The 110,651-nt window shown below is 75.2% G+C and carries 118 protein-coding genes, 3 tRNA genes and 1 pseudogene (1 of these 122 running past the window's edge); 40 read left to right on the plus strand and 82 right to left on the minus strand.

Going from position 1 to position 110,651, the window contains the following annotated elements:
• The first annotated feature begins 293 nt into the window (after positions 1-293).
• A complete protein-coding gene (locus ACI79D_RS06995; RefSeq protein ID WP_456917608.1) occupies positions 294-788 on the plus strand; it encodes a murein hydrolase activator EnvC family protein in 495 nt (164 codons plus the stop codon).
• A 10-nt stretch (positions 789-798) separates the two neighbouring features.
• Here ACI79D_RS06995 and ACI79D_RS07000 read toward each other — a convergent pair whose 3' ends face one another.
• From ACI79D_RS07000 to rpsP, 16 genes are all read right to left on the minus strand, one after another.
• A complete protein-coding gene (locus ACI79D_RS07000; RefSeq protein ID WP_456917609.1) occupies positions 799-1,209 on the minus strand; it encodes a thiol-disulfide oxidoreductase DCC family protein in 411 nt (136 codons plus the stop codon).
• 17 nt (positions 1,210-1,226) lie between these two features.
• Entirely contained in the window at positions 1,227-2,027 is an 801-nt protein-coding gene (gene whiG / locus ACI79D_RS07005; RefSeq protein WP_456917610.1) for an RNA polymerase sigma factor WhiG, read from the minus strand.
• 109 nt (positions 2,028-2,136) lie between these two features.
• Complete coding sequence (locus ACI79D_RS07010; protein ID WP_456917611.1) at positions 2,137-3,072, minus strand: tyrosine recombinase XerC; 936 nt, start codon at positions 3,070-3,072, stop codon at positions 2,137-2,139.
• A 114-nt stretch (positions 3,073-3,186) separates the two neighbouring features.
• Complete coding sequence (gene dprA / locus ACI79D_RS07015) at positions 3,187-4,440, minus strand: DNA-processing protein DprA (RefSeq protein ID WP_456917612.1); 1,254 nt, start codon at positions 4,438-4,440, stop codon at positions 3,187-3,189.
• Positions 4,437-5,957, minus strand: coding sequence for a YifB family Mg chelatase-like AAA ATPase (locus ACI79D_RS07020; protein WP_456917613.1), 1,521 nt, complete (start codon positions 5,955-5,957; stop codon positions 4,437-4,439). The genes dprA and ACI79D_RS07020 overlap by 4 nt, the downstream gene beginning before the upstream one ends.
• Positions 5,954-6,313 (minus strand): YraN family protein, encoded by a 360-nt coding sequence (locus tag ACI79D_RS07025; protein WP_456917614.1) that lies wholly within the window; start codon positions 6,311-6,313, stop codon positions 5,954-5,956. The genes ACI79D_RS07020 and ACI79D_RS07025 overlap by 4 nt, the downstream gene beginning before the upstream one ends.
• Positions 6,314-6,444: 131 nt before the next feature.
• Positions 6,445-6,765, minus strand: a complete 321-nt coding sequence (locus ACI79D_RS07030; protein WP_456917615.1) for a DUF2469 domain-containing protein — start codon at positions 6,763-6,765, stop codon at positions 6,445-6,447.
• Positions 6,762-7,445: a ribonuclease HII gene (locus ACI79D_RS07035; protein WP_456917616.1), complete on the minus strand. Its 684-nt coding sequence runs from the start codon at positions 7,443-7,445 to the stop codon at positions 6,762-6,764. Before ACI79D_RS07035 ends, ACI79D_RS07030 begins: the two co-directional genes overlap by 4 nt.
• A 438-nt stretch (positions 7,446-7,883) precedes the next feature.
• Positions 7,884-8,588: a LuxR C-terminal-related transcriptional regulator gene (locus tag ACI79D_RS07040; protein ID WP_456917617.1), complete on the minus strand. Its 705-nt coding sequence runs from the start codon at positions 8,586-8,588 to the stop codon at positions 7,884-7,886.
• Between the two features lie 261 nt (positions 8,589-8,849).
• On the minus strand, positions 8,850-9,791 hold the full coding sequence (lepB, locus tag ACI79D_RS07045) for a signal peptidase I (RefSeq protein WP_456917618.1): 942 nt from the start codon (positions 9,789-9,791) through the stop codon (positions 8,850-8,852).
• Positions 9,792-9,858: 67 nt separating this feature from the next.
• On the minus strand, positions 9,859-10,215 hold the full coding sequence (rplS, locus tag ACI79D_RS07050) for a 50S ribosomal protein L19 (protein WP_436691790.1): 357 nt from the start codon (positions 10,213-10,215) through the stop codon (positions 9,859-9,861).
• A gap of 145 nt (positions 10,216-10,360) precedes the next feature.
• The gene (locus ACI79D_RS07055) at positions 10,361-10,861 is read right to left on the minus strand and encodes an NUDIX hydrolase (RefSeq protein WP_456917619.1); all 501 of its coding nucleotides are present in this window, start codon (positions 10,859-10,861) and stop codon (positions 10,361-10,363) included.
• Positions 10,854-11,591: a tRNA (guanosine(37)-N1)-methyltransferase TrmD gene (trmD, locus tag ACI79D_RS07060; RefSeq protein ID WP_456917620.1), complete on the minus strand. Its 738-nt coding sequence runs from the start codon at positions 11,589-11,591 to the stop codon at positions 10,854-10,856. The genes ACI79D_RS07055 and trmD overlap by 8 nt, the downstream gene beginning before the upstream one ends.
• Positions 11,588-12,136, minus strand: coding sequence for a ribosome maturation factor RimM (gene rimM, locus ACI79D_RS07065; RefSeq protein ID WP_456917621.1), 549 nt, complete (start codon positions 12,134-12,136; stop codon positions 11,588-11,590). The genes trmD and rimM overlap by 4 nt, the downstream gene beginning before the upstream one ends.
• 12 nt (positions 12,137-12,148) lie before the next feature.
• The gene (locus ACI79D_RS07070; protein ID WP_456910496.1) at positions 12,149-12,385 is read right to left on the minus strand and encodes an RNA-binding protein; all 237 of its coding nucleotides are present in this window, start codon (positions 12,383-12,385) and stop codon (positions 12,149-12,151) included.
• A gap of 3 nt (positions 12,386-12,388) precedes the next feature.
• Positions 12,389-12,844, minus strand: coding sequence for a 30S ribosomal protein S16 (gene rpsP / locus ACI79D_RS07075; protein WP_456917622.1), 456 nt, complete (start codon positions 12,842-12,844; stop codon positions 12,389-12,391).
• A 158-nt stretch (positions 12,845-13,002) separates the two neighbouring features.
• On the opposite strand from rpsP, the gene ACI79D_RS07080 reads away from it, so the two are divergent.
• Positions 13,003-13,410, plus strand: coding sequence for a VOC family protein (locus ACI79D_RS07080; RefSeq protein ID WP_456917623.1), 408 nt, complete (start codon positions 13,003-13,005; stop codon positions 13,408-13,410).
• 9 nt (positions 13,411-13,419) lie between these two features.
• Here the strand turns inward: ACI79D_RS07080 and ACI79D_RS07085 are convergent, their stop codons facing one another.
• The gene (locus tag ACI79D_RS07085) at positions 13,420-15,177 is read right to left on the minus strand and encodes a proline--tRNA ligase (RefSeq protein WP_456917624.1); all 1,758 of its coding nucleotides are present in this window, start codon (positions 15,175-15,177) and stop codon (positions 13,420-13,422) included.
• A 168-nt stretch (positions 15,178-15,345) separates the two neighbouring features.
• Complete coding sequence (locus ACI79D_RS07090; RefSeq protein WP_456917625.1) at positions 15,346-15,909, minus strand: hypothetical protein; 564 nt, start codon at positions 15,907-15,909, stop codon at positions 15,346-15,348.
• A 122-nt stretch (positions 15,910-16,031) separates the two neighbouring features.
• Between ACI79D_RS07090 and ACI79D_RS07095 the strand changes: the two genes are divergently transcribed.
• Together ACI79D_RS07095 and ACI79D_RS07100 are read left to right on the plus strand one after the other, a co-directional pair.
• Positions 16,032-16,718 (plus strand): response regulator transcription factor, encoded by a 687-nt coding sequence (locus ACI79D_RS07095; RefSeq protein ID WP_456917626.1) that lies wholly within the window; start codon positions 16,032-16,034, stop codon positions 16,716-16,718.
• Positions 16,715-17,968, plus strand: coding sequence for a HAMP domain-containing sensor histidine kinase (locus ACI79D_RS07100; protein WP_456917627.1), 1,254 nt, complete (start codon positions 16,715-16,717; stop codon positions 17,966-17,968). Before ACI79D_RS07095 ends, ACI79D_RS07100 begins: the two co-directional genes overlap by 4 nt.
• Here ACI79D_RS07100 and ACI79D_RS07105 read toward each other — a convergent pair.
• The 6 genes from ACI79D_RS07105 to ACI79D_RS07130 form a co-directional block, all read right to left on the minus strand.
• Positions 17,962-19,044: an amidohydrolase family protein gene (locus tag ACI79D_RS07105; protein WP_456917628.1), complete on the minus strand. Its 1,083-nt coding sequence runs from the start codon at positions 19,042-19,044 to the stop codon at positions 17,962-17,964. The two genes, ACI79D_RS07100 and ACI79D_RS07105, sit on opposite strands and share 7 nt — an antisense overlap.
• A gap of 19 nt (positions 19,045-19,063) precedes the next feature.
• Positions 19,064-20,647: a signal recognition particle protein gene (gene ffh / locus ACI79D_RS07110; RefSeq protein ID WP_456917629.1), complete on the minus strand. Its 1,584-nt coding sequence runs from the start codon at positions 20,645-20,647 to the stop codon at positions 19,064-19,066.
• A 181-nt stretch (positions 20,648-20,828) separates the two neighbouring features.
• Complete coding sequence (locus tag ACI79D_RS07115; protein WP_456917630.1) at positions 20,829-21,047, minus strand: hypothetical protein; 219 nt, start codon at positions 21,045-21,047, stop codon at positions 20,829-20,831.
• An 84-nt stretch (positions 21,048-21,131) separates the two neighbouring features.
• Positions 21,132-23,510, minus strand: a complete 2,379-nt coding sequence (locus ACI79D_RS07120; RefSeq protein WP_456917631.1) for a [protein-PII] uridylyltransferase — start codon at positions 23,508-23,510, stop codon at positions 21,132-21,134.
• Between the two features lie 98 nt (positions 23,511-23,608).
• Complete coding sequence (locus ACI79D_RS07125) at positions 23,609-23,947, minus strand: P-II family nitrogen regulator (RefSeq protein ID WP_456917632.1); 339 nt, start codon at positions 23,945-23,947, stop codon at positions 23,609-23,611.
• Positions 23,944-25,302 carry an ammonium transporter gene (locus ACI79D_RS07130; RefSeq protein ID WP_456917633.1) on the minus strand — a complete coding sequence of 453 codons (1,359 nt, stop codon included), beginning with the start codon at positions 25,300-25,302 and terminating at the stop codon, positions 23,944-23,946. The genes ACI79D_RS07125 and ACI79D_RS07130 overlap by 4 nt, the downstream gene beginning before the upstream one ends.
• Before the next feature lie 345 nt (positions 25,303-25,647).
• On the opposite strand from ACI79D_RS07130, the gene ACI79D_RS07135 reads away from it, so the two are divergent.
• Genes ACI79D_RS07135 through ACI79D_RS07155 form a run of 5 tightly spaced genes read left to right on the plus strand, consistent with a single transcriptional unit; the run spans position 25,648 to position 29,337 of the window.
• Positions 25,648-26,349 carry an energy-coupling factor ABC transporter permease gene (locus ACI79D_RS07135; RefSeq protein ID WP_456917634.1) on the plus strand — a complete coding sequence of 234 codons (702 nt, stop codon included), beginning with the start codon at positions 25,648-25,650 and terminating at the stop codon, positions 26,347-26,349.
• Positions 26,346-26,672 carry a PDGLE domain-containing protein gene (locus ACI79D_RS07140; protein ID WP_456917635.1) on the plus strand — a complete coding sequence of 109 codons (327 nt, stop codon included), beginning with the start codon at positions 26,346-26,348 and terminating at the stop codon, positions 26,670-26,672. The genes ACI79D_RS07135 and ACI79D_RS07140 overlap by 4 nt, the downstream gene beginning before the upstream one ends.
• Before the next feature lies 1 nt (position 26,673).
• Positions 26,674-27,456, plus strand: coding sequence for a cobalt ECF transporter T component CbiQ (cbiQ, locus tag ACI79D_RS07145; protein WP_456917636.1), 783 nt, complete (start codon positions 26,674-26,676; stop codon positions 27,454-27,456).
• Complete coding sequence (locus tag ACI79D_RS07150; RefSeq protein ID WP_456917637.1) at positions 27,453-28,229, plus strand: energy-coupling factor ABC transporter ATP-binding protein; 777 nt, start codon at positions 27,453-27,455, stop codon at positions 28,227-28,229. The genes cbiQ and ACI79D_RS07150 overlap by 4 nt, the downstream gene beginning before the upstream one ends.
• Before the next feature lie 43 nt (positions 28,230-28,272).
• Positions 28,273-29,337, plus strand: a complete 1,065-nt coding sequence (locus ACI79D_RS07155; RefSeq protein ID WP_456917638.1) for a threonine aldolase family protein — start codon at positions 28,273-28,275, stop codon at positions 29,335-29,337.
• 61 nt (positions 29,338-29,398) lie between these two features.
• Here ACI79D_RS07155 and ftsY read toward each other — a convergent pair whose 3' ends face one another.
• A complete protein-coding gene (ftsY, locus tag ACI79D_RS07160) occupies positions 29,399-30,619 on the minus strand; it encodes a signal recognition particle-docking protein FtsY (protein WP_456917639.1) in 1,221 nt (406 codons plus the stop codon).
• Positions 30,620-30,691: 72 nt separating this feature from the next.
• Here ftsY and ACI79D_RS07165 point away from each other — a divergent pair, with 72 nt between their 5' ends.
• Complete coding sequence (locus ACI79D_RS07165) at positions 30,692-32,371, plus strand: alkaline phosphatase D family protein (RefSeq protein ID WP_456917640.1); 1,680 nt, start codon at positions 30,692-30,694, stop codon at positions 32,369-32,371.
• 4 nt (positions 32,372-32,375) lie between these two features.
• Positions 32,376-33,179 (plus strand): endonuclease/exonuclease/phosphatase family protein, encoded by an 804-nt coding sequence (locus ACI79D_RS07170; protein WP_456917641.1) that lies wholly within the window; start codon positions 32,376-32,378, stop codon positions 33,177-33,179.
• 19 nt (positions 33,180-33,198) lie between these two features.
• Here the strand turns inward: ACI79D_RS07170 and smc are convergent, their stop codons facing one another.
• The 12 genes from smc to ACI79D_RS07230 form a co-directional block, all read right to left on the minus strand.
• Positions 33,199-36,771, minus strand: coding sequence for a chromosome segregation protein SMC (smc, locus tag ACI79D_RS07175; RefSeq protein WP_456917642.1), 3,573 nt, complete (start codon positions 36,769-36,771; stop codon positions 33,199-33,201).
• A 93-nt stretch (positions 36,772-36,864) separates the two neighbouring features.
• On the minus strand, positions 36,865-37,056 hold the full coding sequence (locus ACI79D_RS07180) for a hypothetical protein (RefSeq protein WP_456917643.1): 192 nt from the start codon (positions 37,054-37,056) through the stop codon (positions 36,865-36,867).
• A 148-nt stretch (positions 37,057-37,204) separates the two neighbouring features.
• Positions 37,205-37,474 carry an acylphosphatase gene (locus tag ACI79D_RS07185; protein ID WP_456917644.1) on the minus strand — a complete coding sequence of 90 codons (270 nt, stop codon included), beginning with the start codon at positions 37,472-37,474 and terminating at the stop codon, positions 37,205-37,207.
• Positions 37,471-38,376 carry a bifunctional DNA-formamidopyrimidine glycosylase/DNA-(apurinic or apyrimidinic site) lyase gene (gene mutM, locus ACI79D_RS07190; RefSeq protein WP_456917645.1) on the minus strand — a complete coding sequence of 302 codons (906 nt, stop codon included), beginning with the start codon at positions 38,374-38,376 and terminating at the stop codon, positions 37,471-37,473. Before mutM ends, ACI79D_RS07185 begins: the two co-directional genes overlap by 4 nt.
• Before the next feature lie 6 nt (positions 38,377-38,382).
• Complete coding sequence (gene rnc / locus ACI79D_RS07195; protein ID WP_456917646.1) at positions 38,383-39,177, minus strand: ribonuclease III; 795 nt, start codon at positions 39,175-39,177, stop codon at positions 38,383-38,385.
• 17 nt (positions 39,178-39,194) lie between these two features.
• Positions 39,195-39,374 carry a 50S ribosomal protein L32 gene (gene rpmF, locus ACI79D_RS07200; RefSeq protein ID WP_456917647.1) on the minus strand — a complete coding sequence of 60 codons (180 nt, stop codon included), beginning with the start codon at positions 39,372-39,374 and terminating at the stop codon, positions 39,195-39,197.
• Between the two features lie 2 nt (positions 39,375-39,376).
• On the minus strand, positions 39,377-39,949 hold the full coding sequence (locus ACI79D_RS07205; RefSeq protein ID WP_456917648.1) for a YceD family protein: 573 nt from the start codon (positions 39,947-39,949) through the stop codon (positions 39,377-39,379).
• A 247-nt stretch (positions 39,950-40,196) separates the two neighbouring features.
• Complete coding sequence (locus tag ACI79D_RS07210; RefSeq protein WP_456917649.1) at positions 40,197-40,889, minus strand: hypothetical protein; 693 nt, start codon at positions 40,887-40,889, stop codon at positions 40,197-40,199.
• Positions 40,886-41,374, minus strand: a complete 489-nt coding sequence (gene coaD, locus ACI79D_RS07215) for a pantetheine-phosphate adenylyltransferase (RefSeq protein WP_456917650.1) — start codon at positions 41,372-41,374, stop codon at positions 40,886-40,888. Before coaD ends, ACI79D_RS07210 begins: the two co-directional genes overlap by 4 nt.
• Positions 41,371-41,925 carry a 16S rRNA (guanine(966)-N(2))-methyltransferase RsmD gene (gene rsmD, locus ACI79D_RS07220; protein ID WP_456917651.1) on the minus strand — a complete coding sequence of 185 codons (555 nt, stop codon included), beginning with the start codon at positions 41,923-41,925 and terminating at the stop codon, positions 41,371-41,373. The genes coaD and rsmD overlap by 4 nt, the downstream gene beginning before the upstream one ends.
• Before the next feature lie 7 nt (positions 41,926-41,932).
• On the minus strand, positions 41,933-44,119 hold the full coding sequence (recG, locus tag ACI79D_RS07225; protein ID WP_456917652.1) for an ATP-dependent DNA helicase RecG: 2,187 nt from the start codon (positions 44,117-44,119) through the stop codon (positions 41,933-41,935).
• A complete protein-coding gene (locus tag ACI79D_RS07230) occupies positions 44,119-45,717 on the minus strand; it encodes a DAK2 domain-containing protein (protein WP_456917653.1) in 1,599 nt (532 codons plus the stop codon). Before ACI79D_RS07230 ends, recG begins: the two co-directional genes overlap by 1 nt.
• Before the next feature lie 194 nt (positions 45,718-45,911).
• On the opposite strand from ACI79D_RS07230, the gene rpmB reads away from it, so the two are divergent.
• Positions 45,912-46,094, plus strand: coding sequence for a 50S ribosomal protein L28 (rpmB, locus tag ACI79D_RS07235; protein ID WP_456917654.1), 183 nt, complete (start codon positions 45,912-45,914; stop codon positions 46,092-46,094).
• A 232-nt stretch (positions 46,095-46,326) separates the two neighbouring features.
• On the opposite strand, the gene ACI79D_RS07240 is transcribed toward rpmB, so the two are convergent.
• The 3 genes from ACI79D_RS07240 to ACI79D_RS07250 are packed head-to-tail and all read right to left on the minus strand — an operon-like array spanning position 46,327 to position 48,465.
• Positions 46,327-46,947: a cytidylate kinase-like family protein gene (locus ACI79D_RS07240; RefSeq protein ID WP_456917655.1), complete on the minus strand. Its 621-nt coding sequence runs from the start codon at positions 46,945-46,947 to the stop codon at positions 46,327-46,329.
• Complete coding sequence (locus ACI79D_RS07245) at positions 46,935-47,441, minus strand: GNAT family N-acetyltransferase (protein ID WP_456917656.1); 507 nt, start codon at positions 47,439-47,441, stop codon at positions 46,935-46,937. Before ACI79D_RS07245 ends, ACI79D_RS07240 begins: the two co-directional genes overlap by 13 nt.
• Positions 47,425-48,465, minus strand: coding sequence for a thiamine-phosphate kinase (locus ACI79D_RS07250; RefSeq protein WP_456917657.1), 1,041 nt, complete (start codon positions 48,463-48,465; stop codon positions 47,425-47,427). The genes ACI79D_RS07245 and ACI79D_RS07250 overlap by 17 nt, the downstream gene beginning before the upstream one ends.
• 92 nt (positions 48,466-48,557) lie before the next feature.
• On the opposite strand from ACI79D_RS07250, the gene ACI79D_RS07255 reads away from it, so the two are divergent.
• Together ACI79D_RS07255 and ACI79D_RS07260 are read left to right on the plus strand one after the other, a co-directional pair.
• On the plus strand, positions 48,558-48,791 hold the full coding sequence (locus tag ACI79D_RS07255; protein WP_135140864.1) for an Lrp/AsnC ligand binding domain-containing protein: 234 nt from the start codon (positions 48,558-48,560) through the stop codon (positions 48,789-48,791).
• A gap of 94 nt (positions 48,792-48,885) precedes the next feature.
• On the plus strand, positions 48,886-49,395 hold the full coding sequence (locus ACI79D_RS07260) for a DUF3515 domain-containing protein (protein ID WP_456917658.1): 510 nt from the start codon (positions 48,886-48,888) through the stop codon (positions 49,393-49,395).
• A 4-nt stretch (positions 49,396-49,399) separates the two neighbouring features.
• On the opposite strand, the gene ACI79D_RS07265 is transcribed toward ACI79D_RS07260, so the two are convergent.
• Together ACI79D_RS07265 and ACI79D_RS07270 are read right to left on the minus strand one after the other, a co-directional pair.
• Complete coding sequence (locus ACI79D_RS07265; RefSeq protein WP_456917659.1) at positions 49,400-50,086, minus strand: hypothetical protein; 687 nt, start codon at positions 50,084-50,086, stop codon at positions 49,400-49,402.
• Positions 50,083-51,234, minus strand: a complete 1,152-nt coding sequence (locus tag ACI79D_RS07270; protein WP_456917660.1) for a D-alanine--D-alanine ligase family protein — start codon at positions 51,232-51,234, stop codon at positions 50,083-50,085. Before ACI79D_RS07270 ends, ACI79D_RS07265 begins: the two co-directional genes overlap by 4 nt.
• Positions 51,235-51,332: 98 nt before the next feature.
• On the opposite strand from ACI79D_RS07270, the gene ACI79D_RS07275 reads away from it, so the two are divergent.
• Positions 51,333-52,139: a CDP-alcohol phosphatidyltransferase family protein gene (locus tag ACI79D_RS07275; RefSeq protein WP_456917661.1), complete on the plus strand. Its 807-nt coding sequence runs from the start codon at positions 51,333-51,335 to the stop codon at positions 52,137-52,139.
• Between the two features lie 4 nt (positions 52,140-52,143).
• On the opposite strand, the gene ACI79D_RS07280 is transcribed toward ACI79D_RS07275, so the two are convergent.
• Genes ACI79D_RS07280 through ACI79D_RS07295 form a run of 4 tightly spaced genes read right to left on the minus strand, consistent with a single transcriptional unit; the run spans position 52,144 to position 56,727 of the window.
• Positions 52,144-53,799 (minus strand): TIGR03767 family metallophosphoesterase, encoded by a 1,656-nt coding sequence (locus ACI79D_RS07280; RefSeq protein ID WP_456917662.1) that lies wholly within the window; start codon positions 53,797-53,799, stop codon positions 52,144-52,146.
• Entirely contained in the window at positions 53,796-54,929 is a 1,134-nt protein-coding gene (locus ACI79D_RS07285; RefSeq protein ID WP_456917663.1) for a cystathionine gamma-lyase, read from the minus strand. Before ACI79D_RS07285 ends, ACI79D_RS07280 begins: the two co-directional genes overlap by 4 nt.
• Positions 54,926-55,921, minus strand: coding sequence for an NAD(P)H-dependent glycerol-3-phosphate dehydrogenase (locus tag ACI79D_RS07290; protein WP_456917664.1), 996 nt, complete (start codon positions 55,919-55,921; stop codon positions 54,926-54,928). The genes ACI79D_RS07285 and ACI79D_RS07290 overlap by 4 nt, the downstream gene beginning before the upstream one ends.
• Complete coding sequence (locus ACI79D_RS07295; RefSeq protein WP_456917665.1) at positions 55,918-56,727, minus strand: lysophospholipid acyltransferase family protein; 810 nt, start codon at positions 56,725-56,727, stop codon at positions 55,918-55,920. Before ACI79D_RS07295 ends, ACI79D_RS07290 begins: the two co-directional genes overlap by 4 nt.
• A gap of 140 nt (positions 56,728-56,867) precedes the next feature.
• On the opposite strand from ACI79D_RS07295, the gene cofC reads away from it, so the two are divergent.
• The 3 genes from cofC to ACI79D_RS07310 are packed head-to-tail and all read left to right on the plus strand — an operon-like array spanning position 56,868 to position 60,533.
• Positions 56,868-57,515, plus strand: coding sequence for a 2-phospho-L-lactate guanylyltransferase (cofC, locus tag ACI79D_RS07300; RefSeq protein ID WP_456917666.1), 648 nt, complete (start codon positions 56,868-56,870; stop codon positions 57,513-57,515).
• 40 nt (positions 57,516-57,555) lie between these two features.
• Positions 57,556-59,625: an RNA degradosome polyphosphate kinase gene (locus ACI79D_RS07305; RefSeq protein WP_456917667.1), complete on the plus strand. Its 2,070-nt coding sequence runs from the start codon at positions 57,556-57,558 to the stop codon at positions 59,623-59,625.
• A complete protein-coding gene (locus ACI79D_RS07310; protein ID WP_456917668.1) occupies positions 59,625-60,533 on the plus strand; it encodes an NUDIX hydrolase in 909 nt (302 codons plus the stop codon). Before ACI79D_RS07305 ends, ACI79D_RS07310 begins: the two co-directional genes overlap by 1 nt.
• Before the next feature lie 70 nt (positions 60,534-60,603).
• On the opposite strand, the gene leuD is transcribed toward ACI79D_RS07310, so the two are convergent.
• Both leuD and leuC read right to left on the minus strand, forming a co-directional pair.
• Complete coding sequence (leuD, locus tag ACI79D_RS07315; protein ID WP_456917669.1) at positions 60,604-61,203, minus strand: 3-isopropylmalate dehydratase small subunit; 600 nt, start codon at positions 61,201-61,203, stop codon at positions 60,604-60,606.
• Positions 61,204-61,208: 5 nt separating this feature from the next.
• A complete protein-coding gene (leuC, locus tag ACI79D_RS07320; RefSeq protein WP_456917670.1) occupies positions 61,209-62,639 on the minus strand; it encodes a 3-isopropylmalate dehydratase large subunit in 1,431 nt (476 codons plus the stop codon).
• A gap of 99 nt (positions 62,640-62,738) precedes the next feature.
• Here leuC and ACI79D_RS07325 point away from each other — a divergent pair, with 99 nt between their 5' ends.
• Complete coding sequence (locus ACI79D_RS07325) at positions 62,739-63,416, plus strand: IclR family transcriptional regulator (RefSeq protein ID WP_456917671.1); 678 nt, start codon at positions 62,739-62,741, stop codon at positions 63,414-63,416.
• A gap of 167 nt (positions 63,417-63,583) precedes the next feature.
• Complete coding sequence (locus ACI79D_RS07330; protein ID WP_456917672.1) at positions 63,584-64,690, plus strand: sulfite oxidase; 1,107 nt, start codon at positions 63,584-63,586, stop codon at positions 64,688-64,690.
• A gap of 152 nt (positions 64,691-64,842) precedes the next feature.
• Here the strand turns inward: ACI79D_RS07330 and ACI79D_RS07335 are convergent, their stop codons facing one another.
• From ACI79D_RS07335 to ACI79D_RS07380, 10 genes are all read right to left on the minus strand, one after another.
• A complete protein-coding gene (locus ACI79D_RS07335; protein ID WP_456917673.1) occupies positions 64,843-65,001 on the minus strand; it encodes a hypothetical protein in 159 nt (52 codons plus the stop codon).
• A gap of 14 nt (positions 65,002-65,015) precedes the next feature.
• Positions 65,016-65,438: a hypothetical protein gene (locus tag ACI79D_RS07340; RefSeq protein ID WP_456917674.1), complete on the minus strand. Its 423-nt coding sequence runs from the start codon at positions 65,436-65,438 to the stop codon at positions 65,016-65,018.
• A gap of 59 nt (positions 65,439-65,497) precedes the next feature.
• Positions 65,498-66,655 carry a galactokinase gene (gene galK / locus ACI79D_RS07345; protein WP_456917675.1) on the minus strand — a complete coding sequence of 386 codons (1,158 nt, stop codon included), beginning with the start codon at positions 66,653-66,655 and terminating at the stop codon, positions 65,498-65,500.
• Positions 66,652-67,746, minus strand: coding sequence for a galactose-1-phosphate uridylyltransferase (gene galT, locus ACI79D_RS07350; protein WP_456917676.1), 1,095 nt, complete (start codon positions 67,744-67,746; stop codon positions 66,652-66,654). Before galT ends, galK begins: the two co-directional genes overlap by 4 nt.
• 137 nt (positions 67,747-67,883) lie before the next feature.
• A tRNA-Glu gene (locus ACI79D_RS07355) sits at positions 67,884-67,956 on the minus strand.
• Between the two features lie 113 nt (positions 67,957-68,069).
• A tRNA-Glu gene (locus ACI79D_RS07360) sits at positions 68,070-68,142 on the minus strand.
• A gap of 34 nt (positions 68,143-68,176) precedes the next feature.
• Positions 68,177-68,248, minus strand: a tRNA-Gln gene (locus ACI79D_RS07365).
• Positions 68,234-69,478 (minus strand): CPBP family glutamic-type intramembrane protease, encoded by a 1,245-nt coding sequence (locus ACI79D_RS07370; protein ID WP_456917677.1) that lies wholly within the window; start codon positions 69,476-69,478, stop codon positions 68,234-68,236. The genes ACI79D_RS07365 and ACI79D_RS07370 overlap by 15 nt, the downstream gene beginning before the upstream one ends.
• 7 nt (positions 69,479-69,485) lie before the next feature.
• Positions 69,486-70,973, minus strand: coding sequence for a glutamate--tRNA ligase (gene gltX / locus ACI79D_RS07375; protein WP_456917678.1), 1,488 nt, complete (start codon positions 70,971-70,973; stop codon positions 69,486-69,488).
• Complete coding sequence (locus ACI79D_RS07380; RefSeq protein WP_456917679.1) at positions 70,970-71,782, minus strand: fumarylacetoacetate hydrolase family protein; 813 nt, start codon at positions 71,780-71,782, stop codon at positions 70,970-70,972. The genes gltX and ACI79D_RS07380 overlap by 4 nt, the downstream gene beginning before the upstream one ends.
• A 66-nt stretch (positions 71,783-71,848) precedes the next feature.
• Between ACI79D_RS07380 and ACI79D_RS07385 the strand changes: the two genes are divergently transcribed.
• The 5 genes from ACI79D_RS07385 (at position 71,849) to ACI79D_RS07405 (ending at position 74,927) form a co-directional block, all read left to right on the plus strand.
• Positions 71,849-72,229: a VOC family protein gene (locus ACI79D_RS07385; RefSeq protein ID WP_456917680.1), complete on the plus strand. Its 381-nt coding sequence runs from the start codon at positions 71,849-71,851 to the stop codon at positions 72,227-72,229.
• A 50-nt stretch (positions 72,230-72,279) separates the two neighbouring features.
• Positions 72,280-72,609: a putative quinol monooxygenase gene (locus ACI79D_RS07390; protein ID WP_456917681.1), complete on the plus strand. Its 330-nt coding sequence runs from the start codon at positions 72,280-72,282 to the stop codon at positions 72,607-72,609.
• A gap of 65 nt (positions 72,610-72,674) precedes the next feature.
• Positions 72,675-73,793, plus strand: coding sequence for a sensor histidine kinase (locus tag ACI79D_RS07395; RefSeq protein ID WP_456917682.1), 1,119 nt, complete (start codon positions 72,675-72,677; stop codon positions 73,791-73,793).
• Complete coding sequence (locus ACI79D_RS07400; RefSeq protein ID WP_456917683.1) at positions 73,790-74,443, plus strand: response regulator; 654 nt, start codon at positions 73,790-73,792, stop codon at positions 74,441-74,443. The genes ACI79D_RS07395 and ACI79D_RS07400 overlap by 4 nt, the downstream gene beginning before the upstream one ends.
• Before the next feature lie 79 nt (positions 74,444-74,522).
• Positions 74,523-74,927 (plus strand): hypothetical protein, encoded by a 405-nt coding sequence (locus ACI79D_RS07405; protein WP_456917684.1) that lies wholly within the window; start codon positions 74,523-74,525, stop codon positions 74,925-74,927.
• A gap of 58 nt (positions 74,928-74,985) precedes the next feature.
• Here ACI79D_RS07405 and cimA read toward each other — a convergent pair whose 3' ends face one another.
• Positions 74,986-76,578: a citramalate synthase gene (gene cimA, locus ACI79D_RS07410; RefSeq protein WP_456917685.1), complete on the minus strand. Its 1,593-nt coding sequence runs from the start codon at positions 76,576-76,578 to the stop codon at positions 74,986-74,988.
• 176 nt (positions 76,579-76,754) lie between these two features.
• Here cimA and ACI79D_RS07415 point away from each other — a divergent pair, with 176 nt between their 5' ends.
• The gene (locus ACI79D_RS07415) at positions 76,755-77,903 is read left to right on the plus strand and encodes a DUF3500 domain-containing protein (RefSeq protein WP_456917686.1); all 1,149 of its coding nucleotides are present in this window, start codon (positions 76,755-76,757) and stop codon (positions 77,901-77,903) included.
• 83 nt (positions 77,904-77,986) lie between these two features.
• On the opposite strand, the gene ACI79D_RS07420 is transcribed toward ACI79D_RS07415, so the two are convergent.
• The 5 genes from ACI79D_RS07420 to hisD all read right to left on the minus strand — a co-directional run bounded on the left by ACI79D_RS07420 (position 77,987) and on the right by hisD (position 83,024).
• Positions 77,987-78,868 (minus strand): NAD(P)-dependent oxidoreductase, encoded by an 882-nt coding sequence (locus tag ACI79D_RS07420; RefSeq protein ID WP_456917687.1) that lies wholly within the window; start codon positions 78,866-78,868, stop codon positions 77,987-77,989.
• On the minus strand, positions 78,865-79,551 hold the full coding sequence (locus ACI79D_RS07425) for a cyclase family protein (protein WP_456917688.1): 687 nt from the start codon (positions 79,549-79,551) through the stop codon (positions 78,865-78,867). The genes ACI79D_RS07420 and ACI79D_RS07425 overlap by 4 nt, the downstream gene beginning before the upstream one ends.
• Positions 79,552-79,669: 118 nt before the next feature.
• Complete coding sequence (locus ACI79D_RS07430; RefSeq protein WP_456917689.1) at positions 79,670-80,659, minus strand: Gfo/Idh/MocA family protein; 990 nt, start codon at positions 80,657-80,659, stop codon at positions 79,670-79,672.
• An 8-nt stretch (positions 80,660-80,667) separates the two neighbouring features.
• On the minus strand, positions 80,668-81,669 hold the full coding sequence (locus ACI79D_RS07435) for an amidohydrolase family protein (RefSeq protein ID WP_456917690.1): 1,002 nt from the start codon (positions 81,667-81,669) through the stop codon (positions 80,668-80,670).
• A gap of 35 nt (positions 81,670-81,704) precedes the next feature.
• Positions 81,705-83,024, minus strand: a complete 1,320-nt coding sequence (gene hisD / locus ACI79D_RS07440; protein ID WP_456917691.1) for a histidinol dehydrogenase — start codon at positions 83,022-83,024, stop codon at positions 81,705-81,707.
• Between the two features lie 420 nt (positions 83,025-83,444).
• Between hisD and ACI79D_RS07445 the strand changes: the two genes are divergently transcribed.
• Genes ACI79D_RS07445 through ACI79D_RS07455 form a run of 3 tightly spaced genes read left to right on the plus strand, consistent with a single transcriptional unit; the run spans position 83,445 to position 86,220 of the window.
• Positions 83,445-84,521, plus strand: a complete 1,077-nt coding sequence (locus ACI79D_RS07445; RefSeq protein ID WP_456917692.1) for an ABC transporter substrate-binding protein — start codon at positions 83,445-83,447, stop codon at positions 84,519-84,521.
• A 29-nt stretch (positions 84,522-84,550) separates the two neighbouring features.
• Positions 84,551-85,405 (plus strand): ABC transporter permease, encoded by an 855-nt coding sequence (locus tag ACI79D_RS07450; RefSeq protein WP_456917693.1) that lies wholly within the window; start codon positions 84,551-84,553, stop codon positions 85,403-85,405.
• The gene (locus ACI79D_RS07455) at positions 85,402-86,220 is read left to right on the plus strand and encodes an ABC transporter permease (protein ID WP_456917694.1); all 819 of its coding nucleotides are present in this window, start codon (positions 85,402-85,404) and stop codon (positions 86,218-86,220) included. Before ACI79D_RS07450 ends, ACI79D_RS07455 begins: the two co-directional genes overlap by 4 nt.
• A gap of 206 nt (positions 86,221-86,426) precedes the next feature.
• Here the strand turns inward: ACI79D_RS07455 and ACI79D_RS07460 are convergent.
• Both ACI79D_RS07460 and ACI79D_RS07465 read right to left on the minus strand, forming a co-directional pair.
• Positions 86,427-86,852, minus strand: a pseudogene (locus ACI79D_RS07460) ((2Fe-2S)-binding protein); the annotation flags it as partial.
• Between the two features lie 2 nt (positions 86,853-86,854).
• Positions 86,855-87,751, minus strand: coding sequence for an FAD binding domain-containing protein (locus ACI79D_RS07465; RefSeq protein ID WP_456917695.1), 897 nt, complete (start codon positions 87,749-87,751; stop codon positions 86,855-86,857).
• Positions 87,752-87,869: 118 nt separating this feature from the next.
• On the opposite strand from ACI79D_RS07465, the gene ACI79D_RS07470 reads away from it, so the two are divergent.
• Positions 87,870-88,832 carry a LysR family transcriptional regulator gene (locus tag ACI79D_RS07470; RefSeq protein WP_456917696.1) on the plus strand — a complete coding sequence of 321 codons (963 nt, stop codon included), beginning with the start codon at positions 87,870-87,872 and terminating at the stop codon, positions 88,830-88,832.
• Here ACI79D_RS07470 and ACI79D_RS07475 read toward each other — a convergent pair.
• From ACI79D_RS07475 to ACI79D_RS07490, 4 genes are all read right to left on the minus strand, one after another.
• Positions 88,829-88,954: a hypothetical protein gene (locus ACI79D_RS07475; protein WP_456917697.1), complete on the minus strand. Its 126-nt coding sequence runs from the start codon at positions 88,952-88,954 to the stop codon at positions 88,829-88,831. The two genes, ACI79D_RS07470 and ACI79D_RS07475, sit on opposite strands and share 4 nt — an antisense overlap.
• 139 nt (positions 88,955-89,093) lie before the next feature.
• Positions 89,094-89,426, minus strand: coding sequence for a hypothetical protein (locus ACI79D_RS07480; RefSeq protein ID WP_456917698.1), 333 nt, complete (start codon positions 89,424-89,426; stop codon positions 89,094-89,096).
• A 76-nt stretch (positions 89,427-89,502) separates the two neighbouring features.
• On the minus strand, positions 89,503-90,444 hold the full coding sequence (locus tag ACI79D_RS07485; RefSeq protein WP_456917699.1) for a hypothetical protein: 942 nt from the start codon (positions 90,442-90,444) through the stop codon (positions 89,503-89,505).
• Between the two features lie 82 nt (positions 90,445-90,526).
• Positions 90,527-90,967: an ArsI/CadI family heavy metal resistance metalloenzyme gene (locus tag ACI79D_RS07490; RefSeq protein WP_456917700.1), complete on the minus strand. Its 441-nt coding sequence runs from the start codon at positions 90,965-90,967 to the stop codon at positions 90,527-90,529.
• 130 nt (positions 90,968-91,097) lie between these two features.
• Here ACI79D_RS07490 and ACI79D_RS07495 point away from each other — a divergent pair, with 130 nt between their 5' ends.
• The 4 genes from ACI79D_RS07495 to ACI79D_RS07510 all read left to right on the plus strand — a co-directional run bounded on the left by ACI79D_RS07495 (position 91,098) and on the right by ACI79D_RS07510 (position 93,226).
• Positions 91,098-91,439, plus strand: coding sequence for a metalloregulator ArsR/SmtB family transcription factor (locus ACI79D_RS07495; RefSeq protein ID WP_456917701.1), 342 nt, complete (start codon positions 91,098-91,100; stop codon positions 91,437-91,439).
• A complete protein-coding gene (gene arsB, locus ACI79D_RS07500) occupies positions 91,436-92,554 on the plus strand; it encodes an ACR3 family arsenite efflux transporter (RefSeq protein WP_456917702.1) in 1,119 nt (372 codons plus the stop codon). Before ACI79D_RS07495 ends, arsB begins: the two co-directional genes overlap by 4 nt.
• Positions 92,551-92,955, plus strand: a complete 405-nt coding sequence (locus ACI79D_RS07505) for an arsenate reductase ArsC (RefSeq protein WP_456917703.1) — start codon at positions 92,551-92,553, stop codon at positions 92,953-92,955. The genes arsB and ACI79D_RS07505 overlap by 4 nt, the downstream gene beginning before the upstream one ends.
• A gap of 73 nt (positions 92,956-93,028) precedes the next feature.
• On the plus strand, positions 93,029-93,226 hold the full coding sequence (locus ACI79D_RS07510) for a hypothetical protein (RefSeq protein ID WP_456917704.1): 198 nt from the start codon (positions 93,029-93,031) through the stop codon (positions 93,224-93,226).
• Positions 93,227-93,284: 58 nt separating this feature from the next.
• Here the strand turns inward: ACI79D_RS07510 and ACI79D_RS07515 are convergent, their stop codons facing one another.
• The gene (locus ACI79D_RS07515; protein ID WP_456917705.1) at positions 93,285-94,961 is read right to left on the minus strand and encodes a hypothetical protein; all 1,677 of its coding nucleotides are present in this window, start codon (positions 94,959-94,961) and stop codon (positions 93,285-93,287) included.
• Between the two features lie 172 nt (positions 94,962-95,133).
• Between ACI79D_RS07515 and ACI79D_RS07520 the strand changes: the two genes are divergently transcribed.
• Positions 95,134-96,528, plus strand: coding sequence for an MFS transporter (locus ACI79D_RS07520; RefSeq protein WP_456917706.1), 1,395 nt, complete (start codon positions 95,134-95,136; stop codon positions 96,526-96,528).
• Between the two features lie 4 nt (positions 96,529-96,532).
• Here the strand turns inward: ACI79D_RS07520 and ACI79D_RS07525 are convergent, their stop codons facing one another.
• Complete coding sequence (locus ACI79D_RS07525) at positions 96,533-97,255, minus strand: VOC family protein (protein WP_456917707.1); 723 nt, start codon at positions 97,253-97,255, stop codon at positions 96,533-96,535.
• Positions 97,256-97,410: 155 nt separating this feature from the next.
• Between ACI79D_RS07525 and ACI79D_RS07530 the strand changes: the two genes are divergently transcribed.
• A complete protein-coding gene (locus tag ACI79D_RS07530; protein WP_456917708.1) occupies positions 97,411-97,644 on the plus strand; it encodes a hypothetical protein in 234 nt (77 codons plus the stop codon).
• Between the two features lie 8 nt (positions 97,645-97,652).
• Here ACI79D_RS07530 and ACI79D_RS07535 read toward each other — a convergent pair whose 3' ends face one another.
• Positions 97,653-97,937, minus strand: coding sequence for a hypothetical protein (locus ACI79D_RS07535; protein WP_456917709.1), 285 nt, complete (start codon positions 97,935-97,937; stop codon positions 97,653-97,655).
• A 228-nt stretch (positions 97,938-98,165) separates the two neighbouring features.
• A complete protein-coding gene (locus tag ACI79D_RS07540) occupies positions 98,166-98,537 on the minus strand; it encodes a hypothetical protein (protein ID WP_456917710.1) in 372 nt (123 codons plus the stop codon).
• Positions 98,538-98,850: 313 nt separating this feature from the next.
• Here ACI79D_RS07540 and ACI79D_RS07545 point away from each other — a divergent pair, with 313 nt between their 5' ends.
• The 3 genes from ACI79D_RS07545 (at position 98,851) to ACI79D_RS07555 (ending at position 100,144) form a co-directional block, all read left to right on the plus strand.
• The gene (locus tag ACI79D_RS07545) at positions 98,851-99,147 is read left to right on the plus strand and encodes a hypothetical protein (protein WP_456917711.1); all 297 of its coding nucleotides are present in this window, start codon (positions 98,851-98,853) and stop codon (positions 99,145-99,147) included.
• A gap of 89 nt (positions 99,148-99,236) precedes the next feature.
• Complete coding sequence (locus tag ACI79D_RS07550) at positions 99,237-99,674, plus strand: nuclear transport factor 2 family protein (RefSeq protein WP_456917712.1); 438 nt, start codon at positions 99,237-99,239, stop codon at positions 99,672-99,674.
• 5 nt (positions 99,675-99,679) lie between these two features.
• Positions 99,680-100,144 (plus strand): SRPBCC family protein, encoded by a 465-nt coding sequence (locus ACI79D_RS07555; RefSeq protein WP_456917713.1) that lies wholly within the window; start codon positions 99,680-99,682, stop codon positions 100,142-100,144.
• Positions 100,145-100,153: 9 nt separating this feature from the next.
• On the opposite strand, the gene ACI79D_RS07560 is transcribed toward ACI79D_RS07555, so the two are convergent.
• The 3 genes from ACI79D_RS07560 to ACI79D_RS07570 all read right to left on the minus strand — a co-directional run bounded on the left by ACI79D_RS07560 (position 100,154) and on the right by ACI79D_RS07570 (position 105,181).
• On the minus strand, positions 100,154-101,521 hold the full coding sequence (locus ACI79D_RS07560; protein ID WP_456917714.1) for an amidase: 1,368 nt from the start codon (positions 101,519-101,521) through the stop codon (positions 100,154-100,156).
• On the minus strand, positions 101,518-103,140 hold the full coding sequence (locus ACI79D_RS07565; RefSeq protein WP_456917715.1) for a hypothetical protein: 1,623 nt from the start codon (positions 103,138-103,140) through the stop codon (positions 101,518-101,520). The genes ACI79D_RS07560 and ACI79D_RS07565 overlap by 4 nt, the downstream gene beginning before the upstream one ends.
• A gap of 337 nt (positions 103,141-103,477) precedes the next feature.
• Positions 103,478-105,181 (minus strand): helix-turn-helix domain-containing protein, encoded by a 1,704-nt coding sequence (locus ACI79D_RS07570; protein WP_456917716.1) that lies wholly within the window; start codon positions 105,179-105,181, stop codon positions 103,478-103,480.
• A gap of 165 nt (positions 105,182-105,346) precedes the next feature.
• Between ACI79D_RS07570 and ACI79D_RS07575 the strand changes: the two genes are divergently transcribed.
• On the plus strand, positions 105,347-105,802 hold the full coding sequence (locus ACI79D_RS07575) for a GlcG/HbpS family heme-binding protein (protein WP_456917717.1): 456 nt from the start codon (positions 105,347-105,349) through the stop codon (positions 105,800-105,802).
• Positions 105,803-105,850: 48 nt separating this feature from the next.
• Here the strand turns inward: ACI79D_RS07575 and ACI79D_RS07580 are convergent, their stop codons facing one another.
• The 5 genes in view from ACI79D_RS07580 to ACI79D_RS07600 are tightly spaced (each overlapping or abutting the next) and all read right to left on the minus strand, a layout consistent with a single transcriptional unit that may run on beyond the window.
• Positions 105,851-106,291, minus strand: a complete 441-nt coding sequence (locus tag ACI79D_RS07580; RefSeq protein WP_456917718.1) for a RidA family protein — start codon at positions 106,289-106,291, stop codon at positions 105,851-105,853.
• Positions 106,284-107,897: a gamma-glutamyltransferase family protein gene (locus ACI79D_RS07585; RefSeq protein ID WP_456917719.1), complete on the minus strand. Its 1,614-nt coding sequence runs from the start codon at positions 107,895-107,897 to the stop codon at positions 106,284-106,286. The genes ACI79D_RS07580 and ACI79D_RS07585 overlap by 8 nt, the downstream gene beginning before the upstream one ends.
• Positions 107,897-108,337, minus strand: a complete 441-nt coding sequence (locus ACI79D_RS07590; protein ID WP_456917720.1) for a Rieske (2Fe-2S) protein — start codon at positions 108,335-108,337, stop codon at positions 107,897-107,899. Before ACI79D_RS07590 ends, ACI79D_RS07585 begins: the two co-directional genes overlap by 1 nt.
• A complete protein-coding gene (locus ACI79D_RS07595) occupies positions 108,334-109,794 on the minus strand; it encodes an aldehyde dehydrogenase family protein (protein WP_456917721.1) in 1,461 nt (486 codons plus the stop codon). Before ACI79D_RS07595 ends, ACI79D_RS07590 begins: the two co-directional genes overlap by 4 nt.
• On the minus strand, positions 109,794-110,651 hold the 3' portion of the coding sequence (locus tag ACI79D_RS07600; protein WP_456917722.1) for an NAD(P)/FAD-dependent oxidoreductase. It continues 375 nt past the right edge of the window; 858 of the gene's 1,233 nt are visible here — the last part of the coding sequence; the start codon falls outside the window, past its right edge; the stop codon is at positions 109,794-109,796. The genes ACI79D_RS07595 and ACI79D_RS07600 overlap by 1 nt, the downstream gene beginning before the upstream one ends.

Consider the following 110,651-nt stretch of genomic DNA (forward strand, 5'->3'; position numbering starts at 1 on the left):
TCGCGCGCGGCCGCTCGGCGGCCGCGCTCCTCGGTTGTCGCGGGCACCGGGTGGTGCACCGCCCTGGCGTCCACGGGCGCCACACCACCCCGCGGAGGACTCCCACGGGGACCGAGGTGGCGACCGGCCCGCTGGTTCCAGCGAGCTCGAGGACGCGCGAAGTCGACCCGGCTCAGACGGGTCGCACCGACGAGCATACGCCCCGCGCGGGGACGGCTTCCCCAGCGGCCGGGACCGTCCACAGACCGCCGTCCACCGGCCCGCCCGCCCGGTCCCGGGCGGAGGCTGCCGGAGTGCGCCGCCTCGCTCCCCTGCTGCTCGCCGGGGCACTCCTGCTCGGCCCCGCGCCCGCCGTCGCCGAGCCCGCTCCGACACCGGTCACGGCGCTGTGGGTGCGGCCCGTCGACGGCGCGGCGACCCGGCCGTTCGACCCGCCGCCGGGCCGGTACGCCGCCGGTCACCGCGGCGTCGACCTCGCGGGTGCACCCGGCGCCGCCGTCCTGGCCGCCGGCGACGGCGTCGTGGCGTTCGCGGGGATGGTCGCCGGGCGGCCGGTGGTGAGCGTCGACCACCCCGGCGGTCTGCGGACGACCTACGAGCCGGTCGTGGCGGGCGTCGGCGCGGGGCAGGCGGTGACCCGGGGCTCCCCGCTGGGCACGCTGGCCGCGGGGCACGACGGTTGTCCGGCCGCTGCCTGCCTGCACTGGGGGCTGCGCCGCGGGGAGAGCTACCTGGACCCGATGGCGCTGCTGGAACCGCCGGAGGTGCGCCTGCTGCCGCTCGGGTGAGCGGCGGCGGTCACGGGCCCGGCTCCGCCGCGCCGCCCCGGTGCTCGTCGGGCGGGGGCGGGACGGCGCAGGCTGCGGTGCCGCCCGGAAGGCGCATGCGGTTGGCCGCGACGAGCCGGTACACGCCCGCGGCTGCCCAGGACAGCGGGGGCACGAGCAGGACGACCCCGAGGACCGCCCAGGGGCCGCCCGCCGCCCGCAGGGCCTCGGCCACGGCGCGGGCACCCCCGGCGACGCGGCCGGTCCGCGACACCCAGAGAACCTCGCGGCGCGCCCGCGCCGGGGTCACGCCGAGGGACGCCAGGTCGGCCGACTGCCACGGGGTCACCGCGGCGTCCGGCGGCAGGAGGCGGCGAGCCACCTCCGCGGCGCGGGTGCAGAAACCGCAGTCCCCGTCGTAGACGAGGACGGGCCGGCGCACCTGGGGCCCGGTCGCCGTCAGGCGATGTCGGCGAGCTTGGTCCGCAGGTGCAGCACCGCCTTGGTGTGCAACTGGCAGATGCGGCTCTCGGTGACGCCCAGCACGCGGCCGATGTCGGCCAGGGTCAGGCCCTCGAAGTAGTACAGGCTGACCACGACCTTCTCCCGCTCGGGCAGCTGCTCCACGGCGCGCGCGAGGAGCTGGCGGGCCTCGCCGTGCTCGGCCATGGCCTGCGGGTCCAGGGCGCTGGGGTCCTGCAGGGTGTCGACCAGGCGCGGCGCGCCGCCCTCGTCGTCGGAGAGCAGCTCGTCGAGGGCCACCACGTTGACCAGGGAGAGCTGGCCGAGGAACTTGCGGACCTCCTCGACGTCCATGTCCATCTCGGCGGCCACCTCCTCGTCGGTGGGGCTGCGCTGCAGGCGGCTCTCGAGCGTCGCGACGGTGCGCTCGAACTGGCGCGCCTTCATCCGCACCGACCGCGGGATCCAGTCGGTGCTGCGCAGCTCGTCGATGATCGCGCCGCGGATGCGCGCCATCGCGTAGCTCTCGAACTTCACCTCGCGGGAGGGCTGGTAGCGGGTGATCGCGTCGATCAGCCCGAAGGTGCCGTAGGAGACGAGGTCGGCCTGCTCGACGTGCGCGGGCAGGCCGCTGCCCACCCGGCCGGCGACGTACTTCACCAGCGGGGCGTAGTGCAGGATCAGCCGGTCCCGGAGGGCGGGGTCGCGATCGGCGACGTAGTTCGCCCAGAGCTCGGCCAGCGCGGCGTCGGCGTCGTCGTGGGCCCCGTCGAGCCGGTGGATGGTGGCCTCGGGCACTGTCTGCGCTCCCGATGGTCCGGAGGCCGGCCAGGGCCGCCTCGGGGTGGGCAGGGTGGGCGATTCGGTCGTGGGCACGACAACTGTGTCAGACACGTCGGGGCTCTCCTCAGGCGCGCGGGTGGGCCTGAGCGTGGACCGCCCGCAGCCGCTCGACGGTCACGTGGGTGTAGATCTGGGTGGTGGCCAGGCTGCCGTGGCCCAGCAGCTCCTGGACCGAGCGGAGGTCGGCGCCGCCCTCGAGCACGTGGGTGGCCGCGGAGTGGCGCAGGCCGTGCGGCCCGATGTCCGGGGCCCCGGGCGCGGCGGCCACCGCGGCGTGCACCGTGCGGCGCGCCTCGCGGGGGTCCAGCCGCCGTCCGCGCAGCCCGAGGAGCAGGGCGGGGCCGGAGTCGGCCGTCGCCAGGGCGGGACGGCCGCGGGTGAGCCAGGCGTCGAGAGCCCGCTCGGCGGGGGCGCCGTAGGGGACGCTGCGCTCCTTGCGCCCCTTGCCGAGCACCCGCAGGAGGCGGCGGCCGCGGTCGACGTCGTCCACGTCGAGCCCGACCAGCTCGCTGACCCGGATGCCGCTGGCGTAGAGCAGCTCGAGGACGACGGCGTCGCGCAGCCCGACCGGCTCCTCCGCCCCGGCCGCCGACTCCACCACGGCGCGCGCCTGGTCCGGGGCGAGCACGTCGGGGAGGACGCGGTGCGCCTTCGGGCTGACCAGCCGCTGGCCGACGTCCTCGGGGGTGAGGCCGGCCCGCCGCAGCCAGGCGGTGAACGACCGCGCCGCCGCGGCCCGCCGGGCGGTGGTGGCGCGCCCCGCGCCGCGGGTGCGCCCCTGGGCCAGCCAGCTGCGCAACGCGGCCAGGTCGAGGTCGTCGACCCGGGTGCCGCCGCGCCGGGTGAGGTGGTCGAGCAGCCAGACGGCGTCGCCCACGTAGCCGCGGACGGTGTGCTCGGACAGGTCCCGCTGGGTGCGCAGGTGGTCCTCGTACCCGGCCAGCGCCTCGGCCAGCTGCGGCGGCAGCGCAGCGCGCGCATCGGCGGTCCGGGCGGTCACCCCGGAACGGTCCGACGGCGCCCGCCGCCGGTCAAGCAGCCGCGCCGACCCCTGGACCCGCCAGTTCCGTTCCTCCCCGCTGGCACCGGGCTCCCCGCCCGTCCCGCCCCGCGCTCACCGGCCGGACCGGTCCGGCGCGGCGAGGCGCCACCCGGCAGCGGTCCGCTCCACGAGGTCGGCCAGCTCCAGCGCCGGGAGCACGCGCAGCACGTCGAGCACGTCGCAGCCGGCGGTCGCGGCCAGCCGCTCGGGGCTGACCCCGGAGCGCACCGGGCAGGCGTCGAGCACGCGGACAGCGACGTCCGACAGCCCGTCCCGCGGCTCGGTCGGCCGCACGGGCGGGTCGGCGAGGTCCTCCCCCACCCGACCGACCTCCTCCAGCACGTGCGCGGCGTTGGCCACCAGCACCGCACCGAGCTCCTCGTCGCGCAGCAGCTCGTGGCAGCCCACCGACATCGCGGTGGTGACCGGACCGGGCACCACCAGCACCCGCCGGCCGAGCCGGCCCGCCCGCCGCGCGGTGGCCTGCGCACCGGACCGGGCGGCGGCCTCCACCACGACGGTGCCGCGGGTCAGTGCGGCGATGAGCCGGTTGCGCACCAGGAACCGGTGCTTGTGCGGCGCGGCCCCGGGCGGCCACTCGCTGACCAGCAGCCCCTCCTCCGCGATCCGGTGGAACAGCGCCCCGTGCGCCGCCGGGTAGACCCGGTCGACCCCGCAGGCCAGGACGGCGACGGTCGGCGCCTCGGCGGCGAGTGCGCCACGGTGGGCGGCCGCGTCGATGCCGAAGGCACCGCCGGAGACGACCGTCCAGCCCCGCTCCCCCAACCGGTGCCCGAACTCTCCCGCCACGTGCTCGCCGTAGGCGGTCGACGCCCGGGCACCGACGATCGCGACGGATCGGTCGACCAGGTCGTCGAGCCGACCCGGGCCGCGGACCCAGAGGGCCACCGGCGGCACCGGCGCCGTCGTGCGGGGCGACTGCTGGCGGGGGTCGTCGGGCTCCTCGCTGGTCGCGAGGGTGAGCGAGTGCAGGAGCAGGCCGGGCCACTCGTCGTCCTCGGGGACCACCAGCCGGGCGCCGCATCGCTCGGCTCGGGCAAGGTCGGCCAGGGACGCGTCCTGATCGACCCGCGCGCCCGCGAGAGCGCGGACGGCGTCGGGTGCGCGGCCGCTCCGCAGCCGCCGCACCGCCTCCACGGGACCGAGGTCGTCGACGAAGCGCCAGAACGGGATGCTCCCCGGCTCCGCCGCCCGGCTCAGCCACGCCCGGGCCCGGCGCACCGACGGCGGGACAGCCCCGTCGAGGCCGGCGGGCGAGGCCAGTCCCTCCTCCATGTCCTCGTCGAGGCTCGGCACGGCGGTCATGCCGCCACCCGCTGCAGCCGCAGGCCGAGCGCTTCCGCGACGTCGTCGGGCGCGGGCACCGTCCGCCCGGCGAGGTCGGCGAGGGTCCAGGCGACCCGCAGCACGCGGTCGTAGCCGCGCACGGACAGCGCACCCCGCTCCAGCGCCCGCTCCGCGAGCCGCAGCGCCGGCCGGGGCGGGGACCACCGTTCCCGCAGCATCCGGCCGGGCACCTGGCTGTTGAGCCCGAGCCCCGTGCCGGCGAGCCGCTCGGCGGCCGTGCTGCGCGCCGCCAGCACCCGCGCGGCCACGACCGCGGTCGACTCCGGGGCGCTGCCGGCCTCCAGCCAGGCCGCCCGGGTGACGGCGGGGAGGTCGACGCGCAGGTCGATGCGGTCCAGGAGCGGCCCGGACAGCCGCGACTGGTAGCGCCGCCGCTCCAGCGGGCTGCAGGTGCAGGCGGCCTCCCCCGCGGCACTGGCGCAGGGGCAGGGGTTCGCGGCGAGCACGAGCTGCGCCCGGCACGGGAAGGTGGCCGCTCCGCTGGCCCGCGAGATCGTCACCTGCCCGCGCTCCAACGGCTGGCGCAGGGTGTCCAGCACCGCACGCGGGAACTCCGGGGCCTCGTCGAGGAAGAGCACGCCGCGGTGCGCCCGGCAGAGCGCTCCCGGGCGGATCAGCCCGGACCCGCCGCCGACCAGTGCCGCCATCGTCGCGGAGTGGTGCGGCGCCTCGAACGTCGGGCGGGTCACCAGCGGCGCGCCGGGCGGCAGGGTGCCCGCCACCGAGTGGATGGCGGTGACCTCGAGCGCCGCCTGCTCGTCGAGCGGCGGGAGCAGGCCGGGCAACCGCTCGGCGAGCATCGTCTTGCCGGCGCCCGGCGGCCCGGTCAGGAAGAGGTGGTGGCCACCCGCGGCCGCCACCTCGACCGCGCGGCGCCCGATGGCCTGGCCGACGACGTCCCCCAGGTCCGGGCCCGGGGGTGGCGGCGGCAGCGGGCCGCGGCTGTGGCGAGGCAACGACGTGCGACCCCGCAGGTGATCGACGAGATCGGTGAGCGTGCCGGCGGCCAGCACCTCGACGCTGTCGACCAGGGCCGCCTCCTCGGCGTTCCCGGCGGGGACGACGACCGTGCCGTGCCCCGCCCGGGCCGCGGCCAGCACGGCGGGCAGCACCCCGCGGACGGCGCGGACGGAGCCGTCCAGGCCCAGCTCGCCGACCAGCACCAGCCGGCCCACCGACTCCGCCGGGACCGCCCCGTCCGCGGCGAGCACCGCGGCGGCCAGCGCCAGGTCGAAGCCGCTCCCCTGCTTGGGCATCGACGCCGGCGACAGGCCGATCGTGATCCGGCGCAGCGGCCAGCGACCGCCGGCGTTCACCACGGCCGCGCGGACCCGGTCCACCGACTGCCGCACGACCGCGTCCGGCAGGCCGACGAGCACCACCTGCGGGACCCCGGCCGACATGTCCACCTCGACGTCGACCATGGCACCGTGCACCCCGGCGAGCCCGACCGACCAGGTGCGTGCGAGCGTCACGAGAACGCCGCCCTCAGGTGGGTGACCAGCGCCGGCCGCGCCGGCCGGACCAGCACCCCGACCACGTCGAACCGCAGTTCGGGTGCGTGTTCGTCGTGGGCGGCCAGCCACCGCTGGGCCAGCGTCCGCAGTCGGCGCTGCTTGCGCGGGTCGACCGCTTCCACGGGGTGGCCGAAGCCCACGGCACGGCGGGTCTTCACCTCGCAGAAGACCAACGCCTCGCCCTCGCGGGCGACGATGTCGAGCTCACCGTCGCGGCAGCGCCAGTTCCGGTCGAGGACCCGCAGGCCCCTGTCGATGAGGTAGGCGGCGGCGATGCGCTCGCCCTGGATGCCGAGGTCCGATCTCGTTGCCACCCGCCGACCGTCGGTCGCCCAGGAGCCCGGCGCCATGCCCGGCGGCGGTCTGTGGACGGACGGGGGGCCTGTGGACGGTCAGGACGTCCACGACGGCGCGTCGGGGCAGCCTGGGCGCCGTGGCGCGGGAGTCAGGTCAGCCGAGGGCCGTCGGGCAGCTCGAGGTCGGGCTTGTCCAGCTCCTCGACGTTGACGTCCTTGAAGGTCAGCACCCGCACGTTGCGCACGAACCGCGCCGGCCGGTACATGTCCCACACCCAGGCGTCGGAGAGCTTGAGCTCGAAGTACACCTCACCCCCGGCCTCGCGGACCTGCAGGTCGACGGCGTTGGCCAGGTAGAAGCGCCGCTCGGTCTCCACCACGTAGGTGAACTGCCGGACGATGTCCCGGTACTCGCGATAGAGCTGCAGCTCCATCTCGGTCTCGTACTTCTCCAGGTCCTCGGTGCTCATCGCGACTCTCCGGACACAGGGCGCATGGCCCCATCATCGACCATCGCGGCGGAGCCGGTCAGCTGGAGTACCCGCTCGGCGTGTGCATCGCGTGCGCGGGCGACGTTGACGAACCGCATCCGATGCTCAGGGCAGGGGCCGTGACGGTCCAGCGCGGCGCTGTGCGCGTCGGTGATGTAGCCCTTGTGGACGGCGAAGTCGTACTCCGGCCACCGCTCGTGCAGGTCGAGCATGATCCGGTCGCGGGTGACCTTGGCCAGCACCGACGCGGCGGCGACGCACGCCGCCACCCGGTCGCCCTTCCACACCGCCAGCGTGGGCCGGGCCAGGCCGGACACGGGGAACCCGTCGGTGAGGACGTAGTCCGCGCCCGGGTCGAGGGTCCACACCGCCCGGCGCAGCGCCTCGATGTTGGTCACGTGCATGCCGCGGGCATCGAGGTCGGCCACCGGGATGACCACGACCGACCAGGCGACGGCGCGGTCGACGATCTCGGCGTAGACCCGCTCCCGCGCGGCCGCGGTGAGCAGCTTGGAGTCGGCCAGCCCGGGGACCCGGCCCCGGCGACCGGCGGGGAGCACGCAGGCCGCGGCGACGAGGGGCCCGGCGCAGGCGCCCCGGCCGGCCTCGTCGGCGCCGGCGATCGCGTCGAAGCCGCGGCGGCGCAGGGATCGCTCCATGTCCCACAGGGCGTCGGGCCGGTCCTCGCCGGGCCGCACCCGCCGGGCACGGGGGCCCGGTTGGACGGCGGAGGGGGTGGTACGGGGAGGCATCGCGGTCCGACAGTACGACGCGACGGTGACCGGACGGCGCACTCCCGGCGGGTCCGGTCGACGGGCCGCATCGGTGCGGAGGGCCCGAGACGCCAGGGGCCGGTCCCCGGGGTCAGAGGGGACCGGCCCATGGGACCGGCGGGCCGGCGGCGGCCCGATCGGCGAGCCGACGAGCGGCTCAGGTGGGCCGACGGGCGGCCCGGGGGCGAGCCGACGAGCGGCTCAGGCGGGCCGACGAGCGGCCCGGTGGCGCCCGGCGGACCGCCGAGGAGGCGGACGGTCCGTACGGGCGCCCCGGGGGTCCGGCGACGGCGGCGAGTCCACCGGCACCCCGGAGTACGGGGGTCAGACCTCGGCGGGAGCGAGGCTGTGGGCGCCGCAGGTGCACCCGCCGTTGCGCGAGGAGAGCACCAGGGAGACCGCGTGGGCCCGGTCGCGGGCGCCCAGCTTGCGCAGGATCGCCTTCACGTGGGACTTGACGGTGTCCTCGCTGATGAACAGGTTGCGGCCGATCTGCCGGTTGGACTGGCCCTGGATCAGCTCGTCGAGGACGTCGGACTCGCGCCGGGTCAGCGGCACCTCGGGGGCCAGCGGCTTGGCGGCCGAGGTGGCCGACGGCTCGACGCGGCGGATCTGCGGGTCGACCACGGTCCGGCCGGCGCGGGCGGCCAGGATCGCCCACCCGAGCAGCGTCGGCGACGTGTTGATCATGAGGTAGCCGCGGACGCCGGCGGCCAGCGCCTCGTTGACCACGGCCGGGTCCTCGGAGGTGCCCAGGGCGACGATCGTCACCCGGGGGTACCGGCGGCGCAGGTCGCGGCAGGCGTTCAGCGTGGCGGCGCGGCCGGGGCCCAGCTCGACGACGACGGCGTCCGGGCGGGCGGTCTCGACCAGGGTCAGTGCCCGGCGCAGCTCGCCGGGGGTCCCGACCGACTGCATGCCGGCAGTCTCGTTGATCATGCTCACCAGACCCCGCCGCAGGACGGGGGCATCGGCGAGGATCAGCACGCGGGTGACGCCGCGGGCGGCGCTCGCCAGGGTTGCAGACACAGCAGACTCCGTTTCACGCATTCGGTGGCTTACACCATCTCCATCGGACGAGTGAGAGAGCTGCTTGAACGTTTTCTCGGAAATCATCCGAAGAATTTCCCAGCACTCCGGACGCCATTGCCGAGTCACACGGAGAACAGCGAAAAGGCGACCGAACCATTCGTGTCGACATGGCGACGTCCATTCCGGGAAAGTCCCCGGACACGACGAGACCCGCGCACGCCGGGAGGCGTGGCGCGGGTCTCGTCGAGGGATGGCGGATCAGCGCCGCCGACGGGCCGGAGCCCTGCGTCGTCGTCGCCAGGCGGTCAGCGGGACCGCGCCCACCAGGCCCAGGGCGTAGGGAGCGGCCACGGCCGCGGCACCGGACGTCGGTTCCCCGGCGGCCTCCACGCCCTGGATGTCGGGCGAGTCCAGCAGGTCGAAGCGGTCCAGCGGCCAGACGATGAGCGCGGCCTTGCCGATGACGTCGCTCACCGCGATGGTCCCGGAGTACTGGTCGCCCACGTGGGAGCGCGAGTCCGCCGACGCCGAGCGGTGGTCACCCATCACCCAGAGCCGGCCCTCAGGGACCATGACCGGGGCGAACGCCCGAGACTCCAGCGGGGTGTTCTCGTAGATGTAGGGCTCGTCGAGCGGCTCGCCGTCCACCGTGACCCGGCCCTGCGCGTCGCAGCAGGCCACGGTCTGGCCCGCGGTGGCGATCACCCGCTTGACGAAGTCGTCCTCGCTGGGCGGGGCGACACCGACCGCACGCCCCAGCCACAGCAGCGCCCCGGTGAACCAGTTGCTCGGCTCGGCGACGTCCACCTCGGGCGACCACGTGTCCGGCCCTCGGAAGACGACGATGTCGCCGGGCTCGGGCTCGCCGAACCAGTACGGCACCTTGTTGACCAGGACGCGGTCGCCGGTGCACCCCGGACATCCGTGCAGCGTCTGCTCCATCGAGCCGGACGGGATGAAGAACGCCTGCACGAGGAAGGTCTTCACCAGCAGGGCGAGCACGAAGGCGACGACCAGCAACACGGGGAGCTCGCGCAGCAGCGAGCCCTTCTTCCGCTCCTCTGCGCGCTCGCGGCGGCGCCGCCGGCGGGCGGCGGACCGGGTCTCGCGGGGTGGGATGTCACCGGTGGAGGTGGCCGGTCGTGGCTCCTCGCCCTCCGGAACGACGTCGGCGGGCCACCCGGGCCGGTCACTGCTCATCAGGAGCCAGCGTACGGCCGCGGGAGACCCGCCGACGTCAGGCCGGTCGCCCGGCCGGTGGAGCGTGTCAGCGCGAGACGGTCTCGCGCTTCTCCTTGATCTTGGCGGCCTTGCCGCGCAGCTCGCGGAGGTAGTACAGCTTGGCGCGACGCACGTCACCGCGGGTCACGACCTCGATCTTCTCCACGACGGGGGTGTGCACCGGGAAGGTGCGCTCCACGCCCACGCCGAAGCTGACCTTGCGGACGGTGAAGGTCTCGCGGATGCCCCCGCCCTGACGGCGGATGACCACACCCTGGAAGACCTGGATGCGGGAGCGGTTGCCCTCGATGACGCGCACGTGCACCTTGACGGTGTCGCCCGGGCGGAACTCGGGGATGTCGGCGCGCAGCGAATCGGCGTCGAGTACGTCCAGGGTGTTCATCGCGGCAGTCCTGTCCTAGCGGTTGCGTCTTCTGCGGTGCGGACAGCGAGCGGCCCCGGCTGTCCGATCCGGGGAGCTGCACTCCGGGAGGAGCTCGACGTCGAGGGGCCGACGGTCCGCAGCAGCTCTCTACTGTGCCACATCTTCAGGCGACGAAGCGCGGCGGCCCCGTCCAGGGCCCCTCCAGCAACTGCGGCAGCAGGGTGGCCAGCTCCCGGGGCGCGAACTCCACGGCCTCCGCGGCGACCTCCGCGGCGCTCCACCAGCGGTGCGGCTCCTGCCCGAGGAGCTCCAGCTCGGTGCGCCCGCGCGGGTCCACCTCGTGGACGACGTCGCGCAGCACGAAGAAGGTCTCCCGGGAGTCGATCGGGACCCCGGCGAACGGGCCGACGTGTCGCCGGAACCACACCGGGCCCTCCAGCGCGGCGGGCTCGACGAGCAGGCCGATCTCCTCGGCCAGCTCCCGGACGGCGGCCTCCCGCACGCTCTCACCGGGGTCCACTCCCCCGCCCGGCGTGTACCAGAACAGCACCTCGCCGGGCGGCACCGCGGGATCGGTCAGCCGCGCACCCAGCAGCAGCACCCGCCCGGCGGGGTCCAGCACGACCACGCGCGCGGTCGGGCGCACCCAGGCGCGCTCAGGCATCGTCGAGGACGGCCCGGTCGGCGGGCGTCAGCGCGTCCTCCGGGAGCGCGGCCAGCAGGTCGGGCCGGCGGGCCGCCGTCCGGCGCAGCGACTCCGCCCGCCGCCACCGGGCGATGGCGGCGTGGTCACCGGAGAGCAGCACCGGCGGGACGTCGTGACCGCGCCACGACGCCGGCCGGGTGTAGGAGGGGCCCTCGAGCAGGCCGTCGGCGTGCGAGTCGAACTCGACCGACTCGCGGTTGCCCACCACGCCGGGCAGCAGCCGGGTGACCGCCTCGACCATGACCAGCACCGCGGACTCCCCGCCGGCGAGCACGTAGTCGCCGAGGGAGACCTCGGACACCGGCCCGGCGTCGGCGGCCCAGTCGGCGACCCGCTGGTCGATGCCCTCGTAGCGGCCGCAGGCGAAGACCAGGCCCGGCTCCCGCGACCACTCCGCCGCCATCGCCTGGGTGAACGGGCGCCCGGCGGGGGTGGGCACCACCAGCCGGGTGCCCGGCGGGCGGACGGCGTCCAGCGCGCGGCCCCACGGCTCCGGGCGCATGACCATGCCCGGTCCACCGCCGTAGGGGGCGTCGTCGACGGTGCGGTGGACGTCGTCGGTCCACTGCCGCAGGTCGTGCACGCCGATGTCGACCAGGCCCCGCTCGACCGCCTTGCCCAGCAGCGACTGGCGCAGCGGAGCCAGGTACTCGGGGAAGATCGTGACGACGTCGATCCGGAAGGTCACAGGTCCAGCAGCCCCTCGGGCGGGTCGACGACGACGAAGCCGCCCGCCACGTCGACGGTCGGCACGATCGCCGCCACGAAGGGGACGAGCAGCTCCCCGCCCTCCTCCCGGCGGACGACGAGCAGGTCGGCGCCCTCGTGGCGGACGGCGGTCACCGCGCCCAGCACGGTCTGGTCGGGCAGGCGGGCGGTGAGGCCGACCAGCTGGTGGTCGTAGAAGACGTCGGGGTCGTCGAGCTGCGGCAGGTCGGCGACGGCGACGTGCAGCTCGGTGTTGCGCAGCTCCTCGGCCGCCTCGCGGCTGTCGACGACCTGGCCGCCCGGGCCCTCGACGGACAGCAGGAGGACGTCGCGGTGCCAGCGGCGTCCGGCGACGGTGAGCGGCCCGCGCCCGGCGGGCTCGGTGAGCAGGACGGTGCCGGGGGTGAACCGGAGGTCGGGGTCGTCGGTGCGGACCTCGACGGTCACCTCACCACGGACACCGTGGGGCCGGCCGATGCGGCCGACCACCACGGTGTCGGTGGGTTCGTCGGAGGCGGTGCTCAACGAGGGGAGGGCTCAGCGCCCGTCGGTGTCGACGACGTCGACCCGCAGGCCCCGGCCGCCGACGCCGGTCATCACGGTGCGCAGCGCCTTGGCGGTGCGCCCGCCGCGGCCGATGACCTTGCCGAGGTCGTCGGGGTGCACCCGGACCTCCAGGGTCTTGCCGCGCCGGCTGCTGAGCAGGTCGACCGTGACGTCCTCGGGGTGGTCGACGATGCCCTTGACCAGGTGCTCGAGCGCCTCTTCGAGCACGTCTTACTCGGCGGGCGTCTCGGCGGCGGCGTCCCCGGTGGAGGAGGCCGCGGCGGCGTCGTCGGCCTTGGGGGCGGCCTTCTTCTTCGGGGTGGTGGCGCCGGCGGCCGGCTCCTCGGCACCCGCGTTGCGGACGGCCTCCTCGTAGAGGGCCTTCTTGTCCGGCTTCGGGGCGGCGACCTTCATGGGCGGCGGGGCCGGCTCGCCCTTGAACTTCTGCCAGTCACCGGTCACCCGGAAGATGGCGGCGACGGCCTCGGTCGGCTGCGCGCCGACACCCAGCCAGTACTGCGCCCGCTCGGAGTCGACCTCGATGAAGGACGGGTCCTCCTTCGGGTGGTACTTGCCGATCGTCTCGATCGAGCGGCCGTCCCGCTTGGTGCGGGCGTCGGCGACGACGATCCGGTAGTACGGGGCGCGCATCTTGCCCAGGCGCATGAGCTTGATCTTGGTGGCCACGGTGGCTCGTGTTCTCCTCGAACGCTTTCGTCGGTTGCTCGCCGGACGGACGCGTGGGGTACGCCGGGGCGGAGCCAGGGACACGGCCGGCAACGGTGAGAGGGCCGCCCACCGCCGTGTTCGACCGACCATCATGCCAGATCCCGCAGGATGACCCCATGCCGAGGCGAGGTCTGCTGCACCACGTCGAGCTGTGGGTCCCCGACCTGGCCCGCGCCGAGCGCTCGTGGGGGTGGCTGCTGACCGCGCTCGGCGCGCAGCCGTACCAGTCCTGGGCCCACGGCCGGTCGTGGCGGGCCGACGGGGTCTACGTCGTCGTCGAGCAGTCCCCGGCCCTGACCGGCGTCGTCCACGAGCGGCGCGCCCCCGGCCTGAACCACCTCGCGTTCTGGGCCGGGACGGCCGCCGAGCTCGACGCACTCGTCGCCGAGGCGCCGTCCCACGGCTGGCGGCTGCTGTTCCCCGACCGGCACCCGTTCGCCGGCGGCCCGGAGCACCGGGCCGCCTACCTCGAGGACGCCGACGGCTACGAGGTCGAACTGGTCGCTGGGTCAGCGACGTCCTGACCGATCCTCCTAGCTGCGGACGGCGGCCAGCACGCGGGCCGCGGTCTCGGCGACCGGCACCTGCTCGCGCTCACCGGTCGCGCGGTCGCGCAGCTCGAGGACGCCGTCGGCCAGCCCGCGGCCCACCGTGACGATGGTCGGCATCCCGAGCAGCTCGGCGTCCTTGAACTTCACCCCCGGCGACACCTTCGGCCGGTCGTCGTAGAGGACCGTCAGCCCGGCGGCGACCAGCTCCTGGGCGAGGGACTCGGCGGTCTCGAAGACGGCGGCGTCCTTGCCGGTGGCGACCACGTGCACGTCGGCCGGCGCGATCTCGCGCGGCCAGACCAGGCCCAGCTCGTCGTGGGTGGACTCGGCGATCGCGGCCACGGCGCGGGAGACGCCGACGCCGTAGGAGCCCATGGTCACCGTGACCAGCTTGCCGTTCTCGTCGAGCACCTTGAGGTCGAGCGCCTCGGCGTACTTGCGGCCGAGCTGGAAGATGTGGCCGATCTCCACGCCGCGGGCCAGTTCCAGCGGGCCGGAACCGTCCGGGGCGAGGTCGCCGGGCAGCACCTCGGCGGCCTCGACGACGCCGTCCCAGCCGAAGTCCCGGCCGGCGACGAGGTCGAACACGTGCTTGCCGGTCTCGTTGGCCCCGGTGATCCAGCGGCTGCCGGGCACGATCCGCGGGTCGACGAGGTAGCGGATCCCCGACGGGCTGTCGGCGCCCAGCACCTGCGGGCCGATGTAGCCCTTGACCAGCTGCGGGTGCTTGGCGAAGTCCTCGAACGGCGCGATCTCGGCCGGGGCGACCTGGGCCTCGAGGCGCTTGAGGTCGACCTCCCGGTCGCCGGGGATGCCGACGACCAGCGGCTCGCGCGTCCCGTCGGGGTGGACCAGCGTGACGACGACGTTCTTCAGGGTCGACGCGGCGGTGTACCCGGCGTCCGGGAACATCTCCTGCGAGACCGCGACGAGGGTCTCGATGGTGGGGGTGTCGGGGGTGTCCTCGACGTGCGCCTCGGGCAGGCCCTCCAGCGGGATGTCGTCGGGGACGACGGTGGTGACCGCCTCCACGTTGGCCGCGTAGCCGCCGGCCGAGCGGACGAAGGTGTCCTCGCCGATCTCGGTGGGGTGCAGGAACTCCTCGCTCTTCGACCCGCCCATCGCCCCGGACATCGCCGAGACGATCACGTACTCCAGCCCGAGCCGGTGGAAGATCCGGATGTAGGCGTCGCGGTGGGCGGCGTAGCTCTTGTCCAGGCCCGCATCGTCGACGTCGAAGGAGTAGCTGTCCTTCATCGTGAACTCGCGGCCGCGCAGCAGGCCGGCCCGGGGCCGCGCCTCGTCCCGGTACTTGGTCTGGATCTGGTACAGCGACAGCGGGAGGTCCTTGTACGACGAGTACAGGTCCTTCACCAGGAGCGTGAACATCTCCTCGTGCGTGGGGCCGAGCAGGTGGTCCACGCCGCGGCGGTCCTTGAGTCGGAAGAGGTTGTCGCCGTACTCGGTCCAGCGGCCGGTGGCCTCGTAGGGCTCGCGGGGCAGCAGCGCCGGGAAGTGCACCTCCTGGGCGCCCATCCGGTCCATCTCCTCGCGGATGACCCGCTCGACGTTGCGGAAGACCCGGTAGCCCAGCGGCAGCCAGGTGAACCCGCCCGGCGCCGCTCGCCGGATGTAGCCGGCCCGGACCAGCAGGCGGTGGCTCGGGACCTCGGCGTCGGCCGGGTCGTCGCGCAGGGTGCGCAGGAACAGGGTGGACATCCGCAACAGCACGGAGCGCATTGTCGCCCTCCGGGCTCCACCCGCGGCCAAGTGCCCCCCGGCGCAGTGCTGAGCCCCATCTCCCCGTCCCTGCTCGGGAGGGCCTCCGGCCCCCCGCGACGGGTCCACCGCGAGCGCCTGCCCGCGCGCTCTCCGCCGCGCCTCGCCATCGGCGGGCGCGCCGATCACTCAGTCGTCGTCGCCGCGGCCTCGGCCGCGACCGCCGTCGTCGTCCGCACCGGAGTCGTCGCCCCGGCCCGCGGAGTCGTCGACCGATGCGCTCGACGGCGCGCTCGACGACGCGGGGCTCGAGGTGCGGGACGAGTCCTCGGGCTCGTTCGCGTCGGCCCGGACGCCCTCGTCGGAGAAGACGGGGCTGCCGCCGGCGCAGGAGACGTGCACCTCGACCTTCTGCGTCGCGCTCTCGAACTCCACCTCGCCGCCGGAGTCCTGGTCGTCGAGCCACCACCCGGCGGCCGGTGCGGCGGCCACGTCCAGGACGTCGCCGTCGCACGAGGCGTAGACCGTCCCCCCGACCGTGGCGTACTCCCCCGAGGGCGCCGCCGGCGGCTCGGGGGTCGGTGCCGCCGGGTCGCCCTGGGCCGACGAGGACGGCGCCGACGTCGTGACCGCGGCCGGCCGGGTGGCGGGTGCGGCGCCCGCGTCGACGAAGGACACGGCGAGGAAGCCGAGCCCGACGGCCGCGGCCGCCGAGGCGGTCCAGAGGGCTCCGAGTGCGACGGTTCGCTTCATGCGGCACACCCTGTCGCCGCCTCGGTCAAGGCCACGTTAAGACGGTGCCAAGGGAAGGCACGGGAGCACACCCCTCTCCTGGGGGACGCCCGCGCAGGCCCCGGCGGCGCTAGCGTCCGGCCGTGGCCCAGCTCCTGGTGGTGGAGGACGACGAGCGCATCCGCACCGCGCTGATCCGCGCGCTGCGGGAGCGCGGGCACGCCGTGAGCTCGGCCGGCACCGCCCTGACCGGCCTCCGGTCGGCCGTGGAGGGCCGCCCCGACCTCGTCGTCCTCGACCTCGGGCTGCCCGACCTCGACGGCGGTGAGCTGCTGCGCATGCTGCGCGCCGTCTCCGCCGTCCCGGTGATCGTCGCGACGGCGCGGGACGACGACGGCAGCGTCGTGGCCGCCCTGGACGCCGGCGCCGACGACTACGTGGTCAAGCCGTTCTCCGCGGGGCAGCTGGAGGCCCGCATCCGGGCGGTGCTGCGCCGGGCCGCCGGCGCCGAGGGCGGACCGGCCCCGGTGACCGTCGGCGACCTCACCGTCGACCCGCGCTCGCGGCGGGTCACGCACGCCGGGGAGCAGGTGGAGCTCTCGCCGAAGGAGTTCGACCTGCTCGCCTACCTCGCGGCGCGGGCCGGCACCGTGGTGCCCAAGCGGGAGCTGCTCACCGAGGTCTGGCAGCAGCCCTACGGCGGCTCGGACAAGACCGTCGACGTGCACCTGTCCTGGCTGCGCCGCAAGCTCGGCGAGTCCGCGGCCGAGCCACGGCTGCTGCAGACCGTCCGCGGGGTGGGTGTCCGGCTGGCCGAGCCGGGCTCGTGAGGCGGCAGATCACGCTGCTGGTGGCGGCGACCACGTCGGTCGTGCTGCTGGCCTTCCTCCTGCCCGCGGCGGCGCTGGTGGCGCGGGTCGCGGAGGGCCGGGCGCTGGACGCCGCCCGCGTCCAGCTGCAGCTGCTCATCCCCGTCGTCGGGCTCGACGAGCGCGCGGAGGTGGCCGCCGGCCTGCCGGTCTCCGACGGCGGGACGGTCGCGGTGCGCTGGATCGACGACACCTGGCTCGGCGAGGTCGGCGTCCTGGGCGCGGACCCCGCGCCGTCGAGCGCCGAGGTGCGCGAGGGCGAGGACGGCACCCGCCTGGTCCAGCCGGTGCGCCGCGACGACGGGACGGCGGTGGTCGAGGTCTTCGTCCCGGCCGCGGAGCTGCACGCGGGGGTCACCCGCACCTGGCTGGTGCTCGCCGGGCTGGGCGTCGTCCTGCTGCTGCTGGCGCTGCTGGTCGCCGACCGGCTGGCGCGCTCGCTGACCCGCCCGGTCACCGACCTCGCGACGACCGCGCACCGGCTGGGCAGCGGCGACCTGGCCGCGCGGGTGACGCCGGCCGGGCCGGACGAGGTCCGCGAGGTGGGCACCGCGATGAACCGGCTGGCCGACCGGATCGGTGAGCTGCTCGCCGCCGAACGGGAGGCCGCGGCCGACCTCGCGCACCGGCTGCGCACCCCGCTGACCGCTCTGCGGCTGGACGTCGAGGCCCTGCCGCCGGCCGACCGCGAGCGGCTGCTCGGCGACGTCGACGCGGTCAGCCGCGGCGTCGACGAGGTGATCAGCGAGGCGCGGCGGACCGTCCGCGAGGGCCTGGGGGCCGGGTGCGACGCCGCGGCCGTCGTCGGCGAGCGGGTCCGCTTCTGGTCGGTGCTGGCGGACGAGGAGCGGCGGGCCGTGGACGTCGACCTCGCCGCGGGGCCGCTGCCGGTGCGGGTGGCCGCCGCCGACCTGGGCGCGGCCGTCGACGCGCTGCTGGGCAACGTCTTCGCCCACACGCCCGAGGGCGCCGGGTTCCGGGTCGCCGTCCGACCGCGGGCCGACGGTGGCGCGGAGGTCACCGTGGCCGACGCCGGGCCGGGGCTGCCGCCGTCCGCCGTCGACCGCGGGACCAGCGGGGGCGGCTCGACCGGCCTCGGGCTGGACATCGCCCGCCGCACCGCGGAGGGCTCCGGGGGTGCGCTGCGGGTGTCCTCCTCTCCCGCGGGCGCGGAGGTCACCCTCGAGCTGGGCCCGCCGGCCGGTCAGTAGACGCGGCCGCGCAGGACGGTGAGCCGGGGCCGGGCCAGGGTGTCGAGGTCCGCGCGCGGGTCGCCGTCGTAGACGACGAGGTCGGCCGGTGCGCCCTCCTCGATGCACGGCAGGCCCAGCCAGTCCCGGGCTGCCCACGACGCCGCGCTCAGCGCCGCCTCGGCCGGCAGCCCGGCCGCGGCCAGGGCGCGCACCTCGTCGGCGATGCGGCCGTGGTCGATGCCGCCGCCGGCGTCGGTGCCGGCGAACACCGGCACGCCGGCCTCGTACGCCGCGCGGACCACCGCCCCCGACGTCGCGTACAGCCGCCGCATCGTGCTGGCGTAGGCGGGGAACTTCGCCTCCCCCGCAGCCGCGAAGGACGGGAAGTTCTCCACGTTGACCAGCGTCGGGACGACGGCCGTGCCGCGCGCGGCCATCTCGCCGACCAGCTCCTCGGTGAGTCCGGTGCCGTGCTCGATGCAGTCGATGCCCGCGCCGATGAGGTCGGGCAGCGCGTCGGTGCCGAAGGTGTGCGCGGTCACCCGCGCCCCCTCCTCGTGCGCGGCCGTGATCGCCGCGCGCAGGGTCTCGGCCGGCCACTCGGGGGCCAGGTCGCCGGCACCGCGGTCGATCCAGTCGCCGACGAGCTTCACCCAGCCGTCGCCGCGGCGGGCCTGCACCCGCACCCCGGCCACGAGGTCGTCCGGCGCGAGCTCGACCGCCAGCCCGGGGATGTAGCGGCGCGGCGCGGCCAGGTGCCGGCCGGCCCGGATGATCCGCGGGAGGTCCGGCTCGTCGTCCAGCGCGCGGGTGTCGACCGGCGAGCCGCAGTCGCGCAGGGCCAGCACCCCGGCGTCCCGCTCGGCGACCGCCTGCTGGCGGAGCCCGGCGAGGTCCTCGACGTGCACGCCGCCGCGGCCGATGCCCACGTGGCAGTGCGCGTCGACCAGCCCCGGCAGCAGCCAGCCGCCGCGGCTGACGGTCTCCGCGCCGGGGACCGGGTCGAAGGTCAGCCGCCCGTCCCGGACCCACAGGTCGCGGTGCTCGGCCTCGGGCAGCAGGACGCCGGCGAGGTGCAGGGCCGGAGCGGTCACCGCCGGGCGGGAGCCGACGTCACGGCCGGTCGTCCTTGAACTGGTCGAAGTTCAGCTTGGTGAGGTCGGGCAGGCCCTGCCCGGGCGGCAGCGACGGCATCCCCCCGGGCATCCCACCCGGCATCCCACCCGGGAGCCCGCCGGGGAAGCCGGCGCCGGGCGGCAGGCCCGGAGCGCCCATCGGCCGGCGGGCGGGGCCGCCCTTGCCCTTCCCCTTGCCCTTCTTGCCCTTCTTGGACTGGGCCTGCATCTGCCGGCCGCGGGCCTTCTTCGACATCGGGCCCATGCCGGGCAGCCCCATGCTCCCGGCCATCTGACCCATCATCTTCTGGGCCTGCGCGAAGCGCTCCAGCAGCTGGTTGACCTCGGTGACGGTGACACCGGAGCCGTTGGCGATGCGCACCCGGCGCGACGCGTTGATGATCTTGGAGTTGACCCGCTCCTCGGGGGTCATCGACCGGATGATCGCCGCGGTGCGGTCCAGGTCGCGGTCGTCGACCTGCTTGAGCTGCTCCTTCATCGCCCCCGCCCCGGGCAGCATGCCCAGCAGGTTGGCGATCGGCCCCATCTTGCGGATGGCCATCATCTGCTCGAGGAAGTCCTCGAGGGTGAAGCCCTCCCGCGAGGCGAGCTTGCCGGCCATCTTCTCGGCCTGCTCGGCGTCGAAGGCCTGCTCGGCCTGCTCGATGAGGGTGAGCACGTCGCCCATGCCGAGGATGCGCGAGGCCATCCGCTCGGGGTGGAAGACGTCGAAGTCGGTGAGCTTCTCGCCGGTGGAGGCGAACATGATCGGCTGGCCGGTCACGTACCGGACCGAGAGCGCCGCACCACCGCGGGCGTCACCGTCGAGCTTGGTGAGGACGACGCCGGAGAACCCGACCCCGTCGCGGAAGGCCTCCGCGGTGGTGACGGCGTCCTGGCCGATCATCGCGTCGACCACGAACAGCGTCTCGTCCGGCTGCACGGCGTCGCGGATGCCGGCGGCCTGGGCCATCAGCTCGGCGTCGATGCCCAGCCGGCCGGCGGTGTCGACCACCACGACGTCGTGCATGGTGCGGCGGGCGTGCTCGATGGAGTCGGCGGCGACGCGGATCGGGTCGCCGATGCCGTTGCCCGGCTCGGGCGCGAAGACGTCGACCCCGGCCTGGCCGGCGACGATCGACAGCTGGTTGACCGCGTTGGGCCGCTGGAGGTCGGCGGCGACCAGCAGCGGGGTGTGGCCCTGGGCCTTGAGCCAGCGGCCGAGCTTGCCGGCCAGGGTCGTCTTACCCGACCCCTGCAGACCGGCCAGCATGATGACCGTCGGCGACTGCTTGGCGTACCGCAGCCGGCGGGTCTCCCCGCCGAGGATCTCGATGAGCTCCTCGTTGACGATCTTGATGACCTGCTGGGCGGGGTTCAGCGCCTGGGAGACGTCGGCGCCGCGCGCCCGGTCCTTGACCGCGGTGATGAAGGCCCGCACCACCGGCAGCGCGACGTCGGCCTCCAGCAGCGCGATGCGGATCTCGCGCGCGGTGGCGTCGATGTCGGCGTCGGTGAGCCGGCCCTTGCCGCGCAGGCCGCTGAACACCTTGTCGAGGCGGTCGGAGAGGGTCTCGAACACAGCACGTCCTCAGCAGTTCTCGCGGGCGCGGCCGGCCGGTCGGACCGACCGGCTGCTCGGCTGCCGGCACCCGGGGACCCGGGGCCGTCGCGCCACCTCCCGACCAGCCTAACGAGCACCGCGGAACTCAGGCCCCCTGCAGGGTCCCGTCGCGAGCCTGCGAGCGGCGGGAGGGCCTCCTTCAGGCGGCGCGGCGCGCGACGACCGCCACGACGGCGACCGAGGCGGCGGAGAACACCGCCGTCCCGCAGTCGGCGCAGGCCCACTCGGGGCACTCGCCGCCGTCGGCGGTGTGCCCGTCGACGCAGGGCGGCTGCACGAACTCCCGGTCGTCCGCGCAGGCCGGGCAGTGCCACACGCGCCCCTCGGCCGCCGCGATCTCGAAGGACCGGTGGTGCATGCGGGTTCCCTCCCCCGGACGACGGGACCGTTCCGTCCCACTCGCCTGCGAGGCTGACACGGGGGTCCGACAGTTCCGGGGACCTCAGCCCGGCGTGTCCCCCGGCGCGGTCACCGGATCAGGCACCGCGCCGCGCACCGCGGCCGCCAGCGCGGAGTCCACCCGGGCCCGCTGCTCGCCGCCGATCGGCTCGCCCGACGGGTTGCACACGTAGAAGTGGTCGGCGGCGTCGGCGCCGAGGGTCTCGATCCGCGCCGACGTCACGTCGAGGCCCTCGGCGGCGATCGCGGCGGTGAGGCGGTACAGCAGGCCCGCCCGGTCCCCCGCCCGCACCTCGACGATCCCGGTGGCGTCGCCGGTCACCTCGCCGTTGTGCCACGCGATCCGCGGCGGCGCGGTCCGGGCGGCGTCCTGCCGGTAGTCGGCCTCGCGCTGCCGCAGCCGGTCGGCCAGCGGCAGGGTGCCCTCCAGGGCCGCCCGCACGGCGTCGGCCAGGATCGCCGGCACCGGCACCCGGCCGAACCGCGGCCGGACGGCGAAGACCGCGGTGGCCCGCCCCTCGACCACGTTGACCTTCGCAGCCCGGACGTCGAGCTGGTTGAGGGCCAGCACCCCGGCCAGGTTGCTGAACAGGCCGTGCCGGTCCGGCGCGGTAAAGGTGACCTGCTGGCCGTCGGCGACGTCCTCCACCCCGACGCTCACGCCGTGCGTCCCCTCGGAGCTGACCTGGGGCTCGACGGCCTGCAGCACCGGCTCCGGTTCGCGAACCGGGGCCCCGCCGAGGTGGGCCTGCACGCGGGCGACGAGGGCGGCGACCAGGTGCGCCTTCCACGGGCTCCACGCGGAGCTGCTGGTGGCCGCGCCGTCGGCCTGGGCCAGGGCGTGCAGCAGCTGCAGCAGCGCGGGGTCGTGCCCGATGGTCGCCGCGACCCGCGCGACAGTGGCGGGGTCGTCGATGTCCCTGCGGGTGGCGGTGTCGGGCAGCAGCAGGTGGTGGCGCACCATCGCCGCCAGGGTGGCGACGTCGGTCTCGGAGAAGCCCATCCGCGTGGCGATCTGCGCCGCGACCGGCTCCCCGACGACGCTGTGGTCCCCGGGCCAGCCCTTGCCGATGTCGTGCAGCAGCGCGCCGACCAGCAGCAGGTCGGGCCGGTCGACGTCGTGGGTCAGCTCCGCCGCCGCGGCGGCGGCCTCCACCAGGTGGCGGTCCACCGTGAACCGGTGCCAGGGGTGCCGCTGCGGCAGCGAGCGCACCCGGTCCCACTCGGGCAGCAGCCGGGCCAGCAGCCCCTCCTGGTCGAGCTGCTCGAGCACCGCGACCGCGGACCGGCCGCTGGCCAGCAGCCGGAGGAACGACCAGCGCACCTCGGCCGGCCACGGCTCCGGCACCGGCGGCGAGTGCACCGCGAGCACCTTGAGCGTGTACGGCGACAGCAGCAGGTCGGCCCGGGCGGCGGCCGCCGCGCCGCGGAGCACCAGGCCGGGGTCGGCGGCGGGGCGGGCGTCGCGGGCGAGCACGACCTCGTCGCCCTGGCGGACCACCCCCTCGGCCAGCGGCTCGCGGCGCACCCGGCGGTAGCGGCCGCGGGGACGGCGGACGAGGGCCGCCTCCACCCGCCGCCAGGTCTCGTCGGCGACGAAGGCCAGCCGGCGCCCGGCCAGGCTCACCTCGCGCAGCAGCGCGTCCTCGTCGGGCAGCCCGAGCGCCACCGCGACCGGCCGCTGCTCCTGGCGGACCAGCACGTCGGTGGGCCGGCCGGACCGCCGGCGCAGCTCGTCGCGGACGTCGAGCAGGAACGCGTAGGCCTGCTCGGCCTCGGCCGTCGGCTCGTCGGCCAGCTGGGCGGCGGCCGCCGCGCGCAGCACCTGCCCCTCCCGCAGCCCGCCGTAGGCCTCCTTGAGGTCCGGCTCGAGCAGGAAGGCCAGCTCGCCGACCTGCCGGGCGCGGCCGCGCCGCAGGTCGCGCAGCTGCGGCAGCAGCCGGGACGCCGACTGGCGCCAGCTGGCCAGGGTCGCCGTCCGCAGCGCCGCGGCGAGGCCGGCGTCCCCCGCCACCAGCCGGACGTCGAGCAGCCCGAGGCCGGCCTTGACGTCGGTGGAGGCCACCCCGACGGCCTCCGAGACGGTCCGCACCGAGTGGTCCAGGCGCAGGCCGGCGTCCCAGATCGGGTACCAGACGGCGTCGGCGAGGGCGGCGATCTCCGGCCGCCCGTCGTGCACCAGCACGAGGTCGAGGTCCGCGTGCGGCGGGGGCTCCCGGCGGCCCAGGCTGCCGACGGCGAGGAGGGCCACGCCGTCGGTCCCGGTCCGCGGCTGTTCCGTCCCTCGCCCACCCGAGCCACGGCCCCGGCGGGGCGGCGGGGTCCCCGCCGCGGCCTCGTCGAGCAGACCGGTGAGCCAGTCGTCGAGGACCTGCACCCGCTCCGCCCGCGACAGTGCGGGCAGCGACCCGGTGTCCAGCACGTCTCCCCCTCCGCTCGGTTCGGTGTCGAGAAGCGCACCGGCCGGGGTGGCGGGTCCTCCCACCACCCCGGCCGGTGCGTTCGTGCGGTCCTGCGCGCCTACAGGGCGTCGGCGCCGCGCTCACCGGTGCGGACGCGGACGATCTCGTCGATCGTCGTCACCCACACCTTGCCGTCGCCGATCTGGCCGGTGCTCGCGGCCTCGACGATGGCGTCCACGACGCGGGCGGCGTCGATCTCGCTGACGACGACCTCGATGCGGACCTTGGGCACGAAGTCCACCTGGTACTCGGCGCCGCGGTAGACCTCGGTGTGACCCCGCTGGCGGCCGAAGCCCTGGACCTCGCTGACGGTCAGGCCCGCGATCCCGATCAGCTCGAGGGCGTTCTTGACGTCGTCGAGCTTGAACGGCTTGACGATGGCAGTGACGAGCTTCATGCCCGGATCCCTTCCGTGTTGCGCGCCTCGGCGTGCGCCTGCGCGGTGAGTGTCGCAGCGCCGCCGCCCCCGCTCCCGAGCGAGGCGAAGTCGTAGCCGGTCTCAGCGTGCACGGCGCCGTCGATGCCGCTGACCTCCTCCTCCTCGGTGATCCGGAAGCGCATCGTCTTGGCGATGGCGAACCCGATGACCAGCGTGAGGACGAACGAGTAGACGAGCACCGCGATGGCGCCGATGGCCTGCCGCCAGAGCTGGTCGACGCCGCCGCCGTAGAACAGGCCGTCGACACCGGCCGTGGTGGCCGCGGAGGCGAACAGGCCGACCGCGAGGGTGCCCCACAGGCCGCCGACGAGGTGGACGCCGACGACGTCGAGGGAGTCGTCGTAGCCCAGCTTGTACTTCAGGCCCACCGCGAGGGCGCACAGCACACCGGCGATGGCGCCGACGAACAGGGCGCCGATCGGCGTCACCGACGAACAGGCCGGGGTGATGGCCACCAGGCCCGCGACGACGCCGGAGGCGGCGCCCAGCGAGGTGGCGTGCCCGTCGCGGATCTTCTCCGTCAGCAGCCAGCCGAGGGTGGCCGCGCCGGTGGCGGCGAGGGTGGTGACGAAGACCTCCGCGGCCTGGCCGTTGGCCGACAGCGCCGAGCCGGCGTTGAACCCGAACCAGCCGAACCACAGGATGCCGGCGCCGATCATGACCAGGGGCAGGTTGTGCGGGCGCATCGGGTCGCGGCCGAAGCCCCGCCGCTTGCCCAGCACGAGGGCGAGGGCCAGACCGGCGGCACCGGCGTTGATGTGCACCGCGGTGCCACCGGCGAAGTCGATGGCCAGCAGGTTGTTGGCGATCCAGCCGCCGGTCTCGGACTCCGCCCCGTTGAAGGCGAACACCCAGTGGGCGACCGGGAAGTAGACGACGGTCGCCCAGATGCCGGCGAAGACCATCCACGGACCGAACCGGGCCCGGTCGGCGATGGCGCCGGAGATCAGCGCGACGGTGATGATCGCGAAGACCGCCTGGAAGGCGACGAAGGCCAGCGACGGGATGGTGAAGACCAGGTTGTCCGGCGCGAAGGCGGCGTCGAGTCCACCGGTGCCGATCAGCGAGGACAGCCCGAAGAACTCGAACGGGTCGCCCAGCAGGCCACCGCCGACGTCGTTGCCGAAGGCGATCGAGTAGCCGTAGAGCACCCAGAGCACGCCGATGAGGGCGAGCGCGCCGAAGCTCATCATCATCATGTTGAGCACGCTCTTCGCGCGGACCATGCCGCCGTAGAAGAGCGCCAGGCCCGGGGTCATGAACAGCACCAGGGCGGCGCTGGCGAGAACCCAGGCGGTGTCGCCGGTGTCCACGGCAACCTCCTGACGGGATCGGTGTGGCGGGGCCACGGGGGCGGTCCGGGGTGGAGCGTGACCCCGGGCCGAGGGGGCTCAGACCGGCGCTCCTCCGGGGAGGGGCGACGTGGCGATCACGGTGCCGCCCGCCTGTTTCGCCCGGCGGCACGCCACTGTTTCCGAACGGTGAACTCCGCCCCGCGTGTCCGGCCGGTGTGTTCCGGCCGTGTTGCGCCACCCCCGCGAGTGGCCCCCGTCACGGGGGCCGCCGCTTGTTGCAAGCCATGTGCAGTTGCCAACGGTGTGCAATAAGGTCGGTCCCGGCCGTTCGACCGCGGGCGGCTCCGGACGCCAGGAGGCAGCGTGCACGTCCCCGACGGGTTCCTCGACGCACCCACGTCCGTCGCGACCGGCGTCGTGGCCGCCGGCGGGGTGGCCGTGGCCCTGCGGGGCGCCCGGCGCGAGCTCGACGAGCGCACCGCTCCCCTGGCCGGCCTGACGGCCGCCTTCGTCTTCGCCGTGCAGATGATGAACTTCCCGGTCGGTGCCGGCACCAGCGGACACCTGATCGGCGGCGCGCTCACCGCCGTCCTCGTCGGCCCCTGGACGGCGGTGCTGTGCATGACCGTGGTGCTGCTCGTCCAAGCAGTGCTGTTCGCCGACGGCGGGCTGACCGCGCTGGGCACCAACATCACGCTGATGGGCCTGGTCGCGGTCGGCGTCGCGTACGGCGCCTTCCGGCTGCTGAGCGCCGTCCTGCCGCGGACCCGCACCGGGGTGCTCACCGCCGCCGGCGTCGGCGCGTTCCTCTCGGTGCCCGTGGCGGCGCTGGCCTTCGTCGCCCTGTTCGCCGTGGGCGGTGTCGCCGACGTCCCGGTCGGCACGGTGGCCGCCACGATGGGCGGCGTCCACCTGATCATCGGCATCGGCGAGGCGCTGATCACCGCCGCGGTGCTCACCGCCGTCCTGGCCGTCCGGCCGGACCTGGTCTGGGGCGCGCGCTCCCTGCGCGCCGCGACGCAGCTGGCCCCGCGCCCCACCACGCCCACCGGAGGTGCCCGATGACGACGTCCCGGCGGACCCGCGGCTTCCTGCTCGTCGGCCTGCTCGTCGCGCTGCTCGTGGCCGGCGTCGGGAGCTACTACGCGAGCTCGCACCCCGACGGGCTGGAGTGGTCGGCCGAGCAGGAGGGCTTCTCCGGCACGGCCCGCGACAGCGCCACGGCGGACTCCCCGCTGGCCGACTACGCCGTGGCCGGCGTCGACGACGGCCGACTGTCCGGCGGGCTGGCCGGGGTCCTCGGCGTCACCGTCACGCTGCTGCTCGCCGGCGGCCTGACCGTGGTGGTGCGCCGGCGCGGCCGGGACACCGCGGACACCACCTCCTGACGTGGGTGCCGGGCACGGCGGCGCGCTGGGCGCCGCCTACGTCAGCGGGACCAGTCCCGTGCACCGGCTCGAGCCGCACCTGAAGCTGGTCGCGGTCCTCGCCTTCGCCGTCGTGGTGGTGGCGACGCCGGTGCACGCGCCGTGGGCGTGGGCCGCCTACGCGGGCTACCTGGCGCTGGTGCTCGGCGCGGCGGCCGTGGCCGGCGTCCGGCCGGGCCGGCTGGCCCGCAGCCTCGCCGTGGAGACGCCCTTCGTGCTGTTCGCGCTGCTCCTGCCGGTGGTGGCGCGCGGGCCGCGGATCGAGGTCGCCGGCCTGTCGCTCTCGCAGAGCGGGCTGGTCGCGGCCGGTGGGCTGCTGGCCAAGGCGACCCTCTCGGTCCTGGCCGCCACCGTGCTCGCGGCGACGACGGAGCCCCGGGCGCTGCTGCGCGGGCTGGAGCGGCTGCGGCTGCCCTCGGTGCTCGTGCAGATCCTCATGTTCATGTTCCGCTACGCCGACGTGGTCGGCGGCGAGCTGCGGCGGATGCGGGTGGCCCGGGAGTCCCGCGGGTTCCGCGGCCGCCACCTGGGCGCGCTGCGCGTGCTGGGCCCGGCGGCCGGCTCGTTGTTCATCCGCTCCTACGAGCGCGGCGAGCGGGTGCACCTGGCCATGCTGTCTCGCGGCTACACCGGGCGGGTGCCGACCGGCCCGGCTCCGGCGGTGCCCGCGCAGGCGTGGCTGGCCGCCCTCGCCCTCCCGGCGGCTGCCGGCGCCGTCCTGGCGTCTGGTCTGCTTCTCGGGTGAGTGCACCACCCTCTGCCCTGGGCTCCTCGCGTCCCGAGCCCTCCTTGCTCGTCGAGGACCTCGCCTTCGCCTACCCCGACGGGCACCAGGCGCTGTTCGGGGTCGACCTGCGGATCGAGCAGGGCGAGCGGGTGGCGCTGCTCGGGCCCAACGGTGCGGGCAAGACCACCCTGGTGCTGCACCTCAACGGCATCCTGCGGGGCGGCCGGGGCGCGGTGACCGTCGCCGGGCTGCCGGTCGGCCAGCGGCACCTGCAGGAGATCCGCCGGCGGGTGGGCATCGTGTTCCAGGACCCCGACGACCAGCTGTTCATGCCGACCGTCGGCGAGGACGTCGCCTTCGGCCCGCGCAACCTCGGACTGCCCGAGGCGGAGGTCGCCGCCCGGGTGGCCGCGGCGCTGGACCAGGTGGGCATGACCGGCGCCGCCGACCGCCCGCCGCACCACCTCTCGTTCGGTCAGCGCCGGCGGGTCGCCGTCGCCACGGTCCTGTCGATGCACCCGGAGATCCTGGTCCTCGACGAGCCGTCGTCCAACCTGGACCCCGCGGGCCGCCGCGAGCTGGCCGAGGTCCTGGAGGCGCTGCCGGTGACCATGCTGATGGTCACCCACGACCTGCCCTACGCCCTGCAGCTGTGCCCGCGCTCGGTCGTGCTGGACGGCGGGGTCGTGGTCGCCGACGGGCCGACCCGCGAGCTGCTCGCCGACGCGGAGCTGCTCCGCCGCCACCGGCTCGAGCTGCCCTACGGGTTCGACCCGGACACCGTCCCCTGACCCGTCGCGGCCCGAGGCGGACAGGCCCGGCGAGACTGACCCGGTGGACGACGACCTGCTGAGCCTGCGCGCCTCCTGCGACCGGTCCCTGAGCGGGCACGGGGAGTGGCGGGCGGGCGACCTGCTGGCGTCCGTCCCGGTCGACACGGCGCTGGACCGCTACGGCGACGGCGGCGTGGTCGCCGACCTGGAGGCCGAGGTCTCCGGGGTGCTCGGCCTACCCGCGGCCGCCTACCTGCCCAGCGGCGTGATGGCCCAGCAGGCGGCGCTGCGCGTGCACGCCGACCGCCGCGGACGGCGCACCGTGCTGTTCCACCCCGAGTGCCACCTGGCCCGGCACGAGGAGCAGGCGCTCGAGCGGCTGCACGGCATGGTCGGCCGCCCCGTCGGCGACCGGGACCGGCTGCTGCTGCGCGCCGACCTCGACGGGGTCGCCGAGCACCCGGCCGCGCTGCTGGTCGAGCTGCCGCAGCGCGACCTCGGCGGCCGCCTCCCCCCGTGGGACGACGTCGTCGAGCAGGCCGCCTGGGCCCGCGAGCGCGGCGCGGCCGCCCACCTCGACGGCGCCCGGCTGTGGGAGGCCTCGGCCGGGTACGACCGCTCCCCCGCCGAGGTCGCCGCGCCGTTCGACACGGTCTACGTCAGCTTCTACAAGGGCCTCGGCGCGCTGGCGGGCTGCTGCCTGGCCGGGCCGGCCGACGTCGTGGCCGAGGTGCGCGAGTGGCGGCGCCGGATGGGCGGCACGCTGTTCGGCATGTGGCCCGGCGCGGCGTCCGCCCTGACCTGCCTGCGCCGTCGCCTGCCGCTGATGCCGGCCTACCTGCGCCGCGCCCGCGAGGTCGCCGACGCGGTGCGCGACCTGCCCGGCGTCGCCGTCGTCCCCGACCCGCCGGAGACGCCGATGCTGCACCTGCTGCTGCGCACCACGCCGGAGGCGTTCGAGGCGGCCGCCCGGTCGCTGGCGGTGGAGCACGGGCTGTGGACGTTCGCCCGCGCGGCCCGCACCGGGGACCCCGCCGTCGTGCGGGTGGAGCTGTCGGTCGGCGACGCGACGATGGCGCTGCGCGACGACGAGGTGCGCACCGCCGTCGCGGCGCTCACCGGCTGACGGCCCCCCTGCAGGGGCCCGCCGCCCGCTGGCGAGCGGCGCGGGGCAGGGGGGTCCTCTCTCAGTCGGCTCCGCCGACCAGCGCCTCGGCGAAGGCCTCCGGCTCGAACGGGGCGAGGTCGTCGGCGCCCTCCCCCAGCCCGACCAGCTTCACCGGGATGCCGAGCTCGCGCTGCACCGAGACGACGATGCCGCCCTTGGCGGTGCCGTCGAGCTTGGTCAGGACGACGCCGGTGACGTCGACGGCCTCGGTGAACACCCGGGCCTGCACGACGCCGTTCTGACCGGTCGTCGCGTCCAGGACGAGCAGCACCTCGGTGACCGGCGAGACCTTCTCCACGACCCGCTTGATCTTGCCGAGCTCGTCCATGAGGCCACCCTTGGTGTGCAGCCGGCCGGCGGTGTCGACGACCACGGTGTCGACCTCGGCCTCCACGCCGGTCCGCGCCGCCTCGAAGGCCACCGACGCCGGGTCGGCCCCCTCCCGGCCCCGCACGGTGAGGACGCCGACCCGCTCGCCCCACGTCTCGAGCTGGTCGGCCGCCGCGGCCCGGAAGGTGTCGGCCGCGCCGAGCACCACGCTCCTGCCGTCACCGACGAGCACCCGGGCGATCTTGCCGACGGTGGTGGTCTTGCCCGCGCCGTTGACGCCGACGACCAGCGCGATGCCGGGCCGGCCGTCGTGCCGGTCGACGTGCAGCGTGCGGTCGAGGTCGGGGCCCAGGACGGCGGTCAGCTCCCGCACCAGGAGCTCGCGCAGCTGCGTCCCCGAGGCGGTGGCCAGCACCATCGACTGGGTGCGCAGCCGGTCGACGATCTGCTGCGTCGCGGCGACGCCGACGTCGGCCGCCAGCAGGGTCTCCTCGACCTCCTCCCAGTCGTCCTCGGTCAGCCGCTCGCGGGCGAGGACGGTGAGCAGGCCGCGGCCGAGCGAGGACTGCGAGCGGGCCAGGCGCGAGCGCAGCCGCACCAGGCGGCCCGCCGACGGCGGCGGGGTCTCGAAGACCAGGCCGGGCTCGGGCTCGGCCGGCGGCAGCGGCGTCGGCGGCGCCTCCGGCTGCACCGTGTCCGGCTGTGTCTGGTCGCTGGGTGCGGTGGTGCCCGCGGGCGGGGCCGGCTCGGCCGGGCGCGGGGGCGCCGGCGGCCGCGGGCGGGTCAGCGTCGTGCCGGCGGCGGCGTCCTCGTCCAGGCGGGTCGTCCGCCGACCGCGGCCGACCAGCAGGCTGACCCCGAGGACCAGGGCGACGACGAGGATCGCGACCGCGATCAGCACGAACTCCATGGCCCCCAGTCTCCCAGTACCCGTACCGGCCGGGGTGGGCGATGCACAGGTCCGTGGGCCACCCTGTCCGGCATGCCCCTCCCCGGCCGGGAGTCCCCGGTCCTGCTGCTCGGTCCGCTGCTGCGCCACGTCGACCCCGTGTCGGCGACCGTCTGGGTCGAGACCGACCGCCCGTGCGAGGTCGAGGTGCTGGGCCGGCGCACACGGACCTTCACCGTGGGCGGCCACCACTACGCCCTGGTCGTCGTCGAGGACCTCGAACCGGGCAGCACCACGCCCTACGAGGTCCACCTCGACGGCGAGCAGGTGTGGCCGGAGGCGACCTCGCGCTTCCCGGCCAGCCGGATCCGCACCCCCGGCCGCCCCGGCCCCTTCCGGATCGCCTTCGGCTCCTGCCGGTACGCCACGCCCAGCACGGTGGACGCCGACGAGGGCATCCCGCCCGACGCGTTGGACACCTACGCCGCGCGGCTGGCCGGCGAGCCGGAGGACACCTGGCCCGACGCCCTCGTCCTGCTCGGCGACCAGGTCTACGCCGACGAGCTGACGACGGCGACCCGCCGCTGGCTGGCGCTGCGCCGCGGCGCCCACGCCCCCGAGGGCAGCCAGGTCGCCGACTACGGGGAGTACACCCGGCTCTACGCGGAGTCCTGGAGCGACCCCCAGGTGCGCTGGCTGCTGTCGACGGTCCCGTCGTCGATGATCTTCGACGACCACGAGATGATCGACGACTGGAACACCTCCGCCGCCTGGCGCCGGGAGACCACCCGGCAGGACTGGTGGGTGGGCCGGATCGAGGGCGGGCTGGTCAGCTACTGGGTCTACCAGCACCTGGGCAACCTCAGCCCGCAGGAGCTGGCGGAGAACCGGACCTGGCAGGCGGTGCGGGACTCCGTCGGCGACGCCGACCCGGTGCTGCGGGAGATGGCCCGGGCCGCCGACACCGACCCGCGGTCGATCCGCTGGAGCTTCGTGCGCCACTGGGGCGAGGCGCGGATGATCATGGTGGACAGCCGCGCCGGCCGGGTGCTCGACGAGCGCGACCGGAAGATGCTCGACGACGACGAGTTCGCCTGGGTGGAGGCGGCGATGCGCCGCGCCGTCGACGAGGGCGTCGAGCACCTGATCCTGGGCACCTCGCTGCCCTGGCTGTTGCCGCACGCCGTCCACGAGATCGAGCGGTGGAACGAGACGCTCAACCGGCGCCATCTGGGCGGGCCGGTCGGCCGACTGTCGGAGAAGCTGCGGCAGGCCGCCGACCTCGAGCACTGGGCGGCGTTCGGCGACTCCTTCGAGCGGCTGGGGCGCGCCGTTGTGTCCATCGCCCGCGGGGAGCACGGCCGGGCACCGGCGACCACGCTCGTGCTCTCCGGCGACGTGCACCACGCCTACGCCGCCGAGCTCGTGGAGCCGGCCGGGCTGACCACCCGGGTGCACCAGCTGACGGTCTCCCCGCTGCACAACCAGGCACCGCACCCGATCAAGGTCGGCTTCCGGATGGGCTGGAGCCGCTGGGCGCGGCGGCTCACCACCGGGATCGCCCGGCTGGGCCGGGTGCAGCCCTCCGGCCTGGACTGGGCCAAGGTGACCGGTCCCTGGTTCGGCAACCAGCTGGGCGAACTGGTGCTGCACGACCGCGAGGCGCGCTTCCGACTGTTCGTGGCCGAGTGCGACGCCACCGGGCAGGACTCCCTGCGCGAGGTCGCCGACCTCCCGCTGTCCGGTCCCGTCGCCGCGGAGGTGACACGCTGAACGGGTGACCCGACCCGCTCCCGGCCCCGGACGGCCCCCGATCCGGCTGCGGCTGGCCACCTTCAACACCCACCACGCCGTCGGGGACGACGGCCGGCACGACCTCGCCCGCCTGGCCAAGGTGGTCGCCGCGGTCGACGCCGACCTGGTGTGCCTGCAGGAGGTGGACCGGCGCTACAGCAACCGCAGCGAGGACGTCGACCAGGCCCTGCTGCTGTCGGAGGCGCTGGACATGGAGCTGGCCTGGGGACCGGCGATCGACGAGCCGCGCGGCGACGAGAAGACCATGCGCCGCCAGTACGGCAACGCGCTGCTGTCCCGGCTGCCGATCCGCTCCTCCGCCGTCCACCGGCTGCCCGGGGACGGCGAGCCGCGCAGCGCCCTGCGCGTGCAGGTGGCACTCCCCGACGGGGCGCTGTGGGTGACCACGACCCACCTGTCCACGCGCCCGACCGAGCAGCGGGCGGCGCAGGCGGAGGCGCTGGCGCGGCTGCACGCCGACCCCGCGGAGGCCGCGGTCCTCGTCGGTGACTTCAACGCCGAGCCCGACGCCCCCGAACTGGCCGCGCTGCGCGACCGGTTCGCCGACGCGTGGCAGCTCGCCCGCGACCGGGACGACCGGGCCGGCTGGAAGTTCTGGCGGCACGACGAGGGCCACACCCACCCGGCCCGCCGGCCGCACAAGCGGATCGACCACGTCTGGGTCACCCCGGGGATCGGCGTGGCCACGGCCCGGGTCCTCGACGGCGCCGGCGCCTCGGACCACCTGCCCCTGGTGGTCGACCTGGAGCTGCCCGCCGGCGGGTGAGGACGGACCCGCCGCCGGTTCAGGCCGGTTCGGCCTGGTCCTCGCGGAGGCGCTGGCTGATCACGCCGGTGATGCCGTCGCCGCGCATGCTCACTCCGTACAGGGCGTCGGCGATCTCCATCGTCCGCTTCTGGTGCGTGATGACGATCAGCTGCGAGGTCGCCCGCAGCTGCTCCACGAGGGTCAGCAGCCGGCCGAGGTTGACGTCGTCGAGCGCAGCCTCGACCTCGTCGAGCACGTAGAACGGCGAGGGCCGGGCGCGGAAGATCGCCACCAGCAGCGCGACGGCGGTCAGCGAGCGCTCGCCCCCCGAGAGCAGCGACAGCCGCTTGACCTTCTTGCCGGGCGGGCGGGCCTCGACCTCGACGCCGGTGGTGAGCAGGTCCTCGGGGTCGGTCAGGTAGAGCCGGCCCGAGCCGCCGGGGAACAGGGTGGCGAAGACCTGCTCGAACTCGCGCTGCACGTCGGCGAAGGCGGCGGCGAACACGTCGTGGATCCGCTCGTCGACCTCCCGGACGACGGTGAGCAGGTCGCGGCGGGTGGCCTTGAGGTCCTCCAGCTGCGTGGCCAGGAAGGAGTGCCGCTCCTCCAGGGCCGCGAACTCCTCCAGCGCCAGCGGGTTGACCTTGCCGAGAGTGGCCAGGTCGCGTTCGGCCTGGGCGGCCCGGCGCTCCTGCGCGGCACGGTCGTAGGGAACCGGCTCCGGCTCCGGCTCCCCGGCGGCCTGCGCGGCGGCGACCTGGGCGGGGGCGGGCGGCACCGGCGCGGCCGGGCCGTACTCGGCCAGCAGCGTGGGCAGGTCGACGCCGTACTCCTCGGCGGCGCGCGCCTCCAGCGTCTCGATCCGGTAGCGCTGTTCGGCCCGGGCGACCTCGTCGCGGTGCACCTCGTCGGTCAGCCGCTCCAGCTCGGCGGTGGCGGTGCGGACCGCCGTCCGGACCTCGAGCAGCTCGGCCTCGCGGGCGGTGCGGACCCGGGCCAGCTCGTCGCGCTCGGTGGCGGCGCGGGCGAGGCTGGTGGCCAGCGCGGTGAGCGCCGCGTCGGCGCCGGCGCGCACGCGGGCGGCGACCTGCGCGCCGCGCTGCCGGGCCAGCCGGGCGGCCGCGGCCCGCTCCCGGGCGGCACGCTCCTGCCGGGCCTGGCGGCGCAGCGACTCGGCGCGGCCGGTCAGCGCACGGGCACGCTCCTCGGCGGTGCGCACCGCCAGCCGGGCCTCGGTCTCGGCCTGCCGGGCCGCGGCGGCCTCCAGCCGCAGCCGGTCGCGCTCGGCGGAGTCGGGCTCCTCCTCCACCGGCGCGGCCTCGGCCTGCGCCAGCCGCTCCTCCAGGTCGCTCAGCGCCGCCTGCGCCTGCTCCAGCGCCTGCTCGGCCCGGACGCGGGCGGCCGCGGACCGCTCGGCCTCGGCGGCAGCCGAGCGGGCGGCGGCGCCCAGCTCGGCCAGCTGCGCGGCGACGGCGGACCGGGTGCGGTCGGCGGCCTGGCGCGCGGCCAGCGCGGCGTCGACGTCGGCGGACCGCTCCCGCGCCGTCTCCCGCGCCGCGGTCAGCCGGTCGGCGAGGTCGGCGGCGCGCGCGGCGGCGGCGGTCAGCTCCCGGCCGGCCTCGTCGACCCGGGCGCGCAGCTCGAGGCCGGAGGGGGCGTTGGCCTGCCCGCCGACCGCCCAGTCGGCGCCGACCAGGTCACCGTCGGCGGTCACCGCGCGCACGCGGGGGTGGGTGCCCACGAGCGTCACGGCAGCGGCCAGGTCCGGCACGACCGCGACCCGGTCCAGCGCGCGGGCCAGGGCGGGCCGCAGCTGCTCGGGTGCGGTCACCAGGTCCAGCGCCCAGCGGGCGCCCTCGGGCAGGTGCGGCCAGCCCTCGCGGGGCAGGGGCTGCGGGCCGCCGGTGACCAGCAGCCCGGCCCGGCCGCCGTCGGCGTCCTTGAGGTGGGCCAGCACCGCGGCCGCCTCGGCGACGCCCTCGACGACCAGCGCGTCGGCCATGCCGGCCAGCGCCGCCGCCAACGGCACCTCGGCGCCGGGCTCGACGGTGAGCCGCTCGGTCACCGGCCCCAGCACGCCCGGGAGGCCGGCCGCCAGCGCCGCCGCCGAGCCGTCGGCGGGTGCCAGGCCGAGGGCCAGCGCGTCGCGGCGGGCCTGCCAGGAGGCGCGGTCCCGCTCGGCGGCCCGCTCGGCCGCAGCCAGCTCGGTGACCGCCTTGGCCGCCTCGGCGTGCGCGGTGACGGCGTCCTGGTGAGCGGTGACCAGGGCGACGTCGGTGTCCTCGGCGTCGGCGACCTCGTCGCGGCGCTCGGCGAGCCGCTCGGCGGCGACCTCGGCGCGGTCGGCGGCCTCCCCGGCCGACAGCGCGAGCCGCTCGATCTCCGACTCGCCGGCCGCCACCCGCGAGCGGGCGGCGGCGACCTTGCCGGACAGCCGCGCCAGGCCCTCGCGGCGGTCGGCCAGCGCCCGCGCGGCGGCGACCCACGCCCGCTCGGCCTCGGCGAGCGCGGTCTCCGCCTCGGTGCGGGCGGTCACCGCAGTGGCCAGCCGGCCGCGCTCGGCCTCCAGGCCGGCGGCGAGCTCGGCCTCGGTGGCGGCGACCCGGTCGGCCTCGGCCTCGAGCTGGTCGGGGTCCCGGCCGCCGGTGGTCGCGGCGGGCAGGGCCGACAGGTGGCGGTGGCGCTCGGCGGCGAGCTGGGCGACGCCGCGGAACCGCTCGGTCAGCGCCGACAGCCGGTACCAGGTCTCCTGGGCCGAGCCCAGCAGCGGGGCGTTGGCGGCGAGCTCGGCCTCCAGCGCCGACTCGCGCCGGGCGGCGTTCCCCAGCTGGGCCTCGACGACGGCCCGCCGCTGCCGTGCGGCGTCCTCGTCGGCGACGTCCTTGTCCAGGGCGTCGCGCAGCCGCACCAGGTCGTCGGCGAGCAGCCGCAGACGGGCGTCGCGCAGGTCGGCCTGGACGCCGGCCGCCCGGCGGGCCACCTCCGCCTGCCGGCCCAGCGGCTTGAGCTGGCGGCGCAGCTCCGCGGTGAGGTCCCCGAGCCGGTCGAGGTTGGCCTGCATCGCGTCGAGCTTGCGGAGCGCCTTCTCCTTGCGCTTGCGGTGCTTGAGGACGCCCGCGGCCTCCTCGACGAAGGCGCGGCGGTCCTCGGGGCGACCGGAGAGGACGGCGTCGAGCTGCCCTTGCCCGACGATCACGTGCATCTCGCGGCCGATGCCGGAGTCGCTGAGCAGCTCCTGGACGTCGAGCAGCCGCACCTTGTCGCCGTTGATCTCGTACTCGCTCTCGCCGGAGCGGTACATGCGGCGGGTGATCGAGACCTCGGTGTACTCGATCGGGAGCGCGCCGTCGGCGTTGTCGATGGTGAGGGTCACCTCGGCCCGGCCCAGCGCCGGGCGGCCGGCGGTGCCGGCGAAGATGACGTCCTCCATCTTGCCGCCGCGCAGGCTCTTGGCCCCCTGCTCGCCCATGACCCAGGCGAGGGCGTCGACGACGTTGGACTTCCCGGAGCCGTTGGGTCCGACGACGGCGGTGATCCCCGGCTCGAGGCGCAGGGTCGTCGCGGAGGCGAAGGACTTGAAGCCCTTCAGCGTCAGGCTCGACAGGTGCACAGGATGAGTGGCTCAGCCGCGGGAGCGCGGCCACTGGCCCCGTCCCGGGTCCCGCCCTGAGCGTGCGAAGGGCGGGGAGGACGGGGTCCTTTCTTACGCCAGCGCGGGCTCGGCGTTCTCGCCGGCCAGGCTGAGCAGCTCGTGGGCGATGGCCGCGTCGCGCTGGGCGCGCAGCTCCTGCAGTTCCTGCTCCAGCCGGCGCACCTTGGCCCGCAGGACGGCGTTCTCCTCGACTACTCGGAGCTCCGCGGGGGTGACGACGTGACCGAACAGGGCCTTGGCCATGGCGATAACGGCCTTTCGACTGCGTTGAGGGATGACCTGCGCCCCGTACGACGGTCGGCGCGGTCCGTGTGTTCCAGGGTGACAGGCCAGGTCACGCAGGTCAACGCCGACTCTGCACAGGTCACGTGTCGTGGGGGTGTCGCGTTCGTCACGCCGTGGTGAAGCCGCCGCTCCCCTGGATCGGCTCGTCCCGGACGTCGACCCGCGTCACCGCACCCGGCGCCCGCGGGCCCTCCAGATCGGCCAGGACGGCGGCCACCGCGGCGTCGTCCCCCTCGAGCACGACCTCGACGCGGCCGTCGGCGAGGTTGGTCGCCGAGCCGGCCAGCCCGGCGGCCTCGGCGCGGCCGCGGACGAACCAGCGGTAGCCGACCCCCTGGACCGAGCCGGACACCACGGCGACCGCGCGGCGCGTCATGGCCGGCCGGGGCGAGCGCCGGCGGCGGTCCGGCGCGCGCGGGGGCGCGGCTGGCAGGACGGGCAGCTGTAGCTGGACCGGTTCATGAACGACTCCCGGACGACCGGCGTCCCGCACCGGGGGCAGGGCCGGTCCTCCTGGCCGTAGACGGCGAGGAACCGCGAGAAGTACCCGCTCTGGCCGTTGACGTCGACGTACAGCGAGTCGAAGGAGGTCCCGCCCTGCGCCAGCGCCTCGCCCAGCACGTCGCGGACGCCGGCGAGCAGGTCCTCGACCTGGGCCCGGGTCAGCTTGTCGGTGGGCCGGGCGCCGTGCAGCCGGGCCCGCCACAGCGCCTCGTCGGCGTAGATGTTGCCGACCCCGCCGATGAGCGTCTGGTCCAGCAGCGCCCGCTTGACCTCGGTGCGCCGGCGCCGCAGCGCCGCGCTGAACCCGGCGGTGTCGAAGGAGTCGTCGAGCGGGTCGATGGCGATGTGCGCCAGGCGCCGCGGCAGGCCGCCGTCCTCGCCGACCTCCTCGACGGCCAGCCCGCCGAAGGTGCGCTGGTCGACGAAGCGCAGCTCGCGGCCGCCGTCGGTGAAGGTGAACCGCGCGCGCAGGTGCGTCTCGTCGGGCTGCGAGGCCTTCTCGACCAGCAGCTGGCCGCTCATGCCGAGGTGCGCGACGAGCGCGGAGCCGGAGGGGGTGCCGTCGGGCTCGGTCAGCGGCAGCCACAGGTACTTGCCGCGGCGGCGGGCGGCGGTGAACGTGCGGCCGGTCAGCGCCGCGACGAAGTGTTCGGTGCCCTCGAGGTGCCGGCGGACCGCCCGGGGGTGGGCGACCTCGACGGCGGCGACGGTGCGCCCGGCGACCCAGCGCTCCAGGCCGCGCCGCACCACCTCGACCTCGGGCAGCTCGGGCACGGCGGGTCAGTCCTCGGTCGTCGTCTCGGGGGCGCCGTCGCCGGACAGCGCCCGCCACGCGGCCTCGGCGGCCTCCTGCTCGGCGGCCTTCTTCGTGCGGCCGGAACCGCGGCCGCGCACGCCGCCGTCGAGGACGACGGCGGCGGTGAACGTCTTGGCATGGTCGGGGCCGTCGTCCTCGACCACGTAGGTCGGCGCGCCCAGGCCGAGGGCGGCGCCGAGCTCCTGCAGGCTGGTCTTCCAGTCCAGGCCGGCGCCGCGGGTGGCGGCCTGGTCCAGGAGCGGGTCGAACAGCCGGTGCACGATGGCGGCCGCGACGTCCAGGCCGAGGCCGACGTGCACCGCACCGATCAGCGCCTCGACGGCGTCGGCGAGGATCGAATCCTTCTCCCGGCCGCCGGTGGTCTCCTCACCGCGGCCGAGCAGCAGGTGCGGGCCCAGCCCCCCGGCGCCCAGCCGCCGCGCCACCCCGGCCAGCGAGGTCATGTTGACCACCGAGGCGCGCAGCTTGGCCAGCCGGCCCTCGGGCAGCTCGGGGTGGCGCCGGTACAGCTCGTCGGTGACGACGAGGCCGAGCACCGAGTCGCCGAGGAACTCCAGGCGCTCGTTGGTGGGCAGCCCGCCGTTCTCGTAGGCGTAGGACCGGTGCGTCAGCGCCAACGCCAGCAGGCCGCCGGGCAACTCGACGCCGAGGGCGTCGCGGAGCCAGGCGGCCGACCGTTCGGCGTGCGCCTGCCCGGCCGGCGAGCAGCCCGGGACCCCACCCGGGGCGGGCGGGGTACCGGTGGCCGGCGTCGCCACGGCGGGACTCGGGGAGCTCAGACCGAGAGGACCTGACGGCCCTGGTACTGACCGCAGTTCGGGCAGGCCGTGTGCGGCGGCTTGAGCTCGCCACAGGCCCGGTTCGGGCACGGCGAGAGCGTGGGAGCGGACGCCTTCCACTGCGAGCGACGCATGCGGGTGTTGGCGCGGGACATCTTCCGCTTCGGGACGGCCACGGTCAGTTCTCCTCTGGGTTGCCCGGACCGGGGGTGCCCGGTCCGGAGTCGGAACGGTCGGCCTGCGAGGCGCCGAAGCGCCCCGCCAGTCCGGCCCAGCGCGGGTCGAGCACCTCGTGGGCGTGGTCGGCCGGCAGGTCGTCGAGCCGCTGCCCGCAGTCCACGCACAGCCCCGAGCAGTCCTCGGTGCAGGTGGGCGCCAGCGGCAGGCTGAGGACGACGAGGTCGCGGACCATCGGCTCGAGGTCGATGTGGTCGGCCTCGACGGTGCGGACCTCGTCCTCCTCGCTGGTGGCCTCGGTCGTGCTGCCCTCGTAGGCGAACAGCTCCTGGACGCCGAGCTCGAGGGTGTCCTCGACCGGCTCCAGGCAGCGGGCGCACGAGCCGGCGACGGGGACGTCGACGTCCCCGGAGACCAGCACGCCCTCCATCACCGACTCCAGCCGGAGCCGGAGGTGCACGTCGGCGCCCTCGGGGACGCCGATGAGCTCCACCCGCCAGTCCGCGGGGGCCGGGATCGTCCGCTCCAGCTCCTGCAGGGAGCCGGCCCGCCGGCCGAGTTCCCGCAGGTCCACGCGCCAGGGGTTGGCGGCGGGACGCCGGGCGTCCGGGGACGCGGCGCCTGGGCGGGGCGGCTGAGCGGCAGGCATGTCGGTACTCGCAGTAGGCAGCGGGGAGGTGGCCGGCCGGGGCGCGGGGCCTTGAGGCGGTCGGACCGGAGGACCAGCCTACCCGATGCGCGGACGGCGCCGTCCGGGCCGACCGGGTGAGCCGACCCACCCGGCGGCGGCCCCCGTCAGGGGCGGGGAGGGAGGTCCTCGCTCAGGAGTCGCGCAGCGCGGAGCGGGCCTTCTCCACCGAGCGCAGCATCCGCTCCAGCGTGGTGCCGAAGTCGGCCAGCCGGGTGTCGACGTAGTCGTCGACCTCGGCCCGCATGCGGGCGGCGTCCGCGGTGCTCTGCGCACCCAGCTCGTCGGCCCGGGCCAGTGCGCTGCGGTAGACCTCGGTCTCGCTGACCAGCTGCTCGTGCTCGGCCTGGGCGGTGGCGAGGACCTGCGCGTGCTGGGCCTGGGCGTCGGCCAGCACCGCCTCGCCGTGCTGCTGGGCCTCCGCGACGATCCGCTGGGCCTCCTCCTCGGCCTGCGCCAGCAGGTCCTCGGCCTCGGCCTGGGCGCGGGCGAGCAGCTCGTCGCGCTGCCGTCGGGCGGTGCCGAGGATCTCCTCGCGCTGCCGCCGGGCGGAGCCGACGACCTGCTCGCTCTCGCTGCGGGTGCGGCCGGTCACCCGCTCGGCCTCGGCCTGGGCCTGCTGGAGGATCTCGGTGCGCTGCTCGACGATGGCGCCGGCCTTGTGCACCTCCTCGGGCAGGTTCTCGCGGAGGTCGTCGAGCAGGTCGAGCAGGACGTCGCGCGGGACGATGCACGAGCCGCCGGACATCGGGACGTTGCGGGCGTTCTCGATGACGCTGCTCAGCTCGTCGACGGTCTCGTAGAGCCGGTACACGACCTCTGTCACGACGAAGAACCCCGATCCCGGTGGGCCAGCAGCCGCGCGTGCACGGCCTTGGGGACGAGGCTGGAGACGTCCCCGCCGAAGGTGGCGATCTGCTTGACCAGGCTCGACGACAGGTGACCCACCTGCGGCGCGGTCGGCACGAACAGCGTCTCCACGCCGGCCAGTTCGCGGTTCATCTGCGCCATCTGCAGCTCGTACTCGAAGTCGCTGACCGCCCGGAGCCCCTTGACGATCACCGGGATGTCGTGGTCGCGGCAGTAGTCGACCAGCAGGCCCTGGAAGCTGTCGACGGTCACGTTGTCCAGGCCGGCGACGGCGTCGCGGAGCAGCTCCATGCGCTCCTCGACGGTGAACAGCCCCGCCTTGCCGGGGTTGACCAGCACGGCGACGACCAGCTCGTCGTACAGCGCGGCCGCCCGCGTGATGACGTCGACGTGGCCGTTGGTGACCGGGTCGAACGAACCGGGGCAGACCGCACGCCTCACGGACAGCGACCGTACCGGAGCAGGGCCTCCCCGTAGCGACGATCGCGCAGTCCGCGCAGCGGTGTCGGCCACTCCCACGGTTCCTCGCGGGCCGGGCGCTCGACCACGACCACGGCGTCCTCGGCCAGCCAGCCGCCCTCGACCAGCGCACCGAGGACGCCGAGGACCTGCGCCGCCGGCGTGGCGTACGGCGGGTCGGCGAGCACCAGGTCGAAGCGGGCCGGTGGCGGCCCCGCCACGACGGTGGGCACCGAGCCCGCGACCACCCGGCCGCCGGGCAGGCCGACGGCGGCGAGGTTGGCCTCGAGCACCGGGAGCACGCGCGGCCCCGACTCGACGAAGACCACCTGCTGCGCGCCGCGGCTGAGGGCCTCGAGCCCGAGGGCACCCGACCCGGCGTAGAGGTCCAGGACGGCGGCGCCCTCGACGTCCATGAGCGACGCGAGGCTGTTGAACAGACCCTCGCGGGCGCGGTCGCCGGTGGGCCGCACACCCGACGGCGGCACCTTGAGCCGCCGCCCGCGGGCCACCCCCGAGATCACGCGGGTCACGGCGCCGTCAGGCCTTCTCGAGGTACTCGGCGCGCTCGTCGGTGGCCAGCGCGGCGACCTCCATCGCCAGGCCCGGGAAGTGGGCCAGGCCACCTTCGGTCCCCAGCAGCGCGGTCGCCTCGGCCCGGGCCTCGGCGATGAGCTTCTCGTCCTCCAGCAGCGACAGCAGCTTGATGCCCGAGCGGCGACCGGACTGCGCGGCGCCGAGGACGTCGCCCTCGCGGCGGGTCTCCAGGTCCAGGCGGGCCAGCTCGAAGCCGTCGGAGGTGGACGCGACCGCGGCCAGTCGCTGACCGGTGGCCGAGGCGGTCGCCGCCTCGCTGACCAGCAGGCACAGCCCCTCGTGCTTGCCCCGCGCCACGCGGCCGCGCAGCTGGTGCAGCTGGCTGACGCCGAAGCGGTCGGCGTCCATCACGACCATGACCGTGGCGTTGGGGACGTCGACGCCGACCTCGACGACCGTGGTGGCGACCAGCACGTCGACGTCCCCCGCGGCGAAGGCCCGCATCCGGGCCTCCTTCTCCTCAGGCGTGAGCCGGCCGTGCAGCACCTCCAGCCGCAGCCCCGCCAGCGGCCCCTCGCGCAGGGCCTCGGCGACGTCGAGCACGGCCAGCGGCGGGCGCCGGTCCGACGCCGCCGCCTCCTCGGCGGGGGCGCCGTCGGCGTCCTCGGGCTCCTCGTCGGCACCGGCGTCCTCGCCGATGCGCGGGCAGACGACGTAGGCCTGCCGGCCGGCGGCCACCTCCTCGCGCAGCCGCTCCCAGGCCCGGTCCACCCAGGCCGGCTTCTCCCGCGCCGGGACCACCGAGCTGCGCACCCCGCCGCGCCCGCTGGGCAGCTGGCGCAGGGTGGAGGTCTCCAGGTCGCCGTAGACGGTCATCGCGACGGTGCGCGGGATGGGCGTGGCGGTCATGACCAGCACGTGCGGCGGCCGGTTGCCCTTGGCCCGCAGCGCGTCGCGCTGCTCGACGCCGAAGCGGTGCTGCTCGTCGACGACGACCAGGCCGAGGTCGGCGAACTCCACCGTCTCCTGCAGCAGCGCGTGCGTGCCGACGACGATGCCGGCGCGCCCCTCGGCGACCTCGGCGAGCGCCGCGCGGCGGGCGGCGGCCTTGAGCGAACCGGTGAGCAGGGTGACCCGGGTGCCGGCGGGGTCGCCGTCGAGCTCGCCGGCACGGCCGAGCGGGCCGAGCAGCGCGCGGATGCCCCGGGCGTGCTGGGCGGCCAGCACCTCGGTCGGCGCCAGCAGCGCAGCCTGGCCGCCGGCGTCGACGACCTGCGCCATCGCCCGCAGCGCGACGACGGTCTTGCCCGACCCCACCTCGCCCTGCAGCAGCCGGTGCATCGGCTGCTCCCGGGACAGCTCGGCCGCCAGCTCCTCCCCCACCTCGCGCTGCCCCTCGGTGAGGGCGAACGGCAGCGCGGCGTCGACCGCGTCGAGCAGGCCGCCGGTGCGGCGCGGGCGGGCCACGCCGGGTTCGAGCGCGGCCGCCCGGCGCCGTCCGGCGAGGGTCAGCTGGAGGGTGAGCGCCTCGTCCCACTTGAGCCGGTGCTCGGCGTGCTCGACGTCCTCGGCCGACGTCGGGCGGTGGATGTCGAGCAGCGCCGCGGCCAGGCTGGGCAGCCCGTGGCGGGCCCGGATCTCCTCGGGCAGCGGGTCGTCGACGAAGCCGAACCCGCCGCCGGCGTCGAGCAGCAGCCGCACCGAGCGCTGGATCACCCAGCTGGAGACGTCCTTGGTCGCCGGGTAGATCGGGATGAGCGCGCGCGCCCAGTCCTCGTCGTCGTCCCCGGTCATCAGGTGGCAGTCGGGGTGGGCGAACTGCTTGGAGTTGCGGTACTCGCCGACGGTGCCGGCGAACAGGCCCCAGGCGCCCTCGACCAGGTTGGCGTGCCTGCGGTTGAAGAAGACCAGCTGCATGGAGCCCGCGCCGTCGCCGACGGTCACCTCGGTGAGCGTGCCCGGGCGGTTGCGCATCTTCCGCGTCGCGACCTTGCGCACCTGGGCGAGGACGGTGACGCGGTCGCCGACCTGGAGGTCCTCGAGCTTGGTCATCTCGCCGCGGCGGGCGTAGCGGCGTGGGTAGTGCCGCAGCAGGTCCCGGACGGTGTGCAGCGCCAGCTGCTCCCCCATGGCCTTCGCCGTCTTCGCCCCGAGCACCCGGTCCAGCCGGGTCGTCATGTCGACCGCCATCACTCCACCCCCACCTGGAGCGGGACCGCACCGGGCCCGTCGTCGTACCGGGTCACCTCGACCAGCGGGTGCGTCGCGGCCAGGTGGGCGCACACGGCGTCGCCGAGCGCCCGGTCGGGCCCGACGACGACGGTCACCAGCTCCCCGCCGGCCGACAGCATCCGGTCGAGCAGCTCGCAGGAGACCCCGGCGAGCTCGCCGCCCACCAGCACCACGTCGCCCTCCGCGGAGCCGAGGGCGTCCCCGCGCCGGCACGGCCCGGCACTGGTCAGCGCCTCCTGCTCGGCCACCGTGACCTCGGCCCAGCGGGTCGCCGCGGCCGCCTCGGCCATCGTGATGACGTCGTCGGAGAACCGGCGCGAGGGGTCGGCGACGGCGATCGCGGCCAGGCCCTGCACCGGCGAGCGGGTCGGGACGACGGCCACGTCCCGGCCGGCCTCCCGGGCGCGCTCGGCGGCGCGGGCGGCCGGCGCGGTCAGCTCCGCGTCGTTGGGCAGGACGACGACCGTGGCGGCGGCCGACTCGATGACCGCGGCGAGCACGTCGTCCTCGGTGACGCCGTCCGGGCCGCAGGGGACCACCCGGGCGCCCTCCCCCGCGAACAGCCCGGCCAGCCCGTCGCCGGCGACGATGGCGACCACCGCCCGCGCGCCGGGCACCGGGGCCGGCGGCGGCACCGGCGCGAGCGGGGTGACCGAGATGCGGTACGGCCGGCCGGCCTCGATGCCCGCCTCGATCGCGGCACCGACGTCGGCGGTGTGGACGTGCACGTTCCACTCGCGGCCCGACGGCGTGTCGACGCCGACCACCACCAGGCTGTCGCCGAGGGCGGCGAGCCGGTCGTGCAGCCGGGCCACGGTCGCCTCGTCGCTGTCGGCCAGCAGGTACTGGACCTCGCTGCCGGGGCCGGCCGGGGGCTGGTGCGGCCGGTCGCCGCCGCGGGCGTGCGGGCGGGCGGGCGGGCGGACCAGCGGCGGGCGGGCCGGCTCGACCCCGGTCACCGTGGCGACCAGCGCGTCGAGGACCAGGCACAGCCCGGCCCCGCCGGCGTCGACGACACCGGCGTCCCGCAGCACGGCCAGCTGGCCCGGGGTCGCCTCGAGCGCCCTCCGGGCGCCGTCGGCTGCCGCCCGGACGACGTCGGCGAGCTCGCCGCGCCCCTCGGCGACCGCCGCCACCGCGGCCTCCCCACCGGCACGGGCCACGGTGAGGAAGGTGCCCTCCTCCGGGTCGGCGACCGCGGCGTAGGCGGCGTCCGCGGCCTTCTGCAGCGCCGCGGCGAACGTCGGACCGTCGGCCGGTCCGGCGTCGGCGAGCTGGTCGGCCAGCCCGCGCAGGAGCTGCGCGAGGATCGTGCCGGAGTTGCCCCGGGCCCCGAGCACCGCGCCGCGGGCCAGCGGCGCCCACGCCGGCTCGGCCGCGCAGCGCTCCAGCTCGGCCAGTGCGGCCTGGGCGGTGAGCAGGAGGTTGGTGCCGGTGTCGCCGTCGGGGACGGGGAAGACGTTGAGGTCGTCGAGCCGGCTCCGGGACGCGGACAGGCCGGCGACCGCGGCTCGGCACCACTGACCGACCGCGGCGTCGTCGAGCGCCCGCAGCACGGCCGGAGGGTACCCACGCCGGCCGACAGGGCCGGGGCTGCGACCCGGCCGGGGAGGGCCGCGACGGTGGTCACCGACGGGCTGCGCGACGCCGGTGGCGGGAAGCGGTTAGACTGGTCGACGGTCTTGTGCGGGCGCGCTGCGCGCACCGCTCGTCTGAACGATTTCTCTGGGAGTGATCCGCCGTGGCTGCCGTGTGCGATGTCTGTGGCAAGGGGCCCGGTTTCGGTATGTCGGTGTCGCACTCGCACCGCCGCACGCCGCGCCGTTGGAACCCGAACATCCAGTCCGTGCGGGCGCTGGTCGCCCCCGGCAACCGTCGCCGGATCAACGCCTGCACCTCGTGCATCCGCGCCGGCAAGGTGGCCCGCGCCTGAACGCCGCGCGGCTGAGCTGAACAACCCGGCTCCGGCCGGGCAGGACCCCGGAGGTCAGCGACCTCCGGGGTCCTCTGCTGTTGACATCGCTGTCCTCCGGACAGCACCGCGGCCAGGAGTCGTCCCCGGCCGGCGCTGAGCCGCTGCCCATGTCCCGGTCGGGGAGCCTCCGGCCCCCGCGACCGGTCCACCCGCAGCCTCGCGCCGTCCCCGGCGTCGAACCGGGCTCCCGTCAGATGCCGCGGGCGCGGGCGGCGGTGACCACCAGGTCGACGACGGTGTCGAGCGGCAGGGCGGTGCTGTCGACGACCAGGTGGTACAGCGCCGCGGAGGCCGGGTCGCACCGGTAGAAGTGCCGCACGTAGGCCTCCCGCGCGGCGTCGTTGGCCGTCATCTCCCGCCGCACCTCCTCGCGCGGCCGGCCGCTGCGGGCCACCGCGGCCGCCAGCCGGCGCCCGGGCGGGCCGTCCAGGCGGACGTGCAGGGCGTCGGCGCGGTCCCCGAGGACCAGCGCCGCGGCGCGGCCGAGCACGACACCGCCGGCACCGGCGGCGATCTCGCCGAGGACCCGCTCGGTCTGCTGGCGGAAGGCCCGCTCGTCGGGCACCTGGGTCACCGGCACCACGCCCCCGACCGGGTCGGGCATGGTGCCGAGGGAGGCGACCAGGCGCCACAGCCCGCGGGCGACCCGCTCGTCGTTGGCCTCGGCCTCGCTCAGCGGCACGCCCAGCCGGCCGGCGACCTGCGCCGGGATCGCCCGGTCGTGGAAGGTCAGCCCCAGCCGCTCGGCGACCGCGGGGCCCACGTCCGCGCCCCCGGCCCCGTAGGCGGCCGAGATCGTCACGATGCCCACGCCCGCTCCTCCCCTGCCGATGAGGGCAGCTCCTTGCCCAGGAAGACCGCCCCGGGCGCCTCGGCGTAGACGCCGTAGCCGGCGACCGGTGTGTACCCCAGCGCGGCGTAGAGAGCCAGCGCCTCGGGCTGCCGGTTGCCCGAGTTGAGCACCACCGCCCGGTGCCCCGCCGCGGCCGCGGTGCGCTCCAGCTCGGCCATCAGCAGCCGGGCCAGTCCGTCGCGGCGGAACGCCGGCTCGACGTAGACCCGCTTGACCTCGACCACGCCGTCGGCGTGCACCCGCCACGCGCCGCAGCCGGCGGGGACCCCGTCCACCTCGGCGACGAGGAACAGCCCGGCCGGGGGGACGAACTCCGCGGGGTCGACCACCGCCTCGTCCGGCCCGCCGTACCGGACGACGTACTCCTGCTGGACCCGCGCGACCAGCGCGCGGGCGACCGGGTCGTCGTAGGGCACCGCGCGCAGCACGGCCGGCTCACCGGAAGTGGACATGCCCGGTCCCTCCCGCGCCGACGGCCTCGGCCACCTCGGCGGCCGGGACGCCGTCCACCCGCACGCCCGCTCCTCCCGGAGCCTCGACGACCGACCCGATCGGCGTCCACCCCGCGGGCAGCGCCGTCCCCGCCGGGAAGGTGGCCAGCAGGGCGTGGTCCTCGCCGCCGGTGAGGACCCACGCCAGCGGGTCCCCGCCCAGCGCCGCGGCGACCTGCTGCAGCGGCCCGGGCGGCTCCAGCGTGGCCCGCACCAGCGCCGCGCGGTCGACGTCGACGACCACGCCGCTGTCGTCGGCCAGGTGCCCGGCGTCGGCGAGCAGCCCGTCGCTGACGTCGCACATGGCCGTCGCGCCCGCGTCGGCCGCCGCCGGGCCCGCGGCGTACGGCACCGCCGGCCGGCGGTGCGCCGCGACCGCCGCCGCGGGGCTGGTGAACCCGCGCCGCAGCACCGCCAGCCCGCAGGCCGACCAGCCCAGGCGCCCGGCCAGGGCCAGCACGTCCCCCGGCCGGGCACCGGAGCGCAGCACGGGGGCCCGGCCGCCCAGGTCGCCCAGCGCGGTCACCGACAGGACGACGCCGTGGCTGTCCGGCGCCGAGGCGACGGTGTCGCCGCCGACGACGGCCGCCCCCAGCGGCGCGCACTCCGCGGCCAGCCCGGTGGCCACCCCCTCCAGCCAGGCGGTCGAGGTGTCCGGCGGGCAGGCCAGCCCCACCAGGAGCGCCGTGGCGACCCCGCCCATCGCCGCGACGTCGGCGAGGTTGGCCGCCGCCGCCTTGTGCCCGACGTCCTCGGCCGACGACCAGTCCCGCCGGAAGTGCCGCCCTTCGACCAGGACGTCGGTGGTCGCCACCACCCGGCCGTCGGGGACGCGCAGCACCGCCGCGTCGTCCCCCGGGCCGACCTCGGCGACCCGCGCCGTGCCCGACCGGGACAGCACGCGGGCGATGACCCCGAACTCGCCGACGACCCGCACGCTGTCGGCCGGGTCCTCGCGGGGCAGCAGGGGACGGGGACGAGTCACCGGTCACCCTCCCCCGCTGAGGTAGGTTGCCGAACTGTCCGCCCGCCGGTGCGGACGCCGCATCGGCAGCGCTGCCCGAGGAAAGGTCTCCCGTGGTCCACGCCTACATCCTCATCCAGACCGAAGTCGGCAAGGCCGCCCAGGTCGCGTCGACGATCAGCCAGATCTCGGGCGTGACCAAGGCCGAGGACGTCACGGGCCCCTACGACGTCATCGTGCGGGCGGAGGCCGAGACCGTGGACGAGCTGGGCCGCCTGGTGGTGGCGCGGGTGCAGTCGGTCGACGGCATCACCCGCACGCTGACCTGCCCCGTCGTCAACATCTGACAGCGCGCTGACCGAGACCTCCCCGCCCGACGGGCCGGCCCCCGAGAGGCCGCCGGCCCGTCCCGACGACCCGCTGCGGCGGATCTCCCTGCTCGTGGCGGCGGTCGCCGTCCCGCTGGTCGTCGTCCTGCTGGTGCTCACCCGGGTCCTCGGCGACGACGAGGGGGCCCCGGTCGCCGACGTCGGGGCGACCCCCTCGCAGGAGCGCGCGGACCTGCCGCCGCTGCCGGTGGAGGTCCCGCCGGTCACCCCGGAGGCCGACGCGTCCTGCCCCGCGCTGATGAGCGCGCTGCCGCTGGAGCTGGCCGGGGAACCGTCCCGCCCGGTGCAGTCCGACAGCCTGTTCGCCTACGCCTGGGGCGACCCGCCGGTCGTGCTCGTCTGCGGGGTGGACCGCCCGGCGGGGCTGGAGCCGACGTCGCCGCTGATCCAGATCAACGGCGTCAACTGGTTCGTCGACACCAGCGACCCCGACGTCGTCGTCTGGACCACGGTGGACCGCCCCGTCTTCGTGCAGGTCACCGTCACCGCCGACACCGACAGCGCGCCGGTCACCGCGCTCGGGCCGGTCATCAACGACGCGCTCCCGGCCCAGCAGCCCTGACCGGTCAGGACGGCGGCAGCCGCTCCAGCTGGGCCTCGAGGACGGCGTGCACCTCCTGGGAGGCCGCGCCGACCGACCCGGCGACCGCGGTGACGCCGACGCTGTAGACGCCGTGGCCGCACCAGACCGACGCCGCCGGCCCGGACAGACCCGACGCGGGCTCGGCCCGCTCCACGGTGAGCAGCCGGCAGCCGCCGGGCAGGCGCGGCGGGTCCTCCCGCAGCACGCCGTCGTAGCGCTCCGCCTCGTTCTCGGCGAGGTCGCGGGCGTAGTCGGCGGCGCCGGAGCGGGTGCCGAACTGGTTGACGAACACGCTCGTCACCGGCCCGGCACCGGCGCTCCAGACCCGCTCCCAGCCGAACCGGTAGCCGTAGTCCTCCAGCACCTCGCGCTCCCGGTCGGGGTCGTCCCCGTAGGTGGCGACGTCCTCGGCCGACTTCTCCCCCGCCGGCGGCGTGAGGTCGCCGTCGGGGACCCGCGGCAGGCCGGAGGGGACGGCGGTCACCACCAGCGCCTCCAGCTCCTCCGGGGAGGACGGCGTCGGGTCGGCCGGCACCGCGGTGGCCGCGCCGTCCACGGGCGTGAGGCACCCGGAGAGCGCGGCGAGCAGCGCCGGCAGCAGGACGGCCCGCACCAGCCGGGCCGGCAGCGGCGCCGTCCCGACCGGCCGGGCCGCTCCCGGCGGGGTCACGCCCCCGCGCCGCCGTCCACGGCGGGGGCGACCGCCGAGCGGGCCGGGACCAGGGCGGCCGCGACGAGCCGGTCGACGAGCTCGGCGAAGCCCACGCCGGTCGCCGCCCACATCCGGGGGTACATCGAGATCGGGGTGAACCCGGGCAGCGTGTTCACCTCGTTGATGACGAGGCGGTCGGCGCCGTCCGGGCCGGTGCCGAGGAAGAAGTCGACCCGGGCCAGGCCCGCGCAGTCCATCGCCAGGTAGGCGCGGCAGGCGGTCTCCTGGACCGCGCGCGTCTGCTCGGGCGTGAGCTGTGCGGGGACGTCGAACTCGGCGGCGTCCTCGAGGTACTTGGCGCTGAAGTCGTACCAGTCGGTGCCCGGCCGCAGCCGGATCTCGGCGGGCAGGCTGGCCTCGGGCGGCCCGCCGTCGCGGCCGGCCAGCACGCCGCACTCGATCTCCCGCCCGGGGACGGCGGCCTCGACGACGACCTTCGCGTCGACCGCGGCCGCGGTCGCCACGGCCGCGGGGAACTGCGCCCAGTCGGTGACCTTGCTGATCCCGATGCTCGACCCGGCCCGCGACGGCTTGACGAACACCGGCAGGCCCAGCCGCTCGCGGGCCGCGGCGTCGAGCACGTCCGGGTCGGCCGACAGCGCGCCGGTGGCGTCGCGCAGCACCACGTGGTCGCCCTGCGGCAGCCCGGCGGCGGCCAGCAGCTTCTTGGTGAACTCCTTGTCCATCGACGCCGCGCTGGCGAAGACGCCGGAGCCGACGTACGGGATCCCGCTCATCTCCAGGAGGCCCTGGATGGTGCCGTCCTCGCCGTAGGCGCCGTGCAGCACCGGGAAGACGACGTCGAGCTCGATGCGCGGGCCACCGCCGTCGAGGCGGACCAGGCCCCGGCCGGCCGGGTCGCCGACCAGGGTGACCGCCGTCCCGCCGGTGACCTCGGGCAGCACGCCGTCGACGATGGCCGGGCGCACGTCGGGATCGGTCAGCACCCACCCGCCCTCGCGGGTGATGCCGACGGGGACGACGTCGTACCGGTCGGGGTCCAGGGCCGCGAGGACGGCCCCGGCGGAGACGCAGGAGATCGAGTGTTCCGCGCTGCGACCGCCGAAGACGACGGCGATGCGCAGCTTGCCGGCCTGTCCGCTCATCGCGGCCGACACTAGTGGAGGCGGTCGCGGCTCCCCCGGCGGCGGGCGGACCCGTGCGGCGGCGCCGCCGTCCGGGCGGTGTGGGAGCCTCGTCTGCGATGCGTGAGAACGTGGCCGCCCCGCCCGGCGGGGACCTCCCGGGGACGCCCGCCGGCGACGACGGAGCGGTCCACCCGCGTGGGCTGCGGCTGGCCGGTGCCGCGGTCCACCTCTACACCGCCAGCGGCTCGGTGCTCGCGCTGCTGATCGTGCTCGCGGCGTTCGACGGCAACGCGGTCACCGCGCTGTGGCTGGGCCTGGTGGCGCTGGTCGTCGACGGCACCGACGGGATGCTGGCCCGGCGCGCGCGGGTCAAGGAGACGATCCCCTGGTTCGACGGCGCCCGGCTGGACGACATCGTCGACTACCTGACCTACGCCTTCGCTCCCGTGGTGCTGCTGTGGACCACCGGCTCGCTGCCCGCCGGCGCCGCCGGGTGGGTCGTCGCCGCGCTGCCGCTGCTGGCCTCCAGCTACCAGTTCTGCCGGGTCGACGCGAAGACCGACGACCACACCTTCCTCGGGTTCCCCAGCTACTGGAACGTGGTCGCCTTCTACGCCGTCGTCCTGGACGTCGGGCCGACGACGATCGCCGTGGTCCTCGTCGTGTGCTCCGTGCTGGTGTTCGTGCCGGTGCGCTACCTGTACCCCTCGCGCACGCCGGTCCTGCAGGGGCTGAGCCTGGCGCTGACCGCCGTCTGGCTGGGCACCTACGCCCTGCTGCTGGTGCAGTACCCCGACCCGAACCCGCTGGTCGTCGCGCTGTCGCTGGGCTACCTCGGGTACTACGTGGCCGTGAGCCTGTGGCTGACCGCGCGGGCGGCGCACCGCCGCCGGCACGGGGAGCTGTCCACCTCCTCCGGCTGACCGCTCAGCGAGGGAACGGCGAGCGCAGCACCAGCTCCACGTTGCGGTCCTCCGGCCCGCCGGCCAGCCCGGCGTCCAGGCCGGCCCAGGGCACGTTGGCCGACAGCTCCCGGTGCAGCGACGCCAGCGCCGAGGGCGCCCGGGCCGCCGGGTCCAGCGGGGACGGCGGCCGGGCCGGGCTGTCGTGGTCGACCATCGTGCAGACCAGCGACAGCGTGCCGTCGCCGTTGTCGAGGAACTCCACCAGCCGCGCCTGCCCGGGCCAGTCGACGACCGCGCAGGTGGTGACCTCCCAGAAGCCCCGGCCGGCCTCCTCCGGGGAGGCCCACGGGCGCACCTCGCTGACGTGGGTGTGCCCGTTGAGCCACAGCACCACGTTGGGGAACCGGTGCAGCAGGGCGACCAGCTCGGGGCCGCCCAGGACGCCGGCGTCCGCGGCCGGACGCGGGCGCCACGGGTCGTCGCGGTGCAGCGTGGAGTACCCGTGGTGGGAGATCACGACGACCAGCCGGTCGGGGTTGCCGGTGGCCACGCGGGTGCCGTCGGGCTCGACGACCACCGAGGAGACCTCGCGCAGCCGCTCCTCCAGCCAGCGGCCCTGGACGGCGTCCAGCGAGCCGTCGCCGCCGCCGGTGACCCGGGTGGTGTCCAGGCACACCACCCGGACCCCGGGCAGGCCGTCCCACGCGTAGTAGGCGGTGCCGTCGCGCAGGTTGGCCTCGGTGAACCCGTGCCCGGCCGGCTGGCCGCCGTCGGCCAGGTGCGCGGCGACGAAGTCCCGGCGGTCGATGAACCGGCGCTGGGCCAGCGGGGTGACGGTGCGGGCCCCCGCGGTCGTGAAGACCTCCGAGGAGAGCGTGAACAGCCGCAGCGCGTCGTCCAGCGGCACGTCCGGGGCGAGCTCGACCGGCTTGCGGTCGGCGAGCAGCAGCCCCTCCAGGGCCGGGGTGGGGACGCCGACGCCGGCGATGAGCGCCTCGTGGTTGCCGTGGCACCCCAGCCAGGGCAGCCGCAGCCCCTCCGCGGCGAACGACGCGAACGCCGCGGCGAGCAGCCCGGGCCGGTCGGGGAAGCCGTGGCGGGCCCGGTAGACGTCCGGCTCGGGGTCGTCCCCCTCGGGGCGCCAGAACAGGTCGTGCGGCCAGCCGGCGGCCTGCACGCCGTCGTAGGCGGACAGGCCCGCCCCCGGCCACACCGGCCCGCCGCGGAGGACGGCGAGGAAGAGCTCCAGCTCGTTCCACTGGGCGTTGTCGATCGCGTCCCCGGTGGTGACCACCACCTGGAGCGGGTGCCCGGTGCGCGGCCCGCCGGACAGCCCGTTGAGCGTGCGGACGAGCGCGTCCACCGCGTGCGCGGTGATCGCCTCCTGCGGCCGGTGCATCGGCACCAGCGCGCGCATCCGCGGGTCGGCGAAGTGCCCGTTGAAGAACTCGAAGCGGGCCGGGGAGCACACGTCGGCCAGCTGGACGTCGGTCACGTGCGCCAGGCAGGCCAGCGGCCGCACCCCGGTGCGCGGCGGCTCCCAGGTGGCGCCGACCAGCTCCCGGCGGGTGCGGTGCCGCTCCCCCGGGTGCCAGGCCAGCGCGTGGTAGTCGGTGTCGCGGCCCCGGCGCAGCACCGGGCCGGCGCCGAGCACGCGCTCCAGCGTCGTGCGGCTCACCGGTGGTCGAGCGCGGCGGTGAGGTCGGCGACGAGGTCGGCGGTGTCCTCGATCCCGCAGGAGAGGCGGACGAAGCCCGGCGGGACGGCGTCCCCACCCCACTGCGCCCGGCGGTCGACGGTGCTGTGCACCCCGCCGAAGCTGGTCGCCGCCGTCCACAGCCGGCTGCCGGCCAGCAGCCGCCGCACCGCGTCCTCGTCGGCCAGCTGCGCCGACAGCACCCCGTTCGGGCGCAGCATCTGCCGGGTGGCCAGGGCGTGCGACGGGTCGCCGGGACGCCACGGCCACCGGACGCCGGTCACCGCGGGGTGCGCCGCCAGCAGGTCGGCGACGGTCGCCGCGGTCGCGGCCTGGCGGGCCAGCCGCAGGTCCAGCGTGCTCATCGAGCGGTGCCCGAGCCACGCCTCGAACGGCCCCGGCGTGCCGCCGGTGTGGTCGCGGAAGGCCTTGAGCCGGGCCCACAGCTCGTCGTCGGTCGTGCTCACGTGGCCGAGCAGCAGGTCGCTGTGGCCGGTCAGCGCCTTGGTGTCGCTGCCGACGGTGAGGTCGGCGCCGAGCTCGAGCGGCCGCTGGCCGAGCGGGGTGGCGGTGGTGTTGTCCACGGCCAGGACGGCGCCGGCGGCGCGGGTGGCCCGGGCGACCGCGGCGATGTCGCAGACGTCCAGCTGCGGGTTGCTGGGGGTCTCCAGCAGCACCAGCCGGGCGCCCTCCAGGTCCCCGCGGGCGGCGACCGCCTCGATCTCGGGCGTGGGCACGTAGTCGACGCGGACGCCGAACCGCTCGAGCTCCTCGCGGGCGAGCAGCCGGGTCGTGTAGTAGCCGTCCGAGGGCAGCACCACGCGGTCCCCGGCCCGGGCCACGGCCAGCACCGCGGCGCTGACCGCGGCCATGCCGGTGGCGAAGGACAGGCAGCGGCCGCCGTCGAGCTCCCCGACGGCGGCCTCGAAGTCCCGCAGCGTCGGCTGCTCGGTGCGTGCGTAGGCGTCGGCGCCGCCGGCCCGCGGGGGCTGGTCGCCGAGGTGGTACGGGGCGGCGAAGACCGGCGAGGGCCGCAGCGGCGCGCCGGGGACGGCCTCGGTCTCGCCGGCCCGGACCGACCGGGTGCCGTCCCCCCAGGCGGGCTCGGTCACTCGGGCTTCGCTTCCCGGGACATGATCTCCTTCACCATCTGCGCCGCCGGCACGTTCTCGTGGCACACCCGGACGACGGCCTCGGTGAGCGGCATGTCGACCCCGTGCGCGCTTGCCAGGTCGAGCACCGGTCGGCAGCTCTTGACGCCCTCGGCGACCTGGCGGGTGGTCTGCTGGACCTCCTCCAGCGTCATCCCACGCCCCAGCTTCTCCCCGAAGGTGCGGTTGCGCGACAGCGGCGAGCTGCAGGTGGCGACCAGGTCGCCGAGGCCGGCCAGCCCGGCGAACGTGGTCGGCTCCGCGCCGAGAGCGGCGCCCAGGCGGGCGGTCTCGGCCAGCCCGCGGGTGATCAGCGAGGCGCGGGTGTTGTCCCCGAAGCCCATCCCCTCGGTGATGCCGCAGGCCAGCGCGATGACGTTCTTCACCGCCCCGCCGATCTCGCAGCCGACCAGGTCGCGGTTGGTGTACGGCCGCAGGTAGGGGGTGTGGCAGGCGGCCTGGACCTGCGCCGCGCGCTCGTGGTCGGTGCACGCGATGACGGTCGCGGCGGGCTGCTCCTCGGCGATCTCCCGCGCCAGGTTGGGGCCCGACAGCGCCGCCACCCGGTCCGCGCCGGCGCCGGTGACCTCGCAGATGACCTGGCTCATCCGCTTGGTGGTGCCGAGCTCGATGCCCTTCATCAGCGACAGCAGCACCGCGTCGTCGGGCAGCAACGGCGTCCACTCGGTGAGGTTGTCCCGCAGCGACTGGGAGGGGACGGCGAGGACGACGATCTCGGCGTCGTGCAACGCCTCCTCGGCGTCCGCGGTGGCCCGCAACCGCCCGGGCAGCCGGATGCCGGGCAGGTAGTCCGGGTTCTCCCGCGTCTCGGTGATCACCCGCGCCAGCTCCGGCCGGCGGGCGTGCAGGGTGACCGAGCAGCCGGCGTCGGCGAGCACCTTGCCGAACGTCGTCCCCCAGGAACCGGCGCCGAGGACCGCCGCTCGCGTCATGCGGCGCTCCCCGGCAGGTCGCCGGGCAGGCGGCGCTGCGGGCGCGGCGCGAACGTCGCCGGGGCCGGCTCGCCGCGCAGCTCGGCCAGCTGGTCCCGGACGGCGGCCATCATCCGGTCGGTGACCTCCCTCAGCAGGTCCGCGGTGAGGGGCCGGCCGGCGCGGACCTCGGCGCGCAGCTCCTCGAGGTCCAGCGGCTCGCCGACCAGGTAGTCGGTCGGCACCCGCAGCCGCAGGTGCAGCTTCTTGGCGTGGTAGTCGTGCAGCCGCTGCGGCCCCCACTGGGCCACCGGCAGCACCACCGCGTCGGTGCTCAGGGCCAGCCGGGCCACGCCGGTGCGGGCCTCCATCGGCCACCAGTCGGGGTCGCGGGTGACCGAGCCCTCCGGGTAGATGACGACGACGTTGCCCCGGGCGAGGTCGGCCTCCGCCGCGGTCAGCGAGCTGCGCGCGTCGGCCGAGCCGCGGGACACCGGGATCTGCCCGGCGCTGCGCAGGATCGTCCCGACCACGCCCGTGAACACCGATGCCTTCGCCAGGAAGTGCGGGACGCGGCCGCAGTCCCACACCAGCCGGGCGCACGCCAGCGGGTCGAGGACCGAGACGTGGTTGGCGACCACGATCACCGGCCCGGTGCGGGGGAACCGCTCGGTGTGCCGGTAGCGCAGCCGGAACAGCAGGGAGACCAGCGGGTAGACCAGCGCGACGCACAGCCCGAGCGCCGGGGGGATCCGCCCGCGCGTGCGCCACCGCGCCGGCGGGCCTCCCGGTCGGTGCGTGGTCCCCGAGGACCGGTCCTGGCTCACCGGCGCCCTCCCTCCTGCCGCTCCCCCGGCCTGCCGCCGCGGGATGGGATCTGCGCCCATGATCGGTCCTGGTCCGGTCCCCGCGCCGCACGGGGTCCTCGTGCGGGGAACCGGGCCCCTCTCCCGGCGGGTGTGGTCACATGGGACCCGTGTCCCGGTGGTCGGTCGTCGTCCCGGCGAAACGGCTCGCCGTCGCCAAGACCCGGCTGACCCCGCTGACCGACTCGCTCGGCGGTCCGCCGGGCGCCGCCCACGCCGAGCTGGTGCTCGCGCTGCTGGCCGACACGGTCGCGGCTGCGCTCTCCTCGGCCGCGGTCGCCGACGTCCTGGTGGTCACCGACGAGCCGCGGTCGGCCGCGCTGGTCACCGCGCTGGGCGCCCGCACCGTGCCCGACCAGCCCGACCGCGGCCTGAACCCCGCCCTCGCCCACGGCGCCCGCGCCACCGGAAGCCGCACCGTCGCGGCGCTGTCCTCCGACCTCCCCGCGCTGCGCCCCGACGAGCTGACCGCCGCGCTGACCGCGGCCGGGGCGGCGCCGCGCTGCCTCGTCACCGACGCGCAGGGCACCGGGACGACGCTGCTGACCGCCGCCGGAGTGGACCTGACCCCCGCGTTCGGCGCCGGGTCGGCCGAGCGGCACCGCGCGGGCGGCGCGGTCGAGCTCACCGGGCGGTGGCCGGGGCTGTCCCGGGACGTGGACACGCCCGCCGACCTGGCCACGGCCGTGGCCCTGGGGGTGGGGCCCCGCACCGGCGCCCTGTTGGCCGGGACCGCCTGCTGCCTGTGACCGTTGCCTGCCGTTCACCTTGCTGCGGCACGATGACCGCGTGCCCTCCACCCGATCCGGCGCGCCGTCCGACCGGTACATCAACCGCGAGCTGTCCTGGCTCGACTTCAACTCCCGCGTCCTCGAACTGGCCGAGGACGACTCCCTGCCGCTGCTGGAACGGGTGAAGTTCCTCGCGATCTTCGCGAGCAACCTCGACGAGTTCTACATGGTCCGGATCGCCGGGCTGAAGCGCAGGCAGAGCACCGGGCTGACCGTCCGCTCCCCCGACGGGCTGACCATCCGGGAACAGCTGGCGCGGGTGACCGAGCGGACCCGCGAGCTGGTGCACCGGCACGGCGACGTCTTCACCAAGGACATCACCCCGCGACTGGAGGACGCCGGGATCCGCATCGTGCACTGGGACGAGCTGGCCGACGTCGAGGCCAAGCGGCTGCGCGAGTACTTCCGCGACCAGGTGTTCCCGGTACTCACCCCGCTCGCCGTCGACCCGGCACACCCGTTCCCCTACATCAGCGGCCTCTCGCTGAACCTCGCGGTGTCCGTCCGCGACCCCGACACGGGCGCGCCGCGGTTCGCCCGGCTCAAGGTGCCCAACAACGTGCCGCGGTTCGTGCCGGTGGGGGCGGTCGACTCCGAGGCGACCTTCCTGCCGCTCGAGGACCTCATCGCCGCGCACCTGCCGCAGCTGTTCCCCGGCCTCGACGTGCTCGACCACCACCTGTTCCGGGTCACCCGCAACGCCGACCTCGAGGTCGAGGAGGACCGCGACGAGGACCTGCTCCAGGCCCTCGAGCGCGAGCTGGCCCGCCGCCGCTTCGGCCCGGCGGTGCGGCTGGAGGTCGCCGAGTCGATGGACCCCCGGATCCTCCAGGTGCTGATCAACGAGCTGGAGGTCGACAAGGAGGACGTCGTCCAGGTGCCCGGCCTGCTCGACCTGGCCGCGCTGTGGGCGCTGGTCGACCTCGACCGGCCGGAGCTCAAGGACGAGCCGTTCGTCCCGGCCACCCACCCCCGGCTGTCGGAGGGCGAGACGCCCAAGAGCGTGTTCGCCACCCTGCGCGAGGGCGACGTGCTCGTCCACCACCCGTACCAGTCGTTCGCGACCAGCGTGCAGCGGTTCATCGAGCAGGCCGCCGCCGACCCGAACGTCCTGGCGATCAAGCAGACGCTCTACCGCACCTCCGGCGACTCCCCGATCGTCAACGCCCTCATCGACGCGGCCGAGGCCGGCAAGCAGGTCGTCGTCCTCGTCGAGATCAAGGCCCGCTTCGACGAGGAGGCCAACATCAGCTGGGCCCGCTCGCTGGAGCGCGCCGGCTGCCACGTGGTCTACGGGCTGGTCGGGCTGAAGACGCACTGCAAGACGGCGCTCGTGGTGCGCCGCGAGGGCGGCGTCATCCGCCGCTACTGCCACATCGGCACGGGCAACTACAACCCGAAGACCGCCCGCCTCTACGAGGACCTCGGCATCCTGACCGCCGACCCGCGGGTGGGCGCCGACCTCACCGACCTGTTCAACACCCTCACCGGGTACTCGCGGCAGACGACCTACCGCCGGTTGATGGTGGCGCCGCACGGGGTCCGCGCCGGGCTGGTGGAGAAGATCCGCCGGGAGGCCCGCCACGCCCGCGAGGGCCGCCCGGCCGGCATCCGGATCAAGGTGAACTCGCTGGTCGACGAGCAGGTGATCGACGCGCTGTACGAGGCGTCGGCGGCCGGTGTCCCGGTGGAGCTGTTCATCCGCGGCATCTGCTCGCTGCGCCCCGGCGTCCCGGGCCTGTCCGAGAACGTGCGGGTGCGATCCATCGTCGGCCGGTTCCTGGAGCACTCGCGGGTGATGAACTTCCGCAACGCCGGCGAGAGCGAGTGGTGGATCGGCAGCGCCGACCTCATGCACCGCAACCTCGACCGCCGGGTGGAGGTGCTGCTGCAGGTCTGTGACGAGCAGGCGCACCGCACGCTGGAGGACGTCTTCGACCAGGCGATGGCCGACGACGTCCGCTGCTGGGAGCTGGGGTCGGACGCGACCTGGACCCGCCGGGAGGGGCGGGACTACCAGGCGGGGCTCATGGCCATGGCCGCCGAGCACGCGAACGGCGCGGGGTGATGGTCGTCCGGGCAGCGGGCGGGGCGCTGTGGCGGCCGGCCCGCGACGGGGCCATCGAGACGGCGGTGGTGCACCGGCCCAAGTACGACGACTGGTCGCTGCCCAAGGGCAAGCTCGACGCCGGCGAGCACGCGCTGACCGCCGCCGTCCGGGAGGCCGTCGAGGAGACCGGGCTGGACGTCGTCGCGGGCCGGCGCAGCGTGCGCACCGAGTACGAGGTCCCCGAGGGCACCAAGCGCGTGGACTACTGGCTGATGCGGGTGGTCGGCGGGGAGTTCGTGCCCAACTCCGAGGTCGACGAGCTGCGCTGGCTGTCCCTGGACGACGCCGGGGCGCTGGTGAGCCACGACGCCGACCGGGCGGTGCTGGCCGACCTCGCGCGCACCGACGTCCCCCGCGAGCCGGCACTGCTGCTGGTGCGGCACGGCCGGGCCGGGGACAAGTCGGAGTGGGACGGCCCCGACGAGCTGCGCCCCCTGGACGGCAAGGGACGTCGGCAGGCCGCGCGGCTGGCCCAGGTGCTCCCGCTGTTCGGCCCGACGGCGGTGCTGTCGGCCCGGCCCACCCGCTGCCGGGAGACGGTGGAACCCCTGGCCGAGCGACTGGAGCTCGCCGTCGAGGACTGCCCGGAGCTCGGCGAGGAGGAGTTCTCCGCCGACCCCGAGGCGGGCCTCGCGGTCGTGGAGCGGCTGCTCGGGTCGCCCGGGGTCACCGTCGTCTGCAGCCAGGGCGGGGCCATCCCGTCGGTGCTGCTCGACCTGGGCGTGCGCTGGGCCGGGGCGGCCGGGCGGCTGCACCCGCCGGCGGCCAAGGGCAGCACCTGGGTCCTCGGCAGCCGGCCGGGCGCGCTGGCCGCGGACTACTACCGCGACTTCGACCCCGACTCCGACGACAGCTCCCCCCGCTGAGAAAGGACCCCCCCTGCCCCCCACTGCTCGCACGCTCGCAGCGGGACCCTGCAGGGGGGCCACCTTCGACTCAGACGGCGGGCTGCGCCTTCGGCAGCCAGGGCTTGCGGCCGGCCTCGTAGGCCTCGATGTCGGCCAGGTGCCGCTCGGTCAGGCCGACGTCGTCGAGGCCCTCCAGCAGCCGCCAGCGGGTGTAGTCGTCGATCTCGAACGGCACGGTGACGCCCGCGTAGCGGACCTCCTTGGCCTGCAGGTCGACGGTCACCTCCAGGGTGGGGTCGGCCTCGATCGCCTTCCACAGCGCCTCGACGTCGGCCTGCGACAGCAGCACGGTGAGCAGCCCGGCCTTGGTCGAGTTGTTGCGGAATATGTCGGCGAACCGCGAGCTGATGACGACGCGGAACCCGCCGTCCATCAGCGCCCAGACGGCGTGCTCGCGGGACGAGCCGGTGCCGAAGTCGGGGCCGGCCACCAGGACCGAGGCGTTGGCGTACTCCGGCTTGTTGAGCACGAAGTCCGGCTCGTTGGTGCGCCAGGCGACGAACAGGCCGTCCTCGAACCCGGTGCGGGTGATCCGCTTGAGGTACTCGGCCGGGATGATCTGGTCGGTGTCGACGTTGGTCCGCCGCAGCGGGGCCGCGGTACCGGTGTGGGTGGTGAAGGCGTCCATCGGTCTCAGACTCCAGCGGTCTCGAGGTGGGCGGCGTCGTCCAGGTCGGCCGGGGCGGTGAGCTTGCCGGTGATCGCGGTGGCCGCGGCGACGGCGGGGCTGACCAGGTGAGTGCGGCCGCCCTTGCCCTGACGGCCCTGGAAGTTGCGGTTGCTCGTGGAGGCCGAGCGCTCCCCCGGCTTGAGCTGGTCGGGGTTCATGCCCAGGCACATCGAGCAGCCCGCGCCGCGCCACTCGGCGCCGGCCTCGACGAAGACCTGGTCCAGGCCCTCGGCCTCGGCCTGCGCCTTGACCGCGACCGACCCGGGGACGACGAGCATCCGGGTGTGCGCGTCGACCTTCTTGCCCCGCAGCAGCTCGGCGGCGACCCGCAGGTCCTCGATCCGGCCGTTGGTGCACGAGCCCAGGAAGACGGTGTCGACCTCGATCTCGCGCAGCGGGGTGCCCGGGGTCAGGCCCATGTAGGCCAGCGCCCCCTCGACGTCGCGCCGGTCGTTCTCGTCGGCGAAGTCGGCCGGGTCGGGCACCCGCTCGGCGATCGGCAGGCCCTGGCCGGGGTTGGTGCCCCAGGTGACGAACGGCGTCAGGGACGCCGCGTCGATGCGCACCTCGCGGTCGAAGACGGCGTCCTCGTCGGTGCGCAGCGTCCGCCAGTACTCGACGGCGGCGTCCCAGTCGGCGCCCTGCGGGGCGTGCGGGCGACCCTTCAGGAACGCGAAGGTGGTCTCGTCCGGGGCGATCAGCCCGGCCTTGGCGCCGGCCTCGATCGACATGTTGCAGATCGTCATCCGGGCCTCCATCGACAGCTTCTCGATGGCGCTGCCGCGGTACTCGATGACGTGGCCCTGGCCGCCGCCGGTGCCGATCTGGGCGATGACGGCCAGGATGACGTCCTTCGCGGACACACCCGGCGGCAGCTCGCCGTCGACGGTGACCGCCATCTGCTTGGGCCGGTACTGCGGCAGCGTCTGCGTGGCGAGCACGTGCTCGACCTCGCTGGTGCCGATGCCGAAGGCCAGCGCGCCGAACGCCCCGTGGGTGGAGGTGTGGCTGTCGCCGCAGACGATCGTCATGCCCGGCTGGGTCAGCCCCAGCTGCGGGCCGATGACGTGCACGATGCCCTGGTCGCGGTCGCCCATCGGGGCCAGCCGGATGCCGAACTCGGCGGCGTTGCGGCGCAGCGCCTCGACCTGCGCGCGGCTGATCGGGTCGGCGATGGGCTTGAGGATGTCCAGCGTCGGGACGTTGTGGTCCTCGGTCGCCATCGTGAGGTCCGGACGGCGGACGGTGCGCCCGGCCGCCCGGAGGCCGTCGAACGCCTGGGGGCTGGTCACCTCGTGCACGAGGTGCAGGTCGATGAAGAGCAGGTCCGGCTCACCCGCGGCGCTGCGCACGACGTGGGCGTCGTAGACCTTCTCCGCCAGGGTCTTCGGCACGGTGGGGTCCCTCCTGGGTGCGGTCTCGCTGCGGCCTGCTGGCCATCCCATGCAGTGGGATGCGAGTATTGCTGTGTGGGACAGCCTAACCCCGTTGCCGTGCTGGACAAAGCAGTGGCCATCCTCCGCGCGGTCGCCGCGGAGCCGGCGACCCTCGCCGAGCTGGTCGATCGCACGGGGCTGCCCCGCGCGACCGCGCACCGGCTGGCCGTCGCGCTGGAGGGCCACCGCCTGGTCCGCCGCACGACGGCCGGGGCGTGGGCGCCCGGGCCGGGCCTGGCCGAGCTGGGGCGGGGCACCGCCGACCTCGCCGAGGTGGCCGGCCGGCACCTGGCCACGCTGCGCGACCAGAGCGGGGAGAGCGCGCAGTTCTACGTGCGCGACGGCGCCACCCGGGTCTGCGTGGCCGCCGCCGAGCGGTCCCACGGACTGCGCGACACCGTTCCCGTCGGAGCACGGCTGCCGATGACCGCCGGCTCCGCGGCGCACGCGCTGCTGGCCTTCGCCCCGGCCGACGAGGTCACCCCGCTGCTGCCGGCCGCGAGCTTCACCGCGCGCACGCTGCTCGACGTCCGCCGGCGGGGCTGGGCGCACAGCATCGCCGAGCGGGAGCCCGGCGTGGCGTCGCTGTCGGCACCGGTGCGCGACGCCGCCGGCGGGGTGCTGGGTGCGGTCTCGATCTCCGGGCCGGTGGAGCGGCTGGGCCGCCGTCCGGCCCCGGAGATCGTCGGCGCCGTGCTGGAGGCGGCCGGCGCCATCTCCCGCGCCGCCCGCTGAGCGCCCCCGCCGGCCACACCTCCCTGCCGGCCGCACCCACCCCCTGCAGTTGATCATGGGCTTGTGGTCGGCACCCGCGGCGTGTCGTCGCGCGTCCCCTGCAACATGCCCGTGATCAACGCGGAGGAGGGGTTCTCCGGGACCGCGGGCGGGCGTACACACCTGTCATGAGCCTCACCGACGTGTCCGCCCGGGGCCGCTTCCGCATCGCCGAGCCCGGGGAGGGCATCGGCCTGGACGAACTGGCGCTGGCCACGCGCAACCACGGCATGCCGCTGGAGGCGCTGCGCTACGACGTCACCCCGCCGGGGCTGCACTACGTGCTCACCCACTACGACATCCCGGCGGTCGACCCCGCCGGCTGGCGGCTGGAGGTCGGCGGCGCGGTCGAGCGGCCGCTGTCGCTGGACCTCGACGACCTGCGCGCCCGGCCGGAGGTCACCTCCCGGGTGCTGCTGGAGTGCGCCGGCAACGGCCGCGCCCGGCTCGACCCCCGGCCGGTCAGCCAGCCCTGGCTGCTGGAGGCGGTCGGCTCCGCGGAGTGGACCGGCACGCCGCTGGCCCCCCTGCTCGAGGAGGCGGGCCTGCGGCCGGACGCCGTCGACGTCGCGTTCACCGGCGCCGACCACGGGCTCGAGCGCGGCGTCGAGCAGGACTACGCGCGGAGCCTGCCGCTGGCCGAGGCGCTGCGACCCGACGTCCTGCTGGTGTGGGGGATGAACGGGGCCCCGCTGCCGCCCCAGCACGGCGCTCCCCTGCGGCTGGTCGTGCCGGGCTGGTACGGGATGGCCCAGGTGAAGTGGCTGACGCGCATCGACGTGCTCGACCGCCCCTTCGACGGTTTCCAGAACGCCACGGCCTACCGGCTCAAGGTGGACGCCGACGACGAGGGCGAGCCGGTGACCCGCATCGCCCCGCGGGCGCTGATGACCCCGCCCGGCTTCCCCGACTTCATGACCCGGGAGCGGTTCTGCCGCCCGGGGCCGGTGACGCTGACCGGGCGCGCCTGGTCCGGCCGGGCGCCGGTGACCTCCGTGGAGGTCAGTCCCGACGGCGGGGCGAGCTGGCTGCAGGCCGACCTGGCGCCCCCGGACCCGGCGCACCCGTACGCCTGGCGCGCCTGGGTGCTGCCGTGGACCGCCGAGCCGGGCAGCTACGAGTTCGTCGTCCGCGCCTCCGACGAGGCCGGCCCCCAGCCGACCGAGCAGCCGTGGAACCGTCAGGGCATGGCCAACAACCTGGTGCAGCGGGTGCCGGTCACCGTTCTGGAGTAACCCGCGGCCTCGTCCCGGGCCTGCCCTGAGGAGGTCCTCCCTCAGTGCGACGGGCGGTCGCCGTCGTCCGCCGGGCGCTCCTCGACGACCACCGGGCGCAGCCGCGACCACAGCCCGAACGCCGCGGCGGACACCAGCATCCCGATGCCGGCTCACAGGTTGGCGTTGACGTCGCCGGTCTTGGCCTGCTCGGCGTCGTCGAACGCGAGCAACCCCATGAGGACCAGCACGAGTCCGTAGAGGCCGATCAGGCCGGCGATGACGTTGCGGACGTCGAACGCCCCCGCCGCGTGCCTGCGCTGCTCGCTCACGTCGCGCTCCCCTCTCACCGGAAGATGACGTTCAGGGCCACGACCAGGACCAGGGAGATCCCGGCCAGCTTGATCGGCGACTGGTACCAGGGCAGTCGGTGCGCCTCGGGATCGGTGCGCGCCTCGCGGGGGGTCTCGGAGTAGACCAGGCCGGCCAGCTCGGCCACCGGCTTCGGCGCGGTCACGGCCGTCACCGCGACGCTGACCACGATGTCGACGACGAACGCCGTGCCCGCCGCCACGAACGCCGCGCTCTGCCCGGGCAGGGTCAGGACGCCGGTCTCGCTAAGCACGAAGACGACGATCGCGCCGAGGGTCCCCGAGACCAGCCCCGCCCAGCCGGCCGTCGGCGTCATCCGCGTCCAGAACATGCCGAGGATGAACGTGGCGAACAGCGGGGCGTTGAAGAAGCCGAACAGCGTCTGCAGGTAGTCCATCAGGTTGCTGTAGCCGGCTGCGATGAGCGCCGTGCCGATGGCGACTTCTCGGAGTCGGGTCAGACCAGTCGGTGGGCCCCCGGAGACGGAACGACGGCGAAGGTCCGCGGCGGGCTGTACCCCGCCTGCGCGAAACGATCCGTGATCATCGTCGCAACCTCGCTGGTCAACGCGGCGTCGACGAGCACGATCGCGCTCCCGCCGAAGCCACCGCCGACCATCCGCGCTCCGGCGGCGCCGGCCTCCAGCGCCGTGGCCACGCACGTGTCCAGCTCGGCCGTGGAGATCTCGAAGTCGTCGCGCAGCGAGGCGTGCCCCGCGGTGAGGACCGGCCCGATCGCCGCCGGCCCGTCGGGCCCCCGCAGCACCCGGACGACGTCGAGCACCCGGGCGTTCTCGGTGACGATGTGCCGGGCGCGGCGCAGCAGCACCGCTCCCTGCGGCGTGCCGTCGTCCAGGGCGGCGAGGGCGATGACGTCCGGGACGTCGCGCAGCGCGGCGACCCCGAGCCGCTCGGCCGCCTGCTCGCACTCCCGCCGCCGGTCGCCGTACCCGCCGGTGGCGTGGTCGTGGGTCGTCCCGGTGTCGACGACCAGCAGCTCCAGGCCCGCCGCCGCCAGGTCGAAGGGCACCTGCTCGCAGCTGCGGTCGCGGGTGTCCAGGAACAGCGCGTGCCCGACGGTGCACAGCAGCGACGCGGACTGGTCGAGGATCCCCGTCGGGGCGCCGACGAAGTCGTTCTCCGCCCGGCGGGCCACGTCGACCAGGTCAGCGGTGGCGAGCTCGGGGGCGGCGAGGTCCCGCAGCGCGAGCGCGACGGCGCACTCGAGCGCCGCGGAGGAGGACAGCCCGGCGCCGGAGGGCACGTCGCCGTCCACGACGACGCTCACCCCGCCGGGCAGGTGGTCGCGCAGCTCGGCGACGACGCCGGCCACGTAGCCGGACCACCCGCTGGGCCGCCCGGGCGCCAGCTCGCCGACCGGCACCTCGACGCGGTCCCGGGGGTGCTGGAGGGAGGCGATCGCCACCAGGCCGTCCTCGCGCCGGGCCACGGCGGCCCGGGTGGTGTGCGGCAGCGCCACCGGCAGCACGAAGCCGTCGTTGTAGTCGGTGTGCTCCCCGATGACGTTGACCCGCCCCGGCGCCGCCCAGACCCCCTCGGGCTCGCCGCCGAAGGCCTCGGCGAACGCCGCGCGTACCCGCTGCACCTGGCTCACGGGACCACCACCGCGCGGAGCTGCTCCGCGACGTCCTCCGGGGTGGTGTCGCTGATGAAGGCGCCCATGCCCGACTCCGAGCCGGCCAGGTACTTGAGCTTCCCCGGCGCCCGGCGCAGCGAGAACAACTGCAGGTGCAGCCACCAGTCGGCGCGGCCGCGGCCGACCGGCGCCTGGTTCCACGCGGCGATGTAGGGCATCGGGGTGTCGAACCGGTGCGCGAACCGGCCGAGCACGTCGAGGTAGACCTCGGCCAGCGCGTCGCGCTCCTCGTCGGTGAGCGCGGGGAGGTCCGGCACCCGGCGGTGCGGGAACAGTTGCAGCTCGTAGGGCCAGCGGGCCGCGGCCGGGACGAACGCCGTCCAGTGCTCGTTGGCCGCGACCACACGCGGCCCGCTGCGCTCCGCGGCGAGCACGTCGGCGAACAGGTCCCCGCCGGTCTCCCGCCGGTGCCGCTCGATGGAGGCGAGCACCTTCTCCAGCCGCGGGGTCACGAAGGGATAGGCGTAGATCTGCCCGTGCGGGTGGGAGAGGGTCACCCCGATCTCCTCGCCGGAGTTCTCGAAGACGAAGACCTGCTCCACGCCCTCGATCCCCGACAGCTCCGCGGTGCGCTCGGCCCAGACGTCGACGACCAGCCGCGCCCGGTCGAATCCGAGGGTGGCGAAGGAGCGGTCGTGGTCGCTGGTGAAGACCACCACCTCGCAGCGGCCGAACCCCGGCCGGAGCTCGGTCAGCGGCGCACCCGGCGCCGTCTTCGGGACGTCGCGGTCCACCGCGGTCGCCAGCGACGGGAAGCGGTTCTCGAAGACGACGACCTGGTAGTCGGCCTCCGGGATCTCCGTGGGCTCCCGGCCGGGCCGGGTCGGGTCCAGCGGGCACAGGTCGGCCGGCGGGAGGAAGGTCCGCGTCTGCCGGTGCGAGGCCAGGACGACCCACTCGCCGAGCAGGGGGTCCCAGCGCAGCTGCGACCGGGTGCTCACCGGGGGCAGGTCGCGGGTGTCCTCCGCTGTCCGGTCGGGGGCCTGCGACCCCGCGTCGAAGTAGAGGATCTCCCGGCCGTCGGCCAGCCGACGACTCGTCCGGATCACGTGCACTCCCGCCTTCCCGCCGCCCGTCACGGACCGTGAGCAGCGCCGGAGACGCTAGTCCTGCGGCGATCGGCCCGGTCAGCCACCCCGGCACGACGAGAGCCCCCGGCCGGATGGCCGGGGGCTCTCCCCTGCTGTAGCCCCGAAGGGATTCGAACCCTCGCTACCGCCGTGAGAGGGCGGCGTCCTGGGCCGCTAGACGACGGGGCCGTGCGGAGACCATCCTGCCATGCGCCCTCGCGGGCGCGCGCACCACCCCGGGACACGCCTGCCCGACAACGAGAAGACCCCCTGGCCGGATGGCCAGGGGGTCTCCCCTGCTGTAGCCCCGAAGGGATTCGAACCCTCGCTACCGCCGTGAGAGGGCGGCGTCCTGGGCCGCTAGACGACGGGGCCGTGCGGGTGGTGCAAGAGGAACCAGGCTTCCTCGCTGGGGTACCAGGACTCGAACCTAGACTAACGGAGCCAGAATCCGTCGGGCTGCCAATTACCCCATACCCCAAGGGTCGTGCTGCACCTCGCGGCGCTGCAGACCACCATACCCGACGCTCTGCGGCGGGTTCGCCACCCCCCGGGGTGACCCTGGTCGCAGGTCCAGCGCGGGGGTGAGCGTCTCCGGCCGCAGCCGCTCCCGGGCCCGCGCCACGAGCGCCACGTAGGCGGCCATCGCCAGCAGGTCGATGACGACCACGAGCACCCCCGTGCCGGTCGGCACCGAGTCGGAGGTCACGCCCTCGCCCAGCCCGCCGGCCAGCACGAACACCAGCACGTTGTTGACCGCGTGCAGCACGATCGCCGCCTCCAGACCGCCGGTCAGCCACACGACGGCGGAGGCGGCCAGCCCGAAGGCGAACCGGTCGAGGAAGGTCCAGACGTCCGGCGGGGCGTGCGCCGCGGAGAACAGCGCGGCGGTGACCACGCCGGCGACGACGGCACCGACCCGCGCGTCGCGGAACCAGGCGGCGATGGCCTGGCTGAGGTACCCGCGGAAGACGTACTCCTCGGCGGCCGACTGCAGCGGCGTGGTGAGCACGACGACCAGCAGCAGCCAGCCGTAGGAGGGCACCGGCCCGGTCACCTCGCCGCCCTCGAGGAGGAACCCGAGCAGGACGGTCAGCAGGATGCCCGCGCCCAGCGTGGGCAGGGACAGCAGGGTGAACGGGGCGAACAGCCGTCGGCGCAGCCGCCCCAGCACCGACGACGACCAGCCCGGCCGCATCCCGTGCGCGGCGACCCAGGCCAGCCAGACGATCGGGATCGCCACGATCAGGGACAGGTTGGTGATCAGCAGGACCCCGGGGTCGACCAGGTCGAGCAGCTGCAGGTCCGGGAACGCCCCGGTGAGCAGCGCGGCCAGCACCACGACCGTGGCGGCCACGGTGTAGACGACGACCACCAGGAGCAGCCCCAGCAGCGGCCGCCACCAGCGCCAGTCCCGCGAGCGCATCGCGTGCAGGTACGGCACGGGGACGTCGTGCGGCGGCGTGCCCGGCGGCGGCGCCCAGCGCACTCCCGGCGGCAGGCCCGGCGGGGCCGTGTGCGGACCGGCCTGCAGCGGCACCGGCCCGAGCGGCCAGGGCACCGGTCCGGCCGCGGCGCCGGTCGCCGGCAGCGAGTGCACGCCGTGCACCGCGCCGGGGACGTACGGCGGCGCCCCGTAGGGCCCGGTCGGCGGCGGCCCGGTGTAGGGCTCGTCGTCGGCCGGGCCGGGACCTCCCGGGGGCGTCGTCACGGCGCGGTCAGCCGGGGACGGCCGCCCGGCCCGCGGCCAGGCGGGCCAGCGTGCGGTCGCGGCCCAGCAGCTCGATCGATTCGTACAGCGGCGGGGACACGGTGCGGCCGCTGACCGCGACCCTGACCGGCCCGAAGGCCTGCCGCGGCTTGCGGCCCAGCCCGTCCACGAGCGCGGTCTTGAGGGCCTCCTCGACGGCGGCGGCGGTCCACTCGGGCAGGTCGCGCAGCGCCGTCGTCGCGGCGTCCAGCACCTCGGCGGCCTCCGGGCCGGCCAGCTGCTTCGCGGCGGCCGCCGGGTCGAGCTCGACGTCCTCCACGAAGAGGAACCGCAGCAGCTCGACGGCGTCGGAGAGCACGACGACGCGCTCCTGGGCCATCGGCGCGATCGCCCGCAGCACCCGCTCCTGCTCGGCCGTCGGCGGGTCGCTGACCAGGCCGGCGCCGGCGAGGAAGGGCACGACGCGGACCACGAATTCCTCGACCGGCAGCGCCCGCAGGTGCGTGGCGTTGATCGCCTCGGCCTTCTTCACGTCGAAGCGGGCGGGGTTGGCGCTGACCCGGGTGACGTCGAAGGCCTCGGCCATCTCCGCCATCGAGAAGACGTCCCGGTCCTCGGCGATGGCCCAGCCCAGCAGCGCCAGGTAGTTGGCGAACCCCTCCGGGACGAACCCGCGCTCGCGGTAGACGTCGACGTTGGACTGCGGGTCGCGCTTGGAGAGCTTCTTGTTGCCCTCCCCCGTCACGTAGGGCAGGTGCCCGAAGCGAGGGGTGCCGCGGGCGACGCCGATGTCGGTCAGCGCCGCGTACAGGGCCAGCTGCCGCGGGGTGGAGGGCAGCAGGTCCTCCCCGCGCAGCACGTCGGTGACCTCCATGAGCGCGTCGTCGACGGGGTTCACGAACGGGTACAGCGGGACGCCGTTGCCGCGGACGAGGACGAAGTCGGGCACCGACCCCGCCGCGAACCGCACCTCGCCGCGCACCAGGTCGCTCCAGACCAGGTCCTCGTCGGGCATGCGCAGCCGCAGCACCGGCTGGCGGCCCTCGTCGCGGAAGGCGGCCTTCTGAACGTCGGTGAGGAAGCGGTCGGCGTTGTCGTAGCCGAGCTTGGGGTCCTGCCCGGCGGCCAGCCGGCGGGCCTCGACCTCCTCGTTGGTGGAGAACGACTCGTAGGCGTGCCCGGCCGCCAGCAGCTTGGCGGCCACCTCCCGGTAGACGTCGTGGCGCTGCGACTGCCGGTAGGGCCCGTGCGGGCCGCCGACCTCGGGGCCCTCGTCCCAGTCCAGGCCCAGCCAGCGCAGGCTGTCGAGCAGGTGCCGGTAGGACTCCTCGGAGTCCCGGGAGGCGTCGGTGTCCTCGATGCGGAAGACGAACGTGCCGCCGGTGTGCCGGGCGTGCGCCCAGTTGAACAGCGCCGTCCGGAGGAGGCCGACGTGCACCGTGCCCGTCGGGGACGGGCAGAAGCGGGTGCGGACGCCGGCCGCGGGGGCGGTCACCGTGCGCCCCCGGCCGTCGAGGTGGTGTCGGCGCCGGTGACGGTGTTGGCGAGCGTGCCCAGCCCCTCGATGGTGACCTCGACCCGCTGGCCGGGGGCGATGGGCCCGACGCCGGACGGCGTGCCGGTGAGCACCACGTCGCCGGGCAGCAGGGTCATCACCTGCGAGATGTAGGAGATCAGCGTCGGGACGTCGAACAGCAACTGGCTGGTGCGGCCGGACTGGCGCAGCTCGTCGTCCACGGTGCAGGTGACCTCGAGGTCGGCGGGGTCCTTGCCCAGCGCGCCCAGGTCGGTCTCGATCCACGGGCCGAGCGGGCAGAACGAGTCGAAGCCCTTGGCGCGGGTCCACTGCCCGTCGCTGCGCTGCATGTCCCGCTCGGTGACGTCGTTGCCGATCGTGTAGCCGAACACGGTCGACAGCGCCTGCTCCGGGCTGACGTGCCGGGCACCGCGGGCGCCGATGACGACGGCGAGCTCGGCCTCGTGGTGGACGTTGGTGCTGCCCGGCGGGATGCGGATGGCGTCGCCGGGGCCGATGACCGACGTCGAGGGCTTGAGGAACAGCAGCGGCTCCTTCGGCGCGTCCCCGGTCTTCATCTCCTCGACGTGCGCGGCGTAGTTCTTGCCGACGCAGACGACCTTGCTCGGCAGGATCGGCGAGAGCAGCCGGACGTCGGCCTGCGCGAACCGCTGGCCGGTGAAGGAGATGGTGCCGAAGGGGTGCCCCTCGATCTGGGCGACCTGACCGTCCCCGTCGAGAACACCGAAGGACATACCGGAGGGCGAGGCGAAGCGGACGATGCGCACGGGTCGAGGCTACTGACCCGCCGCCTCCGAGCCGCGCCCGCGCCGCAGCGGCCCTACGGTCGGCTCATGGCGTGCCGGCTCAGCGAGATCGTCGTCGACTGCCGTGACCCCGAGGCGCTGGCCGCCTGGTGGGCGCAGGTCCTGGACTACCGGGTGATCGGCAGGGAGGACGACGGCGCGGTCGAGATCGGTCCCGAGACGGGCTTCGGCGGGCCAGCGCCGACGCTGGTCTTCGCCCCGGTGGCCGACCCGTCCCCGGGCAAGCCCCGGCTGCACCTGGACGTCAACGCCACCGACCGGGACCAGGACGCCGAGCTGGAGCGGCTGCTGGGCCTGGGCGCGACGCGGGCCGACGTCGGCCAGACCGGCGAGGAGGACTGGCACGTGCTCGCCGACCCGGAGGGCAACCCGTTCTGCCTGCTGCGCCGCCGGCTCGACCCGGTGTAGACCGGTCACCTGCTGCAGACCTGTTCCAGCCCCCAGACCAAGGAGACCCCGTGATCCTGATCGTGATCAAGTTCCCCGTCCGGCCGGACAGGATCGACGAGTTCCGGGCGAAGGCCGACGAGTACGCGGCGGCGGTGAACGCCGAGGAGGGCAGCCTGTTCTTCGAGTGGTCCCGCAGCGTCGAGGACCCGAACACGTTCGTCTGCATCGAGGGCTTCCGCGACTCCGAGGCCGGCGCCTCGCACGTGGCCACCCCGCACGCCAAGGCCGCCTTCGACTGGATGTCGGACCTGGTCGCCGAGCAGCCGCAGATCATCTACATCGACGCCCCGGAGGTCAGCGGCTTCGGCCCCATGGGCGAGGTGCAGCCGCGGGGCTGAGCGCCTGAGACCGCCGCGGGCGCGGCCGCGTTGACCGGCTGTGCCGGCGGCGCGAGAGTGACCGGGTGAACCGCGCCCTGGCGGTGCTGACCTGCGTCGCGCTGCTCACCGTCGTGGTCGAGGCCACCGACGACACCCGCCCGTGGCTCGCGGTCGCCCTCGGGGTCACCTACGCGGTCCACTCGCTCGTCGCGTTCCCCTGGCTGACCCGGCAGCCGGCCCCCCGCCGCTACTGGCTGACCGCCGGACACGTGTGCCTGCAGCTGCCCCTGGGCGCCCTGCTGTTCGGCGCGGCGCAGGCCGGCGTCGGGGCGACGCTGCTGCTGCTGGTCCTGGTCAGCCAGAGCGTCCTGCTGCTGCCGCTCCCGGGGGCCGCGGCGGTCACGGCTGTCGTGCCGCTGGTGCACCTCGGCATGGGCTGGGCGGACTTCGTGCGCAACGGCCTGGGCCTGCTGGGCGCCGCGGTCTTCACCGCCGTGGTGACCGAGCTGCTGCGGCGGGAGCAGCGCGCGCGGGCCGAGCTCGCCGAGGCCAACGAGCTGCTGCGCGGGCACGCGGCCCAGGCCGAGGAGCTGGCCACCACGCGCGAGCGCAACCGGCTGGCCCGCGACATCCACGACGGCCTCGGCCACCACCTCACCGTCGTGCAGATGCAGGTCCAGGCCGCCCGGGCGGTGCTGCCGACCGACCCCGGCCGGGCCGACGAGGTGCTGGCCAAGGCGCAGCACCAGGCCAGCGAGGCGCTCGCCGAGGTCCGCCGGTCGGTCGCCGCCCTACGGGACCCGGCGGCCGCTCCGGCGCTGCGGGCGGGGCTGGCGGCGCTGACCGCGGAGGTGTCCGCCGCGGGCCTGCCGACCACGCTGGAGGTGGTCGGGCCCGAGCGCCGGCTGCCTCCGGAGTCGGAAGAGTCGCTGTTCCGCTCGGCCCAGGAGGGGCTGACCAACGTCCGCAAGCACGCCGGGGCCACCAGCGCCCGGGTGACGCTCACCTACGCCGGCGACGGCACGGTGCGGCTCGCCGTCCGTGACGACGGCCGGGGCCTGCCGGCCTCCCGGGACACCGGGGACCGGCGCACCTTCGGGCTGCTGGGGCTGCGCGAACGCGCGGCCCGGGTGGGCGGGCGGCTGACCGTCGAGTCCGCGCCGGGCGAGGGCACGGCGCTGCTGGTGGAGGTGCCGGGGTGAGCGCCGTCCGGGTGCTGGTCGTCGACGACCAGGCGCTGTTCCGCGAGGCCCTGGTCACGCTGCTCGGCGCGCGGCCGGAGGTGGAGGTGGCCGGGGAGGCCGCCGACGGCGCGCAGGCGCTGGAGCGGGCGGCCGAGCTGCAGCCCGACGTCGTCCTCATGGACCTGCACATGCCCGTGCTCGACGGGATCGCCGCGACCCGGCGGCTGCGGGTCGAGCAGCCCGCCGTCCGGGTGCTGGCGTTGACGACGTTCGACGACGACGAGGACGTGTTCGCGGCGCTGCGCGCCGGCGCGCTCGGCTACCTGCTCAAGGACGTCTCCTCCGACCGGCTGGTGGAGGCGCTCCTGTCGGCCGCCCGCGGGGAGTCGGTGCTGCAGCCGTCGGTCGCGGCCAAGGTCGTCGCCCGCTTCGCCCAGCTCGACGACACCCCGCGCCGCCGGCCGCAGCCGCTGGTCGACCCGCTGTCCGCGCGCGAGCTCGACGTCCTCCGGCTGCTGGCCGACGGCCGCAGCAACCGGGAGATCGCCGCGACGCTGTTCCTGGCGGAGGGCACGGTCAAGAACCACGTCACCAACGTGCTGGTCAAGCTGGGCGCGCGGGACCGCACCCAGGCCGCCCTGCGGGCCCGCGCCCTCGACCTGGTCTGACACCGCCGTGCCGGGTCGTGACCGGCGACCGTGACCTCCGGCACCTGGCAGGGCCGCCGCGGCGCCCGACGCTGACCGCATGACGACGACGCAGACCCCGCAGCACGCCGCCTCCCGCGGGCGGCGCACCTGGCACTTCGTCCGCCACTACCTCGAGATGGTCGTGGCGATGGTCGTCGGGATGGTCGCGCTCGGGCCGGTCGAGGAACTGGTCTGGCCCGGGCTCGACGACCGCCTCGACGTCTCCGTGGTGGTCATGGCCACCAACATGGCGATCGGGATGGGCGCGTGGATGCGCTTCCGCGGCCACTCGTGGCGGGCGGTCGCCGAGATGTCGGCCGCGATGTACCTGCCGTTCGTCGTCCTGCTGGCGCCCTACTGGGCGGGTGCGGTCTCCGGCGGTGTGCTCATGACCGTCGGGCACGTCGCGATGCTGCCGCTGATGGCGCTGGCGATGCTCCTGCGCCCCGCCGAGTACTGCTGACACCGTCGGCGCGGACCGGTCGCGGAGCCTCCGGGGCCCGCGACCGGTCCGCGTCGGCTCACCGACCCCGGTGCCGGACGGCGTAGGTCAGCGCGTCGACCAGCGCGTGCCAGGAGGCCTCGACGATGTTGTCGTGCACGCCGACGGTGGTCCACTCCCCCACCCCGTCGGTGGAGTCGATGAGCACCCGGGTGGTGGCGCTGGTGCCGCCCTTCCAGCCGAGAATGCGGACCTTGTAGTCGGCGAGCTGGACGTCGGCCAGCTGCGGGTAGCGGCTCACCAGCGCCTGCCGCAGCGCGTTGTCGAGGGCGTTGACCGGACCGTTGCCCTCGCCGGTGCTGATGATCCGCTCGCCGTCGACGTGCACCTTGACGGTGGCCTCGCTGACCACGACGCCGTTGCCCCAGTGCTCGACCGAGGTCTTGTAGCTCTCCAGCTCGAACAGCGGTGCCGGGGCGTCGGGCAGCTGGGCGCGCAGCAGCAGCTCGAAGGAGGCGTCGGCGGCCTCGAAGGACCAGCCGTCGGCCTCGAGCACCTTGACCTGGTCGACGACGCGGGCGATGGCGTCGGGGTGGCCGTCGAGGTCGACGCCGAGCTCGCGGCCCTTGAGCTCCACCGAGGCCCGGCCGGCCATCTCGGTCACCAGGATCCGCATGTCGTTGCCGACGACGGCCGGGTCGAGGTGGTTGTACAGCTCGGGGCTGACCTTGATCGCGCTGGCGTGCAGCCCGGCCTTGTGCGCGAACGCCGAGGCGCCGACGTAGGGCTGGTGCTCGTCGGGGGCGATGTTGGCCAGCTCGGCGATCGCGTGGCTGACCCGCTGCAGCTCCGGCAGGCACTCGGCCGGCACGACCGGCAGCCCCATCTTCGTCACCAGGTTGGCGACGAGGGCGAAGGTGTCGGCGTTGCCGGCCCGCTCGCCGTAGCCGTTCGCCGTCCCCTGGACGTGGGTGACGCCGGCCTCCACCGCGGCCAGGCTGTTGGCGACCGCGCAGCCGGTGTCGTCCTGGCAGTGGATGCCCAGCCTGCCGGCCACCCGGGAGCGGACGTCGGCGACGACCCGGCCCACGCCCATCGGCAGCATCCCGCCGTTGGTGTCACACATGACCCCGACCTCGGCGCCGGCGGCGAAGGCGGCCTCCAGCACGCGGACGCCGTAGTCCGGGTCGGCGGCGTAGCCGTCGAAGAAGTGCTCACAGTCGAGGAACACCCGGCGGCCGTGCCGCACGAAGAACTCGACGGTGTCGCGCACCATCGCCAGGTTCTCCTCGAGCGTCGTGCGCAGCGCGTCACGGACGTGCCGGACGTCGGACTTGGCCACCAGGCAGACGACCGGCGTCTCGGCGTCGAGCAGCGCCCGGACCTGCGGGTCGTCCTCCACGCGCACGCCGGCCTTGCGGGTGGCGCCGAACGCGACCAGCTGGGCGTGCCGGAGCTTGAGCTCGGTGCGGGCACGGGCGAAGAACTCGGTGTCCTTGGGCAGCGCGCCGGGCCACCCGCCCTCGATGAACCCCACGCCGATCTCGTCGAGCAGCCGGGCCACGGCCAGCTTGTCGGCGACGGAGTAGCTCACGCCCTCCCGCTGCGCGCCGTCGCGCAGGGTGGTGTCGAAGACGTGGAAGTCGGCAGCGGTGGCGGCGTCGAGGGGCATCGGGGTCTCCCGGGAGCTGGTCGGCAACGGCCCGAACACGAAAAAGACCCCCCGGGTACGGGAGGTCTGCGCGCAGTCGGGGAGGTGACTGCGCGCTAGGCGATGATGATCGAGCCGGTGGGGTGCATCACGACGAGTAAACCACGGCGGCTCGGCAGGTCCTACGGTTCGGGGCCATGACGACGACCAGCGACCCGGCCGCGGGGACGGCGGCGCGCGAGGTGGCCGGGGCCATGGCCGACGCCGCCACCGCCTGGCTCGACGCGCTCGACCCCGACCAGCGTGAGCTGGCCGCCTGGCCGGGCCCCGACGACGAGGCGGCCGAGGCCGAGCGGCTGCGGTGGTACTACACGCCGACCGACCACGGCGGGCTCCCCCTGGGCCGGCAGCGCCCGGCGCAACAGCAGCTGGCCATGCGGCTGGTCGCCAGCGGCCTGTCGACCGCCGGGTACGTCACGGTCGCCTCCGTCATCGGCTGGGAGAACGTCCTCGACCACCTGGAGGGCTGGTCGGTCGACTGGGGCCGGGAGCGCGGGCGCGACCCGGGCCTGTACTACCTGCGCGTCTTCGGTACCCCCGGCGGCGAGCGACCGTGGGGCTGGCGCTTCGGCGGCCACCACGTCTCGCTGAACAACCTCGTCGTCGACGGGGCCGTCCGGTCGACGACCCCGTGCTTCGTGGGCGCGGACCCCGCGTCCGCACCGGTGCTCGGCGGCGCGGACCTCCGCCTGCTGGGCAGCGTCGAGGACCTGGCGCGGGACCTGGTGCGGTCGCTGCCCCCGGACCTGCGGGCGGCCGCGGTGCTGCTGGACCGGGCGCCGTCGGACATCGTCGGCGGCAACCGTCCGCGCATCGACGAGGGCGACGAGCTGATGCAGCTGCCCGACATCTGGCGGCAGCGCTTCACCGAACCCCGCCTGCTCGAGCGGGTGACCCGCATGGCCGAGGCCGCCGAGGGCGCCAGCGGATTCGACCCGGCCGACCACCACCGGCTGGCGCTGACGGCGCAACCCAAGGGGCTGCCGGCGACCGAGCTCGACCGCGAGCAGCGCGCCCTGCTGCAGACCCTGCTGAGCGCCTACGTCGGCCGGGTGCCCGACGGGCTGGCACCGGAGGTCGACCTGGACCGGGTGCACGTGGCGTGGGCCGGCTCGCTGGAGCCCGGGCAGCCGCACTACTACCGGCTGCAGGCGCCCCGGCTGCTGGTGGAGTGGGACAACACCGCCCGGGGGGCCAACCACGCGCACTCGGTGTGGCGCGACCCGCAGGCCGACTTCGGGCTCGACGTGCTCGCCGAGCACCGCCTCCGGCACCACGCCGGCTGACGGCCCGGAGAGCATCGCAGCGGGGAACGAGCGAGGAACGGCTCCGGGCGCGGAAGCCGGCAGATGCGAACTGACAGCGGAGTTCAGCGCGCGTCCACCGGCAGCCCCTCCACGAGCGCGGCCATGTCCACCGCCGCGGGGTCGTCGACACGGCCGGCCGCCGTCTCCAGTGCGGCGTGGACGGCGGCGGCCAACCGGTCGGAGATCCCGGCCGCGGCCAGAGCGGCCCGGATGAGGTCGACGTCCTTCATCGCTCCCGGCAGCGCGAAGGAGACCGCGTAGTCGCCGTCGATCATCGCCGCGCCCTTGACCCGGGCGAACGGGGCGTCGAGGTGGCCGCCCTCGAGGACCCGGAAGAAGTCCTGCGGGTCCAGCCCGAGCCCGCGGGCCAGCGCCACCGACTGCGCGACGCCGGCGACGAGGGTCAGCACCCACGCGTTGCAGACCAGCTTGAGCCGGGTCCCGGCGCCGGCCTCCCCCAGCCACAGGGTCTTGCGGCCGAGCGCGTCGAACACCGGCGCCAGCCGCTCGCGGGCGTCGTCCGGACCGGAGGCGAGCAGGACCAGCGCGCCCTCCTCGGCGGGCTTGCGGGTGCCCTGCACCGGGCAGTCGACCAGCACCAGCCCGAGCTCCCGGGCGAGCTCGGCCTGCCGGTCGACGTCCTCGATGCCGACCGTCGAGCACTGCAGCCACACCGTGCCGGCGGCCGGCGCGGCCCGGCGGACCGCGTCGACCACCGCACCGGCGTCGAAGAGCATCGTCAGGACGACGTCGGCCCCCTCGGCCGCCGCGGCCGGCGAGTCGCACGCCTCGGCGCCCGGACCGGCCAGCGCCTGCGCCTTGCGACCGTCGCGGTTCCACATCCGCACGGGCACGCCCGCGCGGACCAGCGACCGCACCATCCCGGCACCCATCGTGCCGGTGCCGAGGACGGCGACGACCGGAGCGCCCTGACCCCCGCTCACTCGACCAGCGCCACCGCGCGGGTGGGGCCGCCGTGCGCCCCGCGGACCTTGAGGGGGAAGCCGACGAAGGTGAACCGGCGGTTGACCACCTGGTCGAGGTTGGCCAGGTTCTCGTAGTGGGTGATGTGCTCGCGCCGGCACATCATGTGGATCGGGTAGGTCTTGCTCGCCGGGTTGTCCGGGGTGGGGCTGTCCACGCCGAAGGTCTTCACGCCGCGCTGCACGATCCACTCCGCCGCGGACTCACCCAGCCCCGCGAAGTCGGTGAGGTAGCGCTTGTCCCCCACGAACTTGTTCCAGGTCGCGGTGTGGAACAGCACGATGTCGCCGCGCTGCACGTCGACCGGCGACTCGGCCTCGATCCGGTCGAGGTCCTCGGCGGTGATGTCGGTCTGCGGCGCGAAGCCGGTCACGTCCAGGCACACCGCCGGTCCGTAGAACAGCTCCAGCGGCATCTGGTCGATGGTCTCGGCACCGGGCGCCGGGTCCAGGTGGGAGAACGAGTCCACGTGCGTGGGCCCGTTGTCGTTGAGGATGAACCCGGTGGTCTGGAACGAGAAGCCGCCCTCGAACCGGGGGGCGGTCTCCTCGTGCGTGGCGTGCTCGAACTGCACGGTCTTCAGGTGCCCGGGGTAGACCTTCATCCCCTCGTAGATGTCCTGGGACAGGTCGATGATCTGCATGCGCTCTCCTCGGCAGTGGGGACGGGCGGTGCTGGACAGGTGCTGCGGTGGGACGGGGATGGCCCCCTGCAGGGGCCCGCGGCGAGCCTGCGAGTCGTGGGGGGCAGGGGGTCCTTTCTCAGCGGACGCGCTCCACCGCACCGCTGAGGGCCGACCGGGTGATCGCCTCGAACGCGCGCACGGTGGCGCGGACGTCGCTCGGCGGGATCGGGTACTCGGCGGTGCCCTCGACGGCGGCGGCGAAGCGCTCGAGGTTGTCGCGGACGGCGGGGCTGGGCGGGACGAACCGGGTGGTCGGCTCGCTGTCGCGGTACCGGGTGGTGACGTCCCAGCCGGCCGGGGACTCCGGGTGGGCACGGTCGCGGATCTCCATCCAGCCCTCCGAGCCGAGCAGGCAGATCCGCCCGATGAACGGCGTGGTCAGGATGGCGGTGATGCTCGCGGTCGCCCCGCTGGCGAAGCCGAGGGTCACCGAGAGCGTGTCGCCGTTGCCGAACGACGTGGCGCGGGTGGCCAGCCGGGCCCACACCTCCACCGGCTCACCGAGCAGGCCGACGGCGAGGTCGACCAGGTGGATGCCGGTCGCCGACAGCGGGCCGACCGGCGCCTCGACGCTGGACAGCCGCCAGTTGTCCGGGGGCAGCGCCAGGAACTTGTCCTGGCTGAAGTTGCCCTCGAAGACCAGCGGCGTGCCCAGCTCGCCGGAGCGGACCCGCTCCTGCAGCTCCACCACCGGCGGCTCGAAGCGCCGCTCGTGCCCCACGCCCAGCTGGACGCCTGCCGCCGCGACGGCCGCGAGGGCCACGTCGGCGTCGTCCACCGTCGTGCTGAACGGCTTCTCGCAGAACACGTGCTTGCCGGCCTCGGCGGCGGCGACGATCTGCGCGGAGTGGAACCGGTGCGGCGAGCACAGCACTACGGCCTCGACGGCGGGGTCGGCCAGCGCCTCGGCGAGGTCGGCCGTCGTCGGCAGGCCCCGCGCCGCTCCCCGCTCCCGCCCGGCGGGCTGGGGGTCCACGCCCACCACCGCCCGGACGGTGCTGCTGCCGGCCAGCTCGTCGAGGACCTTCTGGCCCCACCAGCCCAGCCCGACCACGGCGACGTCCACGGCGGGCCTCAGCCGTCCAGCTTGAGCAGCTTGGCGGCGGTCGCGCTGCGGATCAGGTTCCGGTCCTCGTCGCTGAGGCCCCGGACGCCGTCGATCTGCCCCAGCGGGTCGTAGTGGCCCATGTCGAAGGGGTAGTCGGTGCCGATGACCACGTGGTCGGGGCCCATCTGCTGGATGAGGAACTCCAGGTGGACGGAGTCGAACACCAGGCAGTCGACGTAGACCTGCTTGAGGTACGTGCTCGGCGGCCGGCTGATGTGGTGCCGGCCCTCGGGCCGCAGCTCGTAGGAGTGGTCGATCCGCGAGGAGTAGAAGGGCAGGAACCCGCCGCCGTGCACCAGGCACAGCTTGAGCGCCGGGTGCTCCTCGAGGACGCCGCCGTGGATGATCCGGTTGATCGCGACCGTGGTGTCCAGCGGGTTCCCGATCACGTTGGTCATGTAGTACTTCTGCAGCCGCTCCCCGTGGGTGAAGCCGTTGGGGTGCAGCAGGACGACGACGTCGAGCTCCTCGGCCTTGGCGAAGAACCGCCGGAACCGCCGGTCGTCGAGGTCCAGGCCGAAGACGTTGGTGTTGATCTCCACACCGCGGAAGCCGTACTCGCGGACGCAGTGCTCGAGCTCCTCCACCGCGGAGGAGACGTCCTGCAGCGGCACCGTGGCCAGCCCGACGAAGCGGTCGGGGTGGTCGGCCACGATCGAGGCCAGGTTCTCGTTCTGCATCCGCGCGAGCGTCCGGCCGAGCTCGACGTCGGTCCAGTAGTAGTACTGCGGCGGGGCGACCGAGATGGCCTGGACGTCGATCCCCATGGCGTCCATGTCGGCCAGCCGGACGTCGACGTCGGTCAGCTTGGGCATGATCTCGGCGGTGTGCTTGGGCTGGTACTCGTTGGTCTCCGCCCCGGCCCAGTACGAGAACGGCTCGTACTGCGGTTCCATGAGGCCCTTCACGAGCTCCTGGCACGCCGGGGTGAACACGTGGGCGTGGATGTCGACGGTGCGGCCGGACATGGCGTCCTCTCGGTAGGGGGATCTGGTGCGTCGGGTCAGGAGACGGGGGCGTACACGTCGGGCGCCCAGGGCAGGTCGGCCTGCGCGTACTTGGCCGCGCGGACGTCGCCGGAGCGGGCGTGGCCCTCGAACAGCTCGATCCGGGCCGCGCGGCCGCACAGCTCGCCGAGGGCGGCGCTGGCCGCGGGGTCGGTGACCTCCTGGTAGGTCACCGTCCGCAGGTACTTCCCCACCCACAGGCCGCCGGTGTACCGGGCGGCCCCGCGCGTGGGCAGGACGTGGTTGGTGCCGATGACCTTGTCCCCGTAGGAGACGCAGGTCCCCTCCCCGAGGAACAGGGCGCCGTAGTTGCGCATCTGCTCCAGCGCCCGGCGCGGCTCCTCGGTGAGGATCTGGACGTGCTCGCTGGCGAACTCGTCGGCCAGCCGGTAGGCCTCGTCCAGGTCGTCCACGACGAGGACCTGCCCGTGGTCCCGCCACGCCGGGCCGGCCATGTCGACGGTCGGCATGTCCGGGAGCAGCCGGTCGACGTGCGCCATCGTCTCCCGCGCGACCGTCTCCGACGTGGTAATCAGGACCGCCGGCGAGTCCGGGCCGTGCTCGGCCTGGCTGAGCAGGTCGACGGCGACGACGAAGGGGTCGGCGCTGTCGTCGGCGACGACGAGGATCTCGGTGGGGCCAGCGAACAGGTCGATGCCGACCTCGCCGAACAGCTGCCGCTTGGCCTCGGCGACGTAGGCGTTGCCCGGGCCGGCCAGCAGGTCCACCCTGCCGATCGTCTCGGTGCCCAGCGCCATGGCGGCGACGGCCTGGACCCCGCCGAGCAGGAAGATCTCGTCCGCGCCGGCCAGGTGCATCGCGGCGACCGTGGCCGCGGGGACCTGCCCGCGGATGGGCGGCGTGCACGCCGTCACCCGGCCCACCCCGGCGACCTTCGCCGTCACCACGGTCATGTGGGCCGAGGCGGTGAGCGGGTAGCGCCCGCCGGGCACGTAGGCGCCGGTCGCCGCGATCGGCAGGTGCCGCTGCCCCAGGAAGACGCCGGGCTGCGTCTCCACCTCGAACTCGCGCATCGACTCCAGCTGGTGCCGCGCGAACGCCGCCACGTTGGCCTGCACCGTCCGCAGGTCGTCGACCACCTGGGGGTCCACGCCGGCGACGATGCGCTCCACCTCCTCGGGCCCGAGCCGGAAGTCCTCCGGGGACCAGGAGTCGAACCGCTCGGAGTACTCGCGCACCGCCTCGTCGCCCCGGGTGCGGACGTCGGCGATCACGCGGGCGACCACGTCGGCCACCTCGGGCGAGCCCTGCCGCGGTGCGGCGTCGGAGGCCCTCTTCTTCAGCTGCCGGATCATCAGGTGTGCTCCAGGTCACGTCGGGGCCTGCATCGTGTTGTGCATACCTAGTCATGTCAAGCGGCCGGTGGGTCGGCGACCGGCGCAGCGGCGTCGCCGCGGGCCGTCCACCCCGGGAAGTAGCAGGTCACAGAGGTGTCGGGGCGCCGGTGGCCGGGCGTCCGGCCGGCGCCACCCCCCGCCGCCGGGCCCCCGGCCGGCAGTCGGCGATGGCCGAGTGCTTGACGTGTGCAGGCACTCCCGTGCACAGTTCCGGCCCGTATACGTGGTCTCGGTCACACTCCGGCTCGCTCCCCCGGCCGGCTGGCGACCGGGCGCCTGAGCTCCACCGGCCGGCGGCAGGTGCGCCGGCAGTCACCACGAGCGGCACCCGTGCGACGGACGCGGCGGACGCGTCCCCGACCAGAAGGCAGGGAACCCATGGGGAACAGGGCAGGCAGCACCCGGGCGGGGAAGCTGCGCCTGGTGGCCGGGGTGGCCGCGCTCGCGGTCACGGCCACCGCGTGCGCGTCCGGCGGCGGATCGAGTCAGGCGGCCGGCGAGGCGAAGGACGCCAACGGCGTCGTGAACATGGTCATGGCGCCCGACCCGGTCTGGAAGTGGCTCGAGGACCAGGGCATCAAGCAGGAGATGGAGGAGGCCGCCGGCATCCAGATCCTGACCTCGTCGTCCTGGGACGAGTTCGGCGTCTACGCCGGGGGCCACGCCGACGTCATCTCGGCGGCCAGCTACGAGGTGCCCGACCTGGAGGAGGCGACCGGCGAGCCGGCCACCGTCTTCGGCAAGTACAACACCGACCGCAGCATCGTGGCCGTCGGCGCGGACAACCCCGCGCAGACCATCTGCGACCTCAAGGGCCAGAAGATCGCCACGTTCACCAACGTCAGCATCACGCTGATCTGGGGCATGTACGCCAAGGAGAAGTGCGGGCTGGACCTGCGCGCCGGCGGTGGTGACTACGAGCTGGTCGTCACCGACATCCAGAACCTGGCCGACCTGGTGGCCCGCGGGGACGCCGACGCGTGCCTGTGCCTGCCCGACTTCGCCGTCCCGCAGCTGATGGGCGGTCAGATCAAGCCGCTGTACGACAGCCAGGCCGCCGCGCAGTTCTGGGCGCAGAACTACGCCAGCGACTCCTCGGTCCTCACCCACCCGCAGACCAACGTCTTCGTGGCCCGCGAGGCCTGGGTGGAGAAGAACCAGGAGGAGGCGCAGTTCCTGATCGAGCTGTGGGACCGCGGCATCCAGGAGTGGCAGCAGCACCGCGACGAGATCATCGCCGCCTACCCGGAGGACTTCGCCGTCCGCAACCCGGAGGAGATGGCCTTCCTGCAGGACTGGCTGGAGAACAAGTTCGACTGGTTCGTCGACAGCGCCTACATCGACCAGGAGTGGGCCGACGGCGAGATGGAGGTCTTCGACCTCATGCGGGAGACGGGCTTCATCGAGCAGGACGTCGAGGACCCGAACTTCACCACCGACCTCCAGCAGCCCTGACCGACAGCACGACCCGACGAGGGAGAACCATGTCCAACCCCGTGGTCGAGGCGCCCCCGACGGCGCCGGCGGTCACCTGGCAGGAGGGCGAGGAGCAGGCTCGCCGCGCGGCCGCGCGCAACAAGCGCCGGCACCTCGCCCTCCTCCTGGCCGGCTGGGCCGCCATGCTCGGCGTCTGGCAGGTGGCCGCGTACTACCTGCCCTTCGGCACCCTGCCGAACCCGCTCGAGGTCAGCGTCGAGATGTGGGACATCGTCGCCAGCGGTGCCCTCGTCTCGGACTTCCTCGCCAGCGTCCTCAAGACGTTCGCCGGCTTCGGGGTCGCCGTCCTCATCGGCGCCCCGGTCGGCTACCTCATGGGCCGCTACAACTACTGGAAGGCCTTCTTCCTGGACGGCGTGACCGTCGCGGGCACCATCCCGGCGCTCACGTACGCGGTCCTGTCGCTGATCATCTTCGGCCTGTCGGACCTCGGCCCGGTGCTGGCCGTGGCCCTGGTCTCGACGCCGTACGTGGCGCTCAACGTGGCCGAGGGCATCCGGGGCGTCGACCAGAACCTGGTGAAGATGAGCCAGGCGTTCGGCCGCAGCCCCCAGCAGATCCGCCGGGACGTGTTCCTCCCGACGATCGTGCCCTTCCTGTTCGCGGCGGTCCGGATGTCCTTCGCGGTCGCCTGGAAGGTCGAGGCGCTGACCGAGGTGTTCGGCGGCACCAACGGCGTCGGCTTCCAGATCCGCACCGAGTACCAGCTGTTCAACATCACCGGCGTCATCGCCTGGATGGCCCTGTTCATCCTGTTCATGCTGCTGATCGAGCGCCTGCTGCTGCGCAAGCTGGAGCAGCGCGTGCTCGCCTGGCGCCCGGAAGAGAGGGCGGCCCGATGACCGACACGCTCACCCGCCGTCTGTCCCAGGAGGAGATCGCCCGGTCCCGGCCGGCCTGGCAGCGGCGGCTCGGCTCCGACCGGGCGGCCCGCGCCACCTTCTACGTGGCCGCGTTCCTCCTGTGGGTGGTGCTGGCCTGGCTCTTCGAGCGGATCCCCGGCCCGGTGTCGGTGGTCGAGTCGCTGGTCGAGGAGTTCCGCCGGGGCGAGGTGTTCGGGAACTTCGCCGACACCTTCTACCGGTTCGGCATCGGGGTGGGGCTGTCGGTCGTCGTCGGCATCCTCGTCGGCGTCCTCATCGGCCTGTCCCCCATGGCCCGGGCGTTCGGCGAGAGCCTCGTCCTGGTCGGCCTGTCGATCCCCGCGATCATGTGGGCCTTCCTCACGGTCATGTGGTTCGGCTTCGGCCACACCAGCCCGATCGTCACCACGTTCCTGACCGCGGTGCCCTTCGTGATCGTCAACGTGGCCCAGGGCGTCGGGGGCATCTCCCGCGACCTGCGCGACATGTCGGCGTCCTACGGCGTCCCGCTCACCCGGCGGGTGCAGGACCTCGTCCTGCCCGCGGTCGCCGGGTACATCATGGCCGGCCTGCGCTTCGCCGTGATCATGGGCTGGAACGGCGTGCTGCTGGCCGAGTGGTTCGGCGGCTCGGGCGGCGCCGGCTACCGGGCCCGGTACTGGTACGACGCCAACCAGTTCGCCGGCTTCGCGGCCTGGGTGGTGCTCTTCGTCGGCGTGATCATCATCCTCGACCAGCTCATCCTCGAGCGGCTGTCGAGGCGCGCCTTCCGCTGGCGGGACGCCGCCCACTGACCGACCGGTGGGGGGGGGGGGGGGGGGGGGGGGGGGGGGGGGGGGGCGGGCGCGGCGCCCGCCGCCCCCCCCCCCCCCCCCCCCCCCCCCCCCCCCCCACCCCCCCCCCCCACCCCCCCCCCCCCCCCCCCCCCGCCGCGGGCCGCCGCGCCCCCCCCCCCCCCCCCCCCCCCGTCCCGGTGCTGGGCGGCCCAGCGGATCGAGCGGACGATCGTCGCGTAGCCGGTGCACCGGCAGATCTGGCCGGAGATGGCCTCGCGGATGGTCTCCTCGTCGGGGTCGGGCTCCCGGTCGAGCAGCGCGCGGGCGGTCAGCATCATCCCGGGCGTGCAGAACCCGCACTGCAGGCCGTGCTCCTCCATGAAGCCCTGCTGCACCGGGTTCAGGGTCGCGCCGTCGGCCAGCCCCTCGACGGTGCGCACCTCGTGCCCGTCGGTCATCGCCGCCAGCGCGGTGCACGACTTGACCGGGACGCCGTCGACCAGCACCACGCAGGTGCCGCAGTTGCTGGTGTCGCAGCCCCAGTGCGTGCCGGTGAGCCCGAGCGTCTCGCGGAGGAAGTGCACGAGCAGCAGCCGGGGCTCGACGTCCCGGATGACCTCGGTCCCGTTGACGGTCATCGTGACCTGCATCGTCAGCCTCCCTGGACGGCGGTGGTCAGCGCGCCGGCGCCGGCACGTTCGGCGGCCCGGCGCAGCACCCGGCGGGTGAGCTCGTCGGCGAGGTGGCGCTTGTAGTCGACCGGGCCGCGCTGGTCCTCGACCGGGGCGCTGGCCGCCGCCGCCAGCCGCGCGGCCTCGGCGAAGACGTCGTCGCTGGGGTGCACGCCGAGCAGCACCGCGGCGGCGTCGGTGGCACAGCCCTCGAGGCCCAGCGCGGTCAGCCCGATGGTGGCGTCGGCGATCGTGCCGTCCTCGGCGAGCACGAGCTGGGCGCCGGCGGCGGCGACCGCCCAGTCGCCCACCCGGCGCTCGACCTTCTCGTAGGCGCTGCCCGCGCGCGGGCGGATCGGGAACCGCAGCTCGGTGATCAGCTCGGTCTGCTCGCAGGCGGTCTCGTAGGGGCCGCGGTGGAGGTCCTCGATGCCGATGACCCGCTCGCCGCCGCGGCCGGCGATGACCACCTGGGCCCGCAGCACGTCGCACACGGTGGTGAGGTCCTCGGCCGGGTCGGCCTGGCCGAGGGAGCCGCCGATCGTGCCGCGGTTGCGGACGACGGGGTCGGCGATGACCCGCTCGGCGTCGTGCACGATCGGGAACAGCTCCCCGACCAGCGCCGAGGCCAGCAGCGTGGCGTGCCGGGTGAGGGCGCCCACCCGCAGCCAGTCGCCGTCGCGGGTCACGTGGTCGAGCTCGGTGAGGTCGTTGATGTCGACGAGCCACTCGGGCCGGGCCAGGCGCAGCTTCATCATCGGCAGCAGGCTGTGCCCGCCGGCGACGACCCGGGACTCGGGGCCGTGGCGCTCGAGCAGCTCCAGGGCGTCGGCGACGCTGGTCGCCCGCACGTAGTCGAAGGGGGCCGGTACCTGCACGGGCGCTCCTCCCCGGAGGGGATCCGTCGCTGGGACCCCTGGTGGCGAGGGAGCTTGTGACCTGCGCCACAGCGCTGTCAAGATCGCGATAACCGATCGCTTAGGACGGCGGCCGACCATGACGTTCACCCAGCTCCGCGCCTTCGCGCTCGTCGCTGAGCTCGGGTCGCTGCGCGCCGCCGCGGCCGCACTGGGGGTGAGCGAGCCCGCGGTCTCGGCGGCGGTCGCGGCCCTGCGGAGCGACCTCGGCGACCCCCTCTTCCACCGGGCCGGCGGCGGCATCGAGCTCACCGCCGGCGGGCGGGCGCTCGCGGTGCGGGCGCGGGAGCTTGTCCGGCTGGCCGACCGCACCCGCCGGGAGGTGGCCCAGTCCTCGACGTCGGGCAGCGTGCGCGCGCTGGCGACCGCCGCGTGCGCCGAGCACGTGGCCGGCCCGCTGGTGGCCGCCTTCACCCGCCGGGTGCCGCGCGCGCAGGTCGACCTCGGCGTCGGCCCGTCCGCCCGCACCGCGGCGGCCCTGGCCGAGGACGAGGCCGACATCGTGCTCGGGGTCCGGCCGGTGCCGGCGCCCGGGCAGGCCATCGATGCCGTGCCGTTCCTGCGCTACCAGCGCGTGGTCGTCGCCGTGCCGGGCCACCCGCTGGCCGGCCGCTCCCGGGTCGGAGCGGCCGAGCTGCGCCGGCACACCTGGCTGGCCGGCCCGGCCGGCATCGAGCCGGGCACCGAGGAGCACCGGTGGGCCGAGGGGGCCGGGCAGGCCGGGCTGCTGCAGCGGCTGCCCAGCGAGGCCGACGCGCTCGACGCCGTCCGGGACGGCGGCGGCGTGGTGCTGGCCCTCGCCCACGCGGTGCGGGCCGACCTCCGGGCCGGGCGGCTGGTGCGGCTGGCCGTCGAGGGCACGCCGGTGACCGGGATGTGGTGGGCCGGGGTGCCCGGCGAGGGCCGGGCGACGGCGGCCGCGACCGCGCTGCAGCGGTTCCTCACCACGCCGGACGCCACCAGCGCGCTGCTGGCCGGGCCGGCTCGGCGCGACCGGGCGCGGCCCACCGTGCGGGTCGAGCTGTGGAGCCAGGAGAGCTAGCGGCCGTCGCCGAGCGGCGGGTCGCCGGGCGCCGGCGCCGGTGCGGCGCGCTCGGCCTGCACCTGGACCTCGACGTGGGTGCGGTGCGCGACCGGGTCCCAGACCTCCTCGAGCGGCGCCATCACCGAGCCACCGATCCCGCGGCGGCGGGCCCGCGCGCCCAGCCAGGCCCAGCCGGCCGGGACGAGGACCAGCGCCGCTCCGACCTCCAGGACCAGCGCCCACTCGCCGACGCGGCCACCCTACGGACGGCGCCGGGGCTCAACCCTCTGGATCGGCCGCGACCCGGTCCGAGGCGCGGCCACCCTGGACCGACTGCGCACCGCCAGAGACCCCCTCCGGGGCGGCGGGCCCGGAGCCGGTGTCCCCGCCGGCGGTCCCCTCGCCGAGGACGACCTGCCCCTCGGTCATCTCCGGGTCGCCCGCGCTGCGCTCGACCGGCGCCTCGCGCGGGGACGTCTCCCCCGGGCGGTCGTGCACCTCCTGCACCGAGGTGCCCGCCTCGGCCACCCGGATGGCGTCGGCGACGTCGGCGCCGCTGCGGGAGGAGTCCGGTGCGGTGTCCTCGGTCAGGGGTTCCTCGGGCTGGCTCACGGCGGCCTCCGTGTCTCGGGGTCGGGGCGGGGTGCGCGCAGTCTCGACCCGACGCCCGGCCCGGGCAAGGGGCGACTCAGCCGCGGGCCTCCAGCTCGGCGACGCGGGCGACCGCCTCGTCCCGGACGGCGGCGGCCTCGGTGGCCTGGCGCTCGGCGGTGCGGCGGTGCCGCTCGGCCCGCTTGAGCTCCTCGGCGGTCTCGGCGGCCTCCCGCTCGGCGCGGGCGAGCTCGTCGGCGAGCTCCTCGACGCGCGCCTGCAGGTCCGCGCGCCGGGCGTCGAGGTCGTCGACCCGCCGTCGCTCCTCCTCCGCCGCGGCGCGGGTCTCCGCGGCGACCGCGGTGGCCTCCTCCGCCGCCCGGCGCGCCTCCTCCAGTTCGCGCCGGCGCCGCTCCTCCTCCGCCCGGCGGGCCTCCTCCTCGCGCCGCCGAGCCTCCTCGCGCTGCCGCCGGTGCTCCGCGGCGTCGCTCCCCCGGGGGCGCGCGGCCCGCTCCGCCCGGTCGGCGCGGGGTGGGGGCACCAGCCGCAGTGCCGGCCGGACGCCCGTCGTCCCCATCCCGCTGTAGGACATCGGTGAGACCAGCCGCCCGGTGAGCAGCGCCTCCCCCGCCTCGGGGTCGGCCATCGCGGCGCGCAGGGTCTCCTCGACCTGGGCCTCGATGGAGCTGCTGACCCGGTGACCCTGGTCGCGGGCGAGGGCCGCGGCCTGCCGGACCAGGGCGGAGAGCAGCTGGGCGCGCTGGCGGTTGAGCGCCTTGAGCTGGTCGCCGGCGAGGTTCTCCTGCGCCTCGCGGAGCAGGCCGCCCAGCTCGACCAGCGACTCGATCTCCTCCCGGTGCGCCCGCACGAGCAGGTTGGCCACCCAGGCGGCCTGCGACGGCTTGGGGAGGGCGCCGATCTCCTTGGCCAGGGTCCGGTCGCCGGCGGACCGGGCGTCGTCCTGGCGCTGCTTGCGCAGGGCGGTGAACTCCTCGGGCGGCACCTCGTAGAGCTCGTCGGCGACCTCGTCGAGTTCCACGGCGCCCCCCTTGTCGTCATCCAGACCTGCGAACTCGTGGTGATCGGCGCGCGATCACCACGAGTTCGTAGCACCCGGAGGCTCAGGAGGCGCAGCAGCTGCCGTCGCCCCCGACCGCGGACAGCTCGGGCTCGACCCGGCCCTCCAGGTCGGGGCGGTGGTCGCCGGTCACGGTGTAGACCTCCCACGGCTCGCCGCCGGGGCCGGTGACCCAGACCTTGTCCTGGACGGCGTAGCAGCAGGCCGTCTGGTCCTCGACGCGGGTGGCCAGGCCGGACTCGGCCAGCCGCGCGGTGGCCGCCGAGACCTCCCCGGTCGAGGCCACCTCGACGCCGAGGTGGTCCATGCGGGTCGGCTCGCCGGCGTCCCCCTCCAGCAGGACGAGCTTCAGCGGGGGCTCGGCGATGGCGAAGTTCGCGTAGCCCGGGCGGCGTTTGGCCGGGGTGGTGTCGAACAGCCGGGCGTAGAAGTCGACGGCGGCGTCGAGGTCGGCGACGCGCAGGGCGAGCTGGATGCGGGACACGGGGACCTCCTCAGGTCGAGACATCGACGTTCGTCGATGTCGCAGTCAGGTGACCACTTTCCATCGATACTTGTCAATATGATGAGTGTCAGTACGATGTGGGTCGATGTCCACTGCGGAGGAGAAACCGATGAGCGACCCCGGCCTGGCGTGCTGCACGCCGCTGACCGGCACGGCCATGTCCGCCGAGCAGGCCGAGCGGGTCGTTCCGCTGCTCAAGGCGCTCGCCGACCCGGTGCGGCTGCGGCTGGTCAGCCTGATCGCCTCCAGCACCGACGGCGAGGCCTGCGTCTGCGACCTCAACGAGGCGTTCGACCTGACCCAGGCGACGATCAGCCACCACCTCAAGGTGCTGCACTCGGCCGGGCTGCTCGACCGCGAGAAGCGGGGGGTGTGGGTCTACTACGCCGTCCGCCGGGAGGCGCTGGCCGCCGTCGCCGGCCTGTTCGACCCCGCAGCGGTCCCGGCGTGAGCGACGCCGTCACCGAGACCGCGGTCCGGTCACCCGAGGCGCCGGTCCTGCAGCGGCTGTCCACGCTCGACCGGTTCCTGCCGGTCTGGATCGTCGCGGCGATGGCCGCCGGCCTGCTGCTGGGCCGCTGGGTGCCGGGGCTGGACGACGCCCTGAGCGCGGTCGAGGTCGGCAACGTCAGCCTGCCGATCGCCGTCGGGCTGGTGCTGATGATGTACCCGGTGCTGGCCAAGGTCCGGTACACCGAGCTCGACCGGGTCACCGGCGACCGGCGGCTGCTGGTGGCCAGCCTGGTGCTCAACTGGGTCGTCGGGCCGGCGCTGATGTTCGCCCTCGCCTGGCTGCTGCTGCCCGACCTCCCCGAGTACCGCACCGGCCTGGTGATCGTCGGGCTGGCCCGCTGCATCGCGATGGTGCTGATCTGGAACGACCTGTCCTGCGGCGACCGCGAGGCAGCCGCCGTCCTGGTCGCCCTGAACTCGGTCTTCCAGATCGTGGCCTTCGCCGCGCTCGGCTGGATCTACCTGCAGGTGCTGCCCGGCTGGCTGGGCCTGCCGACGACGTCGGCGGAGTTCAGCGTGTGGGCCATCGTGCTCAGCGTCCTGGTCTTCCTCGGCATCCCGCTGGTGGCCGGTTTCCTCACCCGCACGCTCGGCGAGCGGAGGAAGGGCCGCGACTGGTACGAGGGCCGGTTCCTGCCGCGCATCGGTCCGGTGGCCCTGTACGGGCTGCTCTTCACGATCGTCATGCTGTTCGCGCTGCAGGGCGAGGCGATCACCTCGCAGCCCTGGGACGTCGTCCGGATCGCGCTGCCGCTGCTGGCCTACTTCGCGGCGATGTTCGGCGGTTCGTTCCTGCTCGGCATGCGCCTGCGGCTGGGCTACGCCAAGACGGCGACGCTGGCCTTCACCGCGGCCGGCAACAACTTCGAGCTGGCCATCGCGGTGGCCATCGGCACCTTCGGCGTCACCTCCGGGCAGGCGCTGGCCGGCGTGGTCGGCCCGCTCATCGAGGTGCCGGTCCTGGTCGCGCTGGTCTACGTCGCCCTCTGGGCGGCCCGCCGCTTCCCCGCCGACGACCCCACCGTCCCCGCCGCCGCCCGGAGGACCCGATGACGCCCTCGGTCCTGTTCGTCTGCGTGCACAACGCCGGCCGCTCCCAGATGGCCGCCGGCTGGCTGCGACATCTGGCCGGCGACGCCGTGGAGGTCCGCTCGGCCGGCTCGCTGCCCGCCGACCGGGTCAACCCGGCCGCCGTCGCGGCCATGGCCGAGGTCGGCATCGACATCACCGACCAGCGCCCGAGGGTGCTCACGACCGACGCCGTGGAGGCCTCGGACGTCGTCGTCACGATGGGCTGCGGCGACGCCTGCCCGGTCTTCCCCGGCAAGCGCTACCTCGACTGGCAGCTCGAGGACCCCGCGGGCAGGGGCGTGGACGCCGTCCGGCCGATCCGCGACGAGATCGAGGCCCGCGTGCGGGCCCTGCTCGCGGAGCTGCTGCCCACCGCACCGTGAGAGTGCTCTCATCCCGGCCCTGATCAGCCGCTTCGCGGAACGGGGAACGGAACGCCGTAGTAACACTGAGGTCATGCAGCAACCGCTCGCCCGCTCCCTGCGCACCACCGCGGTGGTCGCCGTCGTCCTCGGCCTGCTGCCCTTCGCGCTGGACGCGTCCGTGGTCTGGAAGGTGCTCGGCCCGGTCGTCGCCGCCGTCCTGCTCGTGCACACCGCCCAGCAGGTGTGGCAGCAGGTCTTCAGCACCTCCCCGCGGCACCTGAACGCCTGACGCAGGCACGCAGCAGCCCCGGACCCTCGGGTCCGGGGCTGCTGCGTGTCAGGGGTCGCTAGCCGAAGATGAGCACCCCCAGGACGGTCGCGACGGCCAGACCGGCGATGACCGGCAGGAAGCAGCGGCGGGCCAGGTCCACGGCGGGCACCCGGACGAACCCGGCGACCGCGAGCAGGGACGACCAGGCCACGAGCGTGCCGCCCCCGGACCAGATGTTGCCCATCTGGCCGATGGCCGCCAGCGTCGGGCTGCTGACACCCGCGCCGTCGGCGAGCGAGCCGGCCAGCGCACCGGTGAGCGGCAGGCCGGAGAAGCCCGAGCCGTCCAGGCCGGCGACGACCCCGACGATCATCACGCCGAAGGCGGTGACCAGCGCGCTGGCGGGCAGCTGCTCCTGGCCGGCCACGACGAGGTCGAACAGCAGGTTCGGCGCGGTCTCCCCCTCGGGGATGCTCAGGATCGAGGCGGCGAACTCGCTGTTGCCGAGGAAGAAGAACCCGGCGATCGGCAGGACGACGCCCATGGCCTTGAAGGCGAACACCAGGCCGTCGACGATGTGGTCGGCCGCCGTCTCCAGGAACTTGTTCCCGCTCCGGGCGTACGCCGCGCCGAACATGACCAGTAGCGCGATGCCGCCGACCAGGGCCGCCGCGTCACCGCCCTGGAGGTCCGGCACGGACTCCGACACGCTGGCCACGATCAGGTAGACGATCAGGGTCAGGTACGCCAGCGGGACGAGCAGGGCGAACGCCTTCGACGCGAACGGCTTCTCGACCGGGGTGATCGAGTGCTGCTCCGGCGGCACGGGGCCACCGGCCGGAGTGCCGATCAGCGCCCGCCCCTTGCTCAGCCGCTGCGCGATGACCTGGGCCTCGTCCCGCTGCGCGGGACCGGCGCTGCTCACGCCCACGAGCTCGCGCTGGCCTCCCGTCGTCGGCCCGGCACCGCCGGTGCCGTCCGCCGGCAGGCTGCCACCGCGGCCACCGGAGCCGTCAGCCGGGCCGTCCTGAGCGGCGGCCTCGACCGCCTCGGCGTCGGCCGTGCCGCTGCGCCGGTCGGCCGTGCTCTCCCACTCCGCCAGCAGCTCGTCGGAGGGCCGCCGCATCTTGCGGATCTCCATGATGTAGCCGATGGCCAGCGCGACACCGCCGACGATCAGGGACAGCACGAAGGCGCGGTCGCCCACGACCGTCGGGTCGGCGTTGGCCGCCGTCGCCGACAGCTGCGGCGCGACGCCGATGACGTAGTCCGACGACAGGGCCATGCCCTGCCCGGCGATCGCGATGGTGAAGCCGACCGCCAGCGGGCGCAGGCCGGCCCGGATCGCGACCGGCACCAGTACCGCGCCCACCAGCGGCACGGCCGGCGTGGGCCAGAAGAACAACGAGATGAAGTACGTGACGATGACCAGCGTCCACCAGGACAGGTGCGCGTTGCGCATGACCCGGCGGAACGGGGTCACCATCCGCTTGTCGGATCCCAGTCCCTCCAGGGACCGCAGCATCGCGGTGACCATGGCGATGATCAGGAAGATGTTGAACAGGCTGGTCGCGGCCACGAGGCTGGCGTTGAACACCGACGAGAGTCCCGTGGCCAGGCTGCCCGACCACACCAGCGCGGTCAGGAACGTGGCGACCACGGCGGGTACCACGATGTTCTTGCGCATGATCATCGTGGCGAGGATGACGACGACCCCTGCCAGGAAGACCCAGTGCGCTGCTGTGAGTTGCATCGACGCCCCTAGGGGTGAGCCCAATGTGTTGGTGGGAAAAGCTCCCCGACGGGCTCGGCCCCGTCCATGAACGATGTGCACACTCGCCCCACCTCCGAATGTGCACCGTGCCGTGGTGACGTTGTGTGCAGATTGGCAGGCTGTTCCTCACGCGTGAACGTGGAGGACGCCCGTGACCGGTAGCGCGACCCAGGACCGACCGTACGCAGCGGACGAGGTCGCCGAGGGCACGCTCCCGCGGGCCGGGTGGCTGCTCGCCACGCTGCTGGGCGCGACCTTCCTCGGCACGGTCAGCAACAACATCGTCAACGTGCCGCTGCGGCAGATCACCACCGACCTCGGCGCGCCGGTCACCCAGGGTGTCCTCGTCGCGTCGGCGTCCGTGCTCGTCCTGGCCGTCGCGATGCCGATCACCGGCTGGATCAGCGACCGCCTGGGCCGCCGCCGCACGCTGGTGCTGGCGCTGGCGATCCTGCTGGTCGGCACGGCCGGCGCCGCGCTCGCCCCGTCCCTGCCCTGGCTGGTGGCCAGCCGCGGGCTGCAGGGCGTCGGGTGCGCCGCGGTGCCGACCGCGGTCATGGGCACGCTCGCCCGCTGCTGGCCGGCCAGCCGGCGCAACCGGGTCATGGGCGCGTGGGGGGCGGCCAACGGCATCGGCCAGGCCGTCGGGCCGCCGATCGGCGGGTTGCTGGCCGACGCGCTCGGCTGGCGGTGGATCTTCTGGCTGCTGGTGCCGGTCACCGTCGGCGTCCTGGTGCTCGCCGCCTGCGTCGTCCCCCGGGACGCCGGGGAGCGCGCCCCGATCGACGCCCTCGGGGTCGGCTCGCTGACCCTGGGCGTGGCCGCGCTCATGGCCGCGGTGACCGCGGCGCCGCAGGACGGCGTGCCGGGCTGGGTGCCGCCGGTGGCGGCGGTCCTCGGCGTGCTGGCGCTGGCCGGCTTCGTCGTCTCCGGGCTGCGGCGGCCGCGGCCGTTCATCGACCCGCGGCTGCTGGTGGAGATCCGCTGGCTGCGCAGCGCCACCGGCGTCTTCGTGCAGCAGGTGACGCTGTTCTCCGTGCTCGTGGCCGTGCCGCTGCACCTGACCGGCGTCGCACGGCTGTCCGGCACCGCCACCGGCCTGCTGGTCTTCCTGCTGCCCGTGGTGTGGGCCGCGTCGGCGCCGCTGGTCGGCCTGCTGGCCGACCGGATCGGGCCGCGGCCGGTGCTGCGCACCGGCCTGGCCGTGCTGCTCGCCGTCTCGGTGGCCCTCGGCGTGCTCCTGGGGACGGCGTCGACGGCGGTGCTGCCGGTCGCGGCCGTGCTCGTCGTCGCCGGCTTCGGCGTGGCGCTGGTGCAGACGCCGTCCCTGACCGGGGCCACCCGCTCCCCCGCCGGTCAGCGCGGCGCCGGGCTCGGGCTGTTCAACATGATGCGGTTCGTCGGCGCCTCGGTCGGGGCCGCCGGCGTCGCGGCGGCCTACCCCGACGCGCTGGGCTGGCTGTTCGGCGGGTGCGCGGCGGTGGCCGTGCTCGGGCTGGCACTGAGCTTCGCCGGCCGGGAACTCCCCGACCGCCCTGCGGGCTGACCGTCTACGCGCCGGGCAGCACGCAGAACTCGTTGCCGTCGGGGTCGGCCAGCACGACCCCGTCGACGTCCCCCGGGCCGACGTCGAGACGGGTCGCGCCCAGGGACAGCAGGCGGTCGACCTCCGCGTCCGACTCCCCGGGGACGGCCGGCGCGAGGTCGAGGTGCAGCCGGTTCCGCCCGGTCTTCGGCGCCACCGGCGGACCGCCCCAGGTGATCTTCGGACCGCCGTGCGGTGACCGGATCGCGGTCTCCTGGTCCTGGTCCCAGACCAGCGGCCAGCCCAGCGCGTCGCGCCAGAAGTACCCGACCTGCTGCGAGCCGTCGCAGGCGAGCGCTCCGAGGAACCCGCAGTCGGCGAGGAACCGGTTGCCCGCCTCGATGACGCAGAACTCGTTGCCCTCCGGGTCGGCGAGGACCACGTGGCCCTCCTCCGGACGCTGACCGACGTCGATGTGCCGGGCGCCGAGTGCCAGCGCCCGCGCCACGGTCTGCTGCTGGCCCTCCGGGGACGCGCTCGTCAGGTCGGGGTGCATCCGGTTCTGGCCCGTCTTCGGCTCGTGCGTCGGGAGGAACCGCAACCGGAACCCGGTGTCGTCGTCCGGCACGAGCGCGACCCCGTCGGCGGGGTCCTCGCCCCTCTCCCAGCCCAGGACGCCCGCCCAGAAGTCCGCCAGCCGGCGCGGGTCGTTCGCATCGAAGCTCAGTGCGACGAGGCGAGCAGTCATCGCGTTCCCGACCTCCGCTCCGCTGCCTCCCGGCCGCGTCGTCCCGTCCCCGAGGGGCGACGCTAGGGCGCTCGCGGACCACGCCGCAACGGACTTCCGCTGCCGGCCGTCCCGGCCTCGACCCGCCCGCCGCCGACGTCGGGCACGCTGGCCGCGTGCGGTGGTGGCGAGCGCTGAACACTCCACGCGGCGTCTTCTGGTCCCGCGTGGTGGCAGCCGCGCTCATGGTGGGTCTCGCCGTCGTCGTGTTCACGTCCGGCGACGACGACCAGCAGATCATCGGTGCAGGTGCCGCGCTCGTCGCGCTGATCAACGCCGGGATGGCCCTCGGCCAGTGGCGCGAGCTGAGGGCGACCCGCGGTTCGACCGACTCCGAGCCGCAGAGCTGACGTCGCGGTCAGCGGCCACGATCGCGCCCGCCGCCGAGGAAGCGGCGCCGCGCCCACGCCCGGAAGCCGAGGACGACGACGAGCAGCAGCGCGACGTGGACGACAGCGCCCTGCCACCCCCAGGTGAGCAGGCCCAGCAGACCCGCGAGGAGGAGCAGCGGGAGCTCCTTCACCAGAGTGCGGGTGACCGGCCCGCCGAAGTGGTCCTGCACCCACGCGGTGTCGCGCTGCTCGTCGCGGGTCCGTCCGGCCTCGTAGCGCTGCCGCCACGAGTCGTTCCGTCCTGAGGACACCGGCCACCTCTCCCGCAGCGGAAGGAGTCCGGCGTAGCTCCCCCCAGCCGTCGATCGCCGGCCGCCACGGACGCTCGTTCGGATCGTCGGAGCCGCGACGGAGCACCGCAAGCCGACGGCGGCGGGGCTCCGGAGGTGCGGGGACTCCGCGACGTCCCGCGGCTGTCCGGGACGTTCCCGTGGGAACGCCAGCAAGCCTGTGTCCTTGCCGACGCTCCCGCGGGAACGTCAACGTCGACGAGCCGTCCCCAGCACCGTCCGCAGCACCCGGACGACGTCATCGAGGACGCCGGTCAGATCGGTGAGGTCTCGCCACTCGTGCCAGACCACGTCAGCGCCGCGCCGCCGGCGGTCGCCCTGCCACACCGCGATGTCGCCGTCGAGCCCGTCGAACCACACCCGGACCGGGCCGCCCGCTGCCGGCGGCAGCTCGATGCGAGTGCCCCAGCCGAAGACGGCCTCCCGCCCGTCCTCGGACTCCTGGCAGCGGTCCTCGTGGTGGTACGACACCGGAGGTCCGGCGCCGTCCAGCACCGCCTCGACGACCGCCCGCAACGCGACCTGCGCGGCGGGCGGCTCGGGGACCGGCAGGCCACGCACGGCGCGGCGCCGGGGCGCACGACCGTCGGGGCGACCACTCACCGGTCCAGGACACCGCGCGCCGCCGACCTCGCGCCAGCCAGATCCCGGACAGCGGCCCACCGGGCACCCCTCGGCGAGCGGTGGAGGCGCCTCGACTCCTGCACCGGAAGCCCGTTCCGAGGACTCGTCGCCCGACGGGCGTTCCCGCGGGAACGCCCGCGAGCCTGGGCCCCTGACGACGTTCCCGCGGGAACGTCCGGGGCCTCGGCGCACGGGCCGCCGCCACCGACCGCACCGGTGCGGGCCGCGTCGACCGGGTATGGCGTTGGCCATGGCAGTGCGCAACGCAGCGGTCGCGGCCGCGGGCCAGTGGACCGACCCCGACGACGGCATCCGCTACCCCGCCGGTGAGGTCCACGCCTGGGAGCGCGGGCGCAACGAGACCGTGTGCGGCCTGTCGATGAGCAGGTCGCGGCTGGCCCGCTTCCCGCACGTGAGCTGGGCCGACGTCCAGCCGGAGTCGGGCCGGCACGCGGAGGAGGTGCAGGACGTGTGCCGCCGCTGCCGGGCGGCCCTGGGCGCCCGCCGGGACGACCGCGGCTGGACGCGCACCAACCCCCGTCCCTGACCTCCCCGGAGGCGCGGCCGACGCAGGAGGATGGCGACTCGGTCGTCGTGCCGGCGGCCGGCCGAGCCGCTGTGGAGGAGGTCCGCCGGGTGAGCAGCAACCGGGACGTCGTGGCCGAGGCGTTCGCCGCGTGGTCGCGCGGGGACGGGCACGTGTCCGGCATCTTCGCCGACGGGATGACCTGGGAGATCGTCGGCCGGTCGCGGGTGGCGGGGACCTACGGCAGCGCCCGCGAGTTCACCGACGAGGTCCTGCGGCCCTTCGCCGCGCGGTTCCGGCCGGACGCGCCCTTCCGTCCGGTCCGTGTCCGCGGCGTCCACGCCGACGGCGACACGGTCGTCGTCCTGTGGGACGGCGAGGGCACCACCACGGCCGGCACGACCTACCGCAACACCTACGCGTGGTTCCTCACCCTGCGCGACGGCCAGGTGGTCGACGGCACCGCCTTCTACGACAGCATCGCCTTCGACGAACTCTGGGACGGCGTGTCACCCGACGGCACCGTGCCCGCGGCGTCGGAGCGCTGACCGCCGTGACCTCCACCCGGGTCGCCCGGCACATCCGGGCACCGCGCGCGGCGGTCTACCGCGCCCTCCTCGACGCCGACGCCATCGCCCGCTGGAAGGTGCCCCCGGGGATGACCGCGCAGGTGCACGAGTTCACCGGCGGCGAGGGCGGCACGTTCCGCATCTCGCTCACCTACGACGACCCGGGACCGGCCGGGAAGACGACCGCGCACACCGACACCTACCGGGGCCGCTTCGCCCGGCTCGTGCCCGACGAGCTCGTCGTCGAGGTCGACGAGTTCGAGACCGACGACCCCGCCCTGCGCGGCGAGATGACCATCTCCATCACCCTCGCCGACGCCGACGGCGGCACCGACCTGGTCGCGGTGCACGACGGGCTGCCCGACGGCGTCCCGCCGGCCGACAACGAGACCGGCTGGCGGCTGTCCCTCGACCGGCTGGCCGCCCTGGTCGAGGACGGCGGCCGCTGACCGGACCGATCAGCCGCCGACCGCCACCGGACGGGGATCCACCGACGGGACCCGCAGGTGGTGGTCGGTGCGCCCCTGGTACCGGGCGGCCACGCCGAGCACCGTCGGGACGTCGCGACCGACGACCTGCAGCCCGATCGGCAGGCCGGCCCCGGTGAACCCGCACGGGACGCTGACGGCGGCCAGTCCGCACCAGCTGAACGGCCCGCACAGCCGCATCAGCGTCCCCACCACCGGTGCGCGACCGGTGTCGCCGGGGCGGAAGACGGTCTCCTCGACGGTCGGCGCCGGGATCGCCGTCGTGGGGAGGACCAGCACGTCGACGTCCTCGAGGGCGGATCGCAGCGCCGGTTCGAGCCGGCCCAGCTCGCGGACGGCGGCCTCCTTCTCCCGAGGCGTGATCCGCTCGGCCACGCCGAGGTAGCTGGCCACCTCCTCCCCGTAGCGCTCCCGGCGCCCCGGGTACCAGCCCGCCGACCGGTGCACCTCGAGGAAGTCCGACAGCACGTAGACGGTGCGGGCCGCGCTCCACGCAGCGAAGGGTGGGACGTCCACCGTCAGGGAGCGAGCACCATCGGCCCCCAGCACGGTCACCGCGGCCTCGACCGCGGCGAGGACCTCGGCGTCGACGTCCCCCAGCGCCTCCTCCGCGACCGCCCCCAGGCGCAGCCCCTCCACCGGCACGTCGGCCCGGCAGGTGGTCCCCGCCAGCACAGCGAAGAGGAGAGCGAGGTCCTCGGCGTCCCCGGCGATCGGCCCGCAGGTGTCCAGCTTCGGGGAGAACGGGACGCAGCCGGCCACCGGGACGTCTCCCGGCCGGGGGCGCAGCCCCGAGACCCCGCAGAGGGCCGCGGGCACCCGGACGGACCCCCCGGTGTCGCTGCCCAGGGCGGCAGGGACCTGACCGGAGGCCACCGCCGCGGCCGAGCCGCCGCTGGAGCCCCCGGGGATGTGCGCGGGGTCCCAGGGGTTCCGGGTCGGCGGCGTGGTGACACCGTGCGCGAACTCGTGGGTGGCCGTCTTGCCGAGGACGAGCGCGCCCGCCTCCCGCAGCCGCCGCACCGCCGGGGCGTCGTCCCCGGCCGGCCGGTCGTCAGTCACCAGGGAACCGCACCGTGTCGGGTGACCGCGCACGTCGATGAGGTCCTTGACCGCCACCGGCACGCCGTGCAGCGGTCCCCGGAACCGGCCCCGCACGGCTTCCTCGGTCAGTTCCGCGGCCTCCGCCCGCACCCGTTCTTCGTCGACCGACACGAACGCCCGGACCACCGGGTCGACGGCGTGCATGCGGGTCAGCGCGTCGTCGAGCACCTCCGTCGGCGACCGACGGCCGGCGCGGACGTCACCCGCGAGGCCCCGGACAGTCGCCCGGCTCACCAGATCACCGCCGCCACCACGACGCTGAGGACCAGGCCGGTGACGACCGGGAGGAACAGCTTGCGGGCGAGCGTGGACACCGGGACGCCCGTGAGACCGGCGACGGCGATCAACGAGGACCAGATGAGCAGCGTGCCGCCACCCGTCCAGCCCGCGGCGTTCTGAGCGATGGCCGCGAGGGTCGCGGCGTCCCCGCCGGTCGAGGAGGCGAAGGCATCGGCCATGGACCCGGTGAACGGCAGGCCGGCCCAGCCGGAGCCGTCCAGACCGATCAGCATGCCGGCGAGCAGCATCGCGAACATGACCACCACGGGGTTGTCCGGGATGAACCGCTCCCCGCTGGAGATGGCGTCGAACAGGAAGCCCGGCGCCTCGGCGTCCTCGGGCAGCAGCATGATCCGCCCGGCGAAGTCGGAGATGCCGACGAGCACGAAGCCGGCAACGAGGATCACGACCCCCATCGCGCGGAAGGCGAACACCAAGCCGTCGACGAAGTGCTCCCCGGCCCGTTCCAGGCCGTTGCTGCCCGAGGAGACCGTCACCGCGAGCATGAGGACCAGGGCCAGGCCGCCGACCAGCGCGGCACCCCAGCCGGGCTCCACCTCGGGCACCAGGTCGGTGACCTTGCCGAGCAGCATGTAGAGGACCAGGGCGGCGAACGCCAGGGGGACGGCGATCGCGAACACCCGGGCCCGCCGCGCCCGCCCGGGTGCGGCGGGGGCGTCGTCCGCGGGGACGTGGCCGTTGCCGACGATCGGGCCGTGCCCGTTGCCGAGGGCCAGCCCGTGCCCGTTGCCGGTCCTGTCGACCGGACCGGATCCGTTGCCGCCGGCACCGCTGCCCGGACCGTCGCCGGTCGCGGTGTCCGCGGCGGTCGTGGTCCGCACGCGAAGGGGCTCGCCCTTGGTGGTGAGCGCCGTACCCACGGTCACCGGAACCTCGCTGAGGTCCACCTGTGCCGGCAGCACGACGACGGCGTCGCGACGCGAGGCCCGCCCCCGGGAGCCGGGCAGGAGGCCGGCGAGCGAACCGTTCCGGACGTGCAGGAAGTACGTCATGGTGATGGCCACTCCGCCCACGACCCAGCTGAGCACGAGCGCCCGGTCGGCGATCGCGCCGGCGGGGACACCGGCGCCGCTGGCGGACAGGCTCGGGGCGACCCCGATCACGTAGTCGGAGGCCAGCGCCATCCCCTGCCCGGCGATGGCGATGGCCATCGCGGCGCCCAGCGGGGAGAGGCCGGCCGCGATGGCTGCGGGCAGGAGGATGGCCGCCAGCAGTGCCAGGGTGGGCGTCGGCCAGAACACCAGCGAGAGCAGGTAGGTGGCGACGAAGAGGGCGATGTAGGAGATCGGGCCGTTCTTCATGAGGCGGGCCATGGGCGCGATCATCCGCCGGTCGGCGCCGATCGCGCGCAGCGCCCCCAGGAGCGCGGTCACGACCGTGAGCACCAGGAAGATGTTCAGCAGCTCGGTGGTCGCCACCATGCTCGCGCTGAACACCGAGCCGAGACCGTTCAGGAAGTCCCCGGTGTACAACCACGTCGTCACGAACGTGGCGATGACGGCGGGGACGATCACGTTCTTCCGCAGCAGCATCACCACGATCAGCGATGCCACACCTGCCAGGTACACCCAGTGCGCCGCAGTCAACGAAGACCTCCCAGTTCGTGCACGGGGCACAGCCGCCCGTGGTGAACGCCAGACGGGACGACCGGCCGGACATCGGATGGGACGCGATCACCGGGAGCGGTGGTCGTTCGCGGAAAGCTAGCGGCCGCGCCACCCCTGTTCACCGGCATGCTGCCCAGCGCTCACCTCGCCGGTTGTGCACGCTGCACATCCCCGCCGCTCCCACCGGCCGGCGCAGGCGCTCGGTCACGACCGTCCGGGCCCGTCAGGGTGGTGGGACCGGCGCGCCGACCCGTCCGTCCCCGCCCAGGCCCGTCGGCCGAGGTCAGACCGGGCTGACCAGCCGGTCGACCTCGCGCCCGGTGCTCGCCAGCATGTCGAGGGTGTGCGCCAGCCAGACGGTGAACTGGTTCTCCGCCTGCCGCAGGTCCATGCCGAGCAGCCGGGAGGCCCGGTCCAGCTTGTAGAGCATCGTGTTGCGGTGGATGTGCAGGTCCCGCGCGGCCGCGTTCACGTTGCCGCCGGAGGCCACGTAGGCCAGGACGGCGTCCTCCAGGTCGGCGGCGCCGGGGTCGCGCAGCGGCGAGAGGACGTCGGAGGCGAACCGCGCCCCGACCTGACCGGCCGCGACGTCCTCCAGGACGGCGTGCACCCGCAGCTCCTGGAACCCGCACACGTCGGCCAGGTGCAGCCGGTTCTGCAGCCCGTGCGCCATCCGGGCCTCGCGGTAGCTGTCGGGGATCGCCAGCGCGCCGACCACCGGGCGGCCGTAGGCGACCCGGATCGGCCGGCCGGCCTGGTCCTTGCGGCGGCTGAGGTACCGGTGCAGGGCCGCGGCGTACTCGCTCACCGCGGCCAGCGCGTTGTCCGGCGTCCCCATCGTGCCGCGGCGGGCCGCCTCCCGGACGACCACGAGCACGTCGCCCACCATCGCCGCCTGCGTGTGCCGATCCTGCTCGGGCAGCAGCCGGGCGGCCTGGGTGGCGATCGACTGCAGCCGGGACGGCGAGTCGGCGTCCGCCGGAGTGGTGAGGCCGGAGGCGACCACGACCCCGAACCAGGAGCGGACCGGGAAGTCGTAGTGCGCGGCGCGGGCGCTGATGTCGTCGACGGTGGCGAACCGGCCGTGCAGCAGGCCGTGGACGAAGTCCCCGCGGGCCTGCTCCTTGGCCCGCTGCACGCTGCGCAGCCGGAGCATCTCGGTGCCGATGATCGGCGCGGCCTGCTCGACGAGGACGCGGTGCTCGGCCAGGTCGTGCGGGTGCGGGTCGTCGGTCTCCTCGAGCAGCAGCACCCAGCCGTCGTGCCGGCCACCGAGGACGATCGGCGTGAGCACGCAGGACAGGTGCTGCCCGGCCAGGGTGATCTCGGCGAACCGTGGGTGCAGCTCCTCGGGTTCCCCCACCGTGCCCAGCGCCTCGGCCTGGTCGGTGAACGCCGCCACCAGGTCGGCCGGCTCGACGACCCGCGGCTGCCGCTGCTCCAGCGCCGCCAGCACGCCCTGCTTGTCGAAGACGGCCACCGGCCGCTGCGACATCCGCGACATCTGGCTGCACAGCGCCGGCAGCTCGGCCCCGCGGTAGAGCAGCTCGGCCAGCGCCCGGTGCACGGTGAGGCCGTAGCGGAGCACGTGCGTCTCCCGGGCCAGGGTCAGGTCGGCGACCAGGCGGTTGAGGACGGCGAAGGAGACGGTGTCGGCCATGGTGGCCAGGGGCAGCCGGCAGGCGGCCTCGGCGTCCGCGGCGCCGGGCTCGTGACCGTCGACGAGGAGCGCCGCGGCGCCCCGCTCGGCCAGCGCCCGGGCGGCCTCGTCGATCGACACCCCGGCCCGCGCGAGCTCCGCGGCGTGCGCGTGCACCAGCACGCCGGTCAGGGACTCCTCCTGCGTCCCGGTCACCGCCCAGGGCGCGACCCACTCCACCCGGGTGACCGCCCCGGCGCGCCCGGCGTGGATCCGGGCACGCCGCAGCGCGGGCTCCTGGAGGAGCCGGGCGAGCGTCAGCGCGTCGTCGGAGTGGGCGTGCGGCATGGCGCGCTCCTTCGGTCAGAGTGCACAACCCTGTGCCCGTGTCGTACGGCAGTCTCACCATTGCCCGGGCCGTCGTCCAGCCCGGAGGCTGGCACCACACGCCGTCCTCGCCCGGGCGAGGGACGGCAGCCGACGACCCGGCCTCGGCCGGAGGAGGAGAGCCCCGTGCACCAGGTCTTCCGGATCACCCTCGACGACGCGCTGCCGATGCTGGCGGCCGCCCGGGCCAAGGCGGAGGAGATCGGCGTCAAGCAGACGATCTGCGTGTGCGACGACGGCGGCAACGTCATCGCCCTGCACCGGCTGCCCGGCGCCCGGCTGACCGGCGTGGAGATCTCCATCGCCAAGGCCTTCACCGCAGCCGGCCACGAGCGGGCCACGCACCTGTTCAACGAGCCGCCGAACGGCCCCGCGCTGCCCGGCAACGAGGCCTTCGGCATCTCGCACATGCTGCCCGGCAAGTTCGCCATCTTCGTGGGTGGTTTCCCGATCGTGTACGAGGGCCAGATCGTCGGCGCCGTCGGCGTCAGCGGCGGCAACGGCGAGCAGGACAAGGCGGTCGGCGCCGCGGCGCTGCAGGCCTTCGCCGACCACGTGGCGCAGGACCCGGCACTGGTGTGACCTGAGCGGAGTGGATCCGTGCGGGTGACCCGCACGGATCCACTCCGGTCAAGCGCTGACGGCGGCGACGAGCTCGACCTCGACCGGCGCGCCCGAGGGCAGCGTCCGGACGCCGATCGCGCTGCGGGCCACGACGCCGCGCTCCCCCAGCCGCTCCCGCAGCACCGCCGAGGCGCCGTCGGCCACCGCGGCGTGCTCGGTGAAGTCGTCGGCGGCGGCGATGAAGACGGTCATCTTCACGCACCGCGCGACGGCGTCGAGGCCGCCGAGGGCCTCGGCGACCGCGGTGAGCGTGTTGCCAGCGGCCAGGCCGGCGGCCTCCCGCGCGGTGGCCAGGTCGACGTCCCGGCCGACGACGCCGCGGACGACGAGCCGCCCGTCGCGGCGCGGTGTCATCCCGGCCGTCCAGACCAGGCCGGCGTGGACGACGGCCGGCACGTAGGCCCCCTGCGGCGGGACGGCGGTCGCCCGCTCGGACAGCTCAGACACCGAGCGCCACCCCGTCCTGCCGTGGGTCGGCGCCGCCGGCGAACACGCCCCGCTCGGCGTCCACCGAGACGACCAGCGCGCTGCCGCCACCGCCCCACGGACCGACGTCGCGCACGTCGTGCCCGCGGGCGGCCAGCTCCCCGATGACGGCGTCGCCGAGCCGGCTCTCCACCTGGAGCGTCTCGGGGCTGCCGACGGCGTCGGCGTCACTGCCGGGGTGGACCGTGGAGCGCGGCGCGGCGACCGCGGTCTGCGGGTCCAGGCCGCCGTCGACCAGGTGCGAGATGACCTGGGTGTTCCACTGCACCTGGCCGTCGCCGCCGGGGGTGTTGCCCGCGTGCCGCAGCCGGCCGGCGCGGTCGGTGAGCACCCAGGCGTTGAGCGTGTGCAGCGGCTTGCGCCGCGGCGCGAGCGCGTTGGGGTGGCCGGGCACGAGGTAGGCACCGCGGCCGAGCCGGTTGTTCAGCGCGATGCCGGTGCCCGGGATGGAGATCCGCGCGCCGAAGGTGAAGGCCAGCGAGGAGATGGCGCTGACCGCCCGACCCTCGGCGTCGACGGCCACGCAGCTGGTGGTGTCCCCGGCGATGCCGACCCCGCCGGTGACGAGCGGCTCGCCGGCCAGCTCGCCGCGGGCCCGCTCGATCGCGTCGGCGGTGAGCAGGTCGCGCCAGGCGTCGGTGTCCGAGCCGCACCGCTCGTAGCGGTCCCGGAACGCCCGCCGCGCCGCCAGGGCGAGCAGGTGGACGGCGTCGGCGCCGCAGGTGGGCAGCCCGGTCAGCCGCCCGTCGAGCAGCGCGGCCTGGTGCAGCACCATCCAGCCCGGGGACGGCGGCGGGGTCTGGTGGACCACCAGGTCGCCGTAGGGCGCACTGACCGCATCAGCCGCCGGGGCCTCGCGGCCGGCCGCCCACTCGTCGCCGGAGAACGGGGCGCCGCCGGCGCGGAGCAGGGCCACCGCCTGCTCGGCGAGGTCACCCTCGTACAGGGCCAGCGGCCGGCGGGCCAGCTGCTCGATGCTGTCGGCGAGCTCGGGCGCGGGCAGCCGGTCGCCGACGGCCGGCACCCGGCCGCCGGGCATCAGCCAGCGGCGCAGGCCGGGGTCGGCCGACAGCGCACCGGCGTGCTCGGCGACGTCGGCCCGGTTCTTGACCGTGCAGGGCAGCCCGGCGCGGGCCGCCGCGGCGACCGGCGCCCACAGCTCGGTCAGCTCCCGGGTGCCGCTGCGCGCGTGCAGCGTGGCCAGGGCGGCCAGCGCGCCCGGGGTGGCCACGGCGCGGGCGCCGGTCATCGGCAGCGCCGTCAGCCCCTCGTCGAGGTAGCCCTCGGCCGAGGCGCCGTCCGGCCCGTAGCCGCTGCCGTTGACCGTCCACACCCGCCCGTCCGGCTCGCGGACGACGGCGAAGGCGTCGCCGCCGATGCCGCACTGCCCGGGCAGCGCCAGCCACGACATCGCCGTCATGGCCAGCGCCGCGTCGACGGCGTTCCCGCCGCCGGCCAGCACGGCGGCGCCGAGCTGGCTGACGATCGGGGAGCTGCTGGTCACCATGCCGCCGGAGGCGATCGTGGGGCCGCGGCCGGCCTCCTCGGCCGGCGACCAGGCGGGCATCAGCCGGCCGCCGGCGGCCTGCGCCGGCGGGGCCCGCCCTCCAGGACGTCGCGCTCGGAGATGCCGACCAGCACCTGGCCGTCCTCCTCGCGCACCGGGTAGGTGCGGATCGCCTCGGTGGCCGGCGGCTGGATCGGCTGGCCGGTCTCGAGCTCGAAGACGCTGTTGTGGCACGAGCAGCGGATGCCGTCGTCCTGCAGCTTGCCGGAGCTGAGCAGGCAGTCCAGGTGCGTGCAGTAGTTGCTGGTGGCGTACGCCTTGCCGTCGAGGCGGGCGACGGCGAGCTCCAGCTGGCCGTGCTCGGTCTCGGCGTAGAAGCGGCGCACGTACCCGTTGGGCACCTGGCCGGCGCGGCAGACCCGCACGAACGCGCACTCCCTGCCGGCGGCCGCCAGCTCCTCGTCGGTGACCACGCCGCGCGCGGTCTCGGGGGCGGTCATGCGCTCAGGTAGACGGTCTTGTCGACCGTGTAGAAGGCCATCATCGCTGCTCCTGCCTGCTCCTTCGAGGTCTGGGTGCTGCTGTCCTTGAGGCCACCGAACGGCGCGTTCATCGCCTGGCCGGTGGTCGGCTGGTTGATCTTCACGAGGCCGGCGGGGACCTCCCGGGCGAAGCGCAGGGCCCGCCCGACGTCGGCGGTGACAATGGCCGCGGAGAGTCCGTAGCGGGTGGCGTCGGCCACGAGGAGAGCCTCGTCCATCGACCCCACCCGCAGGAAGGCCAGCACGGGGCCGAAGACCTCCTCGGTCGCCAGCGCCGAGGCCGGGTCGACGTCGGCGAAGACCGTGGGGCGGACGAAGTGCCCGTGGGCCAGCGCCGGGTCGTCCTCGGCCGGGTCGCCGGGGCCGCCCACGACCAGCCGGGCGCCGTCGTCCAGCGCCCGCCGGATCGCGCCGACCACCGATTCCTTCTGCCGGGCGGTGGCCTGCGGGCCGAGGTCCACGCCGGGCGCCAGGCCGGGCCCGAGCCGCAGCGCGGCGGCCTTCGCCGCCACCTTCTCCAGCAGCGCGTCGTGGACGGCGTCGTGGACGATCACCCGGCTGGTGCCGGTGCACGCCTGGCCGGAGAGGCCGAACGCGCCCTTCGCGATGAGCGTCGCGGCCCGGTCGAGGTCGGCGTCCTCCAGGACGACGACGGGGTTCTTGCCGCCCATCTCCAGCTGCGTGCGCCGGCTGGCCCGCACCGCCCGGTGGATGGACTCGCCCACCGCGGTCGAGCCGGTGAAGGTGATCGCGTCGAGCCGGTCGTCGGCGACGAGCGCCTGCGACACCTCCGCCCCGCCGTTCAGGACCGCGATCGCCCCGGCCGGCAGGCCGCCCTCGAGCAGTGCGTCGACCAGTCGCTGGCCGAGCAGCGGCGTCACCTCGCTGGGCTTGAACACGACGCCGTTGCCCGCGGCGAGCGCGGGACCGAGCTTGCGCGAGGGGATGTTGAGCGGGAAGTTCCATGGCGTGATCGCGGCGACCACACCGACCGGCCCGCGCCAGGTGAACACCAGGCTGCCGTCGCCGGTGGGCAGCGTCTGCCCGGCCGTCCGCAGCGCCTCGCCCGCGTAGAAGCGCAGGTTCGCCGGCGTCCGGCTGACCTCCATCGTGGCCTCGGCGCGGGTCTTGCCCTCCTCGCGGACCAACTCCTCGACCAGCGAGTCGCGCTGGCCCTCCAGGACGGCGGCGGCGTTCTCCAGCACCCGGGCGCGCTGCTCGGGCGCGGTGTCCCCCCAGGCGCGCCAGCCGGCCGCGACCGCCGACACCGCGGCGTCGGCGTCCTTGGCGTCGGACTCGGGGAAGGTGCTGACCACCTCGCGGTCGTCGGCGGGGTCGCGGCGCTCCCGGACCCGGCCGGTGACCGACTCGACCCAGGACCCGTCGACCAGGTTGCGCACCGTGCGAGCGCTCATCAGACCCCCGCCTCCTCGAACTCCAGGAGCTCCTCGAGCTCGATCGACTCGTCGCCGAGCCGGGCGGCGTCGACCGGGATCTCCAGGTCGATGAGCTCCCGGGCGACGGAGACGTCCTCGCCGCGCTCGACGGTGGCGGCGGCGACGAGCACCCCGTCGCGCAGCCAGAACACGGTGCCGTCGAGGGCCGCGAGGTCCCCGCGGGTCACCTGCTCGTCGCCCGGCCGGACCCCGCCCAGGCCCAGGCCCTGCAGGTTCAGGTCGTACTGGTCGCTCCAGAACCAGTGCGGGTCGGCGAAGGTGGCGGGCTTGCCGGCGAGGGTCTTGGCGATCGCCGCGGCCTGCTGCTGGGCGACGTCGACGTGCTCGACCCGCACCCGCCCGTAGCGCGGGTGGTCGTGGGCGGCGACGTCTCCGGCGGCGAAGACGGTCGGCACCGAGGTGCGCCCCTGCGCGTCGACCTCGACCCCGTTGCTCACGACCAGGCCGGAACGGACCGCGACGTCGATGCTGGGCTCGATCCCGATGCAGACGACGAGGTCGTCGACGGTCTCGATGCCGTGCGCGGTGTGCACGTCGACGCCGGTGGCGCGGGCCCGGACGGCGCTGATCGGCTCGCCGAGGCGGAGGTCGACCCCGCGCTGCCGGTGCAGGCCGGTGACGGCGGCGCCGATGTCGAGGCCCATCAGGCGGGCCAGCAGGACCGGGTCGCGGTCGAAGACGACGACGTCGGCGCCGCGGGTGACCGCGGCGGCGGCGACCTCGGTGCCGAGGAAGCCGCCGCCGAGGACGCCGACCCGGCGCCCGGGTGTGAGCCGCTCGCGCAGCCGGTCGCTGTCGGCCAGCGTGCGGATGTG

Source organism: Geodermatophilus sp. SYSU D00708, assembly GCF_054050115.1.

What these genes read in the sequence shown, in the direction of transcription:
- ACI79D_RS07115 (WP_456917630.1), bottom strand. Translation starts at nt 21,047, where the DNA reads ATGCACCACCGGTCCTTCGAGATCGCGGCGGCCGAGGGGCGCGTGTGG.
- ACI79D_RS07495 (WP_456917701.1), top strand. Translation starts at nt 91,098, where the DNA reads ATGAGCGACCCCGGCCTGGCGTGCTGCACGCCGCTGACCGGCACGGCC.
- lepB (WP_456917618.1), bottom strand. Translation starts at nt 9,791, where the DNA reads ATGAGCAGTGACCGGCCCGGGTGGCCCGCCGACGTCGTTCCGGAGGGC.
- cofC (WP_456917666.1), top strand. Translation starts at nt 56,868, where the DNA reads ATGGGACCCGTGTCCCGGTGGTCGGTCGTCGTCCCGGCGAAACGGCTC.
- ACI79D_RS07445 (WP_456917692.1), top strand. Translation starts at nt 83,445, where the DNA reads ATGGGGAACAGGGCAGGCAGCACCCGGGCGGGGAAGCTGCGCCTGGTG.
- ACI79D_RS07475 (WP_456917697.1), bottom strand. Translation starts at nt 88,954, where the DNA reads ATGGCGCCGCTCGAGGAGGTCTGGGACCCGGTCGCGCACCGCACCCAC.
- ACI79D_RS07330 (WP_456917672.1), top strand. Translation starts at nt 63,584, where the DNA reads ATGAGCCTCACCGACGTGTCCGCCCGGGGCCGCTTCCGCATCGCCGAG.
- ACI79D_RS07165 (WP_456917640.1), top strand. Translation starts at nt 30,692, where the DNA reads ATGCCCCTCCCCGGCCGGGAGTCCCCGGTCCTGCTGCTCGGTCCGCTG.
- ACI79D_RS07290 (WP_456917664.1), bottom strand. Translation starts at nt 55,921, where the DNA reads ATGACGCGAGCGGCGGTCCTCGGCGCCGGTTCCTGGGGGACGACGTTC.
- ACI79D_RS07270 (WP_456917660.1), bottom strand. Translation starts at nt 51,234, where the DNA reads ATGAGCGGACAGGCCGGCAAGCTGCGCATCGCCGTCGTCTTCGGCGGT.
- ACI79D_RS07125 (WP_456917632.1), bottom strand. Translation starts at nt 23,947, where the DNA reads ATGAAGCTCGTCACTGCCATCGTCAAGCCGTTCAAGCTCGACGACGTC.
- ACI79D_RS07140 (WP_456917635.1), top strand. Translation starts at nt 26,346, where the DNA reads ATGACGACGTCCCGGCGGACCCGCGGCTTCCTGCTCGTCGGCCTGCTC.
- ACI79D_RS07310 (WP_456917668.1), top strand. Translation starts at nt 59,625, where the DNA reads ATGGTCGTCCGGGCAGCGGGCGGGGCGCTGTGGCGGCCGGCCCGCGAC.
- dprA (WP_456917612.1), bottom strand. Translation starts at nt 4,440, where the DNA reads ATGACCGCCGTGCCGAGCCTCGACGAGGACATGGAGGAGGGACTGGCC.
- ACI79D_RS07035 (WP_456917616.1), bottom strand. Translation starts at nt 7,445, where the DNA reads ATGGAGCGATCCCTGCGCCGCCGCGGCTTCGACGCGATCGCCGGCGCC.
- ACI79D_RS07080 (WP_456917623.1), top strand. Translation starts at nt 13,003, where the DNA reads ATGCCGAGGCGAGGTCTGCTGCACCACGTCGAGCTGTGGGTCCCCGAC.
- ftsY (WP_456917639.1), bottom strand. Translation starts at nt 30,619, where the DNA reads ATGGAGTTCGTGCTGATCGCGGTCGCGATCCTCGTCGTCGCCCTGGTC.
- leuD (WP_456917669.1), bottom strand. Translation starts at nt 61,203, where the DNA reads ATGGACGCCTTCACCACCCACACCGGTACCGCGGCCCCGCTGCGGCGG.
- ACI79D_RS07425 (WP_456917688.1), bottom strand. Translation starts at nt 79,551, where the DNA reads ATGCAGATCATCGACCTGTCCCAGGACATCTACGAGGGGATGAAGGTC.
- ACI79D_RS07505 (WP_456917703.1), top strand. Translation starts at nt 92,551, where the DNA reads ATGACGCCCTCGGTCCTGTTCGTCTGCGTGCACAACGCCGGCCGCTCC.
- ACI79D_RS07055 (WP_456917619.1), bottom strand. Translation starts at nt 10,861, where the DNA reads ATGCCTGAGCGCGCCTGGGTGCGCCCGACCGCGCGCGTGGTCGTGCTG.
- hisD (WP_456917691.1), bottom strand. Translation starts at nt 83,024, where the DNA reads ATGATCCGGCAGCTGAAGAAGAGGGCCTCCGACGCCGCACCGCGGCAG.
- ACI79D_RS07085 (WP_456917624.1), bottom strand. Translation starts at nt 15,177, where the DNA reads ATGCGCTCCGTGCTGTTGCGGATGTCCACCCTGTTCCTGCGCACCCTG.
- ACI79D_RS07405 (WP_456917684.1), top strand. Translation starts at nt 74,523, where the DNA reads ATGACGACGACGCAGACCCCGCAGCACGCCGCCTCCCGCGGGCGGCGC.
- ACI79D_RS07570 (WP_456917716.1), bottom strand. Translation starts at nt 105,181, where the DNA reads ATGCCGCACGCCCACTCCGACGACGCGCTGACGCTCGCCCGGCTCCTC.
- ACI79D_RS07180 (WP_456917643.1), bottom strand. Translation starts at nt 37,056, where the DNA reads ATGGCCAAGGCCCTGTTCGGTCACGTCGTCACCCCCGCGGAGCTCCGA.
- ACI79D_RS07545 (WP_456917711.1), top strand. Translation starts at nt 98,851, where the DNA reads ATGGCAGTGCGCAACGCAGCGGTCGCGGCCGCGGGCCAGTGGACCGAC.
- ACI79D_RS07510 (WP_456917704.1), top strand. Translation starts at nt 93,029, where the DNA reads ATGCAGCAACCGCTCGCCCGCTCCCTGCGCACCACCGCGGTGGTCGCC.
- ACI79D_RS07340 (WP_456917674.1), bottom strand. Translation starts at nt 65,438, where the DNA reads ATGGACTACCTGCAGACGCTGTTCGGCTTCTTCAACGCCCCGCTGTTC.
- ACI79D_RS07415 (WP_456917686.1), top strand. Translation starts at nt 76,755, where the DNA reads ATGACGACGACCAGCGACCCGGCCGCGGGGACGGCGGCGCGCGAGGTG.
- ACI79D_RS07470 (WP_456917696.1), top strand. Translation starts at nt 87,870, where the DNA reads ATGACGTTCACCCAGCTCCGCGCCTTCGCGCTCGTCGCTGAGCTCGGG.
- recG (WP_456917652.1), bottom strand. Translation starts at nt 44,119, where the DNA reads ATGGCGGTCGACATGACGACCCGGCTGGACCGGGTGCTCGGGGCGAAG.
- ACI79D_RS07585 (WP_456917719.1), bottom strand. Translation starts at nt 107,897, where the DNA reads ATGCCCGCCTGGTCGCCGGCCGAGGAGGCCGGCCGCGGCCCCACGATC.
- ACI79D_RS07435 (WP_456917690.1), bottom strand. Translation starts at nt 81,669, where the DNA reads ATGTCCGGCCGCACCGTCGACATCCACGCCCACGTGTTCACCCCGGCG.
- ACI79D_RS07450 (WP_456917693.1), top strand. Translation starts at nt 84,551, where the DNA reads ATGTCCAACCCCGTGGTCGAGGCGCCCCCGACGGCGCCGGCGGTCACC.
- cimA (WP_456917685.1), bottom strand. Translation starts at nt 76,578, where the DNA reads ATGCCCCTCGACGCCGCCACCGCTGCCGACTTCCACGTCTTCGACACC.
- ACI79D_RS07275 (WP_456917661.1), top strand. Translation starts at nt 51,333, where the DNA reads ATGCGTGAGAACGTGGCCGCCCCGCCCGGCGGGGACCTCCCGGGGACG.
- ACI79D_RS07455 (WP_456917694.1), top strand. Translation starts at nt 85,402, where the DNA reads ATGACCGACACGCTCACCCGCCGTCTGTCCCAGGAGGAGATCGCCCGG.
- ACI79D_RS07595 (WP_456917721.1), bottom strand. Translation starts at nt 109,794, where the DNA reads ATGAGCGCTCGCACGGTGCGCAACCTGGTCGACGGGTCCTGGGTCGAG.
- ACI79D_RS07030 (WP_456917615.1), bottom strand. Translation starts at nt 6,765, where the DNA reads ATGAGCACCGAGGACCTGGAGAAGTACGAGACCGAGATGGAGCTGCAG.
- ACI79D_RS07385 (WP_456917680.1), top strand. Translation starts at nt 71,849, where the DNA reads ATGGCGTGCCGGCTCAGCGAGATCGTCGTCGACTGCCGTGACCCCGAG.
- ACI79D_RS07525 (WP_456917707.1), bottom strand. Translation starts at nt 97,255, where the DNA reads ATGACTGCTCGCCTCGTCGCACTGAGCTTCGATGCGAACGACCCGCGC.
- ACI79D_RS07590 (WP_456917720.1), bottom strand. Translation starts at nt 108,337, where the DNA reads ATGACCGCCCCCGAGACCGCGCGCGGCGTGGTCACCGACGAGGAGCTG.
- ACI79D_RS07515 (WP_456917705.1), bottom strand. Translation starts at nt 94,961, where the DNA reads ATGCAACTCACAGCAGCGCACTGGGTCTTCCTGGCAGGGGTCGTCGTC.
- ACI79D_RS07245 (WP_456917656.1), bottom strand. Translation starts at nt 47,441, where the DNA reads ATGTCCACTTCCGGTGAGCCGGCCGTGCTGCGCGCGGTGCCCTACGAC.
- ACI79D_RS07090 (WP_456917625.1), bottom strand. Translation starts at nt 15,909, where the DNA reads ATGAAGCGAACCGTCGCACTCGGAGCCCTCTGGACCGCCTCGGCGGCC.
- rplS (WP_436691790.1), bottom strand. Translation starts at nt 10,215, where the DNA reads ATGAACACCCTGGACGTACTCGACGCCGATTCGCTGCGCGCCGACATC.
- ACI79D_RS07185 (WP_456917644.1), bottom strand. Translation starts at nt 37,474, where the DNA reads ATGACGCGCCGCGCGGTCGCCGTGGTGTCCGGCTCGGTCCAGGGGGTC.